General features: G+C 57.9%; 89 protein-coding genes, 12 tRNA genes and 18 pseudogenes (2 of these 119 running past the window's edge). 55 read left to right on the plus strand and 64 right to left on the minus strand.

The window, feature by feature from the left end; all coding sequences use genetic code 11:
* The 4 genes and pseudogenes from bioD to bioB all read right to left on the minus strand — a co-directional run.
* Positions 1-655, minus strand: partial view of a dethiobiotin synthase gene (bioD, locus tag ABOC21_RS16935; RefSeq protein WP_426815386.1) — the 5' portion only. The gene continues 68 nt to the left of window position 1, outside the view; only the first 655 of its 723 coding nucleotides appear in the window; it begins with the start codon at positions 653-655; its stop codon lies beyond the left edge, outside the window.
* The gene (gene bioC / locus ABOC21_RS16940) at positions 648-1,403 is read right to left on the minus strand and encodes a malonyl-ACP O-methyltransferase BioC (protein ID WP_426815387.1); all 756 of its coding nucleotides are present in this window, start codon (positions 1,401-1,403) and stop codon (positions 648-650) included. The genes bioD and bioC overlap by 8 nt, the downstream gene beginning before the upstream one ends.
* Positions 1,387-2,546 (minus strand): annotated as a pseudogene (gene bioF, locus ABOC21_RS16945) (8-amino-7-oxononanoate synthase). The gene bioC and the pseudogene bioF overlap by 17 nt, the downstream one beginning before the upstream one ends.
* Positions 2,543-3,583 (minus strand): biotin synthase BioB, encoded by a 1,041-nt coding sequence (gene bioB, locus ABOC21_RS16950; RefSeq protein WP_426815388.1) that lies wholly within the window; start codon positions 3,581-3,583, stop codon positions 2,543-2,545. Before bioB ends, bioF begins: the two are co-directional and overlap by 4 nt.
* Positions 3,584-3,668: 85 nt before the next feature.
* Here bioB and bioA point away from each other — a divergent pair, with 85 nt between their 5' ends.
* Both bioA and ABOC21_RS16960 read left to right on the plus strand, forming a co-directional pair.
* Positions 3,669-4,958, plus strand: a complete 1,290-nt coding sequence (gene bioA / locus ABOC21_RS16955) for an adenosylmethionine--8-amino-7-oxononanoate transaminase (RefSeq protein ID WP_426815517.1) — start codon at positions 3,669-3,671, stop codon at positions 4,956-4,958.
* A 69-nt stretch (positions 4,959-5,027) separates the two neighbouring features.
* Positions 5,028-5,504 carry a kinase inhibitor gene (locus ABOC21_RS16960; RefSeq protein ID WP_426815389.1) on the plus strand — a complete coding sequence of 159 codons (477 nt, stop codon included), beginning with the start codon at positions 5,028-5,030 and terminating at the stop codon, positions 5,502-5,504.
* A 37-nt stretch (positions 5,505-5,541) separates the two neighbouring features.
* Here the strand turns inward: ABOC21_RS16960 and ABOC21_RS16965 are convergent, their stop codons facing one another.
* The 6 genes and pseudogenes from ABOC21_RS16965 to hutI form a co-directional block, all read right to left on the minus strand.
* Entirely contained in the window at positions 5,542-6,930 is a 1,389-nt protein-coding gene (locus ABOC21_RS16965; RefSeq protein ID WP_426815390.1) for an amino acid permease, read from the minus strand.
* A gap of 100 nt (positions 6,931-7,030) precedes the next feature.
* On the minus strand, positions 7,031-8,563 hold the full coding sequence (gene hutH / locus ABOC21_RS16970; RefSeq protein ID WP_426815391.1) for a histidine ammonia-lyase: 1,533 nt from the start codon (positions 8,561-8,563) through the stop codon (positions 7,031-7,033).
* A gap of 1 nt (position 8,564) precedes the next feature.
* Positions 8,565-10,250, minus strand: coding sequence for a urocanate hydratase (gene hutU, locus ABOC21_RS16975; protein ID WP_426815392.1), 1,686 nt, complete (start codon positions 10,248-10,250; stop codon positions 8,565-8,567).
* A gap of 142 nt (positions 10,251-10,392) precedes the next feature.
* Positions 10,393-11,118 (minus strand): histidine utilization repressor, encoded by a 726-nt coding sequence (locus ABOC21_RS16980; protein ID WP_426815393.1) that lies wholly within the window; start codon positions 11,116-11,118, stop codon positions 10,393-10,395.
* A 56-nt stretch (positions 11,119-11,174) separates the two neighbouring features.
* On the minus strand, positions 11,175-12,131 hold the full coding sequence (gene hutG, locus ABOC21_RS16985; protein WP_426815394.1) for a formimidoylglutamase: 957 nt from the start codon (positions 12,129-12,131) through the stop codon (positions 11,175-11,177).
* A pseudogene (hutI, locus tag ABOC21_RS16990) lies at positions 12,128-13,388 on the minus strand (imidazolonepropionase). Before hutI ends, hutG begins: the two are co-directional and overlap by 4 nt.
* Before the next feature lie 275 nt (positions 13,389-13,663).
* Here hutI and ABOC21_RS16995 point away from each other — a divergent pair.
* The 4 genes and pseudogenes from ABOC21_RS16995 to ABOC21_RS17010 all read left to right on the plus strand — a co-directional run bounded on the left by ABOC21_RS16995 (position 13,664) and on the right by ABOC21_RS17010 (position 17,018).
* The gene (locus ABOC21_RS16995) at positions 13,664-14,947 is read left to right on the plus strand and encodes a putative acyl-CoA thioester hydrolase (RefSeq protein WP_426815395.1); all 1,284 of its coding nucleotides are present in this window, start codon (positions 13,664-13,666) and stop codon (positions 14,945-14,947) included.
* Positions 14,948-15,169: 222 nt separating this feature from the next.
* Entirely contained in the window at positions 15,170-15,679 is a 510-nt protein-coding gene (locus tag ABOC21_RS17000) for a tetratricopeptide repeat protein (RefSeq protein WP_426815518.1), read from the plus strand.
* Positions 15,642-16,217, plus strand: a complete 576-nt coding sequence (locus ABOC21_RS17005; protein WP_426815519.1) for an RNA polymerase sigma factor — start codon at positions 15,642-15,644, stop codon at positions 16,215-16,217. Before ABOC21_RS17000 ends, ABOC21_RS17005 begins: the two co-directional genes overlap by 38 nt.
* Positions 16,214-17,018: pseudogene (locus ABOC21_RS17010) on the plus strand (anti-sigma factor family protein). Before ABOC21_RS17005 ends, ABOC21_RS17010 begins: the two are co-directional and overlap by 4 nt.
* Positions 17,019-17,077: 59 nt before the next feature.
* Here the strand turns inward: ABOC21_RS17010 and pgl are convergent.
* Complete coding sequence (gene pgl, locus ABOC21_RS17015; RefSeq protein WP_426815396.1) at positions 17,078-18,073, minus strand: 6-phosphogluconolactonase; 996 nt, start codon at positions 18,071-18,073, stop codon at positions 17,078-17,080.
* A 173-nt stretch (positions 18,074-18,246) separates the two neighbouring features.
* On the opposite strand from pgl, the gene ABOC21_RS17020 reads away from it, so the two are divergent.
* On the plus strand, positions 18,247-19,065 hold the full coding sequence (locus ABOC21_RS17020; protein WP_426815397.1) for a pyridoxal phosphatase: 819 nt from the start codon (positions 18,247-18,249) through the stop codon (positions 19,063-19,065).
* On the opposite strand, the gene modC is transcribed toward ABOC21_RS17020, so the two are convergent.
* From modC to ABOC21_RS17040, 4 genes and pseudogenes are all read right to left on the minus strand, one after another.
* Positions 19,066-20,124, minus strand: a complete 1,059-nt coding sequence (gene modC, locus ABOC21_RS17025) for a molybdenum ABC transporter ATP-binding protein ModC (RefSeq protein ID WP_426815398.1) — start codon at positions 20,122-20,124, stop codon at positions 19,066-19,068.
* 2 nt (positions 20,125-20,126) lie between these two features.
* Positions 20,127-20,817 (minus strand): annotated as a pseudogene (gene modB, locus ABOC21_RS17030) (molybdate ABC transporter permease subunit).
* Positions 20,817-21,590: a molybdate ABC transporter substrate-binding protein gene (modA, locus tag ABOC21_RS17035; protein ID WP_426815399.1), complete on the minus strand. Its 774-nt coding sequence runs from the start codon at positions 21,588-21,590 to the stop codon at positions 20,817-20,819. The pseudogene modB and the gene modA overlap by 1 nt, the downstream one beginning before the upstream one ends.
* Before the next feature lie 139 nt (positions 21,591-21,729).
* Positions 21,730-21,879 carry an AcrZ family multidrug efflux pump-associated protein gene (locus ABOC21_RS17040; RefSeq protein ID WP_041144659.1) on the minus strand — a complete coding sequence of 50 codons (150 nt, stop codon included), beginning with the start codon at positions 21,877-21,879 and terminating at the stop codon, positions 21,730-21,732.
* Between the two features lie 153 nt (positions 21,880-22,032).
* Between ABOC21_RS17040 and modE the strand changes: the two genes are divergently transcribed.
* The 7 genes and pseudogenes from modE (at position 22,033) to gpmA (ending at position 29,909) form a co-directional block, all read left to right on the plus strand.
* Positions 22,033-22,821: a molybdenum-dependent transcriptional regulator gene (gene modE, locus ABOC21_RS17045; RefSeq protein WP_426815400.1), complete on the plus strand. Its 789-nt coding sequence runs from the start codon at positions 22,033-22,035 to the stop codon at positions 22,819-22,821.
* 67 nt (positions 22,822-22,888) lie between these two features.
* Positions 22,889-24,365: pseudogene (modF, locus tag ABOC21_RS17050) on the plus strand (molybdate ABC transporter ATP-binding protein ModF).
* A 206-nt stretch (positions 24,366-24,571) separates the two neighbouring features.
* A pseudogene (galE, locus tag ABOC21_RS17055) lies at positions 24,572-25,589 on the plus strand (UDP-glucose 4-epimerase GalE).
* Between the two features lie 9 nt (positions 25,590-25,598).
* On the plus strand, positions 25,599-26,645 hold the full coding sequence (galT, locus tag ABOC21_RS17060) for a galactose-1-phosphate uridylyltransferase (protein WP_426815401.1): 1,047 nt from the start codon (positions 25,599-25,601) through the stop codon (positions 26,643-26,645).
* A gap of 2 nt (positions 26,646-26,647) precedes the next feature.
* On the plus strand, positions 26,648-27,796 hold the full coding sequence (galK, locus tag ABOC21_RS17065; RefSeq protein ID WP_426815402.1) for a galactokinase: 1,149 nt from the start codon (positions 26,648-26,650) through the stop codon (positions 27,794-27,796).
* Entirely contained in the window at positions 27,790-28,833 is a 1,044-nt protein-coding gene (galM, locus tag ABOC21_RS17070) for a galactose-1-epimerase (protein ID WP_426815403.1), read from the plus strand. Before galK ends, galM begins: the two co-directional genes overlap by 7 nt.
* Before the next feature lie 323 nt (positions 28,834-29,156).
* The gene (gene gpmA / locus ABOC21_RS17075) at positions 29,157-29,909 is read left to right on the plus strand and encodes a 2,3-diphosphoglycerate-dependent phosphoglycerate mutase (RefSeq protein ID WP_041144652.1); all 753 of its coding nucleotides are present in this window, start codon (positions 29,157-29,159) and stop codon (positions 29,907-29,909) included.
* Positions 29,910-30,001: 92 nt separating this feature from the next.
* Here the strand turns inward: gpmA and aroG are convergent, their stop codons facing one another.
* Positions 30,002-31,054 carry a 3-deoxy-7-phosphoheptulonate synthase AroG gene (aroG, locus tag ABOC21_RS17080; RefSeq protein ID WP_426815404.1) on the minus strand — a complete coding sequence of 351 codons (1,053 nt, stop codon included), beginning with the start codon at positions 31,052-31,054 and terminating at the stop codon, positions 30,002-30,004.
* A gap of 325 nt (positions 31,055-31,379) precedes the next feature.
* Here aroG and ABOC21_RS17085 point away from each other — a divergent pair, with 325 nt between their 5' ends.
* Complete coding sequence (locus ABOC21_RS17085; protein ID WP_426815405.1) at positions 31,380-31,727, plus strand: protein YbgS; 348 nt, start codon at positions 31,380-31,382, stop codon at positions 31,725-31,727.
* Positions 31,728-31,837: 110 nt separating this feature from the next.
* Entirely contained in the window at positions 31,838-32,776 is a 939-nt protein-coding gene (gene zitB / locus ABOC21_RS17090; protein ID WP_426815406.1) for a CDF family zinc transporter ZitB, read from the plus strand.
* On the opposite strand, the gene pnuC is transcribed toward zitB, so the two are convergent.
* The 4 genes from pnuC to ABOC21_RS17110 all read right to left on the minus strand — a co-directional run bounded on the left by pnuC (position 32,773) and on the right by ABOC21_RS17110 (position 37,069).
* Complete coding sequence (pnuC, locus tag ABOC21_RS17095) at positions 32,773-33,492, minus strand: nicotinamide riboside transporter PnuC (protein WP_426815407.1); 720 nt, start codon at positions 33,490-33,492, stop codon at positions 32,773-32,775. The two genes, zitB and pnuC, sit on opposite strands and share 4 nt — an antisense overlap.
* A 33-nt stretch (positions 33,493-33,525) precedes the next feature.
* Positions 33,526-34,569 carry a quinolinate synthase NadA gene (gene nadA, locus ABOC21_RS17100; RefSeq protein WP_426815408.1) on the minus strand — a complete coding sequence of 348 codons (1,044 nt, stop codon included), beginning with the start codon at positions 34,567-34,569 and terminating at the stop codon, positions 33,526-33,528.
* A 519-nt stretch (positions 34,570-35,088) separates the two neighbouring features.
* Positions 35,089-36,291, minus strand: a complete 1,203-nt coding sequence (locus tag ABOC21_RS17105; protein WP_426815409.1) for an MFS transporter — start codon at positions 36,289-36,291, stop codon at positions 35,089-35,091.
* Between the two features lie 319 nt (positions 36,292-36,610).
* Positions 36,611-37,069 (minus strand): DUF6130 family protein, encoded by a 459-nt coding sequence (locus ABOC21_RS17110; protein WP_426815410.1) that lies wholly within the window; start codon positions 37,067-37,069, stop codon positions 36,611-36,613.
* A gap of 334 nt (positions 37,070-37,403) precedes the next feature.
* Between ABOC21_RS17110 and ABOC21_RS17115 the strand changes: the two genes are divergently transcribed.
* Positions 37,404-37,640, plus strand: coding sequence for a hypothetical protein (locus tag ABOC21_RS17115; RefSeq protein WP_426815411.1), 237 nt, complete (start codon positions 37,404-37,406; stop codon positions 37,638-37,640).
* Between the two features lie 287 nt (positions 37,641-37,927).
* Here ABOC21_RS17115 and ABOC21_RS17120 read toward each other — a convergent pair whose 3' ends face one another.
* From ABOC21_RS17120 to sdhC, 25 genes and pseudogenes are all read right to left on the minus strand, one after another.
* Positions 37,928-38,527: a TetR/AcrR family transcriptional regulator gene (locus ABOC21_RS17120; protein WP_426815412.1), complete on the minus strand. Its 600-nt coding sequence runs from the start codon at positions 38,525-38,527 to the stop codon at positions 37,928-37,930.
* A 510-nt stretch (positions 38,528-39,037) separates the two neighbouring features.
* Positions 39,038-39,113, minus strand: a tRNA-Lys gene (locus tag ABOC21_RS17125).
* Between the two features lie 126 nt (positions 39,114-39,239).
* Positions 39,240-39,315: transfer RNA gene (locus ABOC21_RS17130), tRNA-Lys, on the minus strand.
* A 145-nt stretch (positions 39,316-39,460) separates the two neighbouring features.
* Positions 39,461-39,536 (minus strand) — tRNA-Lys (locus ABOC21_RS17135).
* A 3-nt stretch (positions 39,537-39,539) separates the two neighbouring features.
* Positions 39,540-39,616 (minus strand) — tRNA-Val (locus ABOC21_RS17140).
* A gap of 130 nt (positions 39,617-39,746) precedes the next feature.
* Positions 39,747-39,822, minus strand: a tRNA-Lys gene (locus tag ABOC21_RS17145).
* Positions 39,823-39,983: 161 nt separating this feature from the next.
* Positions 39,984-40,772 (minus strand): cell division protein CpoB, encoded by a 789-nt coding sequence (gene cpoB, locus ABOC21_RS17150; RefSeq protein WP_426815413.1) that lies wholly within the window; start codon positions 40,770-40,772, stop codon positions 39,984-39,986.
* A 9-nt stretch (positions 40,773-40,781) separates the two neighbouring features.
* On the minus strand, positions 40,782-41,306 hold the full coding sequence (gene pal, locus ABOC21_RS17155; protein WP_004859700.1) for a peptidoglycan-associated lipoprotein Pal: 525 nt from the start codon (positions 41,304-41,306) through the stop codon (positions 40,782-40,784).
* 34 nt (positions 41,307-41,340) lie between these two features.
* Complete coding sequence (tolB, locus tag ABOC21_RS17160; protein ID WP_426815520.1) at positions 41,341-42,633, minus strand: Tol-Pal system beta propeller repeat protein TolB; 1,293 nt, start codon at positions 42,631-42,633, stop codon at positions 41,341-41,343.
* A gap of 130 nt (positions 42,634-42,763) precedes the next feature.
* A pseudogene (gene tolA / locus ABOC21_RS17165) lies at positions 42,764-44,132 on the minus strand (cell envelope integrity protein TolA).
* Between the two features lie 102 nt (positions 44,133-44,234).
* The gene (gene tolR / locus ABOC21_RS17170) at positions 44,235-44,663 is read right to left on the minus strand and encodes a colicin uptake protein TolR (protein WP_426815414.1); all 429 of its coding nucleotides are present in this window, start codon (positions 44,661-44,663) and stop codon (positions 44,235-44,237) included.
* Positions 44,664-44,666: 3 nt separating this feature from the next.
* Entirely contained in the window at positions 44,667-45,359 is a 693-nt protein-coding gene (tolQ, locus tag ABOC21_RS17175) for a Tol-Pal system protein TolQ (protein ID WP_426815415.1), read from the minus strand.
* Complete coding sequence (gene ybgC / locus ABOC21_RS17180; protein ID WP_426815416.1) at positions 45,356-45,760, minus strand: tol-pal system-associated acyl-CoA thioesterase; 405 nt, start codon at positions 45,758-45,760, stop codon at positions 45,356-45,358. The genes tolQ and ybgC overlap by 4 nt, the downstream gene beginning before the upstream one ends.
* Positions 45,761-46,045: 285 nt before the next feature.
* Entirely contained in the window at positions 46,046-46,330 is a 285-nt protein-coding gene (gene ybgE / locus ABOC21_RS17185) for a cyd operon protein YbgE (RefSeq protein WP_095095170.1), read from the minus strand.
* A gap of 130 nt (positions 46,331-46,460) precedes the next feature.
* Positions 46,461-46,574: a cytochrome bd-I oxidase subunit CydX gene (gene cydX / locus ABOC21_RS17190; protein WP_004100325.1), complete on the minus strand. Its 114-nt coding sequence runs from the start codon at positions 46,572-46,574 to the stop codon at positions 46,461-46,463.
* 15 nt (positions 46,575-46,589) lie between these two features.
* On the minus strand, positions 46,590-47,729 hold the full coding sequence (gene cydB, locus ABOC21_RS17195) for a cytochrome d ubiquinol oxidase subunit II (protein WP_426815417.1): 1,140 nt from the start codon (positions 47,727-47,729) through the stop codon (positions 46,590-46,592).
* Between the two features lie 15 nt (positions 47,730-47,744).
* Positions 47,745-49,313: a cytochrome ubiquinol oxidase subunit I gene (cydA, locus tag ABOC21_RS17200; protein ID WP_426815521.1), complete on the minus strand. Its 1,569-nt coding sequence runs from the start codon at positions 49,311-49,313 to the stop codon at positions 47,745-47,747.
* A gap of 1,283 nt (positions 49,314-50,596) precedes the next feature.
* Complete coding sequence (sucD, locus tag ABOC21_RS17205; protein WP_426815418.1) at positions 50,597-51,466, minus strand: succinate--CoA ligase subunit alpha; 870 nt, start codon at positions 51,464-51,466, stop codon at positions 50,597-50,599.
* The gene (sucC, locus tag ABOC21_RS17210; protein WP_426815419.1) at positions 51,466-52,632 is read right to left on the minus strand and encodes an ADP-forming succinate--CoA ligase subunit beta; all 1,167 of its coding nucleotides are present in this window, start codon (positions 52,630-52,632) and stop codon (positions 51,466-51,468) included. Before sucC ends, sucD begins: the two co-directional genes overlap by 1 nt.
* Before the next feature lie 121 nt (positions 52,633-52,753).
* Positions 52,754-53,974 (minus strand): 2-oxoglutarate dehydrogenase complex dihydrolipoyllysine-residue succinyltransferase, encoded by a 1,221-nt coding sequence (gene odhB / locus ABOC21_RS17215; RefSeq protein WP_426815420.1) that lies wholly within the window; start codon positions 53,972-53,974, stop codon positions 52,754-52,756.
* A 14-nt stretch (positions 53,975-53,988) separates the two neighbouring features.
* The gene (gene sucA / locus ABOC21_RS17220; protein WP_426815421.1) at positions 53,989-56,796 is read right to left on the minus strand and encodes a 2-oxoglutarate dehydrogenase E1 component; all 2,808 of its coding nucleotides are present in this window, start codon (positions 56,794-56,796) and stop codon (positions 53,989-53,991) included.
* 507 nt (positions 56,797-57,303) lie between these two features.
* Positions 57,304-58,020, minus strand: coding sequence for a succinate dehydrogenase iron-sulfur subunit SdhB (sdhB, locus tag ABOC21_RS17225; protein WP_426815422.1), 717 nt, complete (start codon positions 58,018-58,020; stop codon positions 57,304-57,306).
* 15 nt (positions 58,021-58,035) lie between these two features.
* Complete coding sequence (gene sdhA / locus ABOC21_RS17230) at positions 58,036-59,802, minus strand: succinate dehydrogenase flavoprotein subunit (protein WP_426815423.1); 1,767 nt, start codon at positions 59,800-59,802, stop codon at positions 58,036-58,038.
* Positions 59,802-60,149, minus strand: coding sequence for a succinate dehydrogenase membrane anchor subunit (sdhD, locus tag ABOC21_RS17235; RefSeq protein WP_041144632.1), 348 nt, complete (start codon positions 60,147-60,149; stop codon positions 59,802-59,804). The genes sdhA and sdhD overlap by 1 nt, the downstream gene beginning before the upstream one ends.
* Positions 60,143-60,547, minus strand: a complete 405-nt coding sequence (gene sdhC / locus ABOC21_RS17240; RefSeq protein WP_426815424.1) for a succinate dehydrogenase cytochrome b556 subunit — start codon at positions 60,545-60,547, stop codon at positions 60,143-60,145. Before sdhC ends, sdhD begins: the two co-directional genes overlap by 7 nt.
* A 324-nt stretch (positions 60,548-60,871) precedes the next feature.
* On the opposite strand from sdhC, the gene ABOC21_RS17245 reads away from it, so the two are divergent.
* Positions 60,872-61,003 (plus strand): hypothetical protein, encoded by a 132-nt coding sequence (locus tag ABOC21_RS17245; RefSeq protein WP_421672170.1) that lies wholly within the window; start codon positions 60,872-60,874, stop codon positions 61,001-61,003.
* A gap of 179 nt (positions 61,004-61,182) precedes the next feature.
* Positions 61,183-62,466: a citrate synthase gene (gltA, locus tag ABOC21_RS17250; protein ID WP_426815425.1), complete on the plus strand. Its 1,284-nt coding sequence runs from the start codon at positions 61,183-61,185 to the stop codon at positions 62,464-62,466.
* Positions 62,467-62,534: 68 nt separating this feature from the next.
* Here the strand turns inward: gltA and ABOC21_RS17255 are convergent, their stop codons facing one another.
* The 7 genes and pseudogenes from ABOC21_RS17255 to ABOC21_RS17285 all read right to left on the minus strand — a co-directional run bounded on the left by ABOC21_RS17255 (position 62,535) and on the right by ABOC21_RS17285 (position 67,080).
* Positions 62,535-62,834, minus strand: coding sequence for a hypothetical protein (locus ABOC21_RS17255; protein ID WP_426815426.1), 300 nt, complete (start codon positions 62,832-62,834; stop codon positions 62,535-62,537).
* 58 nt (positions 62,835-62,892) lie between these two features.
* Positions 62,893-63,294: pseudogene (locus tag ABOC21_RS17260) on the minus strand (DNA-formamidopyrimidine glycosylase family protein); the annotation flags it as partial.
* Between the two features lie 15 nt (positions 63,295-63,309).
* Positions 63,310-63,955 (minus strand): annotated as a pseudogene (pcp, locus tag ABOC21_RS17265) (pyroglutamyl-peptidase I).
* Positions 63,956-64,004: 49 nt separating this feature from the next.
* The gene (pxpA, locus tag ABOC21_RS17270) at positions 64,005-64,751 is read right to left on the minus strand and encodes a 5-oxoprolinase subunit PxpA (protein ID WP_426815427.1); all 747 of its coding nucleotides are present in this window, start codon (positions 64,749-64,751) and stop codon (positions 64,005-64,007) included.
* Positions 64,741-65,673: a 5-oxoprolinase subunit PxpC gene (gene pxpC / locus ABOC21_RS17275; protein WP_426815428.1), complete on the minus strand. Its 933-nt coding sequence runs from the start codon at positions 65,671-65,673 to the stop codon at positions 64,741-64,743. The genes pxpA and pxpC overlap by 11 nt, the downstream gene beginning before the upstream one ends.
* A complete protein-coding gene (gene pxpB, locus ABOC21_RS17280) occupies positions 65,667-66,323 on the minus strand; it encodes a 5-oxoprolinase subunit PxpB (protein WP_426815429.1) in 657 nt (218 codons plus the stop codon). Before pxpB ends, pxpC begins: the two co-directional genes overlap by 7 nt.
* Before the next feature lie 13 nt (positions 66,324-66,336).
* The gene (locus tag ABOC21_RS17285; protein ID WP_426815430.1) at positions 66,337-67,080 is read right to left on the minus strand and encodes a type 2 GTP cyclohydrolase I; all 744 of its coding nucleotides are present in this window, start codon (positions 67,078-67,080) and stop codon (positions 66,337-66,339) included.
* 270 nt (positions 67,081-67,350) lie between these two features.
* Between ABOC21_RS17285 and dtpD the strand changes: the two are divergent.
* A pseudogene (gene dtpD, locus ABOC21_RS17290) lies at positions 67,351-68,830 on the plus strand (dipeptide permease DtpD).
* On the opposite strand, the gene phrB reads toward dtpD, so the two are convergent.
* The 3 genes and pseudogenes from phrB to ABOC21_RS17305 form a co-directional block, all read right to left on the minus strand.
* On the minus strand, positions 68,802-70,244 hold the full coding sequence (gene phrB / locus ABOC21_RS17295) for a deoxyribodipyrimidine photo-lyase (RefSeq protein WP_426815431.1): 1,443 nt from the start codon (positions 70,242-70,244) through the stop codon (positions 68,802-68,804). The pseudogene dtpD and the gene phrB sit on opposite strands and share 29 nt — an antisense overlap.
* 27 nt (positions 70,245-70,271) lie before the next feature.
* Positions 70,272-70,724 (minus strand): annotated as a pseudogene (locus tag ABOC21_RS17300) (YbgA family protein); the annotation flags it as partial.
* 137 nt (positions 70,725-70,861) lie between these two features.
* Positions 70,862-71,069 (minus strand): annotated as a pseudogene (locus ABOC21_RS17305) (DUF2517 family protein).
* A gap of 309 nt (positions 71,070-71,378) precedes the next feature.
* Between ABOC21_RS17305 and kdpF the strand changes: the two are divergent.
* From kdpF to potE, 9 genes and pseudogenes are all read left to right on the plus strand, one after another.
* The gene (gene kdpF, locus ABOC21_RS17310) at positions 71,379-71,468 is read left to right on the plus strand and encodes a K(+)-transporting ATPase subunit F (protein WP_015584874.1); all 90 of its coding nucleotides are present in this window, start codon (positions 71,379-71,381) and stop codon (positions 71,466-71,468) included.
* A complete protein-coding gene (gene kdpA / locus ABOC21_RS17315; protein WP_426815432.1) occupies positions 71,468-73,147 on the plus strand; it encodes a potassium-transporting ATPase subunit KdpA in 1,680 nt (559 codons plus the stop codon). The genes kdpF and kdpA overlap by 1 nt, the downstream gene beginning before the upstream one ends.
* A 20-nt stretch (positions 73,148-73,167) precedes the next feature.
* Entirely contained in the window at positions 73,168-75,216 is a 2,049-nt protein-coding gene (kdpB, locus tag ABOC21_RS17320; protein ID WP_426815433.1) for a potassium-transporting ATPase subunit KdpB, read from the plus strand.
* 10 nt (positions 75,217-75,226) lie between these two features.
* The gene (gene kdpC / locus ABOC21_RS17325) at positions 75,227-75,802 is read left to right on the plus strand and encodes a potassium-transporting ATPase subunit KdpC (RefSeq protein WP_426815434.1); all 576 of its coding nucleotides are present in this window, start codon (positions 75,227-75,229) and stop codon (positions 75,800-75,802) included.
* Positions 75,803-75,804: 2 nt separating this feature from the next.
* Positions 75,805-78,493 (plus strand): annotated as a pseudogene (gene kdpD / locus ABOC21_RS17330) (two-component system sensor histidine kinase KdpD).
* Between the two features lie 28 nt (positions 78,494-78,521).
* Positions 78,522-79,199 (plus strand): two-component system response regulator KdpE, encoded by a 678-nt coding sequence (kdpE, locus tag ABOC21_RS17335; protein WP_426812673.1) that lies wholly within the window; start codon positions 78,522-78,524, stop codon positions 79,197-79,199.
* 276 nt (positions 79,200-79,475) lie between these two features.
* On the plus strand, positions 79,476-79,580 hold the full coding sequence (gene speFL, locus ABOC21_RS17340; protein WP_143350131.1) for a leader peptide SpeFL: 105 nt from the start codon (positions 79,476-79,478) through the stop codon (positions 79,578-79,580).
* A gap of 254 nt (positions 79,581-79,834) precedes the next feature.
* Positions 79,835-82,033 (plus strand): ornithine decarboxylase SpeF, encoded by a 2,199-nt coding sequence (speF, locus tag ABOC21_RS17345; protein WP_426812674.1) that lies wholly within the window; start codon positions 79,835-79,837, stop codon positions 82,031-82,033.
* Positions 82,030-83,349 carry a putrescine-ornithine antiporter gene (potE, locus tag ABOC21_RS17350; RefSeq protein ID WP_426812675.1) on the plus strand — a complete coding sequence of 440 codons (1,320 nt, stop codon included), beginning with the start codon at positions 82,030-82,032 and terminating at the stop codon, positions 83,347-83,349. Before speF ends, potE begins: the two co-directional genes overlap by 4 nt.
* A gap of 102 nt (positions 83,350-83,451) precedes the next feature.
* Here the strand turns inward: potE and ABOC21_RS17355 are convergent.
* The 3 genes and pseudogenes from ABOC21_RS17355 to seqA form a co-directional block, all read right to left on the minus strand.
* Positions 83,452-84,768 (minus strand): annotated as a pseudogene (locus tag ABOC21_RS17355) (IS4 family transposase).
* A gap of 114 nt (positions 84,769-84,882) precedes the next feature.
* Complete coding sequence (pgm, locus tag ABOC21_RS17360) at positions 84,883-86,523, minus strand: phosphoglucomutase (alpha-D-glucose-1,6-bisphosphate-dependent) (RefSeq protein WP_426812676.1); 1,641 nt, start codon at positions 86,521-86,523, stop codon at positions 84,883-84,885.
* 33 nt (positions 86,524-86,556) lie between these two features.
* Positions 86,557-87,105, minus strand: coding sequence for a replication initiation negative regulator SeqA (gene seqA, locus ABOC21_RS17365; RefSeq protein ID WP_426812677.1), 549 nt, complete (start codon positions 87,103-87,105; stop codon positions 86,557-86,559).
* A 183-nt stretch (positions 87,106-87,288) separates the two neighbouring features.
* Between seqA and ybfF the strand changes: the two genes are divergently transcribed.
* The 4 genes from ybfF (at position 87,289) to fur (ending at position 89,915) form a co-directional block, all read left to right on the plus strand.
* Positions 87,289-88,062 carry an esterase gene (gene ybfF, locus ABOC21_RS17370; protein WP_426812678.1) on the plus strand — a complete coding sequence of 258 codons (774 nt, stop codon included), beginning with the start codon at positions 87,289-87,291 and terminating at the stop codon, positions 88,060-88,062.
* A 133-nt stretch (positions 88,063-88,195) separates the two neighbouring features.
* Positions 88,196-88,489, plus strand: coding sequence for a LexA regulated protein (gene ybfE, locus ABOC21_RS17375; RefSeq protein ID WP_426812679.1), 294 nt, complete (start codon positions 88,196-88,198; stop codon positions 88,487-88,489).
* A 150-nt stretch (positions 88,490-88,639) separates the two neighbouring features.
* Positions 88,640-89,170 carry a flavodoxin FldA gene (fldA, locus tag ABOC21_RS17380; RefSeq protein WP_426812680.1) on the plus strand — a complete coding sequence of 177 codons (531 nt, stop codon included), beginning with the start codon at positions 88,640-88,642 and terminating at the stop codon, positions 89,168-89,170.
* Positions 89,171-89,462: 292 nt separating this feature from the next.
* A complete protein-coding gene (gene fur / locus ABOC21_RS17385) occupies positions 89,463-89,915 on the plus strand; it encodes a ferric iron uptake transcriptional regulator (RefSeq protein ID WP_045854481.1) in 453 nt (150 codons plus the stop codon).
* Between the two features lie 79 nt (positions 89,916-89,994).
* Here the strand turns inward: fur and chiQ are convergent, their stop codons facing one another.
* From chiQ to nagE, 4 genes are all read right to left on the minus strand, one after another.
* Complete coding sequence (chiQ, locus tag ABOC21_RS17390; protein WP_426812681.1) at positions 89,995-90,327, minus strand: ChiQ/YbfN family lipoprotein; 333 nt, start codon at positions 90,325-90,327, stop codon at positions 89,995-89,997.
* A 47-nt stretch (positions 90,328-90,374) separates the two neighbouring features.
* Positions 90,375-91,778: a chitoporin ChiP gene (chiP, locus tag ABOC21_RS17395; protein WP_426812682.1), complete on the minus strand. Its 1,404-nt coding sequence runs from the start codon at positions 91,776-91,778 to the stop codon at positions 90,375-90,377.
* A gap of 431 nt (positions 91,779-92,209) precedes the next feature.
* Positions 92,210-93,877 carry a glutamine--tRNA ligase gene (glnS, locus tag ABOC21_RS17400; RefSeq protein WP_426815522.1) on the minus strand — a complete coding sequence of 556 codons (1,668 nt, stop codon included), beginning with the start codon at positions 93,875-93,877 and terminating at the stop codon, positions 92,210-92,212.
* 178 nt (positions 93,878-94,055) lie between these two features.
* A complete protein-coding gene (gene nagE / locus ABOC21_RS17405; RefSeq protein WP_426812683.1) occupies positions 94,056-96,008 on the minus strand; it encodes a PTS N-acetyl glucosamine transporter subunit IIABC in 1,953 nt (650 codons plus the stop codon).
* A 313-nt stretch (positions 96,009-96,321) separates the two neighbouring features.
* Here nagE and nagB point away from each other — a divergent pair, with 313 nt between their 5' ends.
* The 12 genes and pseudogenes from nagB (at position 96,322) to ABOC21_RS17465 (ending at position 103,324) form a co-directional block, all read left to right on the plus strand.
* The gene (nagB, locus tag ABOC21_RS17410; RefSeq protein WP_045854476.1) at positions 96,322-97,122 is read left to right on the plus strand and encodes a glucosamine-6-phosphate deaminase; all 801 of its coding nucleotides are present in this window, start codon (positions 96,322-96,324) and stop codon (positions 97,120-97,122) included.
* Positions 97,123-97,263: 141 nt separating this feature from the next.
* Positions 97,264-98,413 (plus strand): annotated as a pseudogene (gene nagA / locus ABOC21_RS17415) (N-acetylglucosamine-6-phosphate deacetylase).
* Positions 98,414-98,421: 8 nt separating this feature from the next.
* Positions 98,422-99,642: a DNA-binding transcriptional regulator NagC gene (gene nagC / locus ABOC21_RS17420; protein ID WP_426812684.1), complete on the plus strand. Its 1,221-nt coding sequence runs from the start codon at positions 98,422-98,424 to the stop codon at positions 99,640-99,642.
* A 51-nt stretch (positions 99,643-99,693) separates the two neighbouring features.
* Complete coding sequence (locus ABOC21_RS17425) at positions 99,694-100,446, plus strand: HAD-IIA family hydrolase (protein ID WP_426812685.1); 753 nt, start codon at positions 99,694-99,696, stop codon at positions 100,444-100,446.
* 278 nt (positions 100,447-100,724) lie between these two features.
* Positions 100,725-102,389 carry an asparagine synthase B gene (gene asnB / locus ABOC21_RS17430; protein ID WP_426812686.1) on the plus strand — a complete coding sequence of 555 codons (1,665 nt, stop codon included), beginning with the start codon at positions 100,725-100,727 and terminating at the stop codon, positions 102,387-102,389.
* A 227-nt stretch (positions 102,390-102,616) separates the two neighbouring features.
* Positions 102,617-102,694: transfer RNA gene (locus tag ABOC21_RS17435), tRNA-Met, on the plus strand.
* A 10-nt stretch (positions 102,695-102,704) separates the two neighbouring features.
* Positions 102,705-102,789, plus strand: a tRNA-Leu gene (locus ABOC21_RS17440).
* A 22-nt stretch (positions 102,790-102,811) separates the two neighbouring features.
* Positions 102,812-102,886, plus strand: a tRNA-Gln gene (locus ABOC21_RS17445).
* Between the two features lie 37 nt (positions 102,887-102,923).
* Positions 102,924-102,998 (plus strand) — tRNA-Gln (locus ABOC21_RS17450).
* A gap of 20 nt (positions 102,999-103,018) precedes the next feature.
* Positions 103,019-103,095: transfer RNA gene (locus ABOC21_RS17455), tRNA-Met, on the plus strand.
* Positions 103,096-103,139: 44 nt separating this feature from the next.
* Positions 103,140-103,214: transfer RNA gene (locus tag ABOC21_RS17460), tRNA-Gln, on the plus strand.
* A 35-nt stretch (positions 103,215-103,249) separates the two neighbouring features.
* A tRNA-Gln gene (locus tag ABOC21_RS17465) sits at positions 103,250-103,324 on the plus strand.
* 122 nt (positions 103,325-103,446) lie between these two features.
* On the opposite strand, the gene ubiF is transcribed toward ABOC21_RS17465, so the two are convergent.
* A complete protein-coding gene (ubiF, locus tag ABOC21_RS17470) occupies positions 103,447-104,622 on the minus strand; it encodes a 3-demethoxyubiquinol 3-hydroxylase (RefSeq protein WP_426812687.1) in 1,176 nt (391 codons plus the stop codon).
* 274 nt (positions 104,623-104,896) lie between these two features.
* On the opposite strand from ubiF, the gene miaB reads away from it, so the two are divergent.
* The 9 genes and pseudogenes from miaB to ABOC21_RS17515 all read left to right on the plus strand — a co-directional run bounded on the left by miaB (position 104,897) and on the right by ABOC21_RS17515 (position 114,148).
* Entirely contained in the window at positions 104,897-106,321 is a 1,425-nt protein-coding gene (gene miaB / locus ABOC21_RS17475) for a tRNA (N6-isopentenyl adenosine(37)-C2)-methylthiotransferase MiaB (protein WP_426812688.1), read from the plus strand.
* Positions 106,322-106,501: 180 nt separating this feature from the next.
* Complete coding sequence (locus ABOC21_RS17480) at positions 106,502-107,548, plus strand: PhoH family protein (RefSeq protein ID WP_426812689.1); 1,047 nt, start codon at positions 106,502-106,504, stop codon at positions 107,546-107,548.
* Positions 107,545-108,013, plus strand: a pseudogene (ybeY, locus tag ABOC21_RS17485) (rRNA maturation RNase YbeY). The gene ABOC21_RS17480 and the pseudogene ybeY overlap by 4 nt, the downstream one beginning before the upstream one ends.
* Positions 108,014-108,111: 98 nt before the next feature.
* Positions 108,112-108,990, plus strand: a complete 879-nt coding sequence (corC, locus tag ABOC21_RS17490) for a CNNM family magnesium/cobalt transport protein CorC (RefSeq protein ID WP_095095048.1) — start codon at positions 108,112-108,114, stop codon at positions 108,988-108,990.
* 22 nt (positions 108,991-109,012) lie between these two features.
* Positions 109,013-110,552 (plus strand): annotated as a pseudogene (gene lnt / locus ABOC21_RS17495) (apolipoprotein N-acyltransferase).
* A 377-nt stretch (positions 110,553-110,929) separates the two neighbouring features.
* Positions 110,930-111,841, plus strand: a complete 912-nt coding sequence (locus ABOC21_RS17500; protein WP_426812690.1) for an amino acid ABC transporter substrate-binding protein — start codon at positions 110,930-110,932, stop codon at positions 111,839-111,841.
* 163 nt (positions 111,842-112,004) lie between these two features.
* The gene (locus ABOC21_RS17505) at positions 112,005-112,745 is read left to right on the plus strand and encodes an amino acid ABC transporter permease (protein WP_426812691.1); all 741 of its coding nucleotides are present in this window, start codon (positions 112,005-112,007) and stop codon (positions 112,743-112,745) included.
* A gap of 2 nt (positions 112,746-112,747) precedes the next feature.
* Entirely contained in the window at positions 112,748-113,422 is a 675-nt protein-coding gene (gene gltK / locus ABOC21_RS17510) for a glutamate/aspartate ABC transporter permease GltK (protein WP_426812692.1), read from the plus strand.
* Positions 113,422-114,148, plus strand: a pseudogene (locus ABOC21_RS17515) (amino acid ABC transporter ATP-binding protein). The gene gltK and the pseudogene ABOC21_RS17515 overlap by 1 nt, the downstream one beginning before the upstream one ends.
* Positions 114,149-114,207: 59 nt before the next feature.
* Here the strand turns inward: ABOC21_RS17515 and ABOC21_RS17520 are convergent.
* Positions 114,208-114,690 (minus strand): zinc ribbon-containing protein, encoded by a 483-nt coding sequence (locus tag ABOC21_RS17520; protein WP_426815523.1) that lies wholly within the window; start codon positions 114,688-114,690, stop codon positions 114,208-114,210.
* 225 nt (positions 114,691-114,915) lie between these two features.
* On the opposite strand from ABOC21_RS17520, the gene leuS reads away from it, so the two are divergent.
* A protein-coding gene (leuS, locus tag ABOC21_RS17525) for a leucine--tRNA ligase (RefSeq protein ID WP_426812693.1) crosses the window boundary here: on the plus strand, positions 114,916-115,343 show its 5' portion. Its footprint extends 2,155 nt past the window's final position; only the first 428 of its 2,583 coding nucleotides appear in the window; its start codon is at positions 114,916-114,918; its stop codon lies off the right edge, out of view.

The following is a 115,343-nucleotide window of genomic DNA, read 5'->3' on the forward strand; positions in this document are numbered from 1 at the left end:
ACCGGCCGAGATCCTCCCGCGGTGACGCCTCCTCCAGCCACGGGATCTCGCCCAGCATGGGTGCGGGCAGCAGCCGTTTGAGGGTCGCGAGGTATTCGCGGTGGCGCTTCCCCGGCGGCTGGACGTCGTTGGCAATCCAGCCCGCCAGCGGCAGCCCTGCCTGGCGCACCGCCTGAGCCGTCAGCAGGGCGTGATTAATGCAGCCCAGCTTTATCCCCACCACCAGAATCACCGGCAGCCGCTCCTCCTGCACCCAGTCGGCAAAGCTCAGGGTTTCAGACAGCGGCGTAAACCAGCCCCCCGCGCCCTCCACCAGCAGCCAGTCAGCCTGCTTCTCCAGCTCGCGCAGCCCGGCGGAGAGGGCCGCGACGGTGATGGGACGCCCCTCATCGGCGCTGATAATATGCGGCGAAGTGGGTTCAGCAAAGGCGAACGGGTTAACCTGCTCATAGCTCAGCGCCACGCGGCTGTGGCGCTGCAGGGCCAGCGCGTCGTCGTTGCGCAGGCCCTGCTCCGTGAGTTCGCTGCCGGAGGCCACCGGCTTATAGCCGGCGCTTTTCCGGCCCCGCAGGTTCGCCGCCTGCAGCAGGGCGCAGCTGCTCACCGTTTTACCGACTTCAGTATCCGTTCCGGTGACAAAATAACGTTCAATCACGCTCAATGACTCCTGTAAAAAGATGGTACGTCAGCGGGCACTGCCCGTGCCGTTTGGGCCATGCCAGCTGAAGCTGGCGCAGCTTGCCGCGGCTAAGGGGCGCCGCGCTGCGCCCCTCGTGTAAATGGGTGGCGCCGATGCCCTTCAGCGAACGCATCGCGCTCAGGGCGTCGGTAAACGGCAGGGTCACGGCATGAACCTGCGCCTCGGCCCGCCGGCCACCCAGCGCGCTACGTACCGCCTGCTCGCTGAGGAAACGATTGGCGTGCGGATGCCGGTCAATCGTCGCCCAGGCCTGGTTGAGCTCGGGGAGCGAGCCGGCCAGCAGGGTGCTGAAGGCCACCCGCCCGCCGGGACGCGCGACCCGATACAGCTCGGCAAGCGCGGCGCTGAGGTCGTCGCACCACTGCACGGCCAAATTACTCCACGCCAGGTCCACGCAGGCCTCCGGCAGCGGCAGGGATTCAATATCGCCCTCCACGTAGCCGTGCGCGGCCTGCTGACGCCGGGCCTCCGCCAGCATCTCGACGGAGATATCCAGCGCGGTGACGCGGCTGCCCGCCTCGCGCCAGAAGCGGCTCATGCCGCCGGGGCCGCAGCCCGCATCCAGCACCTCGGCAAAGCGCTGGCCGTTAAGCTGCCCCAGCAGCAGCTCGGCGCTGCGCCGCTGTAGCTCATCGTGCTGCGTATAGCCGCTCGCCGCCCGACCGAAGGCGGCGGCCACCGCGCGTTTATTCACCGCCGTCATGCAGCACCTCCAGCAGGCGATCGATATCCGCGGGCTCATGCGCCGCGCTCAGGGTCAGCCGCAGCCGGGCGCTGCCGACCGGCACCGTCGGCGGGCGGATCGCCGTCGCCCAGCAGCCCTGCTCGCGCAGGCGGGCCGCCAGGCGCAGGGCGCGCGTATTCTCTCCCACGATCAGCGGCTGAATGGCGCCGATCGATTCGGTGAGCTGCCCGGGATAGTCGCGCATCCCGGCACGGAACTGCGCAATGCGGCAGGCCAGCGCCTCCCGCCGCTGCTGGCCCTCATCGCCGCGGATAATCCGCAGCGCGGCGCTGAGCGCAACGGCCTGGGCCGGCGGCATGGCGGTGCTGTAAATCAGGTGGCGGGCAAACTGCAGCAGGTAGTCCGCCAGCGCGTCGCTGCACAATACCGCCGCGCCGCTAACGCCAAAGGCCTTACCGAAGGTCACCACCAGCAGCTCGGGATGGACGTTTTGCGCATAGCAGCTGCCGCGCCCTTCGTCGCCCAGCACCCCAATACCGTGGGCATCATCGACCAGCAGCCAGCCGCCGGTTTCAGCGGTGACCTGCTGGATCGGGCCGAGGGGCGCGCTATCGCCATCCATGCTGAATACGCCTTCGGTGATCGCCAGCAGACTGGCCCGCCAGCGGCTTCTCCAGCAGCGTTTTCAGTCTGCTGAACGTCGTTATGCTGGAAGCGCCGCAGCTGCGCCGGGCTGAGGCTGGCGGCCTCCAGCAGCGAGGCGTGGCTCAGGCGGTCCGCTACCGCGCGATCGTCCTTGCCGAGCAGGGCGGCAATCAGCGCCTGATTAGCGGCAAAGCCGGAGATAAACAGCAGCGCGCGCGGATAGCCCAGCCAGTCGGCCAGCGCCTCCTCCAGCTGGCGATGCGCGTCGCTGTAGCCGCTGACGTGGCCGGAGCCGCCGGAGCCGACGCCGTAGCGTTCGGCGCCCTGCTGCCAGCCGGCGATAATCTGCGGATGCTGGCTCAGGCCGAGATAATCGTTGCTGGAAAAGTTGAGCCAGCGCTGCCCCTCGCGGATCAGCCAGCGCCCGGCGCCCTGCGCTACCGGCTGGCGAGAGCGAAAGGCATCCGCCTGCCGCCGTGCGCTCAGCGCCTGCTCGATGCGTTGCTGCCAGCTCATAGCACCGCCGCGTTGTAATATTCCTCGGTATCCGGGTTATTCAGCGCGTGCTCCAGGCGCCGCTGCTGCTCGTTATCGCCTTCCAGCACCGCCGTCTGCTGCGGATTCAGCCCCAGCTTGCGGAACAGCTGCAGGTCCTTATCCTCTTCCGGGTTCGGCGTCGTCAGCAGCTTGCAGCCGTAGAAAATGGAGTTGGCCCCGGCCATAAAGCACATCGCCTGGGTCTGTTCGTTCATCTGCTCGCGGCCGGCGGAGAGTCGCACGTAGGAGGTTGGCATCATGATCCGCGCCACCGCGATGGTGCGGATAAACTCAAACGCGTCGACGTCGTCGTTGTCCGCCAGCGGCGTGCCCTTCACCTTCACCAGCATGTTGATGGGCACGCTTTCCGGCGGCGTCGGCAGGTTGGCCAGCTGCAGCAGCAGTCCGGCGCGATCTTTTACCGTTTCGCCCAGCCCGACAATCCCGCCGGAGCACACTTTAATGCCGGCGCCGCGCACTTTGCCAAGGGTATCGAGGCGCTCCTGGTAGGTACGGGTAGTGATGATATTGCCGTAGAACTCCGGGGAGGTATCGAGGTTGTGGTTGTAATAGTCGAGGCCGGCGCCGGCAAGGCGCTGCGCCTGGCTATCGGTAAGGGTGCCGAGGGTCATACAGGACTCCAGCCCCAGCGCCTTCACCCCTTTGACCATCTGCTCCAGATAGGGCATATCGCGGTCGTTCGGGTTCTTCCACGCCGCGCCCATGCAGAAACGGGTCGAACCGGCGTTTTTGGCCTGCCGCGCCGACTCCAGCACCTGTTCAACTTCCATCAGGCGCTCGGACTCCAGACCGGTTTTATAGCGCGCGCTTTGCGGGCAGTATTTGCAGTCTTCCGGGCAGGCGCCGGTCTTAATCGACAGCAGCGTGCTGACCTGAACCTGGCGCGGATCAAAATGCTGGCGATGGATCTGCTGGGCTTCAAACAGCAGATCCAGCAGTGGTCTATTAAATAACTCAGTAACTTGCGACATTGTCCAGCGTGCGTGGTGAGCCATTGGCTTCTCCAAAAGGTTTTGTTAACTGTCGGTTCGGTTTATACTCGTAAACCTAAATGTTTTCAAAATGGTTTACAAGTCGCTTATAAAAATGGACGATCTCGCCTTCGACCGGCGCCACATCTGGCACCCCTATACCTCCATGACCTCCCCCCTGCCGGTTTACCCGGTAGTAGCCGCTCACGGCTGCGAGCTTTCTCTGGCCGGCGGCGAACGGCTGATTGACGGCATGTCGTCATGGTGGGCGGCGATCCACGGCTACAACCACCCGCGGCTGAATGCGGCGATGAAAGCGCAGATCGACGAGATGTCGCACGTGATGTTTGGCGGCATAACCCACCCGTCGGCGGTGGCGCTGTGCCGCCAGCTGGTGGCGATGACGCCGGAATCGCTGGAGTGCGTGTTCCTCGCCGACTCGGGGTCCGTGGCGGTCGAAGTGGCGATGAAAATGGCTCTGCAGTACTGGCAGGCAAAGGGCGAACCGCGCCGACGTTTTCTCACCTTCCGCAACGGCTATCACGGCGACACCTTCGGCGCGATGTCGGTGTGCGACCCGGACAACTCCATGCACAGCCTGTGGCAGGGCTATCTGCCGGACAACCTCTTCGCGCCGGCGCCGCAAAGCCGCTTTGACGGCGAGTGGGACGAACTGGACATGGTGCCCTTTGCGCGCCTGATGGCCGCCCATCGCCATGAAATTGCCGCGGTGATCCTCGAGCCTATCGTGCAGGGCGCCGGCGGGATGCGGATGTACCATCCGGAGTGGTTAAGGCGCATCCGTAAGATGTGCGATCGCGAAGGTATCCTGCTGATTGCCGATGAGATTGCCACCGGCTTTGGCCGTACCGGTAAGCTGTTCGCCTGCGATCACGCGGGCATTGCGGCGGATATACTGTGCCTCGGCAAAGCGCTGACCGGTGGGACCATGACGCTCTCCGCGACGCTGACGACCCGTTGTGTCGCGGAAACCATCAGCAACGGCGAGGCCGGCTGCTTTATGCACGGCCCAACCTTTATGGGCAACCCGCTGGCCTGCGCGGTGGCCGCAGAGAGCCTGAATCTGCTGGCAGGCGGCGAGTGGCAGTCCCAGGTTGCCGCCATAGAAGCGCAGCTGAAAGCCGAGCTGGCTCCCGCCCGCGACTCCGCGCTGGTGGCCGACGTGCGCGTGCTCGGGGCGATTGGCGTGGTGGAAACCCGCCGGCCGGTGAATATGGCCGCCCTGCAGCGCTTTTTCGTCGAGCAAGGGGTGTGGGTGCGCCCGTTCGGCAAGCTTATCTACCTGATGCCGCCATATATCATTAGCGCCGAACAGCTGACGCATCTGACCCGGGCGGTTAACGCGGCGGTGCTGGAAGAAACATTTTTTCGCGATTAAGAGACGGTAATGCCGCGCCTCACGCGCTACACTTCTTTGCGAATCAGTAGATTAACTTGAGGAGAGACGATGAAACTCATTAGCCATGATTTGCAGGATGGGGAAAAGCTGCCCAATCGTCATGTATTCAACGGCATGGGCTACGCGGGGGACAATATTTCACCGCATCTGGCGTGGGATGATGTTCCGGCGGGCAGCAAAAGCTTTGTGGTGACCTGTTACGACCCGGACGCGCCGACCGGCTCCGGCTGGTGGCACTGGATCGTGGCGAACCTCCCGGCCGATACGCGCGTGCTGCCCCAGGGCGCCGGTTCCGGACTCGCGGCGCTGCCGGAAGAGGCGGTTCAGACCCGGACCGATTTCGGCCACGCGGGTTACGGCGGCGCGGCGCCGCCGCAGGGTGAAAGCCATCGCTACATCTTTACGGTGCACGCGCTGGACGTCGACAAAATTGAGGTTGATGAAGGCGCAAGCGGGGCGATGGTCGGTTTTAACGTCCATTTCCACAGCCTCGGCAGCGCCTCAATCACCGCCCTGTTTAGCTAACCGCCGCGCTCCCCGGGCCAGCCCCGGGGAGCGCGGATTACTGCTCCGTCACCGCGACAACCGCGCTTTTACGTACCCGCGCATACCACACCGCGGTCAGCAGGCCCAGCCAGACCAGGCCGGCGATCAGCGCAATACGCGTCTCTTCGACCATCCCCAGCACCGCAATCACCAGCCCCATAAACAGCAGGGTCAGCAGCGGCGCCAGCGGCCAGAACGGCACCGGGAACTCGATATTACGCCGCTCTTGCGCCGACAGGCCGCGGCGCATCGCAAAGTGGGCCAGCAGGATCATCAGCCAGACCCATACCGTGGCAAACGCCGCCAGCGAGGCGATCAGCACGAAGATCTGCTCCGGCATCAGGTAGTTCAGCACCACCGCGACCAGCAGCGCCACGCCCATCACCACTACCGTCATCCACGGCACGCCGTTGCTGGCGATGCGCTGGAAGCTTTTCGGCGCCATCCCCTCTTTCGCCATGCCGTACATCATGCGCCCCGCGCCGAAGATATCGCTGTTGATAGCCGAAATGCTGGCGCTAATGACGATAATATTGAGGATCGTCGCCGCCGCCGGAATCCCCAGCCCGCTGAAGATCAGCACGAACGGGCTGCCCTTCTCGCCAAAGCTGTTCCACGGGAAAATAGCCATCAGGATCGCCAGCGTGCAGACGTAGAACAGCACGATGCGCAGCGGGATGGTATTGATTGCCTGCGGAATAACCTTTTTCGGGTTCTGCGCCTCCGCGGCGGTAACGCCGATAATCTCCACGCCGCCGAAGGCAAACATCACGATCCCCAGCGAAGCGATAATCCCCTGCCAGCCGTTGGGCGCAAAGCCGCCGTGGCTCCACAGGTTTTCCAGCCCCGTCGCCGGGAACGCGTGGCCGAAGCCAAAGAAGATGATGCCGCAGCCGGCCGCGATCATCGCAATAATGGCCACCACCTTAATCAGCGAGAGCCAAAACTCCATCTCGCCAAAAATTCGCACGTGGCACAGATTCATCGCGCCGATGAAAAAGATAATGCTCAGCACCCAGATCCAGCGCGGCACGTCGGGATACCACAGCCCCATATAAATCCCAAACGCGGTCACGTCGGCGAGGGCTACAATCACCATTTCGAAGGTGTAGGTCCAGCCGGTGATAAACCCGGCCAGCGGGCCGAGATACTCCCGCGCGTAGCTGCCGAAGGAGCCGGAGATGGGGTTGCGCACCGCCATTTCTCCCAGCGCGCGCATCACGATAAAGACCGCCGCGCCGCCGATGAGATAGGCCAGCAGCACCGCAGGACCGGCGGCCTTGATGGCGGCGGCCGAGCCGTAGAACAGCCCGGTGCCGATGGCGGAACCGAGCGCGATAAAGCGAATATGGCGAGCGTTCAGCCCGCGCAGCAGATGTGGCTTTTGTGGCGATGGTTGTTGCATATGCAAGTGTCCTGATAATTTTTATACGACGACAAATATGCGTGTAGGACGGCCGGGGGGAAGATATCCCCCCGACGCGGGTACAGAGAACAGCGAATGGTTAGTTGCGATCGGGCAGTACGGCAGGCAGCAGTCGCGTCAGGTGACGCTCAGCCAAAAGCGCAATAGCGTTATCAATATCCGGCGCGAAGAAGCGGTCTTCGGTGTAGTGCGGCACGCGTTCGCGCAGCAGATGACGCGCCTTTTCCAGCAGCGGGCTGCTGGTCAGCCCCTCGCGCATATCCAGCCCCTGGACGGCGGCCAGCCACTCGACGGCCAGCACGCCGCGGGTGTTTTCCGCCATCGCCCACAGGCGGCGGCCGGCGGCCGGCGCCATCGAGACGTGATCCTCCTGGTTTGCGGAAGTCGGCAGGCTGTCAACGCTATGCGGGTGCGACAGCGCTTTGTTCTCGCTGGCTAACGCCGCCGCGGTCACCTGGGCAATCATAAAGCCGGAGTTGACGCCGCCGTTTTTCACGAGGAACGGCGGCAGCTGCGACATATGGCTGTCCATCATCAGCGCGATGCGGCGCTCCGACAGCGAGCCGATTTCGGCTATTGCCAGGGCGATGTTATCCGCCGCCATCGCCACCGGTTCGGCGTGGAAGTTGCCGCCGGAAATCACCTCATTCTCGCTGGCGAACACCAGCGGGTTATCGGAGACCGCGTTGGCCTCAACCAATAACACTTCCGCCGCCTGGCGGATCTGCGTCAGGCAGGCGCCCATCACCTGCGGCTGACAGCGCAGAGAGTACGGGTCCTGCACCTTGGCGCAGCCGTGATGCGACTGAGAAATCGCGCTATCGTCGGTCAGCACGTGGCGATAGAGCGCGGCGGCGTCAATCTGCCCGCGCTGGCCGCGAGCCTCGTGGATGCGCGAGTCAAACGGACGACGCGAGCCCAGCGCCGCTTCGGTGGTTAGCGCACCGCACACCACCGCGGAGGCAAACAGATCTTCGGCTTCAAACAGGCCGCGCAGCGCGAACGCCGTCGAGGCCTGGGTGCCGTTAAGCAGCGCCAGCCCCTCTTTCGCCGCCAGGGTAATCGGCTTGAGGCCGGCTTTTTCCAGCGCCTGCGCTGCCGGCATCCACTCCCCCTGCCAGCGGGCTTTCCCTTCCCCCAGCAGCGTCAGCGACATATGCGCCAGCGGCGCCAGGTCGCCCGACGCCCCCACCGAGCCTTTCGCCGGGATCCACGGCGTAACGCCTTTGTTCACCAGCTCCGTCAGCGCCTGAATCACGCTCAGACGAATGCCGGAGAAGCCGCGAGAGAGACTGTTAATCTTCAGCACCATAATCAGGCGCGCCATGGCGTCATCCAGCGGCTCGCCGATACCGGCGGCATGGGACAGCACCAGCGAACGCTGGAGGTTTTCCAGATCTTCGGTCGAGATGCGGGTTTGCGCCAGCAGGCCAAAACCGGTGTTAATGCCGTAGGCGGTGCGCCCTTCCGCGAGGATCGCGTTGACGCAGGCCACGCTCTCGTCAATCGCCGCAAAGGCGCGCTCATCGAGCGCGACGTTTAGCGGATGGCTGTAAATATCGCGCAGCTGCGTCAGGCTCAGCTGGCCGGGGATAAGCGTTAACGTTTTCATTTCAGCGTTGCTCCTGCGTTGCTGCTACCATAGGAAGATTCAGGCCTTGTTCCGCCGCGCATTCGATCGCAATCTCATAGCCCGCATCCGCATGACGCATTACGCCGGTTGCCGGATCGTTATGCAGAACCCGCGCGATGCGCGCCGCCGCTTCGTCGGTTCCGTCGCAGACGATAACCATCCCGGAGTGCTGGGAGAAGCCCATACCTACGCCGCCGCCGTGGTGCAGCGAAACCCAGGTCGCGCCGCTGGCCGTATTCAGCAAGGCGTTGAGCAGCGGCCAGTCGGACACCGCGTCCGAACCATCGCGCATCGATTCGGTTTCGCGGTTCGGGCTGGCAACCGACCCGGAGTCAAGGTGGTCGCGGCCGATAACGATCGGCGCCGAGACTTCGCCGCTGCGCACCATTTCGTTAAAGGCCAGCCCCAGCTTCTGCCGCCACTCGAGACCAACCCAGCAGATACGCGCCGGCAGGCCCTGGAAGCTGATGCGCTCGCGCGCCATATCCAGCCAGTGGTGCAGATGCTTGTCGTCTTTGACGATCTCTTTCACTTTGGCATCGGTCTTATAAATATCCTGCGGGTCGCCGGAGAGCGCCACCCAGCGGAACGGGCCGATACCGCGGCAGAACAGCGGGCGAATATAGGCGGGAACAAAGCCCGGGAAATCGAACGCCTTATCGACGCCCATCTCCTGCGCCATCTGGCGAATGTTGTTACCGTAGTCGAAGGTCGGGATGCCCATCTCATGGAAGGCCAGCATGGCCTGAACGTGGTCGGCCATCGAGCGTTTGGCTGCCTGAATGGTGCCCTGCGGGTCGGAGACCGCTTTTTCCTGATACTCTTCCCAGCTCCAGCCTTTCGGCAGATAGCCGTGCAGCGGGTCGTGGGCGCTGGTCTGGTCGGTGACCATGTCCGGGCGCACGCCGCGCTTAACCATTTCCGGCACGATGTCGGCGGCGTTTGCGCATAGCGCGATGGAGACGGCGCGGCCTTCGGCGGTATATTTCTTGATGCGGGCCAGCGCGTCATCCAGCGACGTCGCCTGCTCGTCAACGTAGCGGGTACGCAGACGGAAATCGATACGGCTCTGCTGGCACTCAATGTTCAGCGAGCAGGCGCCCGCCAGGGTCGCAGCCAGCGGCTGCGCGCCGCCCATGCCGCCCAGACCGGCGGTGAGGACCCAGCGCCCTTTCAGGCTGCCCTGGTAGTGCTGGCGCCCGGCTTCGACGAAGGTTTCGTAGGTGCCCTGCACGATGCCCTGGCTACCGATGTAGATCCAGCTCCCGGCGGTCATCTGGCCGTACATCGCCAGCCCTTTGGCATCGAGTTCGTTGAAGTGCTCCCAGGTCGCCCAGTGCGGAACCAGGTTAGAGTTGGCGATCAGCACGCGGGGTGAGTTCTCATGAGTTTTAAACACCCCCACCGGCTTGCCGGATTGCACCAGCAGAGTCTCATCGCTCTCCAGATTTTTCAGCGCCTTCACGATAGCGTCATAGCATTCCCAGTTGCGCGCCGCGCGTCCGATACCGCCGTAAACCACCAGCTCATGCGGGTTCTCAGCGACGTCCGGATCGAGGTTATTCATTAACATACGCAGCGGGGCTTCGGTCAACCAGCTCTTCGCATTCAGCGTAGTGCCTCGCGGTGCACGTACGTCCTGCTGGCGGTATTTGCTTTGCGACATCGGGGTTTCTCCTGACTATTAACGTTGTTTACGTAAATACATATACTTGTCTATACAACTATGCGCAAGCCAGGATTTAACAGAAATAATACAATTTTGTTATATTGCGTCAGCAATCACGCTTTTGCCGACGCGCGGAGGGTCAGGAGGCGAAATGCCCCTGCAGGCGATAGCGGCTGCCGGGAAACAGCAGGCGGGCGTGGGAAACAATATGCGTCGTCGACCAGGTGCGGCGGCGAATCATCAGGCAGGGATCGTGGGCATGAATGTGCAGCAGCTCGCACTCCTGCGCGCTCGCCTGCACCGCTTCGACAATATGCTCCCCCTCGGTTAGCGGGGCAATCAGCGACAGGTAGTCGTGCGGCGTGGTGGCGGTATAGTCCTGGCGCAAGTAGTCCGGCACCACGGTGGCGTTGACGCAGCGGTCCTCAATCTGCACCGGCACGTCGTTTTCAAAATGCACCATCAGGGAGTGAAATATCCGCGTGCCTTCGGCGACGTTGAGCGCCGCCGCCTGGATCAGGTCGGCCCGGGTCTCTTCCAGCAGCAGCACCTCACAGCGGTGCTGGTGGTGGCGGGAGACGATTTCATCGGCGATGCTGCGGACCTCAAACAGCGCGGACTGCCCTTTTGGCTCCGCTACGAAGGTCCCCACGCCCTGCAGGCGCACCAGCAGGCCCTCATCGGTGAGCTCACGAAGCGCCCGGTTGATGGTCATCCGGCTAAACCCAAACTGCGCCACCAGCTCCGCCTCCGAAGGGATGCGATCGTGTGGGCGCCAGACGCCGCTCTGGATCTTTTCGCTGATCGCCTGCTTCACCTTTTCATAGAACGGTGCCGGCGCGGAGCGAGATTGCTGTGAAAACATAGCCTGGCTTTCCTTATTCTCAATGGGCGGCGAAACAAGCAGAATATACTGAATCGTCAGCGCCACCAATGGGCGATTTGCCATGCCAGCCGGGCCGCCGTGCGGGCGCCCTGGCTATCGATGTCAAACTGCGGATTAAACTCCACCAGATCCACCGCCTGCAGCTTGCCGCTGCGGCACAGCGGCTCGACGATGCGCAACAGCGTCGTCAGCGGCACGCCCAGCGCCGCCGGGGCCGATACCGCCGGCATTTCGCGGGCCGGCATGACGTCAAGGTCGATGGTCAGGTAGAGGCGATCGTAGAGGGCGATTTGGCGCGCGATTTCAGGCGCCACCCGTTCGTCATAGGCCTGCAGAACGTCCAGATCCTCAACGACCCGCACCTCGCGACGCGCCGCTTCATCCCACAGGGCCTGGGTATTCGCCGCCCGGCTGACGCCGATGCAGGCGTAGTGAAAACCGCGCCCCTGCGCTTCGCACTCCAGCGCCAGCTGGCGGAACGGCGTCCCCGAGCTGGCCCGTTCGGCAAAGCGTAAATCGAGATGGGCGTCGAGGTTGATAATGCCGACCTTTTCGCCGGGAAACGCGTCCAGCACGCCGGCGCCGTGGCCAAAGGCCGTTTCATGGCCGCCGCCCAGCACCAGGGTGCGTTTGCCGGCGCGCTGACAGGCGGCTACCGCCTCGCGCAGCGCCCGCTGCGCCTCCTCCAGCGCCTCGCCCGTCACGCTAATGCTGCCCATATCCACGCAGCGCTCGTGGCCGTCGTGGCTGGCCATATTCGCCAGCGCCCGCCGCAGCGTTTCAGGCCCCTTTGCCGCGCCGGTGCGTCCGAGGTTGCGCCGCACGCCTTCGTCGCAGGCGAACCCCAGCAGCGCAATCTCGCCCGGCTGCTCGTCGGGGGCAAAACGCTCCGCCCGCGCTATCGTTTGAAACAGGCGCAGCGCGTTGGCGGCTTCGCCGCTGTCGTCACGTCCTTGCCACAGCCCGGCGGGCGTCGCTTGCCACAGCTTCATTGCATTTCTCCTCGTACCACGCGATGCCAGAGCGGGCTGCGCCCCGGTTCATAAACCATTTCTACCGGATGTTCGGCGTCCCAGATGGCAAAATCGGCAACGAATCCCGCCGCCAGCTGGCCGTGGCTCGCCTGACGCCCCAGCGCCCTGGCCGCGTGGCGGGTCACGCCGGCCCACGCCTCCTCCGGCGTCAGACCGAACTTGACGCAGGCCATATTCATCGCCAGATGCAGGCTGGCGAACGGGCTGGTGCCCGGATTGTAGTCTGTCGCTACCGCCATCGGGACCCGGTACTGGCGCAGCAGGCTCTACCGGCGGCCGGCGGGTCTCGTTGAGGAAATAAAACGCCCCGGGCAGCAGCACCGCGACCGTCCCGCTGTGGCTCATTGCCGCCACGCCCTCTTCCGTCAGATATTCGATATGGTCGGCAGAGAGCCCGCGGTAGCGGCTGACCAGCTGGGCGCCGCCGAGCGATGAGAGCTGTTCGACGTGACCTTTCACCGGAATTCCGCGGGCCTGCGCAGCCTGGAACACCCGTTCGGTTTGCTGCGGGCTGAAGCCGACGTTTTCGCAGAACACGTCGACGCTTTCAAACAGCCCCTCTTCCCACAGCGTCGGCAGCAGGGTGTCGCAGACCAGGGTGATGTAGCCGTCCGGGTCATCTTTATACTCCGGCGGCGTGGCGTGGGCGGAGAGCAGCGTGGCCGACAGCTCCACCGCGTTGCTTTCGCTCAGCTTTTGCGCCACGAGCAGCATCTTGCGTTCGTTTTCCAGATCCAGCCCGTAGCCGGACTTAATTTCAACCGTGGTCACCCCTTCCCGCAGCAGGCAATCCAGGCGCTGCTGCGCCAGCGCCAGCAGCTGCGCCTCACTGCTTGCGCGAGTGGCGCGCACCGTCGAGTTAATTCCCCCGCCGTTAGCGCTAATCGTCTGGTAAGAGACGCCGTTTAGCCGCTGCTCCCACTCCTGCGCCCGGCTGCCGCCGAAGACCAGATGGGTATGACAGTCAATCAGCCCCGGCGTCAGCAGCCTGCCAGCGAGATCAATACTCCGCCCGGCGGGGGCGTCGCTGTCAGGGATCACGGCCTCAATCCGGCCGTTGCGCACCAGCAGCGCGTGGCGATCCAGCAGGCCATAAGGCCGCGAGTCGTGAGGGTTCAGCGTGGCAAGGCGGGCGTTCCGCCAGATAACGAGATCGGAAGTGGCTTCAGTCATACCGGTTAACTTGTCATGGGTTGTATAGACATTTATTTTCATTCCACCGAAAATGTCAATAAAAGCAGGGAGAATTGTTATTTTTTTGTGACTGCGAGCGGCTCCGCTTCAGGATGCAAAACAGCATAACGCTAACTTTTTAGCGCAGCGTCTTCCCGTTTTGCTCAACTTAGTATAAAAAAGCAGGTTTTAAAGAGCTTATCTATCCACGCACCCCAAATAATTCGGTCGGTATCGCGGTGGCAGGCGCACGCTGCCAGCAAAGAAGCGGCCTGAAGTATGGCGGGTATAGCTAATTGATTCTTGCCCGGAGCAACATGAACACATTCTCAGTTTCCCGACTGACGCTGGCGCTGGCCTTCGGCGTGACGTTATCCGCCTGCAGCTCAACCCCTGCCGATCAGCAACCCTCGACCCAGGCAGCGCCGGGTACCGCCTCGCGCCCGGTTTTAAGCGCCGATGAAGCGAAAAATTTCCTGCCGGAGAGCTATTTCCAGTCGCTGGATCCGAACGCCGCGGCGTGGAAGCCGACGGCTATTACCGTGCCGGCCCAGCCTGACTTCGTCGTCGGGCCTGCGGGCGCCCAGGGCGTGACCCATACCACGATTCAGGCCGCCGTCGATGCGGCAATTACCCGCCACTCCAATCGCCGTCTGTTCATTGCGATTATGCCGGGTGAATATACCGGTACCGTCTATGTTCCGGCCGCCCCCGGCGCGCTGACCCTGTACGGTACAGGCGAGAAGCCGCTGGATGTGAAAATTAGCCAGGCGATCGATTCGGAAATGGACGTCACCAGCTGGCGCCACCTGGTCAATCCGGGCGGAAAATATATGCCGGGCAAACCGGCGTGGTATATGTTCGACAACTGCCAGAGCAAGCGTGCCGCCACCGTGGGCGTGATGTGCTCGGCGGTCTTCTGGTCGCAGAATAACGGTCTGCAGCTGCAGAACCTGACCATCGCGAATAATCTCGGCGATAGCGTTGATGCCGGCACCCACCAGGCCGTTGCGCTGCGCAGCGACGGCGACCAGGTGCAGATGAACAACGTCAACATCTTAGGCCGTCAGAACACCTTCTTCGTCACCAACAGCGGCGTGCAGAACCGCCTGCAGAACGATCGCCAGACCCGTACGCTGGTCAGCAACAGCTACATTGAAGGCGACGTCGATATCGTTGCCGGCCGCGGCGCCGTGGTATTCGATAACACCGATTTCCGCGTCGTGAACTCCCGCACGCAGAAAGAGGGCTACGTCTTTGCGCCGGCGACGCTGAAGAGCGTTACCTACGGCTTCCTCGCCATCAACAGCCGCTTCACCGCTTCCGGCGACGGCTTCGCTCAGCTGGGCCGCTCTCTCGACGTTGACGGCAACACCAACGGTCAGGTGGTTATCCGCGATAGCGTGATTAACGAAGGCTTTAATGTCGCTAAGCCGTGGGCCGACGCGGCGGTCTCCAACCGCGCCTTCAGCGGCGATACCGGCGCGGTAGACGCAAAAGGCGTTGCGCAGCGTAACCTGAACGACAACGGCTTCAACCGCATGTGGGAGTACAACAACCGCGGCGTAGGAAGCTTTATCGTGGCTGAACCTAAGCAGTAACCGTCGCCACGCCAAAGGGGGGAGCCATCCCCCCTTTACTTCCCCCCGTAAAAAAAGACTCTTTGTAGGCGAATAAAAACTCCCGCTGGCGCGTTTACACGATGAAAGACCATAACGACGCTTAACCCTTGCGGTTCGGTCGTACGCCCGGCCGCTCATTCGCCCACTATGGAGACTACAATGAACGTACTTACATCCGCACTACGCCCCGCCTCGCGCCGCATGGCCGTTCCGGCGCTGCTACTTTTTTTATCCGTGCCGCCGGCTTTTGCCATGGGCGATGATAGTACCGAGAGTAAAACGCCGGACTGCCCGAGCGGGCAGGTTTACGACAGCGTCACCAAACAGTGCGTGGCGGAAAAAACCAGTAGCCTCAGCGACCAGGATAAAACCAACTACGCTTACCATCTGGCGAAAAAAGGCGAGTACCAGACGGCGCTGAACCTGCTGGATTCGTTAAAAAACGGTAATACGGCCGAGGCCTGGAACTACCGCGGCTATGCGACCCGCAAGCTCGGCCGCACGGACGAAGGTATTGGCTATTATCAGCGTTCGCTGGCGCTTGAGCCGAATTATGCCAAAGCGCGGGAGTATCTGGGTGAAGCCTGGATGATAAAAGGTCGCCCGGATCTCGCGAAGGCGCAGTTGAAGGTGATTGCCGGGATCTGCGGCCAGGGCTGCGAGGAGTATCGCGATCTGCAGGCGGCCATTAGCGGCCATCCTGAATCCTGAATATCGTCACGAGGATAAGAAAATCACAACCAGTGAAGTTCGCTTACAGCTTGCCGCACATCTGGCCCGCCTTTGGCGCTACGGGCTGGTTCTGTCGCGCAGCCGCGACGTCGCCGAGGAGCTGGTACAGTCCACCTGCGTACGTGCGCTCGAAAAGAGCGCGCAGTATACGCCGGGCACGCGCATCGACAGATGGCTGTTTTCTATTCTCCACTCAATCTGGATTTCAGAGCTGCGCGCGCGCCACGTGCGGATGGGGCAAGGATTCGTCGACAGCGAGGAGCTGGTTGCGCCGGATTCTCGTGAAATGGCGGAAGATAGCCTGCAGTACCGGCAAATTATGCGGCGCGTGGGCGCGCTGGCGGAAGCCCAGCGCAATGCCGTATTTTTGGTGTACGTCGAAGGCTTTACCTATCAGGAGGCGGCTGACACCCTGTCGGTGCCGGTCGGCACCATTATGAGCCGGCTGGCGGCGGCAAGACTGACGCTGGCAAAATCGATAGCCACCCCGCCCTCTGCGAAGGAGAAACGCTCTTGAAATCGTTAAGTTTTACCCCGCCCTATAGCGATGAGGCCATCGTTGCCTGGCTGGATGGCGAGATGAGCGACGCCGACGCCCGCAGCTTCGAGGCCGCGTTGAAGAGCGACGGGCAGCTTGCCGCCCGCACCGCCGGGCTGATGAGCAGCAATCAGAACTATCGCCAGGCCTTTGCGCCGTTACTCGATGAAGCGCCGCTGGAGCGGATGCAGGCGAGGCTGGAAGCGCAGACTGGCGGAGGCCGATGATAGCCGCGCGCCCGCGCCGCGGCCGTCGTTTAGCCGTCGCGCAATGATTGCCGCCTCGCTGAGCTTTTTGCTGATAGGTAGCGGATTAGGCTATCTGGCGCGCCCCGCGGAGCACGAGCCGGACGAAAATGAAAACATTCGCGATCTTGAGGCCCGCTACATGTCGCTCTACAGCGCCGAAACGCTGCTCGATCTCGACAGCTCGCCGCCGCTGCTGCAGCGCGGCCTGGCGCGCACCGCCGAGGATCTTGGCCTGCATCTCAATGCGCATCAGCTCAGTCTGCAGGGCGCGGAGCTTAAAATGGTCCGCATGCTGCGCTACGACAGCACCTCGATAGCGCAGATCGCCTGGATGCACGCCGAGTATGGCCCCATGGCGCTGTGCATCTCCCCGCTGCGCCAGCCGGGCAGCGCGGAGATTAGCCGCGAGCAGCGCCACGGGATGAATCTCGCCTGGTGGCGCGATCGGGGATATCAGTTCGTCTTAATTGGCCGCAACCCCGGCACCCAGCTGCAAAACAGCGCCCGCACGCTGCAGACGGCGCTATCATAAGCGCCCCGCGCAGCGCATAAAAAAACCTCGCCGCAGCGAGGTTTTGTCAGCCGGGCGGCCTAGTGGGCGTGAACCACCACCCACATCGGCCCCTGGCCGACGGCATAGCGCCCTTTCTCCTGCAGCAGGCCCTGCTCGCCGCTAATTTCATACACCGCGACGTGGTGGGACTTCTGCCCGGCGGCAATCAGATATTTGCCGCTGTGATCGAGGTTAAAGCCGCGCGGCTGGGCCTCGGTCGGCTGGTAGCCCTCAATAGCCAGCACGCTGCCGTCTTCGGAGACGCTGAAGATGGTGATAATGCTGGCGGTACGATCGCAGGCGTAGAGATGACGGCCGTCGGCGGTCAGGTGGATATCCGCCGCCCAGCGCACGCCGGTAAAGTCGGCAGGCATCATATCCAGGGTCTGCACGCACTCAATTTTGCCGTGCGGATCCTTCAGCTCCCAGACGTCAACGGAGCTGTTCAGCTCGTTCACGCAGTAGCCGTACTGCTGGTTCGGATGGAACACCATATGACGCGGGCCCGCGCCTTCAACGGTGGTGACTTCCGCCGGCTCCTGCGCCGCCAGGAAGCCGTCATCGCTAAGGGTAAACAGACAAATGCGATCCTGCTTGAGCGCCGGTACCCACAGCGTGCGGTTATCCGGGGCAATATTGGCCGAGTGGCAGCCTTCCAGCCCTTCAACCACCGCCACCGTTTCACCCGGCAGGCCGTCGGTCAGCGGCGTGACGCTAACGCAGCCCGAATTGTAGGAGGCGCTGAACACGAAGCGGCCCAGACGGTCGGTGGAAATATGCGTCGGGCTCCCCGGCAGCGCGGCTTCACCGGCGAAGGTCAGCGCCCCGTTATCTGGCGCAATGCGGTAGGCCAGTACGCGAAACTCCGGACGCACGCCGACGTAGAGATACTCTTTATTCGGGCTAACCACCATCGGCTGCACCTGACCCGGGGCGTCAACAACCTGTACCAGGGTCAAATTTCCCGCAAGATCCAGACTCCAGACGTGAATCTGCTGGCTTTCCGGGCTGGCGGTATAAACGGTTTGTTTCATGACTGCTCCTTTCCTCACTGCACATGGAAAACTTATACATTTCATTCAGCAAGCTGCTTCTTCGATGCAATGTATAGACTCTTTTAACGGTAGATGCTGAAAAATTTGCCCCTGAGGCGCAGCGGTGTACCATCATGGCCTGCTAACTTTTCACCATTAACCGGAAACAACAGATGACCTCACGCGTGATTGCCCTGGATTTAGACGGCACCTTATTGACCTCAAACAAGACCATCCTGCCCGCCTCACTTGAGGCGCTGGCGCGTGCCCGCGCGGCGGGCTACCAGGTGATCGTCGTCACCGGTCGACATCACGTCGCGATCCATCCTTTTTATCAGGCACTGGCTCTGGATACACCTGCAATTTGTTGTAACGGCACTTATTTGTATGATTATCAGGCAAAAAAGGTTCTGCAGGCCGATCCGATGGCGGTCGATAAGGCGCTGAGCCTCACCGACATGCTGGCTGAGCACGACGTGCACGGCCTGATGTACGTCGACGACGCCATGCTCTACGAGCACCCGACCGGGCACGTCATCCGTACCGCCCGCTGGGCAGAGTCGCTGCCGCCGGAACAGCGCCCGGTCTTCACTCAAGTGGACTCCCTGGCGCAGGCGGCGCGCGAGGTGAAGGCGGTGTGGAAGTTTGCCCTCACCGATGAAAACATTCCTAAACTGCAGCAGTTCGCGCAGCACGTCGGCCAGACGCTGGGGCTGGAGTGCGAGTGGTCGTGGCACGATCAGGTCGATATCGCCCGCGCCGGCAACAGCAAAGGCAAGCGCCTGGCGCAGTGGGTTGAATCCCAGGGGCTGTCGATGCAGGACGTGGTGGCCTTCGGCGACAACTATAACGATCTCAGCATGCTGGAAGCCGCCGGTATCGGCGTGGCGATGGGTAACGCGGTCGATGAAGTCAAAGCACGCGCGAACGTGGTGATTGGCGAGAACGAAAGCAGCAGCATTGCCGACTTTATCAACCGCAACCTGTTGTGATCAGGCGCTAATCGACACGCTCTTGATTTGCGCATACAGCCACTGGCCGGGCGTAATCCCAAGGTCATCTCTGGCCCACGGGCTGATGCGCGCCCATAGCGTGCGGCCGCTGACCTCCAGCTGCACCTCAATTTGCCCGTTGGTTTCAATATACTGCACGACCTGCGCGCGCAAAATATTGCGGATGCTGGTCCGCTGCGGGCGCTCCAGCACCAGCGACACGTCGGACGCCTGAACGCGAATGCGCGCCGACTCGCCCGGCGGCCGGTCGAGCTGGTTGACCCACAGCCGCTGCTCGCCGAGGGCCAGCTCGGTCATCGCATACTGCGGATGTCGGGCGGCAACCGCAACCTTCAGGATCGTGCTCTGCTGCTCCTGCGGCAGCCACGGGTGCATCACGCTGCTGCTCCACACCTCTTCGAGATCGCCAAACGCCTTCACGCTGCCGTTTTCCAACACCAGCACCTTATCCGCCAGATGCTGGATCTCATCCAGCGAATGGCTGACGTACAGCATCGGGATATTGATTTCGCGCGCCAGCCGCTGCAGGTAGGGCAGCAGCTCGCGCTTGCGGGGAATATCCAGCGAGGCCAGCGGCTCGTCGAGCAGCAGCAGCTCGGGAGCGGTCAGCAGCGCCCGACCGATGGCCACCCGCTGCTTCTCGCCGCCGGAGAGGCCGCCCGGCAGGCGATCGAGCAGCGGCTCAATCCCCAGCAGCGCCACCAGCTTATCGAACTGGCTGGCCATACTCTTCGCCATGCCGTACTGCAAATTGCCGCGCACTTTGTAGTGCGGGAACAGGCGGGCGTCCTGGAAAACGTAGCCAATGCGCCGCTTTTCCGGCGCCAGGCAGATGCGCTTTTCGACATCATTCAGCACCCGGCCGTTCAGCACGATCCGTCCTTTCTGCGGCCGGGTCAGGCCGCTGATGGCGTTGATAAGCGAGGTTTTACCGGCCCCGGAGACGCCAAATACCGCGGTAATACCGCTGGCGGGCAGCGTCTCCTGAATGCTCAGGCAGTGGGTTCCCAGCGTCTGGGTAAAATCGAGTTCAAGCATCGTTATTTACCCATCCGCGCGCGGCTGAGGCGGGCCAGCCATTCGGAAACCAGCAGCGAGATCAGCGCCAGCACGATGGAAATTAAGCATAAACGCGCGGCGGCGCCCTCGCCGCCCGGCGTTTGAATCAGGGTATACATGGCGGAGGGGATGGTGCGCGTTTCGCCGGGGATATTGGAAACGAAGGTAATGGTCGCGCCAAACTCGCCCAGCGAGCGGGCAAAGGCCAGCACGGTGCCGACGATAATGCCCGGCAGCGTCAGCGGCAGGGTGATGGTAAAGAATACCCGCCAGCGCCCGGCGCCAAGAGTGCGCGCCGCCTGCTCCAGCTTGATATCGACCCCTTCAAGCGCCAGGCGAATCGCCCGCACCATCAGCGGAAACGACATCACCGCCGCCGCCAGCACCGCGCCGCGCCAGCTAAAGGCAAACGTCAGGCCAAACCAGTCGTACAGCCAGTCTGCCGATAAAACCGCGCCTGCCCATTGCCACCAGCAGCAGATAGCCGACCACCACCGGCGGCAGCACCAGCGGCAGGTGGAGAAGGCTGTCGAGCAGCGCTTTTCCGGGGAAGCTGCGCCTGACCAGCAGCCAGGAAAAAAAGATCCCAAAAGGTAAGCTAAACACCACCGCCAGGGATGACACTTTGAGGCTCAGCAGCACCGCCTGCCATTCGGGATCGCTTAAAATCATTAGCGCGTGGTAAATCCGTATTGTTTGAAGATGGCCGACGCCTCAGGCCCTTTCAGGTAGTCATAGAATGCGCTGACGGTCGCATTTTTGTGTCCGTCAACGATGGCCAGCGGATACTCAACCTTCTTATGCGAATCTTCCGGGAAGGTACCCACGACTTTAACGCCTTTGCTGGCGACCGCATCGGAGCCGTAAACGATGCCCAGCGGCGCTTCGTTACGTTCAACCAATGCCAGCGCCCCGCGCACGTCTTCCGCCGGAGCCAGCTTCGCTGACAGAGTGTCCCATGCCCCCAGCTTTTGCAGCGCTTCTTTCGCATAGATCCCGGCCGGCACGTGCTCCGGATCGCCCACCGCCAGACGGCCGCCCTTCAGCAGGCTGGTCCAGTCGGTTTTGCTGCTGATGGTAACGTCGCTCTGCGCGCTGGCCTTCGGTGCAACGACCACCAGGCTGTTTCCCAGCAGCGTTGCGCGGGTGGCGGTATCAATCGTTTTTTTCTCGACCGCGTAATCCATCCACTTCTGGTCCGCGGAGATAAACAGGTCAGCAGGCGCGCCCGCTTCAATTTGCCGCGCCAGCGTTGAAGAGGAGGCAAAGGATGAGACCACGTCCACCTTTTTCTCCTGCTTATAGGCCTTCGCGATATCCTGCATTGCGTTAGTTAATGAAGCCGCCGCGAAGACCGTTATCTTTCCCTCTTCTGCCAGCGCCTGCCCGGCGACGGAGAGCGTTAACGTCGCTCCAACAAAAAAACGTAACCATTGACGTGCCATCTGAAACTCCTTTGCGTGCGTTATGTAGGGGCTAATATAACGACAAGATTGGGGTTTTCCCAGCGCGAATTGGTGGTAACCAGATGAGGATCAAAAGGAAGGGATAAAAAAACGCCCGGAGAAACCGGGCGTCAGGTAATCAGTTTTTTTGCTGGCCGCGATCTTTATGACCGACGCCGGAGAAGATGTTGAACACTTCGCCCAAACCGTAAATCAGACCAAGGATGATGGCCATCACCACCGGGACCATGACCACGGCAAAAACCAGGCTTTTCAATAGCTCTAACATAGTGGGCTCCAGAAAGTACGAATGGTTAATTGTAACCGTTTCAGCAAGAAAAACACGCCCCATTTGTGCGATACCTCGCCGGGCAGGGTCATAGATCTATCTTGCAAGATGCTCGCTATCGGTCACAATACCCTTTTTTGCCAGGATATTATTATGCAGGCCGAAATTCTCCTTACCCTGAAATTACAGCAGCGCCTGTTCGCCGACCCTCGCCGCATCTCCCTGCTGAAACAGATTGACCAGACGGGTTCAATTAGCCAGGGCGCGAAAAATGCCGGCATCAGCTATAAAAGCGCGTGGGATGCCATTAACGAAATGAATCAGCTTAGCGAACAGGCGCTGGTTGACCGCGCCACCGGCGGTAAAGGCGGCGGCGGCGCGGTGCTGACCCGCTACGGCCAGCGGCTGATTCAGCTTTACGATCTGCTGGCGCAGATTCAACAGAAGGCTTTTGACGTCCTTAGCGACGACGACGCGCTGCCCCTCGACAGCCTGCTCGCCGCCATCTCCCGCTTCTCCCTGCAGACCAGCGCCCGCAACCAGTGGTTTGGCACCATCACCGGCCGCGACCATCAGCAGGTGCAGCAGCACGTTGAGGTTTTGCTGGCCGACGCTCAGACCCGTTTTAAAGTCGCGATCACTGCCCAAAGCGCCGAACGACTCGGCCTTGATGAGGGCCAGGAAGTGCTGGTTTTACTCAAAGCGCCGTGGGTCGGTATGACCCTGGACCCGGCGGTGGCCGCCGAAGCGGACAATCAGCTGGCGGGACGGATCGGCCATATCGAATACGGGCCGGAGCAGTGCGAAGTGCTGATGACGCTGCCGGACGGTCAGACCCTGTGCGCGACCCTGCCGCGCGAGCAGACGGATGGGCTGGCTGAAGGCGCCGAGGCGCTCGCCTATTTTAATGCCGATCGCATCATTCTTGCCACCTTGTGCTGACGGGATTGACATTATCCGCCTGAAGACGTATCCCTGAAGCACTTTGCTGCAAAAAGTGGGATACACAATGTCATCATTGCAAACATCGCAAGGCACGTTCCGCCTGAGCGACACAAAAACGTTAAATATTGAACGCCTCACCGTTAGCGCCGGCGAAAGCTGGGCATTCGTCGGTAGCAACGGCAGCGGTAAATCCGCGCTGGCCCGCGCGCTATCCGGCGAACTCACCCTGCTCTCCGGCGAGCGTGAAAGCGATTTTACCCGCATCACCCGCCTCTCCTTTGAACAGCTACAGAAGCTGGTCAGCGACGAGTGGCAGCGCAACAACACCGATCTACTCAGTCCGGGCGAAGAGGATACCGGCCGCTTTACCCATGAGATAATCCAGGAGGAGTACAAAGATGCCGCCCGCTGCGCGCATCTTGCCGAACTGTTTGGCATTTCCGGCCTGCTGCAGCGCCGTTTTAAATATCTCTCCACCGGCGAGACGCGCAAAACGCTGCTGTGCCAGGCGCTGATGGCCAAACCGGATTTACTGATCCTTGATGAGCCTTTCGACGGCCTTGACGTGGCCTCCCGCCACCAGCTGGCCGAACTGCTGGCCGCTCTTAACGGGGAAGGCATCACCCTCGTGCTGGTGCTCAACCGGTTCGACGAGATCCCCGCCTTCGTCCAGTTTGCCGGCGTGCTGGCGGACTGTACGTTAAGCGAAATCGGGGAGACACAGGCGCTACTGCAGCAGGCGCTAATCGCCCAGCTGGCCCACAGCGAGCGGCTTGACGGGATCGCACTGCCGGAGCCGGATGCGCCCGCCGCCCGCCACTCTCTGGTCGCCGATACGCCGCACATTATCCTCAACGACGGAGTGGTGTCATACAACGACCGGCCAATCCTCAATCACCTTAGCTGGCAGGTCAACCCCGGCGAGCACTGGCAGATAGTCGGGCCCAACGGCGCCGGGAAATCGACACTCCTCAGCCTGATAACCGGCGATCATCCCCAGGGATACAGCAACGATCTGACCCTCTTTGGCCGCCGTCGCGGCAGCGGCGAAACCATCTGGGATATCAAAAAGCATATCGGCTACGTCAGCAGCAGCCTGCACCTGGAGTACCGCGTCAGCACCACCGTGCGCAACGTTATTCTGTCGGGCTATTTCGACTCGATCGGCATCTATCAGGCCGTTTCCGATAAGCAGCGTAAGCTGGTACAGACCTGGCTGGATATTCTGGGTATCGACGGCCGCACCGCCGACGCCCCGTTCCACAGCCTGTCGTGGGGCCAGCAGCGTCTGGCGCTGATTGTCCGCGCGCTGGTAAAACACCCGACGCTGCTGATCCTCGACGAGCCGCTGCAGGGGCTCGACCCTCTCAACCGCCAGCTGGTGCGCCGCTTTGTTGACGTGCTGATTAGCGAAGGGGCCACCCAGACTGCTGTTTGTTTCCCACCACGCCGAGGATGCCCCGGACTGCATTACCCACCGCCTGGAATTTATTCCGAGTGGAGACGGTTACACTTATCGGATCGGTCCGCTGGCAAAATAAGCCAATCCAGGGGTCTGCGGATCCCTGTATTTTTTCAGATAAGGTTGACAAATAGCCATTAACAACATGTTTTAACACAGTATTTATTTAACCATCGCGTTTGTGTATTTTAGTGTAACCGATACCACCAATTTGGTCTGTGTCACACTTTTTCGTTCTTTGATATGCTATCGTCTTCACATACGATAAGCCTATTGGAGCGAGTCATGAAAGTATTGGTTACAGGTGGTAGCGGTTACATTGGAAGTCATACCTGCGTACAGTCTGCTGCTGCAGGGACACGAGGTGATTATTCTCGACAACCTCTGCAACAGTAAGCGCAGCGTGCTGCCGGTGATTGAGCGCCTTGGCGGGAAAAAAGCGACCTTTGTCGAAGGCGATATCCGCAATGAAGCGTTGATGACCGAGATCCTGCACGATCACGCCATTGAGGCGGTGATCCACTTTGCCGGATTGAAGGCCGTCGGCGAATCCGTCGCCAAACCGCTGGAATACTACGACAATAATGTGACCGGCACATTAAAATTAGTTTCCGCCATGCGCGCCGCCGGCGTCAAAAACTTTATTTTCAGCTCCTCCGCTACCGTCTACGGCGACCAGCCAAAGATCCCTTACGTTGAAAGCTTCCCGACCGGCACTCCGCAAAGCCCGTACGGCAAAAGCAAACTGATGGTCGAGCAAATTCTTACCGACCTGCAGAAAGCCCAGCCCGAGTGGAGCATTGCGCTGCTGCGCTACTTCAATCCGGTTGGCGCTCACCAGTCCGGCGATATGGGCGAAGACCCGCAGGGCATCCCTAACAACCTGATGCCGTACATTGCGCAGGTGGCGGTGGGTCGTCGCGAATCGCTGGCGGTATTCGGTAACGACTACCCGACCGAAGACGGCACCGGCGTGCGCGACTATATCCACGTCATGGATCTCGCGGACGGTCACGTTGCGGCGATGGAAAAACTGGCCAGCAAGTCGGGCGTGCACGTCTATAACCTTGGCGCAGGCGTTGGCAGCAGCGTCCTTGACGTCATTAACGCCTTCAGCAAAGCCTGCGGCAAACCGATTAACTACCACTTCGCGCCGCGCCGTGAAGGCGATCTCCCGGCCTACTGGGCTGACGCCGAAAAGGCCGACCGTGAACTGAACTGGCGCGTCACGCGCAACCTTGATGAGATGGCGCAGGACACCTGGCACTGGCAGTCCCGTCATCCGCAGGGTTACCCAGACTAAGGAACCGTCATGAGCGTATTTAACCCCGTCGACCATCCGCACCGTCGCTATAACCCGTTAACCGGGCAGTGGATTTTGGTTTCCCCGCATCGCGCGAAGCGCCCCTGGCAAGGGGCGCAGGAGACGCCGGCAAAGCTGACCCTGCCGGCGCACGATCCGGACTGTTTCCTGTGCCCGGGTAACACCCGCGTCACCGGCGATACCAACCCGAACTACACCGGCACGTACGTGTTTACGAACGACTTTGCGGCCTTGATGACCGATACTCCGGACGCGCCGGAAAGCAACGATCCCCTGATGCGCTGTCAAAGCGCGCGCGGGACCAGCCGGGTCATCTGCTTCTCGCCAGACCACAGCAAAACGCTGCCTGAGCTGAGCGTTGAAGCCCTGGACGGCGTGGTTAAAGCGTGGCAGGAACAGACGGCCGACCTCGGCCAGCGCTATCCGTGGGTGCAGGTGTTTGAGAATAAAGGCGCCGCGATGGGCTGCTCCAACCCGCACCCGCACGGCCAGGTCTGGGCCAACAGCTTCCTGCCGAACGAAGCCGAACGCGAAGATCGCCTGCAGAAGGCGTACTACGCCGACCAGGGTTCGCCGATGCTGGTGGATTACGCCCGGCGCGAGCTCGCCGACGGCAGCCGCACGGTGGTCGAAACTGAACACTGGCTGGCGGTCGTTCCCTACTGGGCGGCCTGGCCGTTTGAGACCCTGCTGCTGCCGAAAGCGCACATCCTGCGCCTGACCGATTTAACCGCCGCACAGCGCAGCGACCTTGCGCTGGCGCTGAAAAAGCTGACCAGCCGCTACGACAACCTGTTCCAGTGCTCGTTCCCCTACTCGATGGGCTGGCACGGCGCGCCGTTTAATGGTGAAGAGAATAATCACTGGCAGCTACACGCCCACTTTTATCCGCCGCTGCTGCGTTCCGCTACGGTACGCAAATTTATGGTCGGCTACGAAATGCTGGCCGAAACCCAGCGTGACCTGACGGCCGAGCAGGCCGCCGAGCGTCTGCGCGCGGTCAGCGACGTTCATTTTCGCGAATCCGGAGAATAACAATGAGTCTGAAAGAGAAAACCCAAGCCCTGTTTGCTGAGAAATTTGGCTACCCTGCCAGCCACACCATTCAGGCTCCGGGCCGCGTTAATTTGATCGGCGAACATACCGACTATAACGACGGTTTCGTGCTGCCCTGCGCGATTGATTATCAAACGGTCATCAGCTGCGCGCCGCGCACGGACCGCAGGGTACGCGTAATTGCCGCGGATTATGAAAACCAGTCCGACGAGTTCTCGCTGGATGAGAAAATTGTCAGCCACGATAGCCAGCAGTGGTCCAACTACGTGCGCGGGGTGGTGAAGCATCTGCAGAAGCGCAACAGCCATTTCGGCGGCGCGGATTTGGTTATTAGCGGCGACGTTCCCCAGGGCGCCGGCTTAAGCTCCTCGGCTTCGCTGGAGGTTGCCGTTGGAACCGTATTCCAGCAGCTCTACCATCTGCCGCTGGACGGCGCGCAAATCGCGCTGAACGGTCAGGAGGCGGAAAACCAGTTCGTCGGCTGCAACTGCGGCATTATGGACCAGCTGATCTCCGCGCTGGGCAAAAAGGATCACGCCCTGCTGATTGACTGCCGCACGCTGGGCACCAGGGCCGTCTCGGTGCCGAAAGGCGTGGCGGTAGTAATCATCAACAGTAACTTTAAACGCACCCTGGTCGGCAGCGAATACAATACCCGCCGCGAACAGTGCGAAACCGGCGCGCGCTTCTTCCAGCAGCCGGCGCTGCGTGACGTTACCCTTGCCGAATTCAACGCCGTGGCCGCCGAGCTGGATCCGATCGTTGCGCAGCGCGTTCGCCACGTGCTGACCGAAAACGCCCGCACCGTCGAAGCAGCAACCGCGCTGGAGAAAGGCGACCTGAAGCGGATGGGCGAGCTGATGGCCGAATCCCACGCCTCAATGCGCGATGATTTTGAAATCACCGTTCCGCAAATTGACGCTCTGGTTGAGATCGTCAAAGCTACCATCGGCGACAAAGGCGGCGTGCGCATGACCGGCGGCGGCTTTGGCGGCTGCGTCGTCGCGCTGGTGCCGGAAGAGCTGGTGACGCCGGTTCAGCAGGCCGTTGCCGCGCAGTATGAAGCGAAAACCGGAATCAAAGAGACCTTCTACGTTTGCAAACCTTCCCAGGGAGCCGGCCAGTGCTAAATCAAACGACAGAACGCGCGCCTGATGGCCAGCCGTGGCAGATCATTACCCTGCGCAACGACGCCGGGATGGTGGTGACGCTGATGGACTGGGGCGCAACGCTGCTCTCCGCCCGGGTCACTCTGGCTGACGGCAGCGTCCGCGAAGCCCTGCTCGGCTGCGCTTCGCCGGAACAATATACCCGCCAGGCGGCCTATTTCGGCGCCTCGGTCGGCCGCTACGCCAACCGCATCGCCAACAGCCGGTTTATGCTTGACGGCCATATCGTCAACGTGGCGCCCTCCACTGACGCCGGCCACCAGCTGCACGGCGGACCGGACGGGTTTGATAAGCGCCGCTGGCAGATAGTCAGCGCCGACGAACGCCAGGCGCTGTTTTCCCTCTCTTCCGCCGACGGCGACCAGGGCTTCCCCGGAAATCTACGGGCTACGGCGCACTATCGCCTGACCGACGATAACCGTATTGCCATTGAATATCGCGCCACCGTCGATCGGCCCTGCCCGGTAAATCTGACCAACCACGTCTACTTCAACCTTGATGGCCAGCAGACCGACGTCCGCCAGCATCGGCTGCAGCTCTTCGCCGACCGCTATCTGCCGGTTGAGAGCGACGGAATACCGGGCGGCGATCTGCGCGACGTCGCCGCAACCAGCTTTGACTTCCGCAAGCCTCGGGTGCTGGCGGAGCGCTTCCTCAGCGATGACGATCAGCGCAAGGTGAAAGGCTACGATCATGCGTTCCTGCTGCAGGCGCAGGGCGATGCCGGTCAGCCGGCGGCCCACCTCTGGTCGCAGGATGAAAAGCTGCAGATGACGGTGTATACCTCCGCCCCGGCGCTGCAGTTCTATTCCGGCAACTACCTCGACGGCACGCCGTCGCGCACGGAACAGGACTACGCCGCCTGGCAGGGCCTGGCGCTGGAGAGCGAATTCCTGCCCGACTCGCCAAACCATCCGCACTGGCCGCAGCCGGATTGCGTATTACGCCCGGGCGAGGAGTACGTCAGCCTGACGGAGTACCAGTTCATCGCCAGATAATGCCCCCGCCCTCCCGATGGAGGGCTTTTTTTCGCCACTTTGGCGTAAATTACGCCACCTGCCGACAAAAATATAACCGCGGATTTACAAGCACCTTACACTGAGCCACTATTTTCGCTATGGTTAGGGATAAGCGTTGCCGTGAGGTAAATCACGGCAATATAATGAGAATAGTTATCAATCAATAAACGCATACACCGCAGCATTCGGGTTGTATCGATTCGGTCGCAGAGCGACTCCCGCGAACGTTGTTCACCGGGTAAACGCAGACGGCCGCTGAGCCACAGCGCGAAGGACGGCGTGTTGTATTGAGGAGTGAGAGAATGGCTGTAACTAAGCTGGTACTGGTCCGTCACGGCGAAAGCCAATGGAACAACGAAAACCGTTTCACCGGTTGGTACGATGTCGATCTGTCCGAGAAAGGCGTGGGTGAAGCAAAAGCGGCAGGTAAACTGCTGAAAGAGGAAGGCTTCAGCTTCGATTTTGCTTATACCTCTGTGCTGAAACGTGCCATCCATACCCTGTGGAACGTGCTGGACGAACTGGATCAAGCCTGGCTGCCGGTTGAGAAATCCTGGAAACTGAACGAACGCCACTACGGCGCTCTACAGGGTCTGAACAAAGCCGAAACCGCTGAAAAATACGGTGACGAGCAGGTTAAGCAGTGGCGCCGCGGTTTTGCCATCACGCCGCCGGAGCTGACCAAAGACGACGAACGCTTCCCGGGCCACGATCCGCGCTACGCGAAACTGACCGATGCCGAGCTGCCGGTCACTGAAAGCCTGGCGCTGACCATCGAGCGCGTGGTGCCTTACTGGAACGAAACCATTCTGCCGCGTCTGAAAAGCGGTGAGCGCGTCATTATTGCCGCTCACGGTAACTCCCTGCGCGCGCTGGTGAAGTACCTCGACAATATGGGTGAAGAAGAGATCCTCGAACTGAATATCCCGACCGGCGTACCGCTGGTTTATGAGTTCGACGAAAACTTTAAGCCAATCAAACATTACTATCTGGGCAACGCTGATGAAATCGCGGCCAAAGCGGCGGCGGTAGCGAACCAGGGTAAAGCGAAGTAATTTTCGCCGGTATAAAAAAGCGTGGATTGCTCCACGCTTTTTTTTGTCCTTAATTCCGCCGTCAGCGGCGTACGCTCGGGCAATAAACAGCGCTACCCGCGGCGGGCTTTCACCGCATCCGCCAGCTGGCGCAGGATGGTATCCGTGTCTTCCCAGCCAATGCAGGCATCGGTCACGCTCTTACCATAGGTCAGCGGCTCTCCGCTCTCCAGGCTCTGGTTGCCTTCCACCAGATGGCTTTCAATCATCACGCCCATGATCGCCTGCTCGCCGCCGGCAATCTGTTGGCAAACGTCGCTGCCCACGTCCATTTGTCTTTTGAATTGCTTGCTGGAGTTGGCATGGCTGAAATCAATCATGATCTGCGCCGGCAGACCCGCTTTCGCCAGCCCAACCTTCACTTCAGCAACGTGCTTCGCGCTGTAGTTCGGCTCTTTGCCCCCACGGAGGATGATATGGCAGTCGCTGTTGCCGCTGGTGTTCACAATCGCCGAATGGCCCCACTTGGTCACCGACAGGAAGCAGTGCGGCGCGCCGGCGGCGTTAATCGCATCAATCGCGACTTTAATCGTTCCGTCGGTGCCGTTTTTAAAGCCAACCGGGCAGGAGAGGCCTGAGGAGAGCTCGCGGTGAACCTGAGATTCGGTGGTGCGCGCGCCGATAGCGCCCCAGCTCATCAGGTCAGCCACGTACTGGGGGGTGATCATATCAAGGAATTCGCCCGCCGCCGGCAGCCCGCTGTCGTTAATCTCCAGCAGCAGCTTACGCGCAATGCGCAGGCCGTCGTTGATCCGGAAGCTATTATCCATATGCGGATCGTTGATCAGCCCCTTCCAGCCGACGGTGGTACGCGGTTTCTCAAAATAGACGCGCATTACCACTTCCAGCTCGCCTTTCAGCTCTTCTCGCAGCATCAGCAGGCGCTCAGCGTACTCTTTCGCCGCCGCCGTATCGTGAATTGAGCAGGGCCCAATCACAACCAGCAGGCGATCGTCGTTGCCCTTGAGGATCTGGTGGATCGCTTTACGAGCGTGCGCCACGGTGTTAGCAGCATTTTCGGTCGCGGGGAACTTTTCGAGGAGCGCAACGGGAGGAAGTAATTCGTTGATCTCTTTAATGCGTAAATCGTCGTTCTGATAATTCATTTTCTTTCCAGCCCTGCCATCTTATCTATGTAAATGCAATCCCTCCAATCTATCTCTTCGCTCAAAAAGTGTAAACGTGATTTTACAGTGACAACAGATTAATCCTGAAAATAGGCTAAAATACGCAATAAAGAAGCGAAAAACAGGCCATGAGCTACAATTTTTAACTGTTAAGACCAATCTTCACGCCGCTAATCAGTATTCCATGCTGATGTAACTTATTGATGTGAAGCTTTTAATCATAGAGCGCGGAGCGCGAGCGGGCTCTGGCACATGCACCGTTGGAAGAGGTTATCCGACATATCGACCATAACAGAAGCATCCTATGAAAACGACCATCCTCACCCCACTCTTTTTAGCCGTCACCCTTGGCCTGGCCAGCGCCGCCGCGCTGGCGGCAGATACCGGCGCCCAGTCCAACAACGGACAGGCTAACGCCTCCGCCGATGCCGGGCAGGTGGCGCCTGATGCCCGGACCAACATCGCGCCAAACAAGGTTGATAACGATAAGATCAACTCTGGCGACAAGATGCTTAACTCCGACGGTTCGACCATGAGCCATGACGGGATGACCAGCGACGAAGCGCATAAAAACGCGATGTGCAAGGACGGCCGCTGCCCGGAAAGCACCCCGAGCGATAGCGGAAGCAAAACGGACGGGACAACGCAGTAGTCTCCGCGTCTGAAAACCAGGGGGAGCCGCGGCTCTCCTTTTTTATTTTATTCACCGAAAATCGGTATGATGTCATACAGTAATAATGAGAATAATCAGGGGATGACACCATGGCGCACTCGCATACTCCGCCTCAGCGGCCGCAGGATAATAACGCTCGCCGCCTGCTGTTGGCCTTTATCGTCACCGCCGGCTTTATGGTGGTTGAAGCCGTGGGCGGCGCGCTCTCAGGCTCTCTGGCGCTGCTCGCCGATGCCGGCCATATGCTTACCGACTCCGCCGCCCTGCTCTTCGCCCTGCTGGCCGTTCGTTTCGCCAGCCGACCACCCAACGCCCGCCATACCTTCGGCTGGCTGCGTCTGACCACCCTCGCCGCCTTCGTCAACGCCATCGCGCTGGTGGTGATTACCATTCTTATCGTATGGGAAGCGATTCAGCGTTTTAATCATCCGCAGCCCGTCGCCGGGGCGGCGATGATGGCGATCGCCGTCGCCGGGCTGCTGGCCAATATTCTGGCCTTCTGGATCCTTCACCGCGGCGGCGAGGAGCGCAACCTTAACGTTCGCGCCGCGGCGCTGCACGTGCTGGGGGATTTACTCGGTTCGGTGGGGGCGATTATCGCTGCGATGGTGATTTTAACCACCGGCTGGACGCCGATTGACCCGATTTTGTCGGTGCTGGTTTCCTGCCTGGTGCTGCGCAGCGCCTGGCGCCTGCTGCAGGAGAGCCTGAACGAGCTGCTGGAGGGGGCGCCGCGTTCGCTGGATGTTGACGGCCTGAAGCGTGATCTACGCCGCTCGGTGGCCGAAGTCCGCGACGTGCACCATGTCCACGTCTGGCTGGTTGGGGAAAAAACGGTGATGACGCTGCACGTACAGGTCGTCCCGCCGCACGATCACGACGCCCTGCTGAATCGTATCCAGGCATTTTTGCACCACAAGTACGACGTTGAGCACGCGACCGTACAGATGGAATATCAGCCCTGCAGCGGCCCGGAGTGCCGTCTTAACATGACCCACTCCGGGCACGCCCATCAGCATCATCACTAGCGAGAAAACGCGTGAGAACCCCGCTCACGGGCGCTGTTGATCCACATCCGGCTGCCGTTGACGGCGATAAAGGTCAGCAGCAGGTACTCCAACGACATCGCGTAGACGCCCTGCCGCGCAAAAATGACCACGCTGATAACGTTAATGATCACCCACAGCAGCCAGTTCTCAACGTATTTGCGGGTCATCAGGATCATGGCGGCGATCGACAGCACCATCATGCAGGAGTCCCAGAACGGGAAGGCGTCCGGCTGCAGCGCCGGCATGGTCACCTGTAGCCCCATCCCCTGCATCAGCGTCACCGCCACCCGCGTCAGGAAGGCGAACACCGGATCGATAAATACCGTCATCAGGGCAATCGCCACCACGCACGCCGCCAGCCAGCCCAGCGCTTTTGGCAGCGGCAGCCAGCGGATCTGCAGCGCAGCCTCGTGGCTGCTGGTCTGCCGCGACCAGGCGTACCAGCCGTAGACGTTAGCCACGAAGAAAAACACCTGCAGCAGCAGGCTGGCATAGAGCTGGATCTGAAAGAAAATAATGGCGAACAGGGTGACGTTAATCAGCCCGAAGGCATAGTTGCCGATCTTTTCCAGGCTCGCCAGCCAGATGCATAGCAGCCCGGCAATCGTCCCGACGGCCTCAATCCAGGAGAGATCGTATCCCCCGGCGCCAATGGGTATGTGTACCAAAATATTCTGCGTACTTAAAAAATCCATCTTTTCCCCAGAGCGTATTGCACGCGTTGTTTTTTATCCCCGTAGTGTAGCCGCAAAATCCAGCATTCTGTTAAGCGGAATTAATGCGCCGGCGCGCATCTGCGCGTCAACCTGAATCTCATGCGCCGCCCCGCCGTGCTCCAGACCTTCGGCAATCGCCTTCAGGCCGTTCATCGCCATCCACGGGCAGTGGGCGCAGCTGCGACAGGTAGCGCCTTCACCGGCCGTCGGCGCTTCCAGCAACTCTTTCTCCGGCACCGCCTGCTGCATTTTATAGAAGATGCCGCGGTCGGTGGCGACGATCAGCTGGCGCTGGGGCAGCGTTCTCGCCGCATTGATGAGCTGGCTGGTAGAGCCGACGGCATCGGCCATATCCACAATCGACTGCGGTGATTCCGGATGAACCAGCACCGCGGCGTCGGGGTAGAGCGCCTTCATTCGGGTCAGCGACTGGGTTTTAAACTCATCGTGAACAATACAGGCGCCCTGCCAGCACAGGACGTCTGCGCCCGTCTGTTTCTGCACGTAGTGGCCCAGATGGCGGTCCGGCGCCCAGATGATTTTTTCGCCCTGGCTATCAAGATGCTCAATCAGTTCAACCGCAATGCTGGAGGTCACCACCCAGTCAGCGCGGGCTTTAACCGCCGCGGAGGTATTGGCGTAGACCACCACGGTACGGTCAGGATGCGCATCGCAAAATTGATTGAACTCATCAATGGGACAGCCGAGATCGAGGGAACATTCGGCGTGGAGCGTCGGCATCAGGATGGTTTTTTCCGGACTGAGGATTTTTGCCGTTTCGCCCATGAAACGCACGCCGGCGACCAGCAGCGTGGATGCCGGATGGCGGGCGCCAAAGCGTGCCATTTCAAGAGAGTCTGCGATGCAGCCGCCGGTCTCTTCCGCCAGCTGCTGAATTTCGGGATCGGTATAGTAGTGGGCAACCATGACCGCATCGCGTTCGCGCAGCAGACGCTTGATCTTTTCACGATAAAAGTGCTTTTCATCGCGGCTTAGCGGCATCGGCTTGGGCGGAAAAGGATAAATCGCCGTTTCAGGGTCAAACATTACGCTCATCTTGCAATCTCGTTTTACTGGCTTAACTTAAAGACCGTTAAAATGCCTTCACGCGGCACAGGAACGGCATCAGTGTTTTATATGCTAAACAAGATAGCCGATTATACGGACAATGTCGTGGGGAATTTATCTGCAGACCTGCGGGTTGAGCCTTATCAATCGCAAAGAGTAAACCGGCGTTTTTTTACGCTGGCGGATGGGTCAGGATATCTCGTTATTTCCGAACCGCTTGCCCGTAACGTCCGCTTCCCGTCGCTGAATAACGACGGGTTCATATACAGTTTGGCGGTTCTGTGATGCTTCATTTGAAGTGCATAGCACGGCTATGCCGACGGGGCAGCCCGGAGTCCCCCCGCCGGATGACAACCTTAAACATTCAGCTAGCGGGCGCCGAGGAACTCATCGGCGGCGAATGTCGAAACCGCAAACAGCGCCGCTGATGAGAGGATAAGGATCGAAAGTAACTTTCTGAACACGATGTATTTCTCCGGTGAGATGCAAATAATTAAACAGTCCCTGCTAAACGTGCGTATGGCGAGCCCCGGCCCTGAAGCCGTGCGTACGCGCCGACAGGGCAATCAGGAATCCGACAATCAGCACCAGCGCCAGCGTAATCGGGAAGGACGCGGCCCCCCACGTATTGAGCAAAATGCCGCCGACAAGCCCACCGCCCGCAATAGCGCCGTTCCAGACCACAACGTTCATCGACAGCGCCACATCGGCACCCTCGCCGGCGGCATCCGCCAGTGCGGTTTGCAGCAGAGTTGCCGCACCACCGAACGTGAGCCCCCAAACGGCCACACCGATGTAGATGAAAGCCGGTACGCATGCCAGCCAGATGAACAGCAGAGAGACAATGGCGAAGAGCGCGAGGCTACCCAGCACCGTGCCGCGCAGGTGGTTATCAACAAGGCGACCGGTGATGCCGATAGCAACGAGCGCGGCCACGCCGAATATCAGCAACACCACGTCCACGTGCTCAGCCAGCCCCGCCTGCGCAACAAACGGCGAAATGTAGGTGTAGAGAATGTTGTGCGCCAGCATCCAGGCCACCACCACGCCGAGCACCGGCCGCACTCCGGGCGTCATGAACACCTGACGTAAAGACAAACGCTCGTGGCCGGCCTGCCCCGGATAGTCCGGTACCCGGGCAAGCACCCATACGATTAACACCAGGGTCAGCGCAGACATGATCCCGAATGCGCTGCGCCAGCCGATTGCCGTACCAAGCCATGTTCCCAAAGGCACGCCGAGGGAGAGCGCGACTGGCGTGCCGACCATCGCCACCGCCAGCGCCCTGCCCTGCTGATGGATCGGCACCATGCGGCGGGCGTAGCCGGCCAGCAGGCTCCACGCCAGCCCCGCGGCAACGCCCGCGAAGAAGCGGGCGACAAGCGTCAGCCAGTAGTTTGTTGAGAGCGCCGTGACCGAATTAAAAACAAGGAAGCCGATAATGGCCAGTAGCAGCACGCTACGCCTGCGCCAACCTTGCGTGGCGATGGTTAACGGGATAACGGCCAGCAGTGAACCCAGCGCGTAGACCGTGACGGTTTGCCCCGCCAGAGCGGTGGAAATGCCGAGCCCCGCGGCCATCTGCGGTAGCAAACCGGCCGGTAAGGTTTCGGTAATAATGCAAATAAATCCGGTCATGGCCAGCGCCAGGAGCGCAGCCAGAGGCAAACGCTCATCCCTGGCAGCGGCCGTTGAAAACGAAGTCGTCATGGTGTTCTTTCTCATCAAAGGAAGGGCTGGCAAGGCTGCCGTTGCCGGACAGTCGCCATATATGTAACGATCGGTACATTAATGATCCACAAACAGCCTGTCAACAAATTATGTATCGCTCAGTACACATATAATAAAAGCCTGCGGGGGAAAAATGGCAGAGAAGAACCTTCGATTGGGACAAGGCGCCGGCACGCGCGCGGCATCTCTGCAGGCAAAATGGCAGAGTATGATCTCAGGAGTAACGTCAGATTTACCGTGCGCGATGACCAAAATAAAAGGCCAGCCTGGCGGCTGGTCTTTTATTTACCGGCTTTAATCAGGGCACTACAACCTTAATAGTCTGAACCTCAATAACGCTATGGGCGGCATCGACAAGCTCGATTTTTACCTGATGCTCGCCGTGCTTCAACGGGCCAAAATAAATAGGGTCGGTTATTGCATGTATCCAGTTCCACCCGTTGCCATCAACCATCACGTGCAGATGACCAATCATTGGCCTGAGAGTTGTTGCCTCTTTACCGTGTATTTCCGTATACAGCGGAAGAATTTTCATATTATCAACCTGAAAAGGCAAAAAGACATATCCATCTTTCAGAACATCTTTTTCTGGCTCAAAGAGCGTTAATTTAGGCTTAGCTTCATTGGCCATTTGGGATGCGGATGCGCTGGATAGCTGTGCATCAGGCTGAGAATGGACATGCTGTCCGGCAGCATGCGCGGAAAATATATAGAACAAACCCAAAAAGGATAGAGCTGCATACTTTATAATATTCATGGCTATCTTCCTGTCGGTGATTTTCGTACGTTAAAAGGGACAGATAACGCTTCCCGATACGGGCCTCTTCTGCGCGGCGATTAAAGGCGTCGACGCCACCAGGCCCGCTAAAATTACCGCAGTAAAATATTTTTTCTCCATCAAAGCCTCCCAAAATATAATTAAATTTAAAGTCGCCATTAACTGTCAGAAAAGACATTACGGTAAAACGGATATGCCAGAGAAATTGTCCACAGCGCTATCTGGCCTTAACATCGCTCTCATATCTGACATTTAAATGCTATCGACTCTTTTTCTCTTTTATGTGGAGGTTACATGGAGGCTGGATGGAGAAGTGTTAATAAATAAAATCACATTGCGGCAATATAATAAATTTCCGTATGCGGATGCGCGTTCGTGGTACGGAGACGATCCAAAAGCCCGCTGGGATTCAGCGCTGAGAAACGCTTCATTACAGGCAGGGTATTTTATCATTGCTGCCAGGCGGGCAGGTCTGGATACCAACCCGATGCCGGGACTTGATGAATCGGCGCTAAATAGCACCTTTTCCCGGGAGCAATATCAGGGTTAATACGTTGTCAACGCTCGGATATGGTGAAGCGTCTACACGCTATCCGCGAGCTCCACGCTTCGATTTTGAAGAGCTGAATCAGGTGTTCTAATTCATGCTTCTGCACCAGGCCAGGGCGATGTCAAGCCTGTTATTGCGATGCGCGACGGTCGTAGCGTACGAGTTTAGCGCCGGGAAAAGCGCCTGCGACAGCTGGCGAACGGGCAACGGCTGACGTCACCAGTCGCAGCCGTGGTGAATATTCGGGGCAAGGAGCGCGGCCTATATGCGGAGCCCTTTGCTACGCATTAATTCCACAGTTTCATCAGCTCCGCGATCGAGGCATTAAGGGCCGAATTTGTTACCCCATCCCTGGCTAACAGAGAGACCCCCAGCAGGAAACCGTTAAACGTTATGCCCAAAGACCGGGCATCAGTTTCCGCCGAAAGCTCACCTGCCGCGATGCCGCGTTCGACGCAGTGGACAAACCCTTCGAGCGTTCGCGAACGCGAAGCAGATAGTGGTTTTACAACATGAGCATACTCTGGCGTAGGCGCACTCATGGTGCCCAGTGCCACCATACAGCCCCTGGGATGCCCGGATTCGCACTGCATTTTCGTCGATCGCCGCAAGGCCAGCTCGATCGCCTCCCTGGGCGCAATCGTATCGTCCCAAAGGCAGTCGGTAACCCGGCCATAGCTATTCAGATAGCACTGTACCGCTTCGGTAAACAGCGCCTCCTTAGAACAAAAGGCAGCATAAAAGCTCGGTGCGGAGATCCCTCCCCCGATTTTCGCCTTTAATTGAGCGAGCGAGGTTGATTCGTAGCCCTGTTCCCAGAAAAGAAGCATCGCCTGCTCAACGGCCAGCTGACGATCGAATGTCCTGGGGCGCCCCATTTGTGCCATTAAATCCTCCGGTTATCAGGACTTAAATACTACTCGATACAGAAAGCCTTAACAAGCGACTCCAGAATACGTCCGGATGTATTAGTACCTATCATTTGTATTTTCCTGCGCCTGGCCTGGCGGTAGAGACTATTACCAGAAAACGGCATTAAGTCCCTTCAGTACTGCCATAGCCTGCAGCGATAGCGAAGAGCCTGATGTTCTTCATACGTGCCACAGGAAGCGTCCAGAGCCGTTTCTTCGCATAGCATCACGTCTCGCGTCAGACGCTATCATAACGGCGGCAGGTTCGAATCTTAAATATCGCAGATAGTAAAAAGGCGCCTTTAGGGCGCCTTTTTACATTGGTGGGTCGTGCAGGATATCACTCGTCTCATCCTGAGACTCGCCCTGCGGGTTACGCTGGTGGTAATGCAAAATCGCTCCCGGCGATTTTGTCGAACCTGCGGCAGGTTCGAATCTTAAATATCGCAGATAGCAAAAAGGCGCCTTTAGGGCGCCTTTTTACATTGGTGGGTCGTGCAGGATTCGAACCTGCGACCAATTGATTAAAAGTCAACTGCTCTACCAACTGAGCTAACGACCCCTTGCGGGTTTACTGCTTTAATCATTCAGGCTGCTGAATCGTGCAGGATGACCCGGCTTTGTCTCGCCTTTCGGTCCGTTGCTGTGCAACGTTATCCTTCACTTTCTCTACCAACACCTTAAGCGTTGGTGGGTCGTGCAGGATTCGAACCTGCGACCAATTGATTAAAAGTCAACTGCTCTACCAACTGAGCTAACGACCCGCTCGGGGTACTGCCTGAAATTATTTTTCACTCGCCACCAATAAAATTGGTGGTCGTGCAGGATGACTCGCTTACGCTCGCCCTACGGCGCCATTGCTGCGCAACGTTATCCTTCACGCTTAACATCTGAGTAAGACGTTAAAATTGGTGGGTCGTGCAGGATTCGAACCTGCGACCAATTGATTAAAAGTCAACTGCTCTACCAACTGAGCTAACGACCCGAGTGGTGGGTGATGACGGGATCGAACCGCCGACCCCCTCCTTGTAAGGGAGGTGCTCTCCCAGGCTGAGCTAATCACCCGATACTGCGCTGGATACTGCTGCTAACTAAGTTAGCGGTGGGTCGTGCAGGATTTTCGCCTCGCCCTACGGCGCCGTTGCTAATGCAACGTTATCCTTCACGTTTTACTATCGCGTTCCACCAGAACGATTGGTGGGTCGTGCAGGATTCGAACCTGCGACCAATTGATTAAAAGTCAACTGCTCTACCAACTGAGCTAACGACCCGCTTTTTTATCGCTTCAGGCTTGTTTGATATCCCGTGGCAACGGCGGCATATATTACTGATTTAAGAATTCAGCGCAACAAGTATTTCGATAAAAAACATCTGACTGCTTAGGATTCACGCGACAAGACCAGAAATACTGCAATTTCTGGTCATGGCATAATCATCCGAGCGCGTTAAGACGTTTCTGAGCCTGTTTTGCGCCATCGGTACCAGGAAATTTACCGACCACCTGCTGGTAAACAGCCTTCGCTTTTGCGGTATCACCTTTGTCCTGCATGATCACGCCGACTTTAAACATCGCATCCGGCGCTTTTGGGGATTTAGGGTAATTCTTCACCACCGACGCGAAATAGTAGGCCGCATCGTCCTTTTTCCCCTTGTTGTAATTCAACTGACCGAGCCAGTAGTTGGCGTTCGGTTGATAGGTTGAATCCGGGTACTTTTTAACGAAATTCTGAAACGCAGCCATCGCATCATCCTGGCGGGACGAGTCCTTCACCAGCGCAATAGCGGCGTTGTAATCGGTATTTGCGTCACCGGTCAGCGCCGGAACGCCGGAGTTCGCCGCGGGTGCCGCCGGAGCGCCCTGCGCGTCGCCAGCCGACGCTGTCGGCGCCTGCGCATCCGTCGTCGCTCCACCGCTGCTCATACCGTTAATTTGCAGCAGGATCTGTTTCTGGCGCTCAACAACCTGATTAAGCTGATACTGACTTTCCTGAATCTGACCGCGCAGGGAGTCAATATCGTTCTGGTTATCGGAGAACTGTTGCTGAAGCTGGGTTAAAAGCTGACTGTGAGCGTTAGAAATACGCTCAAGTTGGGTGACGCGGTCTTCGACCGAGCCTGAGCCGACACTACTGATTGGCGCCTGAGCAAAAGCGGCCCAAGGGGCCGCTATGCCAACCAGTAACGACAGACTCAACAGATGATGTCTGAAGTTACTGCTCATGCAATTCTCTTAGTAAACCAGTACGGCGCGACGGTTTTTAGCGTAAGCCGCTTCGTCGTGGCCCAGTACTGCAGGTTTTTCTTTACCGTAAGAAACGATGGAGATCTGGTCAGCAGAAACACCTTTGCCCTGCAGATACATCTTCACGGCGTTAGCACGACGTTCGCCCAGAGCGATGTTGTATTCCGGAGTACCGCGCTCATCCGCGTGACCTTCAACGGTCACTTTGTAGGACGGGTTGCTACGCAGGAAGTTAGCGTGCGCATCCAGCATTGCAGCGAAGTCAGAACGGATATCGTACTTGTCGAGATCGAAGTAAACGATGTTGTTCTGCTGCAGCTGCTGCATCTGCAGACGAGCCTGCTCTTCAGAAGACATGTTGCCGCCGTTAGCGTTAGCATCCATACCAGTGCCGGCACCCAGCATGCCTTCACCGCTCTGGTCGTTGCTGGCGTTCTTGTTGGAAGAACACGCCGCGATTGCCATAACCGGCAGAGCGATCATCAGCCCTTTCAGCACTTTGTTCAGTTGCATTTCTTTGATTCCTTTAATAATCAATTATTTATTATCACAGATACGGAGACCAGGCAGGGGATTTTACCTGTCCATCAGTCGCCGGAAGACGCGCTTTGAAACGCCCATCTGTAGAAACCAGATTCAGCACGGATCCCATCCCCTGAGAAGAGCTGTAGATAACCATAGTGCCGTTAGGTGCCAGACTTGGCGTTTCATCCAGGAACGTTGACGACAGAACCTGTACGCCACCCGCTACCAGATCTTGTTTGGCAATGTGCTGCTGGCCGCTGGCCGAGCTTACCATCACCATAAATTTGCCGTCGGCGCTCACGTCAACATCCTGGTTCTGCGAACCTTCCCAGGAAATACGCTGCGGAGTACCGCCGTTAATGCCAACTTTATAAATCTGCGGACGACCGGCCTGGTCGGAAGTAAAGGCCAGGCTCTGGCTGTCCGGGAACCAGCTTGGTTCGGTGTTGTTGCTGCGGCCGTTGGTCACCTGACGCATCTGACCCGATCCCAGATCCATCACGTACAGCTGCAGGCTACCGGTTTTCGACAGCGCGAAGGCCAGCTTGCTGCCGTCCGGCGAGAATGCCGGCGCGCCGTTATGCTGCGGGAACGAGGCAATCTGACGCACCGCGCCGTTAGCCAGGGTCTGCACCACCAGCGCAGAGCGGCCGCTCTCGAAGGTCACGTACGCCAGCTTAGAGCCGTCCGGAGACCAGGCCGGAGACATCAGCGGCTGCGGCGAACGGTGGACAACAAACTGGTTGTAGCCATCGTAGTCGGATACGCGCAGCTCATACGGGAACTGGCCGCCGTTGGTCTGCACAACGTAAGCGATGCGGGTACGGAACGCGCCCTTAATTGAGGTCAGCTTCTCAAATACCGCGTCGCTGGCGGTGTGGCCCGCATAGCGCAGGTACTGTTTAGTCACCTTATAAGAGTTTTGTGCCAGAATCGTACCCGGCGCACCGCCGGTGTCGACCAGCTGGTAGGCAACGTTGTAAGAACCGTCCGGGTTTGGCGTAACCTGGCCGACGACCACGGCATCAATGCCCAGCGCGGACCATGCGGCAGGCTGAACCTCCTGCGCGCTTCCCGGCTGCTGAGGCAGGCGCGAGCGATCCAGCGGGTTGAATTTACCGCTGTTGCGCAGGTCAGCCGCCACTACGCCACCAATATCTTCAGGTGCAGCACCCGGCCCGGCCCACTGGAACGGTACCACGCCGATCGGGCGCGCCGAGTCCACCCCTTGGGTGATCTCGATACGTACTTCTGCGTGCAGCACAGCCGCCCACAGCATTAAAAAACCAAATGCTACTCGTAATGCCTGCTTCATCATATCTCCCTTATCCGGGCGGAAAGCCCACGATAATTTAGCAGAATGTTAACAAACTCAAATACACAAAACTACCAAAACCCGGCGTCAACCCTGGATTGTGTTCCCCCCGCTCGCGTGGGGAAATACATCACTGTGGTTTGAAGTCCAGTGGTGCATTTTTGAACGTCTCGTACACAGCCTGAGAAGGCGGTTTAGGGAACTTGCTCATCCGGCTGGTTGCCGCCAGCATCTGCTGACAGAAAGCAGGATCGCCTCCCTCAGACTTCACGTTCAATAACGTCCCGTCCTGAGCTATGTTCACGCGTAACGTACATGTTTTACCTTTGTACGTGTCCCAGTCATAAAGATGCCCTTTAATCGCCGCCTGAACCTGCGAAATATAACTGGCAATTTCAGCCTGAGACGCGCCCCCCTGCCCCGGTTTACTTCCTTTAGCAGGAGATGAGCCTCCATTGCTACCGCTGGTGCTACCTTTCGGCGCATTCTTACCTGAACTCAGGTCGCCGAGCAGATCGTCAACGCCGCTCGCTTCTTTCGCCGCTGCGGCTTTTTTCGCTGCGGCAGCTTTCGCCGCTGCGGCTTTTTTCGCTGCGGCAGCTTTCGCCGCGGCGGCCTTAGCAGCCTTATCCGCGGCCGCTTTTTCCGCTGCTGCTGCTTTGGCTGCGGCGGCTTTCTCCGCTTTTTCAGCCGCGGCTTTTTCTGCCGCTGCTGCCTTATCGGCCGCGGCCTTTTCAGCGGCGGCTTTAGCTGCAGCCGCTTTGTCTGCCGCAGCCTTCTCGGCGGCGGCCTGCTTAGCCGCGTCCTGCTGAGCTTTCTTCTCAGCCTGCTGCTGCGCTTTTTTGGCCGCTTCGGCTTCAGCTTTTTTCTGCGCGTCTGCCGCAGCCTTCGCCTCGGCCTTCTTCTGCGCGTCCGCTGCGGCTTTCGCCGCCTCAGCTTCCGCCTGCTTTTTCGCATCGGCGGCGGCCTTGGCCGCGGCAGCTTCCGCGGCTTTAGCCTGGGCATCCGCCTTCGCTTTTGCATCAGCAGCGGCTTTAGCCGCCGCTTCCTGCGCATCTTTAGCCTGAGCGTCAGCTTTCGCTTTCGCCGCTGCAGCCGCTTTCTCTGCGGCCTCTTCGGCCTGCTTTTGCTGCTCTTTCGCTTCTTTAGCCGCTTCCTGAGCCTGCAGGCGATCCTGCTCCAGCTGCTTCAGACGCTCCTGCTCTGCGGCCTGTTTTTCACGCAGACTCTTCGGCCTGCTGCTGAGCCTGCTTTTCGCGTTGCTCCGCGGCGCGGCGCGAGCTGGCCTGCTGCTGCTGCTGGCGGTTGTAGTTGTTAACGACCGCCCCAGGATCGACCATCACCGCATCAATGGAAGAACCTCCTCCTCCACCGGATGAGGTATCCAGATGCTCATCGAACGAACTCCAGATCAGCAGCGCGATCAGAATGATGTGCAGCACGACTGAAACTATGATGGCTCGTTTAAGCTTGTCGTTTTGTTCGGTTGCCTTTGACACTATCGGTTCCCAAAAACTGTTCGCCTGTTCCCGCTTTTCTCGCAGGCGACGAGCCTGTTTCTCTCGTCGCCTGCATCCGGCGGGCGCACATATCTGAAGCGATTAAATAGGCTTGGTCATTAAGCCAACCGATTTAACCCCTGCGCTATGCAACAGGTTAAGCGCTTTAATAATTTCATCGTAAGGTACGTCCTTCGCGCCGCCGATCAGGAACACCGTTTTCTCATTGGCCTCAAGTCGGCGCTTCGCTTCGGCAATAACCTGCTCCGGCGGCAGCTGCGACAGCGTTTCCTGGCCAACTTTCACGCTGTACTGCCCGACGCCGGAAACCTCAACGATAACTGGCGGTTCGTCGTCGCTTTTAACCGCCTGCGATTCGGTCGCATCCGGCAGGTCGACCTCTACGCTCTGCGTAATGATCGGCGCTGTTGCCATAAAGATCAGCAGCAGCACCAACAAGACATCCAGCAGCGGAACGATGTTGATCTCGGACTTCAGTTCGCGACGTCCGCGTCCACGTGCTCTGGCCATGGCTTACCCCTTATTGCTTTCGCTGCTGGTAAAAGCCTGACGGTGCAGAATCGCGGTGAACTCTTCCATAAAGTTGTCGTAGTTCAGTTCAAGTTTGTTCACCCGCTGGTTCAAACGGTTATAGGCCATTACCGCCGGGATTGCCGCAAACAGACCGATTGCCGTGGCGATAAGCGCCTCGGCGATACCCGGCGCAACCATCTGCAGAGTCGCCTGTTTCACCGCCCCGAGGGCGATAAAGGCATGCATGATCCCCCAAACGGTACCAAACAGGCCGATATACGGGCTAATGGAGCCGACGGTTCCGAGGAACGGGATATGCGTTTCCAGGGTTTCCAGCTCACGGTTCATGGAGATGCGCATGGCGCGCGATGCCCCTTCAACCACCGCCTCAGGCGCATGGCTGTTGGCGCGATGCAGGCGGGCAAATTCTTTGAAACCACTGTAAAAAATCTGTTCCGAACCGGCCAGATTATCGCGGCGCCCCTGGCTTTCCTGATACAGGCGAGACAACTCAATACCCGACCAGAACTTATCTTCAAAGGCCTCAGCCTCGCGGGTTGCGCTATTGAGGATACGCGTTCTCTGAATAATGATAGCCCAGGAAGCGATAGAAAAACCAATCAAAATCAACATGATAAGTTTAACCAGAAGGCTGGCCTTCAGGAACAAATCAAGGATATTCATGTCAGTCACTGCTTAAACTCCGCGACAATAGACTTGGGAAGCGCACGAGGCTTCATTAAGAGTGGATCAACGCACACAATGAGAACCTCAGCTTCATTTAACACTGTATTCTCGGCGTTGACGATTCGCTGCGTGAAGACCAAAGCGGTGCCTCGCATCGAAGATATTTCCGTCTGGATTTCGAGCATGTCGTCGAGTCTGGCGGGCGCAAAATATTCAAGCGTCATTTTGCGAACCACGAAGGCAACTCGCTCAGCCAACAAAACCTGCTGACTGAAGTGATGGTGGCGCAGCATCTCCGTACGCGCTCTTTCATAAAAAGCAACGTAGCTGGCGTGGTAAACCACACCACCGGCATCGGTATCTTCGTAGTAGACCCGAACCGGCCATCGAAACATATACTTATTCATTCCTGCTGCCTCTTTGTTGGCTTCGTCCGCTCACGCCAGTCACTTACTCTTGTAAGCTCCCGGTGAGTTGCGTACCTGCCGCCGCGATGCATTGAGAATGCCGTTGTATATCGCGTTGTGTTCACTTTACATCCCGGTAATGCAAAAAAAGATTAGTGCTTTCAAACTTCGCTACTATACGCGCGGGAATCGTGGTTTGGAATGGGAGAAAGTAAACGGCGAGTAAATTTTTATGGGCTTATGCAAGCCCATGAGGTTACCAGACTTCTCTTATACTTTTATCGTTCAAAAGAAGAAAAAGAAAAGCCCTGTAATGAGGACAATATCGGCGATGAGTGGACAGAAAATCCCCTGCCAGAAGACGGCGCGCGGACGAAAGCCCACGCCGTGGATAACGCCGGCGCAAACGGCCCACATCAGCAGGAAACCATGCCAGATTTCCAGCTCGCTGGTTTTCGCCGCAAAGCGCGACGGATCCCAGAAAATGCAGCCTGCCAGCAGCAGCGCCATCAGCAGAGAAAGCGCCCTCAGCGGGCGCTTATCCATTATCGCATAGATATATTTTATCATTCGTGTTGCCTCCTTGTTGGCTACACCCGCTCACCCCAGTCGCTTACCACCGTAAGCTCCCGGGGATTCCCTGGCTTGCCGCCTCGATGCAACCCGACTGATTTCGTATATCGCGTTGCGATAACTATCATCAGTGTTCTTCTTTACCTGCTTTGGTGGCTTCCACGTGCTCAAGCGCCAGCGCGGTGATAACCCCAAAAGCACAGGCAAGAAGCGTTCCCAAAATCCATGCGAAATACCACATATATAGCTCCTTACCTTAGTACAGCGAGTGGGTGTTCTTTTCGATGTCTTCTCTGGTGATGCGGCCAAACATTTTCCAGTAACACCAGCTGGTGTAGCCCAGAATAATCGGCACAAAGACAATCGCCACATAGGTCATCAGATTCAGCGTCATCTGGCTGGAGGTCGCATCCCACATGGTCAGGCTAACGTTCATCATCGTGCTCGACGGCATGATGAACGGGAACATAGCGATACCCGCGGTCAGGATGATACACGCCAGGGTGATGGAGGAAGAGACAAACGCCAGAGCGCCCTTCTCCATACGTGAGGTCAGAATAGTCAACAGCGGCAGCACGACGCCCAGCGCAGGGATCGCCCACAGCGACGGTATGTTATTGAAGTTGACCATCCACGCGCCGGCCTGACGCGCCACTTCTTTCGTCAGCGGGTTAGACGGCGCTGCGCGATCGATAACCGAGGTCACGACGTAACCATCGATACCGTAGACCACCCAAACGCCTGCCAGCAGGAAGCAGACCAGCGTCACCAGCGCCGCAACCTGAGAGGTTGCGCGAGCGCGCAGGTGCAGTTCACCGACGGTACGCATCTGCAGGTAGGTCGCGCCCTGGGTCAGGATCATCGCCACGCTAACAATACCGGCCAGCAGACCAAACGGGTTCAGCAGCTGGAAGAAGTTACCCGTGTAGTACAGACGCATATATTCATCCATGTGGAACGGCACGCCCTGCAGCAGGTTGCCGAACGCCACGCCGATGACCAGCGGCGGCACGAAGCTACCGATGAAAATGCCCCAGTCCCACATGTTACGCCAGCGTGTGTCCTCAATCTTCGAGCGGTAGTCGAAACCCACCGGACGGAAGAACAGAGACGCCAGCACCAGAATCATTGCCATATAGAAACCGGAAAACGCCGCGGCATAGACCGTCGGCCAGGCGGCAAACAGCGCGCCGCCCGCGGTAATCAGCCATACCTGGTTTCCGTCCCAATGCGGGGCAATGGAGTTGATCATGATTCGACGCTCGGTGTCGTTACGACCGAGGAAGCGGGTGAGCATCCCCACCCCCATGTCGAAGCCATCGGTGACGGCAAAACCAATCAGCAGAATGCCGATCAGCAGCCACCAGATTAAACGCAATACTTCATAATCGATCATTTGACGACTCCTGTCTTAGCGTGCCGGCTGAGTAGTCGCGGAAGACTGCTCATAGTGGTAGCGACCGGTTTTCAGGCTGCTTGGGCCACGGCGTGCGAATTTGAACATCAGGTACAGCTCCGCCACCAGGAACAGGGTGTACAGACCGCAAATCAGCAACATCGAGAAGAGCAGGTCAGCGGCGGTCAGCGAGGAGTTCGCCACCGCAGTCGGCAAGACCTCACCTATTGCCCACGGCTGACGGCCATATTCCGCAACGAACCAGCCGGATTCGATGGCGATCCACGGCAGCGGAATCGCGTACAGCGCGATGCGCAGCAGCCATTTTTTCTCGCCGATCTGGTTGCGGATAACCGTCCAGAAGGAGGCGGCAATGATACCCAGCATCAGGATGCCGCAGGCAACCATGATACGGAAAGCAAAGTACAGCGGAGCAACGCGAGGGATGGAGTCCTTCGTTGCCAGCGCAATCTGCGCTTCCGTAGCGTCGGAGACGTTCGGCGTATAGCGTTTCAACAGCAGACCGTAGCCGAGATCTTTTTTGACGCTATTGAATTCATCACGCACGGCCTGATCTTTCGAACCGGCCCGCAGCTCTTCCAGCAGGGCGTAGGCTTTCATGCCGTTGCGGATACGCGCTTCGTGCTGAACTAACAGCTCTTTCAGGCCGGTAACCTGCTTATCCACGGAACGGGTGGCAATGATCCCCAGCGCATACGGGATTTGAATCGCAAAGCGGTTTTTCTGCGCATCCTGATCGGGAATACCAAACAGGGTGAAGGCGGCCGGCGCCGGCTGCGTTTCCCATTCGGCCTCGATAGCCGCGAGTTTAGTCTTCTGCACGTCGCCAATTTCGTAACCGGACTCATCGCCGAGCACGATAACCGAGAGAATAGCGGCCATACCGAAGCTTGCCGCGATGGCAAAGGAGCGTTTAGCGAAGGCGAAGTCGCGACCGCGCAGCATATAGTAGGAGCTGATGCCCAGCACGAACATCGCGCCGCAGACGTAACCGGAGGCGACGGTGTGGACAAACTTGACCTGAGCAACAGGGTTCAACACCAGCTCGGAGAAGCTGACCATCTCCATACGCATGGTTTCGAAGTTGAAGTCCGAGGCGATCGGGTTTTGCATCCAGCCGTTAGCTACAAGGATCCACAATGCGGAGAGGTTGGACCCCAGGGCCACCAGCCAGGTCACCGCCATGTGCTGAACTTTACCCAGACGATCCCAGCCGAAGAAGAACAGACCGACAAAGGTAGATTCGAGGAAGAAGGCCATCAGCCCTTCAATGGCCAGCGGCGCACCGAAGATATCGCCCACGTAGTGCGAGTAATAAGACCAGTTTGTCCCGAACTGGAACTCCATGGTCAAACCGGTTGCGACACCCAGCGCAAAGTTGATACCGAACAACTTGCCCCAGAATTTGGTCATATCTTTATAAATCTGTTTGCCGGAAAGGACGTAAACCGTCTCCATAATGGCCAGCAGGAACGCCATACCGAGCGTCAGCGGCACAAAAAGGAAGTGGTACATCGCGGTCAAGGCAAACTGTAAGCGCGACAGTTCGACTATATCTAACATCATGACTCCTTGCTCATCGCATGAAGACTCCGAGAGTGAACCCCGTTAGAAAGGGTCACACACATGCCCCAATACAAATTTATTTGCGACCTTTCTCCGAACCCTTTCTTCCTGAGAGGAAACGGTAGTGGGGAAAAGTTACAAACATGTTAAAAAAACACCCAAATTGATCCCGTGGTTATATTACGCTGCAAATCCCTTACAATAAATAGGTTTTTATTGAGATAAATTTGCACTTTTCGACGGCGATCAATTTATAGCGAAAATACCGGTTTTCGGCCAATTTGATCGGCAACAATTTAACTCCATTTCTCATTTTTTACCAATAGTTAAACATTGATTTAAATCAATTTTCATTGTGAATGTTAATTATGTTTACTATGTACAACGCTAGTAAACAATAGGTTAAGGATATGTTTTGCGAAGGTATCATCAGTTACCAAAAATGATAGTCGATTTATTTAAAGCCGTATTACCTTTTAAGCGGAAGAAGTGATGTCAGGACCAGATACTATCGGCAAATAATGTCGCGTAGCTCACGGATTTTTTTTATCAAGTTATTACCCGATTAATTTCCACTTATTTTATTTATCATTGTTTTTACTTACAATTAACACCAAGGGGAAACTATCTCCGCATCGACGAAACCGGCCCTCCGCCCATCGTCGTCCCTGCGCTCCAGAAATGCATAGCGTCCCGCCGCCGCTGGCGCAAAAAAATAATGACGCGCGCGATCCCCCTAGCCCCTTCAGGGCCCGGCTAATAAAAATGAATATATAACAAACGCTTCCGCTGTTATTGCCTGCATCTAAAAATGCATCGACAGAGAATTACCGGCAAGTATGGCAATTTTGTCAGGCCGTTAGCGATATAAGTGAAAAACGGATGAGCGCTGCTATTAAATAGCTATTCGCATCAGCGGGATAATAAAAAACGCGTAAAATAGAGAGCCACGCTTATTTAAGACGTTATTATCGACCGCTATCCCGCAAACAAAATTAGAGTAACCCATTGATTACCATTGACTTAATAGGGCTATTGCAAGTTAAAGCCATCTTGTCTGCGATCGTCGGCGCTTTCGCGGGAAGAACGTAAAAAAACCAACCCGAGCTAGTGACATTATTGTCGCGGATCGCCATAGCCGGCGTAATTGAAAAAGATTGGGAATATCGGAGGGAGCGGCATAAAAAAGGCCACCGCAAGGTGGCCAACCATGTCGAAACTGGACCGGCCCCGCGCTATTTCATCTCAACGATTAAATAGCGGGAGCCGTTTTATTACATTTACTTAATAATAGATTTCAGCGCTTCGCCGATGTCTGCCAGGCTACGGACGGTTTTCACGCCGGCCGCTTCCAGGGCCGCGAACTTCTCGTCGGCCGTACCTTTACCGCCGGCGATGATGGCGCCAGCGTGGCCCATACGCTTACCTTTCGGCGCGGTCACACCGGCGATGTAACCGACCACCGGCTTGGTCACGTGCTCTTTGATGTAGGCTGCCGCTTCTTCTTCAGCGCTGCCGCCGATCTCGCCGATCATCACGATCGCTTCGGTCTGCGGGTCTTCCTGGAACAGCTTCAGGATATCGATGAAGTTAGAGCCCGGGATCGGGTCACCGCCGATACCGACGCAGGTAGACTGGCCGAAGCCGTAGTCAGTGGTCTGCTTAACCGCTTCATAGGTCAGCGTACCGGAACGGGAGACGATCCCCACTTTACCCGGCTGATGAATGTGCCCCGGCATGATGCCGATTTTGCAAGCGCCTGGGGTGATAACGCCCGGGCAGTTAGGGCCGATCATGCGTACGCCAGCTTCATCAAGCTTCACTTTCACGGTCAACATATCCAGCGTCGGGATACCTTCGGTGATGGTGATGATCAGTTTAATGCCCGCATCGATAGCTTCCAGGATGGAGTCTTTGCAGAACGGCGCCGGAACGTAGATAACGGTCGCGGTTGCGCCGGTTGCTTCTACGGCTTCGCGCACGGTGTTGAACACCGGCAGGCCCAGATGCGTGGTGCCGCCTTTGCCCGGCGTCACGCCGCCGACCATTTGCGTACCGTAAGCGATCGCCTGTTCAGAGTGGAAGGTCCCCTGGCTACCGGTGAAGCCCTGGCAGATAACCTTGGTGTTTTTATCAATTAAAATGGACATTATTTCCCCTCCACTGCAGCAACAACCTGCTGCGCTGCGTCCGTCAGACTTTTCGCTGCAATAATATTCAGGCCGCTGTCAGCCAATCTTTTCGCGCCGAGTTCGGCGTTGTTACCTTCCAGACGTACGACCACCGGCACGTTGACGCCGACTTCTTCTACTGCACCGATGATGCCATCTGCAATCAGGTCACAACGTACGATGCCGCCGAAGATATTCACCAGCACAGCTTTCACGTTGTCATCAGAGAGGATAATTTTGAACGCTTCGGTGACGCGCTCTTTGGTTGCGCCGCCGCCCACGTCGAGGAAGTTAGCCGGTTCGCCGCCGTGCAGCTTAACGATGTCCATGGTGCCCATCGCCAGGCCTGCGCCGTTAACCATACAGCCAATGTTGCCGTCCAGCGCAACGTAGTTCAGCTCCCACTGCGCCGCCTGCGCTTCACGCGGGTCTTCCTGAGACTGATCGCGCATTTCACGCAGATCCGGCTGACGGAACAGGGCATTGCCATCGGCGCCCAGCTTGCCGTCGAGGCAGATCAGGTCGCCCTGCTTAGTGATTACCAGCGGGTTGATTTCGATCAGCGCCAGGTCGCGCTCCAGGAAAATGGTCGCCAGACCCATGAAGATTTTGGTGAACTGCTGAACCTGTTTACCTTCCAGACCCAGTTTGAACGCCAGCTCACGCCCCTGGTAAGGCATCGGGCCCGCCAGCGGATCGATAGCAATTTTGTGGATCAGGTGCGGGGTTTCTTCCGCCACTTTTTCGATTTCCACGCCGCCTTCGGTGGAAGCCATGAACACTACGCGACGGGAGCTACGGTCAACCACCGCGCCAAGATAGAGCTCTTTGGCGATATCGGTCGCTGCTTCAACCAGGATCTGGTTAACCGGCTGGCCGTGCGCATCCGTTTGGTAGGTCACCAGGCGTTTGCCCAGCCAATGTTCAGCAAATGCGCGAATGTCTTCTTTGCTGTTAACTACTTTCACACCGCCCGCTTTACCGCGGCCACCAGCGTGAACCTGACATTTCACTACCCACGGACCCGCACCGATTTTTGAAGCGGCTTCTTCTGCTTCGCGCGGAGTAGTACAGGCATAACCCACCGGTGCCGGTAAGCCATAGCGGGCAAACAGTTGTTTTGCCTGATATTCATGTAAGTTCATGTGTTCAGTCCATCCTTCAGGTAATCGTTATCACTTAGTCTGTAAGACGATAAATCGTCGTTTTACAGCGCTGATGATGTTTTATTGGCCCGGTGAGCGAAACGCCGCCGGGCCATTATCACTACACGTCCAGCAGCAGACGAGTCGGGTCTTCCAGCAGCTCTTTAATCGCGACCAGGAAGCCTACCGATTCACGTCCATCGATCAGACGGTGGTCGTAGGAGAGCGCGAGGTACATCATCGGCAGAATTTCTACCTTGCCATTGACCGCCATCGGACGATCTTTAATGGCGTGCATACCCAGGATTGCGCTCTGCGGTGGGTTGATGATTGGCGTAGACATCAGAGAACCGAACACGCCGCCGTTGGTAATGGTGAAGTTACCGCCGGTCAGGTCATCTACGGTCAGCTTGCCGTCGCGGCCTTTCACTGCCAGCTCTTTAATATTCTTTTCAATATCCGCCATGCCCAGCAGATCGACATCACGCAGAACCGGCGTTACCAGGCCACGCGGAGTCGATACGGCCATGCTGACGTCGAAGTAGTTGTGATACACCACGTCGTCGCCATCAATGGAGGCGTTCACTTCCGGATAGCGCTTCAGCGCTTCAACCACGGCTTTCACGTAGAAGGACATAAAGCCCAGGCGAATGCCGTGACGTTTTTCGAACGCGTCGCCGTACTGCTTACGCAGATCCATAATCGGCTTCATGTTGACTTCGTTGAAGGTCGTCAGCATGGCGGTAGAGTTTTTCGCTTCCAGCAGACGTTCGGCCACGCGTTTGCGCAGACGGGTCATCGGAACGCGTTTTTCCGAACGATTGCCCAGCTGAGCAACCGGAGCAGCGGCCGCGGCCGGCGCTTTGGTTTCCGCTTTCGCCGGCGCTGCCGCCAGATGTTTCTCAACATCTTCACGGGTCAGACGGCCGCCAACGCCGGAGCCTTTAATCGCGCTCGCATCAAGATTGTGTTCAGCCAGCAGGCGACGGATCGCCGGGCTGAGCGCATCGTTGCTCTGCTCTTCCAGAGAAGCCTGCTGGCGCTGAGCCGGGGTGGACTCTTTCGCATCGGCTTTCGCGTCGGACTCTTTGCCGGCGCTGTTGCCTTCGCGCAGGCGCCCCAGAATTTGACGAGAAAGCACGGTTGCGCCTTCATCTTCCAGCACTGCTTCCAGAATGCCGTCCGCTGATGCCGGTACTTCCAGTACCACTTTGTCAGTTTCGATTTCCACCAGCACTTCATCACGCTGGACGCTATCGCCCGGTTTTTTATGCCAGGTCGCAACGGTCGCGTCAGCTACGGACTCAGGCAGATCGGGAACCAGAATATCTACGCTACTCATTATGTATCCTTTAATTAATCGACGTTCAGCGCGTCATTGACCAGATCTTGTTGCTGTTTCTGGTGAACGGACATATATCCTACCGCCGGAGAGGCGGAGGCCGGGCGGCCTGCATAACGCAGAGAGGCCCCAAACGGAATCACTTCGCGGAAGTGATGCTGGCTGCAGTACCACGCGCCCTGGTTGAGCGGTTCTTCCTGACACCAGACAAAATCATGCACCTGCGCATAAGGCTTCAGCGCTTCCTGTACCGCCTGATGCGGGAACGGATAGAGCTGCTCTACGCGCACGATAGCAACATCTTTTTGGTCGTTCTTACGACGCTGCTCCAGCAGGTCGTAATAAACTTTACCAGAGCACAGCACCACGCGCTTGACGGCTTTCGGGTCGAGATCGTCGATTTCACCGATGGCCGGCAGGAAGGTGCCGTTAGCCAGTTCGTCAAGGCTGGAGACCGCCAGCGGGTGACGCAGCAGCGATTTCGGCGACATCACCACCAGCGGACGGCGCATCCCGCGCAGCGCCTGACGACGCAGCATGTGATAAACCTGAGCCGGGGTCGACGGTACGCAAACCTGCATATTCTGCTCGGCGCAGAGCTGCAGATAGCGCTCCAGGCGCGCGGAGGAGTGCTCCGGACCCTGGCCTTCATAGCCATGCGGCAGCAGCATCACCAGGCCACACATCCGGCCCCATTTCTGCTCGCCGGAGCTGATGAACTGGTCAATAACCACCTGAGCGCCGTTGGCGAAGTCGCCGAACTGGGCTTCCCAGATGGTCAGGGTGCGCGGTTCCGCGGTGGCATAGCCATATTCAAACGCCAGCACCGCTTCTTCAGAGAGCACGGAGTCCCAGACTTTGAAATGCTCCTGGCCGTTGTGCACGTGCTGCAGCGGAATATAGGTTGAGCCGTTCACCTGGTTATGAATAACCGAGTGACGGTGGAAGAAGGTGCCGCGACCGGAGTCTTCGCCGGACAGGCGAATCGGGATCCCTTCATCGACCAGCGTCGCGTAGGCGAGGTTCTCCGCCGCCCCCCAGTCAAACAGCTTCTCGCCGGCGGCCATCGCCTGACGATCGCCGTAGATTTTGGCGACGCGGGACTGCATTTCAATGCTTTCTGGCACGGTGCTGATGCGCTTAGCCAGCTCCTGCAGGCGCTTCATCTCGACCTTGCTCGGGTAGCTCTCATCCCACTCGTGGTTGAGGTACGGCGACCAGGTAAAGGAGTGCAGGTTCATCGGACGCCACTCTTCTACCACGCATTCGCCGGCATCCAGCGCGTCGCGGTAGAGGTTAACCTGCTCGGTGGCGTCTTCCAGCGTCGCCACTTTGTCCTGCTCGAGTTTGTCGGCGTAGATTTTGCGCGGAGTCGGATGCTTTTTGATTTTCTGATACATCAGCGGCTGAGTTGCGCTCGGCTCGTCGGCTTCGTTATGGCCGTGACGGCGGTAGCACACCAGGTCGATCAGAACATCGCGCTTGAAGGTATTGCGGAAATCCAGCGCCAGGCGGGTAACGAAAGCCACGGCTTCCGGGTCATCCGCGTTAACGTGGAAGATCGGCGCCTGAACCATTTTACCGATATCGGTGCAGTACGGCGTAGAGCGCGCGTCCAGCGGGTTCGAGGTGGTGAAGCCGACCTGGTTGTTGATAACAATACGTACGGTACCGCCCACTTCGTAACCGCGGGCTTTCGACATGTTCAGGGTTTCCTGAACCACGCCCTGACCGGTGATGGCGGCGTCGCCGTGAATGGTAATCGGCAGCACTTTATTGCTGCTCGGCTCGTCGAGACGATCCAGACGGGCGCGCACGGAACCGATAACCACCGGGCTGACGATTTCGAGGTGCGACGGGTTAAACGCCAGCGCCAGGTGCACCAGACCGCCTTCGGTTTCCATATCGGAAGAGAAGCCCATGTGGTACTTCACGTCGCCGGTGCCGAGGTGTTCTTTATGCTTGCCGGCGAACTCGTCAAACAGATCCTGCGGCTTTTTACCGAGGACGTTGACCAGCACGTTCAGACGGCCGCGGTGCGCCATGCCCAGCACCACTTCGCGGGTGCCGCTTTTGCCAGCGTGGCGGATAATCTCTTTCAGCATCGGGATCAGCGCATCGCCGCCTTCCAGCGAGAAGCGTTTCGCGCCCGGGAATTTCGCGCCAAGGTAGCGTTCCAGACCTTCAGCGGCGGTCAGTTCGCTTAAGAAGCGTTTTTTCTCATCAGCGGTAAAGCTGGCTTTTCCTGCCACCGATTCAATACGCTGCTGGATCCAGCGCTTCTCTTCGGTAGAGGTGATATGCATGTATTCCGCGCCGATCGCGCCGCAGTAGGTCTGTTTGAGCGCTGACAGCAGCTCGCCCAGCTTCATCGTATCTTTACCGATGGCAAAGGAACCTACGTTATAACTTTCCTGGAAATCGGCCTCGGTCAAATCGTGGTATGCCGGGTCTAAATCCGCCACTCGATCCTGTTTCCACAGTCCCAGCGGATCGAGATTCGCGTGCTGGTGACCGCGGAAGCGGTAGGCGTTGATGAGCTGCAGGACTTTAACCTGCTTCACATTGGTGTCAGGGTCGGAAATCGAAGAAGTGTAACGTGAGGCATCCTTCGCCAATCGACGGAAATAATCACGCGTTTTGGAATGAAATTGATCCGGTTTGACTCCGGTGCCAGGTAACTGCTGGAACATAGAACGCCAGTTGGCGTCAACAGAGTCAGGATCGGTTAAGAAGTCTTCATAGAGTTGTTCTATCCAGCTCTGGTTCGAACCAGAGAGGTAAGAAGAGTCCAGCCAGGCTTTCATTGCGCCGTTCTGCATCGTGATCCCTTAAGCATTTATATGCTTATTTCGCCGTAGAAACTACCACGCACATGGATTGTACGTGCCGGGGTTCACTTGTTGCGGACGAGTTGTGGCTTCTGCATCCGCGAAGGAACCTTTAAAAACTGCCATTAATCTTCGGCGTTCAGGCTGCGGTTGCGTTAGCTGCCTTCACTTACCCCGGTCACATAGTTCACTATGCTCCCGGGGATGCGTTCAGTTGCCGCCTTACCTCGCTCTGAACGCCTTGATTACTGGTACATATTTGGCGGTTTTTAAAGATTTCCTGCCATCCCCTTCATACTTCAAGTTACATGTGCGTTGGCTTTCCTCACTCACCCCAGTCACTTACTTGAGTAAGCTCCTGGGGATTCGCGGCGTCGCCGCCTTCCTGTAACTCGAATTATTTAGGGTATTCATTTCCCGGCGGCACAAACGCTGCCGGGGCTACTGCTTCGGGTAGCCCGGATAAGCGATAGCGCCATCCGGGACAGACCGGGTTACTTACGCACTGCGCTGCAGCAGCATCGACTTGATATGGCCGATGGCGCGCGTCGGGTTCAGCCCCTTAGGACAGACACTGACGCAGTTCATAATGCTATGACAGCGGAATACGCTGAAAGCATCGCTTAACCCTTCCAGACGACTGGCGGTTTCGGTATCGCGGCTGTCGATCAGGAAGCGATACGCCGCCAGTAAGCCTGCCGGGCCGACGAATTTGTCCGGGTTCCACCAGAACGACGGACAGGACGTTGAACAGCATGCGCACAGGATACACTCGTACAGCCCATCGAGTTTCTCACGCTGCGCCGGCGTCTGCAGATGCTCACGAGCCGGAGGATTTTGCCCATTATTCAATAAGTAAGGCTTAATCTTCTCATATTGTGCATAGAATTGCCCCATGTCTACAACCAAATCGCGGATAACCGGCAAACCTGGCAGCGGACGGATAACAATTTTCTTACCCGGCTGACTTAGCGCGGAGATCGGCGTGATGCACGCCAGACCGTTTTTACCATTCATGTTCAGGCCGTCGGAGCCACAGACCCCTTCACGGCAGGAGCGACGAAATGAGAGCGACGGGTCTTTTTCCTTCAGCTGCATCAGCGCGTCCAGCAGCATCATGTCGCGACCCTCTTCCGCTTCCAGGCTGTAATCCTGCATACGCGGAGCATCGTCAACGTCCGGGTTATAACGATAAATTGAAAACTCGAGTTTCATTTTCCTGTCTCCGCATTAATAAGTACGAATCTTCGGCGGGAATGCCGGGCGCAGCTTCGGTTCCATGTTGACGCTACGACGCGTCATGGCTTCCGACTCTGGCAGATACAGGGAATGGCACAGCCAGTTTTCATCGTCACGTTCCGGGAAGTCGAAGCGGCTATGCGCGCCACGGCTTTCGGTACGGAAGTTTGCCGACACCGCGGTGGCGTAAGCAGTTTCCATCAGGTTATCCAGCTCCAGGCACTCGACGCGCTGGGTGTTGAATTCGCTGGAGGTATCGTCCAGACGCGCGTTTTTCAGACGCTCGCGGATCGCCTTCAGCTGCTCAAGCCCTTTCGCCATCGCATCGCCTTCACGGAACACCGAGAAGTTGTGCTGCATGCACTCCTGCAGCGCTTTACGGATTTCGGACGGGTCTTCACCATCACGGTTGCCGTTCCAGCGGTTGAGACGCGCCAGGGAAGCCTCGATCTCTTCTTCCGTGGCGTCACGAAGTACGCCCTGCTCGGCGATAGATTCCTGCAGATGCACGCCAACCGCGCGGCCGAACACCACCAGGTCAAGCAGCGAGTTGCCGCCCAGACGGTTAGCGCCGTGGACCGATACGCAGGCAATTTCGCCGACGGCGAACAGCCCAGGGATAACGACATCTTCGCCCTGCTCGTTAACGGTCAGCGCCTGACCGCTTACTTTGGTCGGAATACCGCCCATCATGTAGTGGCAGGTTGGGATAACCGGAATCGGCTCTTTAACCGGGTCAACGTGCGCAAAGGTGCGGGACAGTTCAAGGATACCCGGCAGGCGGGATTCGAGAACTTCTTTACCCAGATGGTCAAGCTTCAGCTTGGCGTGCGGGCCCCACGGACCGTCGCAGCCGCGGCCTTCGCGGATTTCAATCATGATGGAACGCGCCACCACGTCACGACCCGCCAGGTCCTTCGCATTCGGGGCATAGCGCTCCATAAAGCGCTCGCCGTGTTTATTCAGCAGATAGCCGCCTTCACCGCGGCAGCCTTCGGTGACCAGCACCCCTGCCCCGGCGATGCCGGTCGGGTGGAACTGCCACATTTCCATATCCTGCACCGGCACGCCGGCGCGGATCGCCATCCCAACGCCGTCACCGGTATTGATGTGGGCGTTGGTGGTTGATTGATAAATACGGCCTGCGCCGCCGGTCGCCAGCACGGTTGCGCGGGCCTTGAAGTAGACCACTTCGCCGGTTTCGATACACAGCGCGGTACAGCCAACGATCGCGCCGTCGGCGTTTTTCACCAGATCCAGCGCGTACCATTCGGAGAAAATGGTCGTGTGGTTTTTCAGGTTTTGCTGATACAGCGTGTGCAGCAGGGCGTGGCCGGTACGGTCAGCTGCCGCCGCGGTACGCGCCGCCTGCTCGCCGCCGAAGTTTTTCGACTGGCCGCCAAACGGACGTTGATAAATGGTGCCATCTTCGAGGCGCGAGAACGGCAGGCCCATATGATCCAGTTCGAGAATCGCTTCCGGACCGGTTTTGCACATATATTCAATGGCATCCTGGTCACCAATGTAGTCCGACCCTTTTACGGTGTCGTACATGTGCCATTCCCAGTTATCTTCATGGGTATTACCGAGCGCAACGGTGATGCCACCCTGCGCGGAAACGGTATGGGAACGAGTAGGGAACACTTTGGAGAGCAGCGCACAGGACTGGCCGCTCTGGGAAATTTGCAGCGCCGCGCGCATACCTGCGCCACCGGCACCAATCACAACAGCATCAAATTCTCTGACAGGCAATTTCATTACACACCCCACACCACAACAAATCCATAAAGAACGTAAGCCACCAGCGCAACAACGATAAGCAGCTGCAGAACCAGGCGCACAGCCAGTGGTTTAACGTAGTCCGTCAATACCTGCCACATACCGATCCAGGCGTGGATCAGAATCGAGACGAGGGCCAACAGAGTGAAGACTTTAGTGAATGCGGAGGAGAAAAAACCCGTCCAGACTTCCCAGGAAATTTCACCGGTGGTGGCAAAAAAGCCGACCATATAGATGATGTAGAGGGTCAGAACGATGGCGGTAGCACGAACCAGAATGAAGTCATGTACGCCGTTGCGTCCCAGTGCTGAGGCGTTGCTTACCATACGAGGACTCCTGCGAGAAGTGAAAGCACGACAGTAATAACAAAAGAAATCTTGGCGGAGCGTATCCCTACTTCGAGGGTTTCTTCCAGGTAGCCAAAGTCCATCATCAGGTGGCGGATACCGACCACGGCGTGATAAGCCAATGCAGTCAGAATGCCCCACATAATGAATTTCACAAAGAAGCTATCCATAATGGATGCCGCGGTGAGGAAACCTTCAGGAGAGGAAAGACTGGTGCCCAGCAGCCAAAGCAGGATCCCGACCGCCACAAAGGTGATCACACCGGATACGCGATGGAGAATGGACGCTATCGCCGTGATTGGGAATCGGATCGTTTGCAGATCCAAATTGACAGGTCTTTGTTTTTTCACATTTCTTACCATGAATAACGCCCACATGCTGTTCTTATTGTTTCCTTCCTCCGGTCTGCTTGCGGGTCAGACAGCGTCCTTTCTATAACCTGTAGTCATGAATAAACCCCTTTCCAGGAGCGAAACCGTGACCAAACAACGCTGGGTGGCTCGGGATTGCAGGGTGTTCCGGAGACCTGGCGGCAGTATAGGCCGTTCACAAAATCATTACAATTAACCTACATATAGTTTGTCGGGTTTTGTCCCGAACAGTGATCGAGGTCACGATAACAACATTATTTTAAAATTTAATCACCTGATTTGACAAATATTAAACATTCTTGTTACAACCATCACCAGATAAATGCAATAATGCTCAAAAGTTATGGGGTCACTCTTTCACCTGAGAATAAGTTATGCAACAGTGTGACGGTATTGACCAACGTAATCAGGACGGTTATTAGTGGTATAACGATTTTCAAATTCGGGCTGCTAAAACGCTGATTTGCTGTTATTTCGTCGTAAACTGAAAACGTTCCATCAAGCGCCTTTGCTCTGTACCCTGCCAATTCCGCTGTCGCAGAGCTGTGTGCAACATAACAAACTGGTAACGTAATCAGGCACGAGCCGAAGGCAAATCCCCCCGGCAGTCTTAAGCAATAAAGGCGCTAAGGAGACCATAAATGTCTGATGCAAAAGCAAAAATCACCCTAGGCGGTGATGCTGCTATCGAACTGGATGTGCTAAAAGGCACGCTCGGCCAGGATGTTATTGATATTCGTAGTCTTGGTTCAAAAGGCGTATTTACCTTTGACCCTGGTTTCACTTCAACCGCATCGTGTGAATCTAAAATCACGTTTATCGACGGTGATGAAGGTATCCTGCTCCACCGTGGTTTCCCGATCGATCAGCTGGCGACCGAGTCCAACTACCTCGAAGTCTGCTACATCCTGCTGAACGGCGAAAAGCCGAATCAGGCCCAGTACGAAGAGTTCAAAACCACCGTTACCCGCCACACCATGATCCATGAGCAGATTACCCGTCTGTTCCATGCGTTTCGTCGCGACTCGCACCCGATGGCGGTAATGTGCGGTATTACTGGCGCGCTGGCGGCGTTTTATCACGACTCCCTGGACGTGAATAATCCGCGCCACCGTGATATCGCTGCGTTCCGTCTGCTGTCCAAAATGCCGACAATGGCAGCAATGTGTTACAAATATTCAATCGGCCAGCCTTTTGTTTATCCGCGCAACGACCTCTCCTACGCGGGTAACTTCCTCAACATGATGTTCTCCACGCCGTGCGAAACCTACGAGGTGAACCCGGTACTGGAACGCGCAATGGACCGTATTCTGATCCTCCACGCCGACCATGAACAGAACGCTTCCACCTCCACCGTACGTACCGCAGGCTCCTCAGGCGCGAATCCGTTCGCCTGTATCGCTGCGGGCATCGCCTCCCTGTGGGGACCGGCGCACGGCGGCGCGAACGAAGCGGCGCTGAAGATGCTGGAAGAGATCAGCTCCGTTGAGCACATTCCGGAATTTGTTCGTCGCGCGAAAGATAAAAATGACTCTTTCCGCCTGATGGGCTTCGGCCACCGCGTGTACAAAAACTACGACCCGCGCGCCACCGTAATGCGTGAAACCTGCCATGAAGTGCTGAAAGAGCTGGGCACCAAAGACGATCTGCTGGAAGTGGCGATGGAGCTTGAGCATATTGCGCTCAACGACCCCTACTTCATCGAGAAGAAACTCTATCCGAACGTCGATTTCTACTCCGGTATCATCCTGAAAGCGATGGGGATTCCGTCCTCCATGTTTACCGTTATCTTCGCGATGGCGCGTACCGTAGGCTGGATTGCCCACTGGAACGAAATGCACAGCGACGGCATGAAAATTGCCCGTCCGCGTCAGCTGTACACCGGCTACGACAAACGCGACTTCAAGTGCGACATCAAGCACTAGGCCGAATAGCGGCAACAAAAAACGCGCCTCAGGGCGCGTTTTTTATGGCTGCGCTATCGGAGCCCCACTCAGGGCAGACGAAACGCCAGCTGAACGTCATTGAGGCTATCGAACACCTGAGATGATTGCTGCTGCAGGCGCGGAAGATCGAGCTGATGCAGCAGTTGGGCAACGGGAGAGGAGGAGCGTACCACCAGCACCGCGCTGGAGATCTCTTTGGCCAGCGCCTGGGCGGAAGGATTATCCAGCGGACAAATGTTCAGCCCAACCTTATCCAGCGGAATCAACGATGCTTGCTGATGCCAGACGCCGGTATCAATTTCGCCGAGAAAAACGGAGCGCGGCAGCAGGGTAAAATCCACCTCCACATACTCATAATCCGCTTCCGGGAACTGGGCTCGCGTCAGCCGCTGATGATCGCTGGAAGGTCATGTCCAGCACGTCGGGGCCGACCCGGAGTAAAAAAGGGTGTACCGCCAGCTGCTCCGGGTTCAATATTTCAATATCCGAAGCGCTATAGAGCAGCACCGCCTTCTCCGCCGTCTGCAGCCTGACGCGCAGGATGCGGTTGGTCGACGGCTGCTCGCCTGCCGCCGCTACGCGCCACACGCCGTACAGCTGATTGTGGCTGTAGAGCGTCAGCCCGCCGGAGAAGTGCGTCAGCAGCGCTTTGCCGCGCGTCTCAATATGCGTCACCCGCTGGCCCACCAGCTCAGACTGCCAGGGCTGCAACTGCGGGAAGGCAAACCACACCTCGGTCAGAGGTTTACCTTTAATCGCCAACTCCAGGCTATCCGCCGCGCGGCGGATTTCCGGACCTTCCGGCATAATATCGTCCTTCTGTTAGTGTGTTGCGCCACCGGTAATGCTGAGATCTTCATCGTGGGTCAGGGCCACGGCAATCGCCGTTTCCAGCGCCGCTCGTATCGTTTCCAGCGCCATGCTCGCCTCGCCGGGATGGGCCGCAGCCTGCTCCGGCAGATACGGAATATGAATAAAGCCGCCTTTTGCGCCGACCTGCCCCTGTAGCTTATGCAGCAGACCGTACATCACGTGATTACACACGAAGGTTCCCGCCGTTTGCGATACCGAGGCGGGAATGCCCTGCTGGCGCAGCGCGGCGACGATCGCTTTGATCGGCAGGCTGCTGAACCAGGCTGCGGGGCCGCCGTCAACGATCGGCACGTCGATCGGCTGCTGGCCCTTATTATCCGGGATCCGCGCATCGTCGATGTTGATCGCCACGCGTTCAACGGTAATATCAGCCCGTCCTCCCGCCTGGCCAATAGCCAGGGTTAACGCGGGCCTGAGCTCATCCAGCGCGGCGTGAAGCTCCGTCAGCGCCTCGTTAAAAACGCAGGGCAGACTGCCGCGCCACGACGCGCTCTCCGGCAATGATAGCGCCATCGAGTCGCTTTACCACTTCCCACGAAGGGTTAACCGTTTCGCCGCCAAACGGCTCGAAACCGGTGATCAATACGCCAGCCATGCTCCCTTCTCTTCTCCCGGTATCTTTATAGTCTGTTGTAACTATCTTCCTACTCTTCCACCGCCGCGCTGACCTGAACGTTGCGTCCGGCAAACGCCGCGCGTAAACGGCGGGCAAACTCCAGCGCGTGCTCCCCGTCGCCGTGCAGACATACGGTTTCCGCCATGACGTGCGCCCACTCGCCGGTCACGCTGCGCACCCGCTGGTGCTGCACCATCTCCAGCGTTTGCGCCAGCGCCTGCTCCTCATCAACGATCAACGCGCCGGGCTGGGAACGCGGCACCAGGCTACCGTCGGCCAGATATCCCCGGTCGGCGAACACCTCCTGGCGGGTGGATAGCCGGTAGTGCTGGGCCGCGCGAATCAGCTCGCTCCCCGCCAGTCCAACCAGCACCAGCTCGGGATTAAAATCACGCACGGCTCTGGCAATCGCATCCGCCAGCGGCGCCTCTTTCGCCGCCTGGTTATACAGCATGCCGTGCGGCTTAACGTGCCGCAGCTCGCCGCCCTCGGCGCGAACTATCGCCGCCAGGGCGCCAATCTGGTATAGCGTCTGGACGTAAACCGTCTCCGGCGGCAGCTGCATCGCGGTGCGGCCGAAGTTTTCCCGGTCCGGGAAGCTGGGGTGCGCCCCGACGGCAACGCCGTATTTTAGCGCCTCGCGCACGCACTGATGCATCAGCAGCGCATCGCCGGCGTGAAAACCGCAGGCGATATTGGCGGAAGAGATCAGCTGCAAAAGCGCGCTATCGTTGGCGCAGCCTTCGCCGAGATCGGCATTTAAATCAATCTTCATCGTTAAGTCTCCACGCCAGCTGGTCAAGGTAGCGCTGCTGGTCGGCGCGCGCTTTCAGCGCCTCCTCCAGCGAACAGGGAACAAAGTGAATCGGCTGGCCCAACGGGATTTGCGCCAGCTGGTACATATCCGCCTCAATGATGCTCGCGATCCGCGGATAGCCGCCGGTGGTTTGCGCATCGTTCATCAACACAATCGGCTGACCGCCATGCGGCACCTGCACCACGCCGGGCAGCAGGCCGTGAGAGAGCATTTCGCGGTCGGTAGTGCGCGTCAGCGGCTGTCCCTGCAGGCGATAACCCATCCGGTTGCTCTGCGCGCTCAGCTGCCACGGCGAACGCCAGAAGGCGCCCTGCGAGGCGCTGTCGAATTCATGATACTCCGGCCCCGGCAGCGCGCGAATGCGGTTGCCGATCGGCAGCTGCCTGACGCCCTGCGGGCCGCTAAAATCACGGGCCGCTGTGCCCAGTTTCAGTCGATCGCCGTCCTGCAGACGTCGCCCTTCCAGCCCGCCAATGCCAACCTTCAGGTCCGTGCTGCGCGATCCCAGCACCAGCGGTACGTCGATGCCTCCCGCCACCGCCAGATAGCTGCGGATCCCATACTGAGGGTTCTTTAACACCAGATGCTGGCCCGCTTGCGCCGCCGTCCGCCAGCCGATCCATACCGGCCTGCCGTCCACCGTCGCCTCACAGGCGGCGCCGGTCAGCGCAAACCAGCAGTCGCGTTCAAACTGAATATCCACCTGCCCAAGGGTGATCTCCAGGGCCGCCGCGTTGGCGTGATTCCCCACCAGCAGGTTAGCGATCGCCAGCGCCGGCTTATCCAGCGCGCCGCAGCGGCTGATGGCCGACTGGCGCTGCCCTTCCCGTCCACCGTCCTGCACCGAGGTGTACATCCCCGCGCGAATCATCTTCAACATAGGCCCTCCTTTTGCGGCACGAAGCGTACCCGGTCGCCGGAGCGCAGCAGCGCCGGCTCCCCGCGCTGCGCATCAAATAGCGCCAGCGGCGTCCGCCCCAGCAGCTGCCAGCCGCCCGGCGTCGCCAGCGGATAGATGCCGGTTTGCGCGCCGCCGATACCGACTGAACCCGCAGCAACCTGCAGACGCGGCTCGGCGCGACGCGGCGTCGCCAGCCGCTCCGGCAGACCGCCGAGATAGGGAAAACCCGGCTGGAAGCCGAGAAACCACACCACGTACTCCACCGACGAGTGCAGCTCCACCACCTGCTTCTCCGTCAGCCCGCAGTGGCGCGCCACCTCGCCGAGGTCGGGCCCCGCCTCTCCGCCGTAGATAACCGGGATCGCAATCTCCCGCGACTCGGGCTCAAGGGCTTCGCTCTCTTCCCACCAGCGCTGCAAACGTTCAATCGCATCCCACGCCATCAGCTGCGGGTGGCGCAGCACCACGGTGATATTGTTCATGCCCGGTATAACATCCACCGCATCTTCATGGTCCGCCAGCCGCTGGGCCAGACGCCAGATGCGCTTTTGACTTTCCAGCGTCACCGGAGGCTCCAGCTCGAGAACCACCGCCGTTTCGCCTAGCAGATAACAACGCGCTCGCTGCACTTTTCTCTCTCCCTCAGGCCGGGTTAGGGATATCAATAAACGTGACGTCCAGATCGGTATTTTCCGTCAGCCATTCGCTGAGGGCGCGAATGCCGCCGCGCTCGGTGGCATGGTGCCCGGCGGCATAAAAATGCAGCGACTGCTCGCGCGCCGAGTGAATGGTTTGTTCCGAGACTTCGCCGGTGATAAAGGCATCGACGCCAAAGCGCGCCGCGCTGTCGATAAAGCCCTGGCCGCCGCCGGTGCACCACGCCACCCGCGAAACTTTTTCCGGCCCGGTATCGCCGCACCACAGCGGTTTACGTCCCAGACGCGCTTCAACCCACGAGGCCAGCTCGAGGCCGGAGACCGGCATCGACAGTTCGCCCCACGGCACCAGGGGCTCAACTTCCCCCATAATGGTGATACCCAGCAGCTGGGCCAGCTGCGCGTTATTGCCCAGTTCAGGATGAGCATCCAGCGGCAGGTGCCAGCCGTAGAGGTTGATATCGTTGGCCAGCAGGGTTTTCAGGCGCTGGCGCTTGATGCCGCGGATAGCCGGCGCCTCGCCCTTCCAGAAATAGCCGTGATGGACAATTACCGCATCCGCCTGCAGGCGCACGGCCTCATCCAGCAGCGCCTGGCTGGCGGTTACGCCGGTAACGATTCTTTGCACCGTCTCGCGACCTTCCACCTGCAGGCCGTTCGGCGCATAGTCGCTGAACGTCGCGCTGTTAAGCTTTTCGTTAATGAGTTGTTCCAGTTCGCTATTTTTCATTACCGCTCCTTCAGGTCGTCAGGTTATCTGCAAAGATAACATAACGATAACCGCGCCGATCGTCGATAGCCCGCTCGCGACGCCCTCTATTTTGACTTTTAACTTAAAACCGCAATTTGTCTACCCTCTCCATCGCGCATTCGTGTATATTTATGCACTATTACAGCATATTAAATAATCAGAAAGCCTTTGAAACCATGAATTCCACTACCTAAGCGCTATTCATACAGGAAGATCGACTTTCGTTTTACGGCAGGAACTGAGCGTTACATGAACACACAATCATCGCAGCCGCGCGCCATCTACTACGTCGTCGCGCTGCAAATCTGGGAATATTTCAGTTTTTACGGTATGCGGGCGCTGCTGATTTTGTATCTCACTAATCAGCTTAAATATGATGATAACCACGCCTACGCCCTCTTCAGCGCCTACTGTTCTTTGGTTTACGTCACGCCGATCCTCGGCGGCTTTCTCGCCGATAAGCTGTTAGGCAACCGCATGGCGGTGATGATCGGCGCGCTGCTGATGGCCATTGGCCACCTGGTGCTCGGCGCCAGCGAAATCGCCCCCACCTTCCTCTACCTGTCGCTGGCGATTATCGTTTGCGGCTACGGACTGTTTAAGTCCAACGTCGAGCTGCCTGCTCGGCGAGCTGTACGAACCGGCCGATCCGCGCCGCGACGGCGGCTTCTCGCTGATGTACGCCGCGGGCAATATCGGCTCGATTATCGCGCCTATCGCCTGCGGATACGTGCAGGAAGAGTACAGCTGGGCGATGGGCTTCGCGCTGGCGGCCATCGGCATGATCGCCGGGCTGGTGATTTTCCTCTGCGGCAGCCGTCATTTTCGCCACACCGCCGGCGTCAATCGCGAGGCGCTGCGCGCCCGCCGCTTTATGCTGCCGAACTGGGGCTGGCTGCTGGTGGTGCTGGTGGCCACCCCGCTGCTGATTACCGTGCTGTTCTGGCAGGAGTGGTCGGTCTATGCGCTGATCGTCGCCACCGTCGTTGGCCTGGCGGTGCTGGCAAGAATCTATCTGCGGGCGGAAACCGCCAGGCAGCGCCGGGATCTGCGGCTGATTATCATCCTGACCGGCTTCAGCCTGCTGTTCTGGGCCTTCGCCCAGCAGGGCGGCAGCTCCATCAGCCTCTACATCGACCGCTTCGTTAACCGCCACGTGATGAACTACGAAGTCCCGACCGCGATGTTCCAGTCGGTGAACGCCTTTGCGGTGATGCTCTGCGGGATGGTTCTGGCGTGGCTGGTTAAAGAGAATATTAGCGGCAACCGCACCGTGCGCATCTGGGGCAAATTTGCGCTGGGCCTTGGCCTGATGAGCGCCGGTTTTTGTATCCTGACGCTGAGCGCCCGCTGGTCGGCAACCTACGGCCACTCCTCAATGCCGCTGATGGTACTGGGGCTGGCGGTTATGGGCTTTGCCGAACTGTTTATCGATCCGGTGGCGATGTCGCAGATTACGCGGATTGAAATACCCGGCGTCACCGGCGTGCTGACCGGCATCTATATGCTGCTCTCCGGCGCCATCGCCAACTATCTGGCGGGGGTTATCGCCGACCAGACGTCCCAGGGTTCGTTCGATGCGGCCGGGGCGGCACACTATGCGATTGAGGCCTATATCGACGTCTTCAGCCAGATTACCTGGGGCTCGCTGGCCTGCGTCGGCCTGATGTTGGCAATCTGGCTCTATCACTCCCTGCGGGTCAGGACCCGCCGCCTGGCGCTGGAGTAGCGCCTTTGCTGGCGGCCTCCCAGGCGGCCAGCGTCTCCAGCCGCGCCTGCTTGTGATCGACCTGCGGGCGCGGATACGCCAGGGTTACGCCCTGCTTATCGGCCCAGACCCACGGCTGGTGCAGGGCCTTTTCCGGCACCGCTGTCAGCTCCGGCAGCCATTGGCGAATAAACCTTCCCGCTTTATCGAACTTCTCGCCCTGGGTCGTGGGGTTGAAAATGCGGAAATAGGGCGCCGCGTCGGTCCCGGTCGACGCCGCCCACTGCCAGCCGCCGTTATTGGCGGCTAAATCGCCGTCGATCAGCTGGCTGATGAAATAGCGCTCGCCGGCGCGCCAGTCGACGCGCAGATCCTTAACCAAAAAGCTGGCGACAATCATCCGCAGGCGGTTGTGCATCCAGCCCGTCGCGTTGAGCTGACGCATCGCGGCATCGACAATCGGAAAGCCGGTGCGCCCCTCCTGCCATGCCTGCAGCCCCGGCTCATCGTCGAGCCACGCCACCCTGTCGGTCCAGGCGATAAACGGCCGCCCCTTGCACAGCGCCGGGTAGTAAACCATCAGGTGGCGATAGAACTCGCGCCAGATAAGCTCGTTGAGCCATACCGCCCCACCCTCGCCGTCCAGCGCGCCGGGCTGCTCCGCCAGCAGACGATGCAGGCACTGGCGCGGCGAGAGCGCGCCAATCGCCAGGCACGGCGAAAGCCGGCTGGTGCCCTCCAGCGCCGGAAAGTCGCGCTGCTGGTCATAATCGGCGGCCTTCTGCTGGCAAAAAGCGCGCAGGCTGGCGATGGCCGCTTTTTCATCGCCGGCAAACAGCAGCGGGTCGAACGCCGTCTGCGGGTAGTCAATCTCCGGCAGGGCAGCGGGCGTCAGCGGCCCGTTTTTACGCACCTTCGGCGCCGCCACGCACTCCGGCAGCATCTCGCGCAGACGGCGGATAAAGGCGTTTTTGAACGGCGTGAACACCTTATACATTTCACGACTGCCGGTCAGCACGCTGCCGGGCGCCAGCAGCAGGCTGTCGTCAAATCCCTGGCACAGCACGCGGCCCAGCGTTTTCTCCACCGCCGCGTCGCGCTGACGCTCGTTGATTTCATACTGATAGTTGTAAAACAGATGGCTGACCTGCTGCTCCTCGCAGAATCTCGCCAGCAGGGCGACGCTGGCGGCAAAATCGGTCGCCTGCGCCACCTGCAGGGCGATACCGCGCTCGGCCAGCGCGGCCTGCAGGCTGCGCAAATGGCTGACCATAAACGCCGCCTGACGCGGCGCCATCCCGTGCTGACGCCACTGTTCGGGCGTGGCGATAAATAGCGCCAGAACCCTGGCGTCGGGATCGTGGCAGGCCGCTGCCAGCGCCAAATTATCGTGAATGCGCAGATCCGCGCGAAACCAGACCAGATGGGTGGCCATAAAACTCCTGCTCTTAATAGCGTCTCGTTAGTCCTGCAACTCGGGCCAGGGATTGAAATAGCGCTGGCCGGCGAGCCAGGGATCGGGGAATTCGTTCATATAGTGTTGGAGGAGGCGCACCGGCGCAAGCAGCGGCTGCTCGCCGCGGCGATACTGGTCAATCAGCGAGGTCAGCTCCTGCTTCTCCTGCGCGGTCAAATGTTCGCGGAAATAGCCCTGAACGTGCATCAGCACGTTGGTGTGATTGGCGCGGGTGGAGGGATGGGCCAGCAGCTTCACCAGCCGCTCGCGGTAGGCAACAAAAAACGCCTCCAGCGACGGCCAGCGGGCGATCTCCGCCACGAAGGGACCAATCTGGCGGTATTCAGGCTGTGAATGGGCCAGCAGTAACAGCTTATAGCGGCTGTGAAAATCCATCAGCCGGCCCCGGGTCAGCCCATCGCGGCGCAGATTATCCAGCTCGCGCAGGGTGTAAAGCCGGGTTTTGTCATCATCCTCTAGCCAGTTATCGCTCATGACGGCTCCTTTATCGTTAAAGAGCTATCAGTGTAGGCCACAACGGGCGAAAAAAACCGCCGGAAAACCGGCGGTTGCTTTGTCAGTCGACGGGATGGCGATCAGTAAAAATCAGCGGCGGCCTTTTCGGCCTGCGCCATCCATACCGGCTGTTCGCTGGTCTTCGTCCATACGCGGTGCAGCCAGACTGTAGTAGCGGGATCTGTCTTTCCACAACAGCATTACCGGCAGTGCCGCAACGCCGGCCACGACGGCGAAAGCGCGACGTAAGAAGACTACGTGAGCAGGATAGGTTTTGTATAACGTCATAATTTCTCTCCCTTATGTCAGGCCGGCAAGCTGCGCCGGTAAAGTATCAATGTTTCTCTGCGCAAAATAATAGCGCTTTGGCTGTAATTTTACTACTCATCCGACCACTAAAAACGGACTATTTAGCCTTTATTTACATTCATCCGGTAATTGAGTTACAGAAAAGTTAAATTAATACTAACCATTAGTTAAATTATGGTCTTTGGTATTTTTATACTTTTTTTACACCGTCCGCGCCGATTTTTGCAAAATCTTTGCGCCGTAATTCCTATCCTGCGGGTAAATCGTAAATACACCCGGAGGTGGATTGTGAGTGCAGGCGTAATCGCTGGCGTGGCGCTGGTGTTCCTGTTGCTGGCTTATTTGGTTTATGCCCTGATCAACGCGGAGGCATTCTGATGGCCGCTCAAGGATTTTTACTTATCGCCAGCTTTATTGGGCTGCTGATGGTTCTGGCGCGCCCGCTGGGAACGGCGCTTGCCAGGATGATCGCCGATACCCCGCCGCCCGGCCTTGCCGGCATCGAGCGCGGGATCTGGCGCATCGCGGGTATTCGTTCGCAGGAGATGAACTGGTATCAGTATCTCTTCGCCATTCTGCTGTTTAACGCCCTCGGACTGGCGGCGCTGTTTGTTCAGCTGCTGCTGCAGGGATCGCTGCCGCTGAACCCTCAGCATCTGCCCGGTCTCTCCTGGGACCTGGCGCTGAACACGGCGGTGAGCTTTGTCAGCAACACCAACTGGCAGGCCTACGCCGGTGAAACCACCATGAGCTATCTCAGCCAGATGGTGGGCCTGGCGGTGCAGAACTTCCTCTCAGCGGCAACCGGTATCGCGGTGATCTTCGCCTTCACCCGCGCCTGGTCACGCCAGCAGGTGAGCACCCTCGGCAACGCCTGGGTCGACCTCACCCGCATCACGCTCTGGCTGCTGCTGCCGATCTCGCTGCTGCTCGCCCTGTTCTTTATTCAACAGGGCGTGCCGCAAAATCTGCTGCCGTACCAGGACTTCACCTCCCTGGAAGGCGTGCGCCAGTCGCTGCCGATGGGGCCGGTGGCGTCGCAGGAAGCCATTAAAATGCTGGGGACTAACGGCGGCGGATTCTTTAACGCCAACTCGGCGCACCCGTTCGAAAACCCGACGGCGCTGAGCAATATGGTGCAGATGCTGGCGATCTTCCTGATCCCGGCGGCGCTGTGCTTTGCCTTCGGCGAGGCGGTGGGCGATCGCCGTCAGGGGCGGGCAATTTTGTGGGCCATGACGCTTATCTTTATCGTCTGCGCGGCGGTGGTGATGTGGGCGGAAACCCACGGCAACCCGCACCTGCTAGCGCTTGGCGCCGATAGCAGCGCGAATATGGAAGGCAAAGAGAGCCGCTTTGGCATTTTAGCCAGCAGCCTGTTTGCGGTGGTGACCACCGCCGCCTCCTGCGGCGCGGTGAACGCCATGCATGACTCCTTTACCGCGCTGGGCGGCATGGTGCCGATGTGGCTGATGCAGATCGGCGAAGTGGTCTTCGGCGGCGTGGGCTCGGGGCTGTACGGCATGCTGCTGTTCGTCATGCTGGCGGTGTTTATCGCCGGACTGATGATCGGCCGAACGCCGGAGTATCTGGGTAAAAAGATCGACGTGCGCGAGATGAAAATGATCGCCCTGGCGATCCTCGTTACCCCGACCCTGGTTCTGCTCGGCACCGCGCTGGCGATGATGACCGATGCCGGACGGGCGGCGATGTTTAACCCCGGCCCGCACGGCTTTAGCGAGGTGCTGTACGCCGTCACTTCGGCGGCCAATAACAACGGCAGCGCCTTCGGCGGCCTGAGCGCGGCCACCCCGTTCTGGAACCTGCTGCTGGCGTTCTGCATGCTGGTCGGTCGTTTTGCGGTCATCGTTCCGGTGATGGCGATTGCCGGCTCGCTGGCCGGCAAGAAAATTCAGCCCGCCAGTACCGGCACGCTCGCCACCCATGATCTGCTGTTTATCGGCCTGCTGATCGGGACCGTGCTGCTGGTTGGCGCCCTGACCTTTATCCCCGCGCTGGCGCTCGGCCCGCTGGCGGAACACTTCTCCTTACTTTAAGCGATGCGGAGCAACCTGTTATGAGTCGCAAACAATTAGCCCTGCTGGAGCCGACGCTGGTGCGCCAGGCGCTGCTGGACGCGGTGAAAAAGCTCAACCCTGCGGTGCAGTGGCGTAACCCGGTGATGTTCATTGTCTGGATCGGCAGCCTGCTCACCACCCTGCTCGCCATCGGCATGGCCAGCGGGCATATTGCCGGCAGCGCCGGTTTTACCGCCGCCGTGAGCATCTGGCTGTGGTTTACCGTGCTGTTCGCTAACTTTGCCGAAGCTATGGCGGAGGGGCGCAGTAAAGCCCAGGCCAACAGCCTGAAAGGCGTCAAAAAGACCTCATTCGCCCGTAAACTGCGCGCCCCGCAGCACGATGCCCGGATCGACCATATTCCGGCCGAGGATCTGCGCAAAGGCGACGTGGTGCTGGTGGAAGCCGGCGATATCATTCCCTGCGATGGCGAAGTGATCGAAGGCGGCGCTTCGGTGGATGAGAGCGCCATCACCGGGGAATCGGCGCCGGTGATCCGCGAATCCGGCGGCGACTTCGCGTCGGTCACCGGCGGGACGCGCATTCTCTCCGACTGGCTGGTGATCCGCTGCAGCGTCAACCCCGGCGAAACCTTCCTTGACCGGATGATCGCGATGGTGGAAGGCGCCCAGCGGCGCAAAACGCCGAACGAGATCGCGCTGACGATCCTGCTGATCGCCCTGACGCTGGTGTTCCTGCTGGCCACCGCCACTATCTGGCCCTTCTCCGCGTGGAGCGGCAATGCGGTCAGCGTAACGGTACTGGTGGCGCTGCTGGTATGCCTGATCCCCACCACCATCGGCGGCCTGCTGTCGGCCATCGGCGTCGCCGGGATGAGCCGCATGCTGGGCGCGAACGTTATCGCCACCAGCGGACGCGCGGTTGAAGCCGCCGGCGACGTTGACGTTCTGCTGCTGGATAAAACCGGCACCATCACCCTCGGCAACCGTCAGGCCTCGGCCTTCCTGCCGGCCCGCGGCGTGGAGGAGCGAATCCTTGCCGATGCGGCGCAGCTCTCCTCCCTGGCGGATGAGACGCCCGAAGGCCGCAGCATCGTGGTGCTGGCTAAACAGCGGTTCAATCTGCGCGAACGCGACCTGCAGTCGCTGCAGGCGACCTTTGTGCCGTTCACCGCCCAAACGCGGATGAGCGGCATCAACATCGACCAGCGCATGATCCGCAAAGGCTCGGTCGATGCCATTCGTCGCCACGTCGAGGCCAACGGCGGCCACTTCCCGGCGGACGTCGACAAACAGGTGGAAGAGGTCGCCCGTCTCGGCGCCACGCCGCTGGTGGTGGCCGAACGCGAGCGCGTGCTCGGGGTTATCTCGCTGAAAGACATCGTCAAAGGCGGGATCAAGGAGCGCTTTGCCCAGCTGCGCAAGATGGGCATCAAAACGGTGATGATCACCGGCGATAACCGCCTGACCGCGGCGGCGATTGCCGCCGAAGCGGGGGTCGATGATTTTCTCGCCGAAGCCACGCCGGAAGCCAAGCTGGCGCTGATTCGCCAGTACCAGTCCGAAGGTCGGCTGGTGGCGATGACCGGCGACGGTACCAACGATGCCCCGGCGCTGGCCCAGGCCGACGTCGCGGTGGCGATGAACTCCGGTACCCAGGCGGCAAAAGAGGCCGGCAACATGGTCGACCTCGACTCCAACCCGACCAAATTAATTGAGGTGGTGCATATCGGTAAGCAGATGCTGATGACCCGGGGTTCGTTAACCACCTTCAGCATCGCCAACGACGTGGCGAAATATTTTGCCATTATTCCGGCCGCTTTCGCCGCCGTCTACCCGCAGCTCGCCATGCTCAACGTGATGCGCCTGCACTCGCCGTCATCGGCGATCCTCAGCGCGGTTATCTTTAACGCGCTGATTATCGTCTTCCTGATCCCGCTGGCGCTGAAAGGCGTGAGCTATCGCCCGCTGTCGGCGTCGGCCATGCTGCGCCGTAACCTATGGGTCTACGGTCTTGGCGGGCTGCTGGTGCCGTTTATCGGCATCAAAATCATCGATCTGCTGCTGACCCTGACCGGGTTGGTGTGAGGAAAATACCATGTCATTCATTCGTCCGGCCGTTGTGCTATTTATTCTGTTAACGCTGCTCACCGGCGGGCTCTATCCGCTGCTCACCACCGCTCTGGGGCAGTGGTGGTTCCCCCGGCAGGCCAACGGCTCGCTGATCCGCATTGATGGCGAGGTGCGCGGTTCTAGCCTGATTGGGCAAAACTTTACCGCCGCAGGCTATTTCCAGGGGCGGCCTTCTGCCATCGCCCAGACGGCGGACAGTCCGCTGGCGTCCGGCGGAAGCAACCTCGCCGCCAGCAACCCGGCGCTGGATAAAGCCATCGGCGAACGGGTCGCGGCGCTGCGCCGCGCCAACCCGGACGCCAGCCCACGGGTGCCGGTGGAGCTGGTCACCGCCTCGGCGAGCGGGCTGGATAACGGCCTGACTCCGGCGGCGGCGCTGTGGCAGGTTCCGCGCATCGCCAAAGCCCGCAGTCTGAGCGCGGAGCAGGTCACCCGGCTGGTGAATGAGGCGACGCAAAAACCGCTGGTCAGTTTTCTCGGCCAACCTGTGGTAAATATACTGCAGCTGAATATGGCGCTGGATGCCCTGAAGGATAACTAAAAATGAGTGACGAGCCGCTGCGCCCGGACCCTGACCGTCTGTTGCAACACGCCGCCGAGCCGCATCGCGGTAAGCTGAAGGTGTTCTTTGGCGCCTGCGCGGGCGTCGGTAAAACCTGGGCGATGCTGGCGGAGGCGCAGCGGCTGCGCGCCCAAGGGCTCGATATTCTGATTGGCGTGGCGGAAACCCACGGCCGTCAAGAGACGGCGGCGATGCTGGAGGGGCTGAGCACCCTCCCCCCGCGCCGTTTCTCCCACCGCGGGCGCTACGTTCACGAATTCGATCTCGACGCAGCCCTGGCCCGCCGTCCGGCGCTGATTCTGGTCGATGAGCTGGCGCACAGCAACGCCCCCGGCTCACGCCACCCCAAACGCTGGCAGGACGTCGAAGAGCTGCTGGAAGCCGGAATCGACGTCTTTACCACCGTTAACGTCCAGCATCTGGAAAGCCTGAACGACGTGGTCAGCGGCATCACCGGCGTGCAGGTCCGCGAAACCGTCCCCGATCCGTTCTTTGATGCCGCCGATGACGTGGTGCTGGTCGACCTCCCGCCCGACGATCTCCGCCAGCGCCTCAACGAGGGCAAGGTGTATATCGGCGGCCAGGCCGAACGCGCCATCGAAAACTTCTTTCGCAAAGGCAACCTGATTGCCCTGCGCGAGCTGGCGCTGCGCCGCACCGCCGACCGGGTCGATGAGCAGATGCGCGCCTGGCGCGACCGCCAGGGTCAGGAGAAGGTTTGGCACACCCGCGACGCCATCCTGCTGTGCATTGGCCACAATACCGGCAGCGAGAAGCTGGTACGCGCCGCCGCCCGCCTGGCGGCCAGGCTCGGCAGCGTCTGGCACGCGGTCTACGTTGAAACCCCCTCGCTGCATCGCCTGCCGGAAGCCAGGCGGCGATCGATCCTTGCGGCGCTGAGGCTCGCCCAGGAGCTGGGCGCGGAGACCGCCACCTTGTCCGATCCTTCGGAAGAGAAAGCGGTTTTGCACTACGCCCGCGAGCATAACCTCGGCAAGATCGTTATTGGCCGTCAGCGGCAGCGCCGCTGGTGGGATCGGCGGGGCTTTGCCGACCGCCTGGCCCGCCACGCGCCGGACCTCGATCTGGTGGTTATTGCCCTTGATGAAAAGAGCCCCCCCCTGCCCGCCCGCGCCGGCGATAGCCGCACCGCGATGGATAAGTGGCGGCTGCAGCTACAGGGCTGCTGCGTCGCGGTGGCCATCTGCGCGGTAATTACGCTCGTCGCCATGCAGTGGCTGGTGGCCTTTGAGGCTGCTAACCTGGTGATGATCTATCTGCTCGGGGTGGTGGTTATCGCCCTGCTGTACGGCCGCTGGCCATCGGTGCTGGCGACGGTTATCAACGTCGTCAGCTTCGATCTGTTCTTTATCGCCCCGCGCGGGACGCTGGCGGTTTCCGACGTCCAGTATCTCCTGACCTTCGGGGTCATGCTCACCGTTGGCCTGGTGATCGGCAACCTTACCGCTGGCGTGCGCTACCAGGCCCGCGTGGCCCGCTACCGCGAGCAGCGCACCCGCCATCTGTATGAGATGTCAAAAGCGCTGGCGGTCGGGCGCAGCCGGGAGGATATCGCCCTGACCAGCGAGCGCTTTATCGCCTCGACTTTCCACGCCCGCGGCCAGCTCCTGCTGCCCGACGATAGCGGGGCTCTACGCCCGCTGACCCGGCAGACGGGGCTCACCTCGTGGGATGATGCGATTGCGCGCTGGAGCTTCGATAAAGGCCAGCCCGCCGGCGCCGGTACCGATACGCTGCCCGGCGTTCCCTATCAGATTCTGCCGCTGAAAAGCGCCGCCCGCAGCTGGGGGCTGCTGGTAGTTGAGCCGGATAACCTGCGCCAGCTGATGATCCCCGAGCAGCAGCGCCTGCTGGAGACCTTTACCCTGCTGGTGGCCAGCGCCCTTGAGCGACTGACGCTCAGCGCCAGCGAAGAGCAGGCCCGGCTTAACAGCGAACGCGAAAGTCTGCGTAACTCCCTACTGGCGGCGCTGTCGCATGATTTACGCACCCCGCTGACGATCCTCTTCGGTCAGGCGGAAATTCTGACCCTCGACCTGGCCAGCGAAGGCTCGAAGCACGCGCCGCAGGCCAACGAAATTCGCCAGCACGTGCTCAACACCACCCGGCTGGTGAATAATCTGCTGGATATGGCGCGGATCCAGTCCGGCGGCTTTAATTTACACAAAGAGTGGCTCACCCTCGAAGAGGTGATCGGCAGCGCGCTGCGGATGCTGGAGCCGGGCCTCGGCTGCCAGCGCATTCAGCTCGGCGCTGCCCGACCCGCTGCTGCTGGTTCACGTTGACGGGCCGCTGTTTGAGCGGGTGCTGATCAATCTGCTGGAGAATGCGCTGAAGTACGCCGGATCGCAGGCGCAAATCGGCATTACGGCGCAGGCCGACGATCGCCGGCTGCTGCTCGACGTGTGGGATAACGGCCCGGGGATCCCGCAGGGTCAGGAGCAGGCTATCTTTGATAAGTTCGCCCGCGGTCATAAGGAGTCCGCGATCCCGGGCGTAGGGCTGGGGCTGGCAATCTGCCAGGCGATCGTCGAGGTCCACGGCGGCACCATCGCCGCGCACACGCGCCCTGAGGGCGGCGCCTGCTTCCGTGTTACACTGCCGCGAGAAGCGCCGCCGGAGCTGGATGAGTGGTGCGGCGACGCCTGACCTGACTGCAAGCACTAGCCGAGGAACCGTGATCAACGTTCTTATTATTGAAGATGAACATGCTATTCGTCGCTTTCTGCGCACCGCGCTGGAAGCCGACGGCATGCGCGTATTTGAAGCCGAAACGCTGCAGCGCGGTCTTCTCGAAGCCGCAACCCGCAAGCCTGATCTGACAATCCTTGACCTTGGCCTTCCCGATGGCGACGGCGGCGATTTTATTCGCGAAGTGCGCCAGTGGAGCCAAATGCCGATTATCGTGCTGTCGGCGCGTACGGAAGAACAGGATAAAATTGCCGCGCTGGATGCCGGCGCCGATGACTACTTGAGTAAGCCGTTTGGCATTGGTGAACTGCAGGCGCGGCTGCGGGTCGCGCTGCGCCGTCACGCCGGCGCCCAGGCCGATGAGCCCATCGTCCGCTTTTCGACTATCCAGGTTGATATCCCGGCGCGGCGCATCCTTCGCGGCGAAGAGGAGATTCATCTGACCCCGATTGAGTTCCGCCTGCTGGCTGTGCTGCTGAATAATGCCGGCAAGGTGCTGACCCAGCGCCATCTGCTGAATCACGTTTGGGGGCCAAACGCGGTGGAACACAGCCACTATCTGCGAATTTATATGGGACATCTGCGGCAAAAGCTGGAGGTTGATCCCGCGCGGCCGCAGCATCTGCTGACCGAGACCGGCATCGGCTATCGGTTTATGCCGTAAATTCTTTTTCATTTATTTTTAATAAAAATAATTTTATTTTCAGGAAAAACTCATTGCTGAGGAAATAATATTTCCCCGGCAATGAATCATTTTTCTTTCATAATGCAACAAAAAACCAACAAAACAAAAACAATAAAGAATATCATAACAATAATGCAACAAAAACCAGTCATATATATTGTCATCGATCTATTTTATTGATCAACTTCACGGAAACTATCAGTTTTGCAAATAGAATGACTGCACTTTCAACAGAAAATGAAAGGAACGTTAAAAATGGAAAACAATAACCGACTAATGCCTCATATAAGGCGTACAACGCATATTATGATGTTCTCTCACCGCAATAGCTTCGATTTTCATTTCTTTAATGCCCGATAGCCTTCTGGCTTCGGGCACTCAGCATACATGTCTTCCCGATCCCTTGTGATATGGGGAAGTTCCTGCATTCCGTGGTGCTCACCCACATAAACCCTGAATTAGCCATGACCGGACACGGTAGGGTTTATTGTATCTAAAAAAAGCAATTTACTGATTTTATTATCAGCGAGATGGTTTTGCTTTTTTTCCGGAGATATCAATTTCTCACACGAGAAATTGAGGGCCAGCCATTACCAAAAATAAAGAGTTGAAAAATGTCAAAATTAAAAGTAGCCGTAAGTCGCCTCTGCCCGGATAGTTTTTCTACGCAGCGCAGCATCATTAATGTTAATGAGACAAACTTTATTGATATTGCTGCAGTGGTACTCTCCATCAGTGATATTGAAGAAGGAAAACTCGACAAAATCGATGCAACAGGCTATGGCATCCCGGTCTTCGTTACGACGCATGGCGAAGAGCGGGTGCCGCCGGAATATCTACCGCGTATATCGGGTGTTTTCGAACACAACGAAGCGCGCTGCGCATTCTACAGCCGCCAGTTGGAAACCGCGGCCAGTCACTATGAAACCCAGCTGCGTCCGCCTTTCTTCCGCGCCCTGGTCGATTATGTCAATCAGGGTAACAGCGCTTTTGATTGTCCCGGCCATCAAGGAGGCGAGTTTTTCCGGCGCCACCCCGCGGGAAATCAGTTCGTTGAGTACTTTGGAGAGACGCTTTTCCGTGCCGACCTGTGCAACGCCGATGTGGCCATGGGGGACCTGCTTATTCATGAAGGCGCGCCCTGCATCGCCCAGCAGCACGCGGCGAAAGTCTTTAACGCTGATAAAACCTATTTTGTCCTCAACGGGACATCATCATCCAACAAGGTTGTACTTAATGCCCTGCTAACCCCGGGTGACCTGGTGCTCTTTGACCGTAATAACCATAAATCCAACCATCACGGCGCCTTGCTGCAGGCCGGCGCCACTCCGGTCTACCTGGAGACAGCGCGTAACCCCTATGGTTTTATCGGCGGGATTGACGCCCATTGCTTTGAAGAGGGCTACCTGCGAGAGCTTATTTGCGAAGTCGCGCCGCAGCGGGCCACGGACGCACGCCCCTTCCGCCTGGCGGTCATTCAGCTTGGAACCTATGACGGTACTGTTTATAACGCCCGTCAGGTCGTTGATAAGATTGGCCATCTATGCGACTACATTCTGTTTGACTCCGCCTGGGTGGGTTATGAACAGTTCATTCCGATGATGGCCGATTGCTCTCCGCTGTTATTAGAACTGAATGAGAACGATCCGGGTATTTTGGTCACCCAGTCCGTGCACAAGCAACAGGCCGGCTTCTCCCAGACCTCACAGATTCATAAAAAAGACAGCCATATCAAAGGACAGCCGCGCTACGTGCCGCATAAACGCATGAATAACGCCTTCATGATGCACGCTTCCACCAGCCCGTTCTATCCGCTCTTCGCGGCACTTGATATCAACGCCAAAATGCATGAGGGGCTCGGCGGACGTAACATGTGGATGAATTGTGTGGCGAACGGCATTGATGCGCGCAAGCTGATCCTCGATAACTGTCAGCATATTCGACCGTTTGTACCGGAAACGGTCGATGGTAAACCCTGGGCATCTTACCCCACCGAGCAAATCGCCAACGACCTGCATTTCTTCCACTTTGTCCCCGGCGAGCAGTGGCATGCATTCGAGGGCTATGCGGAACAACAATATTTCGTTGATCCCTGCAAACTTCTGCTCACCACGCCCGGTATCAATGCGCGCAGCGGCGAATATGATGACTTTGGCGTACCGGCAACCATTCTCGCCAACTTCCTGCGTGAAAACGGCGTTGTCCCGGAGAAATGTGACCTCAACTCGATCCTTTTTCTGCTGACGCCTGCGGAAGATATGGCCAAGCTGCAGCAGCTCGTTGCCCTGTTGGTGCGTTTCGAAAGCCTGCTGGCGTCCGACGTGCCACTGGCCGACGTTCTGCCATCAATCTACCGGCAACATGAAGCGCGTTATGCCGGTTGCACCCTGCGCCAGCTGTGCAAGGAGATGCACAATCTTTATTCCCGCCACAATGTGAAACAGCTGCAAAAAGAGATGTTCCGCAAAACGCACTTTCCCCGCGTCAGCATGAATCCTCAACAGGCCAACTACGCCTATCTGCGCGGAGAGGTTGAACTGGTTCGCCTTGCGGATGCGGAAGGAAGAATTGCGGCGGAAGGCGCGCTTCCTTACCCGCCGGGCGTTCTTTGCGTTGTACCCGGCGAAGTCTGGGGTGGCTCAGCGCTGCGTTATTTCAGCGCGCTGGAAGAAGGGATCAATCTGTTGCCAGGTTTTGCGCCTGAATTGCAGGGTGTGTATATCCAGGAGCAGGACGGCCGTAAGCAGGTATGGTGCTACGTCATTCAGCAATGCGCCCCCCGGCGCGCCCTGCTGAAAGGGGAAAAGCTATGAGCAAGCCTAAGTCTAACAAAATGGGCGTTGTCCAGCTCACCATTCTGACCATCGTGAATATGATGGGCTCCGGGATCATTATGCTGCCGACCAAGCTTGCGGAGGTGGGTACCATCTCGATCATTTCATGGTTGGTGACCGCCGTAGGTTCAATGGCGCTGGCGTGGGCATTCGCTAAGTGCGGGATGTTCAGCCGTAAGTCCGGTGGGATGGGCGGCTACGCCGAGTATGCGTTCGGTAAATCCGGCAACTTTATGGCCAACTATACCTATGGCGTTTCGCTGCTGATTGCCAACGTCGCAATCGCGATCTCCGCCGTCGGCTACGGCACTGAGCTGTTCGGCGCCGCGCTGTCGCCGGTACAGATCGGTCTCACTACTATCGGCGTGCTGTGGTTGTGCACCGTCGCCAATTTTGGCGGCGCGCGCATTACCGGGCAGATCAGTAGTATCACCGTCTGGGGGGTGATCATTCCGGTTGTCGGTCTGTGCGTCATCGGCTGGTTCTGGTTTAGCCCGACGCTCTACGCCAGCTCATGGAATCCTCACCACGTGCCGTTCTTCTCGGCCGTTGGTTCTTCCATTGCGATGACGCTGTGGGCCTTCCTCGGGCTGGAGTCGGCCTGCGCCAACGCCGAAGTCGTGGAAAATCCGGAACGCAACGTGCCGATCGCGGTGCTGGGAGGTACGCTGGGTGCGGCGGTAATTTATATCGTCTCAACCAACGTAATTGCCGGAATTGTGCCAAATATGGATTTAGCTAACTCCACGGCGCCGTTCGGTCTGGCCTTCGCGCAGATGTTTACTCCGGAAGTGGGTAAGGTCATCATGGCCCTGATGGTGATGTCCTGCTGCGGCTCGCTGCTCGGCTGGCAGTTCACTATCGCCCAGGTCTTTAAATCATCGGCCGATGAAGGCTATTTCCCGAAAATCTTCTCTCGGGTCACAAAAGTGGACGCACCGGTTCAGGGTATGCTGACTATCGTGATTATCCAGAGCGGACTCGCGCTGATGACTATCAGTCCGTCGCTGAACAGCCAGTTCAATGTGCTGGTAAACCTGGCGGTAGTGACCAATATCATCCCGTATATTCTATCGATGGCCGCGTTGGTGATTATCCAGAAAATGGCGAACGTCAATCCGGCGAAAGCCAAATCCGCCAACGTTGTGGCCTTTATCGGCGCACTGTATAGCTTTTACGCGCTCTACTCCTCCGGCGAAGAAGCCATGCTGTACGGATCGATCGTCACCTTCCTCGGTTGGACGCTTTATGGTCTGGTATCGCCACGTTTTGAGCTGAAAAACAAACACGGCTGATGACTGGCGAGCCCGGATTATCAGCGATGCGCAGGAGCGGCTGGTGAGGTAATCTCAATACAGTGATATAAAAAAGGAGCCCTGCGGCTTAATGCTTGTCAGTTAAGCTTTTGAAGGTGGCCGTAACGCATAGCGTTGCGGCCTCTTTTTTACTGCCCGCGGATAGTGTCTCTCTCGTCTGCCCGGAAGCACGAACACCGCGGCCATACTCACTATCTATTCTATTACTCGTGGTAACCTTCCCGGTGAGACTCCCGGCAGGATGCGGAGCTGGCTTCTCAGATACAGGGCCGATTGTTTAAAGCCCATCTGATAAGGCTCCACTCCTTTCAGACTGTACGCCATCTGAGCCATCATGTACCGCAGCAGGTTGTATGCCAGTACCACACCCCATAACTCCTGCCGCACCAGTTCCGGTTTTTTGCTTCTCAGCGTCAGTTCATTATTCAGCAGATGCTGCTTCATCTCCCTGAACCCGTGCTCTATTTCCCATCGCTGGCTGTACAGCTCCACGATATCCGCTGTCGGATACCTCAGCGGGTCACACATTGAGGTCAGTATCTGCACCGTTTTACCGTTCACTTCTTTACTTATCAGCCGGGCTGTCAGCGTCGCCGGAGCATCACACCATTTCTTCCTTGCCTGCGGTGACAGCTTCAGCTCAACCAGCGCCTGTCCCGCACCCAGTTTCCTGACAACCTGATACTGTGCTCCCTTACGCAGAGGCAACATCCAGTGTCTTTCCGTTCCCGCTGACTGCCAGTGATGAAGCAGACCCAGGGCATAAAAGCCTTTGTCCATAATGGTCAGGGTACGGTCGGGCGTTTGTGCTGTAAGCTGAGCAGCAAGCTCTGCTTCACCGCTGTCAGTGACGCTGGTGAAAGCGACCGCTGAGAGTAGATGGCTTGTGACTTCCATCTGACAGACCATACGCACCTGTGGCCATTCTGAACAGCTATACGCATTCGCTGTCCTGCCGAAAGCAGCGTCATTTTCCGGTGTATCAGGGGTCCGCCACACTGTGCCGTCTACGGCCATTAGCGTGAGTCCATTCCAGTGTGACAGCGGTAATTTTTCGAACCACAGCTGTTGTGTTTTCTCGAACATCAGGCGGACAACATCCTCCCCGAGCCGCTGACGGGCCTGAACAACGGCACTGGGTGCCACAAAAGGTCTTTTTCCGGGCAGAAGAATATCAAGGTGGGAGACAATCTGATTCATGGAGTGGGAGCGGAACAGGGCCATACCGGTTACTGCCCAGACCATCATTTCCATAGAGAGGCGGCGTTTTCGCAGAGTCACCACGCCAGTATCAGCCAGACACTGGTCAATCAGCTCTGGTGACAGCAGGTCTGAGAGAGCGGCAAACTCCTGAGGAGTAAAATTATGAACGGCATCAAGAGCCTGACTAAGTAGCATAAAAAAATCCGTAATCTTCCATGAGATTACGGATTCTTGCACAGCCACCGGATCGTTCAACCGATCATTTCATGCTTAACTGATCGGCATTAAGCCCTGCGGCTCCTTTTTCGTTTAGGCGTTTTTCAGCACTTCGCTGACAATTTCTACCGCCTCTTTCTCAATCTGCTTGCGATGCTCTTCGCCGAGGAAGCTTTCGCAGTAGATCTTGTAGGCGTCTTCCGTGCCTGACGGACGGGCGGCAAACCAGCCGTTATCGGTCATCACTTTCAGGCCGCCGATCGACGCGCCGTTGCCCGGCGCGGCGGTCAGGCGAGCGGTGATCGGATCGCCCGCCAGCGTGCTTGCGCTGACCATCTCCGGCGACAGCTTCGACAGCGCCGCTTTTTGCGCGGAGGTTGCCGATGCCTGCAGACGGTTATAGCTCGGCGCGCCGAAGCGTGCGGCCAGCTCATCGTAGTGCTGCTGCGGATTTTTGCCGGTGACGGCGGTGATTTCCGCGGCCAGCAGGCACATGATGATACCGTCTTTGTCGGTGGACCACGGCGTGCCGTCAAAACGCAGGAACGAAGCGCCCGCGCTCTCTTCACCGCCGAAGCCAAAGCTGCCGTCAAACAGGCCGTCAACGAACCATTTAAAGCCCACCGGCACTTCCACCAGCTTACGACCGAGGTCGCCGACCACGCGGTCGATCATCGCCGAGGAGACCAGCGTTTTGCCGACGGCAACCTCTTTGCCCCACTGCGGACGGTGCTGGAACAGATAGTTAATCGCCACCGCCAGATAGTGGTTCGGGTTCATCAGCCCGGCCGGGGTCACGATGCCGTGGCGGTCGTAATCCGGATCGTTGGCGAAGGCCAGATCGAACTTATCGCGCAGCGCCAGCAGGCCGGCCATCGCGCACTCGGACGAGCAGTCCATGCGGATGGCGCCGTCTTTATCCAGGTGCATAAAGCGGAAGGTTTGATCGACATGATCGTTAACGATGGTCAGATCCAGCTTGTAGTGCTCGGCGATGCGCTTCCAGTATTCAATCCCGGAGCCGCCCAGCGGATCGACGCCAAGCTTGAGGCCCGCTTTTTGAATCGCCGCCATATCGACGATATCCGCCAGCCCTTCAATAAACGGCTGAACCAGATCTTGCTCTTTGACGTGGCCCGAGGCCAGAGCCGCATCGAGGGAGATGCGCTTCACGCCCTGCAGGCCGGAAGCCAGCAGCTCGTTCGCCCGGTTCTCCACCACTTTGGTGACGTTGGTATCAGCCGGACCGCCGTTCGGCGGGTTGTACTTGATACCGCCATCTTCCGGCGGGTTATGCGACGGCGTAATCACGATGCCATCCGCCAGAGGGCCACCTTTTTTGTTGTGCACCAGAATGGCGTTGGAAATCGCCGGCGTCGGAGTGAAGCCGTTGTTTTCCTGCACGATCACATCAACACCGTTAGCGGCCAGCACTTCCAGGACGGAAATAAAGGCCGGCTCGGAGAGCGCATGAGTATCCTTGCCGACGTAGCAAGGACCGGTAATACCGTTCTTCGCGCGATCTTCCGCAATCGCCTGAGCAATCGCCAGGATATGCTGCTCGTTGAAGTTATGGCGCCCTGCGCTGCCGCGATGGCCAGAGGTCCCGAACTTCACCGCATGCTCCGCGTTGCCTGCTTCCGGCTGCAGTACATAGTACTGGGCAGTCAGCTGGGCGACGTTAATCAAATCACTCTGTTGTGCAGGCTGCCCCGCACGCTTATCGATTGCCATTGCCTGATCCTTCTGATGCAAGGGTGAATAAAGCTAGATCGTGCCGCAAACCTTCTCAATCAACTCCGTGGGGAATTGCATTGACTGCATGATATGTTCAATCATGCTGCATTTACGGCCAGTATTGGTATTGGTAATCACCCACCACGGCGTGCCGGGTACCTGCTTAGGTTTGGTCTGATTGCCGCTTTTCAGCAGAACGCGGGCGTCTTCAGCGAAATAGGTACGCGTACGTCCGTGCAGTGATTCGGTGGCCGCAGCAAACGCTTCGCCGTCCAGCGAGTAGAGCGTCGTTAGCACCAGCATAAAACGATTTACCGCGCGCTTTTGATCGGCGTATTCATCAGATAACAGCAGCTCGCGCATCGCGCGAACCTTATCTTTCGCCGGGTTGGCAGGCTTGACCTCAACGGCAGCGGTCGGAGCCTGCGCCGGGGCGGCTTTCGCAGCGGCGGCGGCGGTCTGGGAAGCGGCGGAAAATTTCAGCATGCGCCGTAAAATGTCGGATGCACTCTCACCAATATGCTGGGTGTGGCTGGCAATATAGCGATAGAGATCATCATCAACTTCAATTGTTTTCATCTTAATCCAGTGCGATATCTTATTCTGAATACAAGTTGTCAGGATTATAAGGACAAATCCTGACCGCGGATAGCGTCAAACCAGGATGGCGGTAAAACTCAGAGAGCTCTGGGTCTTGCAGCCGGATGGCAGAATGTCCAACATAATACCCTAACCCGACGGAGCGAAAAAAAGAACTTTGCCATGAAATTAAATAGCCGCGCGCAATCTGCACAAAATCCGCACAATAATTCCCCTGTGGTCCTCGTTCACGGTCTGTTTGGCAGCCTTGATAACCTGGGGATCCTCGCACGCGACCTGGTTGCCGACTACGATATCCTGCAGGTCGATATGCGCAATCACGGCCTTTCCCCGCGCGATCCGCAGATGACCTACGCCGCTATGGCTGAGGATCTGCTCGACACCCTTGACGATCTGCAGCTGGAAAAAGCGACCTTTATCGGCCACTCGATGGGCGGTAAAGCGGTGATGGCGCTAAGCGCCCTGGCTCCTGACCGCATCGACGGCCTGGTGGCTATCGATATCGCGCCGGTGGATTATCACGTCCGCCGCCATGACGAAATCTTTGCCGCCATCAACGCCGTGACCGCCGCCGGCGCCGCAACCCGTCAGCAGGCGGCGGCAATTATGCGCCAGCATCTACAGGAGGAGGGCGTGATTCAGTTCCTGCTGAAGTCCTTCGTTGACGGCCAGTGGCGGTTTAACGTGCCGGTCCTGTGGGATCAATATAGCCATATCGTTGGCTGGCAGCCGGTTCCCGCCTGGCCGCATCCGGCCCTGTTTATCCCGGGCGGCAACTCACCCTACGTGACCGATGAGTATCGCGACGCGCTGCTGGCTCAGTTCCCTCAGGCCCGCGCGCACGTGATTGCCGGCGCGGGCCATTGGGTCCATGCGGAGAAACCGGAAGCGGTATTGCGCGCCATTCGCCGATATCTCTCCTCTTTAGCGGCATAACTGGCTAAAAACTGCCCGACCGCGCCGCAGAATGCCCGCGGTCGTTGGCGCAGCGGTTCGCCTGATGTATTATGGCGCGCTATCTGTGTCGGCAATGGCCCGACAATTTGTTTCCCCGAAGTCACTCTGAATCATGGCAAAAGAACAAACGGACCGTACGACATTAGATTTGTTCGCAACCGAGCGTCGCCCGGGTAGACCAAAGACCAATCCGCTTTCGCGCGACGAGCAGCTGCGCATCAATAAACGCAACCAGCTTAAACGCGACAAAGTTCGCGGCTTAAGGCGCGTGGAGCTCAAGCTCAACGCTGAAGCGGTTGATGCGCTCAATGAGCTGGCCGATGCCCGCAATATGAACCGCAGCGATCTGATTGAAGAGATGTTGATGAACCAGCTGGCGGCCCTGCATAGCCAGAGTAAAGCCTGAGAAACCGCAAAAACAACACTTTCATGTAGCAGAGTGTGCAGTCGGGCGTGATTGCTGTTTCCGCGCCCTTCCCTGTTCTGCTATGATTGCCGTTATCTGCGGGCATTACGCCACTACCACATCATTAAGTTTCAAGAGGTTATTTTACTCATGGCAATCATCGGCATCTTTTTTGGCAGCGACACCGGCAACACCGAAAATATTGCAAAAATGATCCAAAAGCAGCTTGGTAAAGACGTTGCTGATGTTCACGACATTGCCAAAAGCAGCAAAGAAGACCTGCAGGGTCATGACATTCTGCTGCTGGGCATCCCAACCTGGTACTACGGTGAAGCACAGTGTGACTGGGACGATTTCTTCCCGACGCTGGAAGAGGTCGACTTCAACGGCAAGCTCGTCGCCCTGTTTGGCTGCGGCGACCAGGAAGACTACGCTGAATACTTCTGTGACGCGCTGGGAACCATTCGCGACATCATCGAACCGCGCGGCGCAACCATCGTCGGCCACTGGCCAACGGCGGGCTACCATTTCGAAGCCTCTAAAGGTCTCGCTGATGACGACCATTTCGTCGGTCTGGCTATCGATGAAGACCGTCAGCCTGAGCTGACCAACGAGCGCGTAGAGAAATGGGTTAAGCAGGTTTCTGAAGAACTGCATCTCGAAGAAATCATAAACGCCTGATCGTTAAACGGCGCTATCCTGGGATATCGCCGTATTAATAGGTAAAAGCAATAAAACTAATAGCTACAAGTTTTTAACTTTTAATCACATATCTGTACAATGTCCTCTGATTTAACGAGGAGACGTGACGCAGTTTGTAGCCTGTGCCTCGTTTTTGACAGCATAAAAGGCTCGATGCTTGCGGTTTTCATTTCATCATGGCAGTTCTATAATGAAACGCATTACATCGGGTGATTCTCTGTATTACTTCCGCTAATGGAAGTAGATCGTTTAGCAACAGGACAGATTCCGCATGACTGACAACAATACCGCATTGAAGAAGGCTGGCCTGAAAGTCACACTTCCACGATTAAAAATTCTGGAAGTGCTGCAGGGGCCGGATAACCATCACGTCAGCGCGGAAGATTTATACAAACGCCTGATCGACATGGGTGAAGAGATCGGTCTGGCCACCGTTTACCGCGTACTGAACCAGTTTGATGATGCCGGCATTGTTACCCGCCATAATTTTGAAGGCGGTAAATCCGTTTTCGAACTGACGCAGCAGCATCATCACGATCACCTGATTTGCCTCGATTGCGGCAAAGTGATTGAGTTCAGCGATGACTCCATCGAAGCGCGTCAGCGTGAAATTGCCCACCGTCACGGTATCCGCCTGACCAACCACAGCCTGTACCTGTACGGCCACTGTGCGGAAGGCGATTGCCGCGAAAATGAACACGCGCACGACGCGGTGGAAAAATAGTTTCCCGCCGCGTAAGCAGCAAAAAGCCAACCCGAAGGTTGGCTTTTTTTATGCCCGCAAATAGGAGGTACGAGGGAAATCAGGGCCGGGTATTGTTGCGGCGGATCTCTTTCCAGATCTGGTCGCAGCGGGCTTTCACCGCCTGATCGTTGCCGGTGCGGGTCGCCAGGATACACTGCTGATAATCCAGCACGCGCACGCTTTCCTGCGTGGCGAACTGCTGGTGCTGCTTATCCTCTTTAAGAACGTTCAGCACGCTCTGGCAGGCCTGAACTTTATCCGGATTCCCTTCTGCCGTATTGATGCAGGCGCTGTAGGCGTCCTTCAATTTAGTATCTTCTTTTGGCGCCGGTGACTGCGTACAGGCCACCAGGCCCGATGCCAGCATGGCGATGAGCAATAGCTTTTTCATAATCAACCTCACGGACTGGCGGCAGGCTTACGCCCGCGGCTGCGGCATCAGAAAATAGTGAACGGAGCAATAACCATAAACTTCACGTCGCGCTCATCCTGGAAGATATTGCCGTAGCCGCCGCTCCAGCTAGGAATATCGGAGTGGTTGTCGTACTGGGTGAAGTGGAGCTTGAACAACGTTCCCTTCGCCCGGCCATCCTGCACGGTATACATGGCATCGAGGCTGTAGGCCGACTCTTCCAGACGTTTGTCGGCGTTGTAGTAGGCATCTGGCGTCGCCATTTTGCCCGGCTTCGCATCCCATGCATAAACGTAAGACGCGCCAAACGCCCAGCCCGGCATATTCCAGTTTTTCATGTCATACATGGCGCCGAAGAACACGGCCTTTTCACCGTTGGCGTTGAAGTCGGAGCGGTTATCCCACCACACGTCCAGGCGACCGTTAGAAGATGCGTAGGTTGGGGTCATACGCTGCAGGAAGTAGCCCTGCTGGCCCTCGGCCTTAACCCAGGTGCCTTCCAGACGCAGGTCCAGCACGTCGGCAACCTTGTAGCCAAAGGTCAGCGCCTGCAGCCAGGCGGTGCCGTCGTAAATATCGTTCGCGCCGCCGTTGCTGACCTTATCGCGGGTGCCGTAGAACTGATAGCTGGTGTTTAACGGGGTGCCGGCAACGTCAAATTTATAGCTGGCCTTAGCAAAATACTGGTCGATATAGCCCTGAGCCTGGCCAAACGCGGCCTCCAGCACGAGGTCGTTTTTAAAATCATATTTGGCGCCGATGGAGTGCAGATAATCGACTTTCGTCTTCTTATCGTTCTGGTAGAACTCATCCATCTCAATGTGCCACGGCGCTTTGTATTCGTTGGTCCACATGTAGGAGAAGCTCAGCGCGCCAGAGTCGCCGTAATCAAAGTTGGCCCCGGCTTCAGCGCCCTGATAAGTGCCCGGCATAAAGCTCCAGTGCGGAGCCAGCAGCGTTTGCCCGGTTGGTTGAATGTAGCCAGCACGCGCCCACACCGGGCCATACTTAAATTTCGCCGCCGCTTTATAGAGGCTGATCCCGCTCTTATCGCCGGAGTAATCTTCGTCGTAGGCTTTATTCCTTGAGGAGAAGGCAATTTCGTTCGGGTGGCCGCTTTCGCTGCTTTCCGCCATCTCAATTGCGGTAAAGGCAGCCACGTCAATACCAAACATATCGGCAGCATAGCCGGACTGGAAATCCAGGTTGGCGTTCCAGGTTGAATGCGAAAGGTTGGTTTTGTACTTATCGCCGTCGGTAACATCTTTACGGTCGCGCTCACGCTGCCAGTAATAGATACCGCCGGTTAACGTGGAATCATCGATAAAACCTGCTGCGCTGGCCTGCGGAACAACGATCCAGCTCGACATCGCGGTGACGGCGGCAATAGCCAGCGCCAGCGTACTACGTTTGCCACTAAACGTACGCATGTGCATATCCTCTTTGACGTTTTAAAACGCGGAGCCAAAGGCAAGCCGCGAAAAATAAATAAGACTGCTAAAAAGCGGGGCGGTAAAAGTCCGCATATCCGCTATCGATAGACTATTTTTCGTGACGCGAATTATCAATCTCTTTCGCCGACCAAAGCTTAAGATTATGACAAAGCGCACATAATCTATGTCTGTTTGTTACAGTCTTAAATTTCGTACATTTAGCACCTAATTCTCTGCGAAATAAGGATAAAGAGGGAAATGAAAACGCTTACAGCGATTTTTTACGCGACAATAGCCGGGGAGGCTGGCGGGATATATTACAGGCTGTAAACAAGATTAATTCGCATCGCGAAAATAACCGACCCGGGCGGGTAAATACGGAAGTAAAAAACGCCGCGGGGTGCGGCGTTTTCAATGGCGATGCGGGTTTATGCGCCGATCTTCGCCCAGGTATCGCGCAGGCCGACGGTGCGGTTGAACACCAGATGGTCAGCGCTTGCATAGCGGCTGTCGAGGCAGAAGTAGCCCTCACGCTCGAACTGCAGGGCCTTACCGGCCTGCGCCTGCGCCAGGCTCGGCTCGGCGAAGCCGTGCTTGATAACCAGCGATTCAGGGTTCATGACGGCAAGGAAATCCTCTTCGGCGCCCGGATTCGGCACGCTGAACAGGCGGTCATACAGGCGAATTTCTACCGGCAGCGCGTGCGCCGCGCTCACCCAGTGGATAACGCCCTTCACCTTGCGGCCGTCCGCCGGATCTTTGCTCAGCGTATCGGCATCATAGGTACAGAAGATTGTGGTGATATTGCCTTCCGCATCCTTCTCTACGCGCTCGGCTTTGATCACGTAGGCATTGCGCAGGCGAACCTCTTTGCCCAGCACCAGACGCTTGTACTGCTTGTTGGCTTCCTCACGGAAGTCCGCGCGATCGATCCAGATTTCACCGCTGAACGGCACGTCGCGGCTGCCCATCTCCGGCTTGCTCGGATGATTAGGCATATTCACATTTTCACTGCCGCCCTGCGGATAGTTTTCGATAACCAGTTTTACCGGATCGATAACGGCCATCGCGCGCGGGGCGTTTTCGTTCAGATCTTCGCGAATGCAGGACTCCAGCGACGCCATTTCAATGGTGTTGTCCTGTTTGGTTACGCCGATGCGCTTACAGAACTCGCGAATCGATTCGGCGGTATAGCCGCGGCGACGCAGGCCGGAAATGGTCGGCATACGCGGATCGTCCCAGCCTTCCACGTGCTTCTCGGTCACCAGCTGGTTCAGCTTGCGCTTGGACATCACGGTATATTCGAGATTCAGGCGCGAGAATTCGTACTGGCGCGGGTGAGCCGGGATGCTGATGTTATCCAGCACCCAATCGTACAGGCGACGGTTGTCCTGGAACTCCAGGGTACACAGAGAGTGCGTGATACCTTCCAGCGCATCGCTGATGCAGTGGGTAAAGTCGTACATCGGGTAGATGCACCACTTGCTGCCGGTCTGATGGTGATCGGCGAATTTAATGCGGTACAGCACCGGGTCGCGCATAACGATAAACGGCGAGGCCATATCGATTTTCGCACGCAGGCAGGCTTTACCTTCCACAAAACCGCCGGCGCGCATTTTTTCAAACAGCGCCAGGTTCTCTTCCACGCTGCGATCGCGGTAAGGGCTGTTTTTGCCCGGCGCCTTCAGCGAACCGCGGTATTCGCGAATCTCTTCCGCCGACAGTTCGTCAACGTATGCCAGGCCTTTATTAATCAGCTCAACGGCGTAGCTGTGCAGTTGGTCGAAATAATCAGACGAGTAGCAAACTTTCCCGGACCAGTGAAAACCTAACCACTGCACGTCGTTTTTAATCGACTCAACGTATTCGATATCTTCTTTCACCGGGTTGGTGTCATCGAAGCGCAGGTTGCATTGGCCCTGGTAATCCTGAGCAATGCCGAAGTTCAGGCAAATTGATTTGGCGTGGCCAATGTGCAGATAACCGTTCGGCTCCGGCGGGAAGCGCGTATGAACGGTGGTGTGCTTACCAGTAGCCAGATCTTCATCGATGATCTGACGAATAAAGTTAGTTGGGCGGGCTTCAGCCTCACTCATCATGGGTTCCTCAAAGCGTAAACAACGTATAACGGGACATGATCTTACAAGCAGGACGTAGAGACAACTATTAGTTACTGAAAATACGTATCTGAAGGAGATTATGGGGTCATTTGCGGCAAAAAAAAGCGGCGGAGGTTTCCCCCCGCCGCACAGGCATAAACTCTACTCAGGAGCCTTACTTGCCTTTAATCTCATACAGCGGCGTCTGGCCGGCGACAACTTTACCGGTCGCCTGAATCACCAGCGCGCTGTAATCATCGCTGTTGCTGCAGACTACCGGACTGATCATCGACCGGGCGTTCGCGTTGAGGAAGTCCAGATCCATTTCCAGAATCGGCTGACCGGCCTTCACTTCTGCGCCCTCTTCTACCAGGCGTTTGAAGCCCTGGCCGTCCAGCGCGACGGTATCGATGCCCATATGGACGACGATTTCCGCGCCGTTTTCCGTTTCCAGACAGAACGCGTGGTTGGTATTGAAGATCTTAACGATGGTACCTGCGGCCGGGGAGACCACGATCTTATCGGTCGGTTTCACCGCCACGCCGTCGCCGACGGCCTTGCTGGCGAACGCTTCGTCCGGAACCTGCTCCAGCGCCACAATATCACCGGTAATCGGTGAAACCAGCGCGGCGATAGTTTTCGCGTTAGCCACGGCCTGCGGTTTTACCGCCGCAGCGGCGACAGGTGCGCTATTGGCTGTGGTGGCAGTTGCGGCTACCGGGCCACGCGCGACCACTTTTTTCATCTCATCACCGACGGATTCGGCTTTCGCACCGACGATTACCTGGATGGTTTGCTTGTTCAGTTTAACCACGCCGGAAGCGCCGAGGCGTTTGCAGGCCGCATCGTTAACGCGCGCGGAGTCTACAACGGTCAAACGCAGACGGGTAATACAGGCATCAATCGCCTTCAGGTTGTCAGTCCCGCCGACGGCCGCAATATACTGCGTAGCCAGCTGGGTCAAACCCTCTTCGGTGTTGCTGTTGGCTTCTGAAGTCACCACGTCGTCAGTTTTATCTTCACGACCCGGCGTTTTCAGGTTGAACATGCGGATAACCGCAGTGAACAGCAGGAAGTAGATGAAGAAGAACACCACGCCCATGACAAGCAGCATCCAGACGTTTTTGCTGGCTGCCGGCAGGCTGTACATCAGAACGTAGTCAATGGCCCCTGCGGAGAAGGAGAAGCCCGCATGGATACCCAGCGACGTTGCCACAAACAGGCTGATACCGGTCAGGACGGCGTGCAGGAGGTACAGCAGCGGAGCCAGGAACATGAACAGGAATTCCAGCGGCTCGGTCACACCGGTCAGGAACGCGGTGATAGCGACCGACAGCAGCATACCGCCAACCATCGGACGACGCTCTTTCGGCGCAGCGAAGTACATCGCCAGCGCAGCGCCAGGCAGGCCGAACATCATGATCGGGAAGAAGCCGGACATGAACATCCCCGCGGTGCCGTCGCCGGCGTAGAAGCGGTTGATGTCGCCGTGGAACACCGCGCCTGCGGCGTTGGTGTACTCGCCAATCTGGAACCAGGCGATGGTATTCAGCACCTGATGCAGGCCGGTTGGGATCAGCAGACGGTTGATGAAACCGAAGATACCGGAACCCACCGCGCCCTCGGCCACGATCCACTCACCGCCGGCGTGAATAGCGTGCTGCACCGGAGGCCAGACGTAGCCGAAGATGGCCGCCAGCACCAGACAGAAGAAGCCGGTGGCGATCGGCACAAAACGCTTCCCGCCGAAGAAGCTCAGGAAGTCAGGCAGCTTGATGCCGGCCCAGCGGTTATAAACGGCACCGCCGACCAGACCGGTAATGATACCCGCCAGCACGCCCATGTTGATCTCTGGGTTGATGGTGACCATTGCTTTAGTTAATACGAAATAACCTACCGCGCCGGCCAGCGCCGCGGCGCCGGCGCTGTCTTTAGACCAGCTGGACGCCACGCCGATCGCAAAAATCAGCGCCAGGTTATCAAAGATCGCCCCGCCTGCCTGCGCGATGAACGCCACGTTAAGCAGATCGGGTTGACCGAATCGCAGCAGCAGCGCCGCGACGGGCAGCACTGCGATAGGGAGCTGTAACGCCCTACCGAGACGCTGAAAGAAACCTAAAATATTCATCTTATTCCCCCTATGAGACCCCGATGAGGCTCACTCAAAGCCATTTTTTTATTGTGTAAAAAGGTCAGTTTTTTAACTTACCCGCAAAGTGTGTGAAAATTTAATTCGTATCGCAAATTAAACGCGTATTTTTTGTGACTATAATCACCAAATATCGTATTAACCCCTCCCCTGGACTGGCTAACAACGAAAACTTATTTTATCATTCAAAAAATCAACACGGATTGACCCCGGTCGGCGTAGTTACTGCAATACTCTTCATAGAGTACTGGCGCCAATCCGCCAGGTTCTAATTTAACTATAGAGGTGAAGAATGAGACTGATTCCCCTGGTAACAGCTGAACAAGTAGGTAAATGGGCTGCTCGCCACATCGTTAACCGCATCAACGCGTTCAAACCGACTGCGGACCGTCCGTTTGTACTGGGTCTGCCCACCGGCGGTACACCTCTGACCGCCTACAAAGCTCTGGTTGAGATGCACAAAGCGGGCCAGGTTAGCTTCGAACACGTCGTCACCTTCAACATGGATGAGTACGTTGGCCTGCCGAAAGAGCACCCGGAAAGCTATCATAGCTTTATGCATCGCAACTTCTTTGATCACGTTGATATTCAGGCAGAAAACATTAACCTGCTCAACGGCAATGCGCCAGACATCGATGCAGAATGCCGCCGCTATGAAGAAAAAATCCGCTCCTACGGCAAAATTAACCTGTTTATGGGCGGCGTGGGTAACGATGGCCACATCGCGTTCAACGAGCCGGCTTCTTCCCTGGCTTCCCGTACCCGTATTAAAACTCTGACCCATGACACCCGCGTGGCAAACTCCCGCTTCTTCGACGGCGACGTTGACCTGGTACCGAAATACGCGCTGACCGTGGGCGTGGGTACTCTGCTGGATGCCGAAGAGGTGATGATTCTGGTGCTGGGCCATCAGAAAGCGCTGGCGCTGCAGGCGGCGGTAGAAGGCAACGTCAACCACATGTGGACCATTACCTGTCTGCAGCTGCATCCAAAAGCAGTGATCGTTTGCGACGAGCCGTCCACCATGGAACTGAAAGTGAAGACGCTGAAATACTTCAACGAATTAGAAGCCGAAAACGTCAAAGGGCTGTAATCTGGTCCCGTCCTGCGGCTACCCCCGTGGGACATTTCTTTTTTTCTGATGCACAAAATCATTCTGGCGGCAGTAAACGGTCAATTAATGGTCTGCTAAAGAGGCCGGCTTGAAGGATAGCGTGCGTAAACCGGGGGTCGTATGTATGCATTAACCCAAGGCCGGATCTATACCGGTCATGAAATTCTGGATGACCATGCGATAGTTATCGCTGATGGCCTTATTGAACGGATCTGTCCACTGGCTGATTTGCCGTCCGGGATTGAGCAACGCTCGGTCAATGGCGCTATTCTCGCCCCCGGTTTTATCGACGTCCAGCTGAACGGCTGCGGCGGCGTGCAGTTTAACGACAGCCCTGATGCGGTGACCGTCGAAACGCTGGAAATCATGCAGAAGGCCAACGAGCGCTCCGGCTGCACCAGCTATCTGCCAACGCTGATTACCTCCAGCGACGATCTGATGAAACAGGGCGTGCGCGTCATGCGCGAGTACCTGCAGAAATATCCTAACCAGGCGCTGGGCCTGCATCTTGAAGGCCCGTGGCTGAACATCGTCAAAAAAGGGACCCACAACCCGGACTACGTGCGTAAACCGGACGCCGCGCTGGTGGACTTCCTGTGCGAAAATGCCGATGTCATCACCAAGGTGACCCTTGCTCCGGAGCGCGTCGGGCCAGAAGTGATTCGCCAGCTGGTCAACGCCGGGATTATCGTCTCCGCCGGGCACTCCAACGCCACCCTTAAAGAAGCCAAAATCGGTTTCCGCGCGGGCATCACTTTCGCAACTCATCTCTATAACGCCATGCCGTATATTACCGGACGCGAGCCGGGCCTGGCGGGCGCTATTTTTGACGAGCCGGACGTTTACTGCGGTATTATCGTCGACGGTATGCACGTTGATTATGCTAACGTACGCAATGCGAAGCGCCTGAAGGGCGACAAGCTGTGCCTCGTTACCGATGCCACCGCGCCGGCGGGTGCCAATATTGAGCAGTTCATTTTTGCTGGTAAAACAATATACTACCGTAACGGGCTGTGCGTAGATGAAAACGGAACCCTCAGTGGTTCTTCGCTGACTATGATTGAAGGCGTGCGTAATCTCGTTGAACATTGCGGTATCGCGCTGGAAGAAGCGTTGCGGATGGCAACCCTCTACCCTGCGCGTGCCATTGGCGTGGAAAAGCAGACTCGGCGGCATTGCGCCGGGAATGGTCGCTAACCTGACCGCCTTTACCCGCGACTATAAAATCATCAAGACCATCGTTAATGGTAACGAGGTCGTCACTGAGTAAGTAAAAGTATGACAGCAGGCGGACATGCTCAAATTGGTAACGTTGATCTCGTAAAACAGCTGAACAGCGCGGCCGTATACCGCCTGATTGACCAGCATGGCCCCATCTCGCGCATTCAGATCGCGGAACAAAGCCAGCTTGCCCCTGCCAGCGTGACGAAAATCACGCGTCAACTGATTGAACGCGGGCTGATCAAAGAAGTCGATCAGCAGGCCTCCACCGGAGGCCGCCGCGCCATCTCCATTATTGCCGAGACCCGCAGCTTTCAGGCCATCGGCATACGCCTCGGCCGCTACGACGCCACCCTGACCCTGTACGATTTAAGCAGCAAGACGCTGGAAGAGGAGCACTTCCCGCTGCCGGAACGCACCCAGGAAACCCTCGAGCACGCGCTGCTGAACATCATCGCCGCCTTTACCGAGCGCTGCCAGCGCAAGATCCGTGAGCTCATCGCCATCTCGGTGATTTTACCCGGCCTTGTCGACCCGGAAAGCGGCGTCATCCGCTACATGCCGCACATTCAGGTTGAGAACTGGGGTCTGGTAGAAGCGCTGGAAAAACGCTTTAACGTCACCTGTTTTGTCGGCCATGATATCCGCAGCCTGGCGCTGGCGGAGCACTATTTTGGGGCAAGTCAGGACTGCGAGGACTCTATTCTGGTGCGCGTCCACCGCGGCACCGGCGCGGGGATCATCTCCAACGGACGCATTTTTATCGGCCGCAACGGTAACGTGGGCGAGATCGGCCATATCCAGGTCGACCCGCTCGGCGAGCGCTGCCACTGCGGCAACTTCGGCTGCCTGGAGACGGTTGCCGCCAATGCGGCCATCGAACAGCGGGTGCGTCACCTGCTGGAACAGGGCTATCAGAGTCGCCTTAGCGCGGATGAGTGTAATATTAAAGCCATCTGCAAAGCCGCTAATAAGGGAGATACGCTGGCCTGCGAGGTTATCGAACACGTCGGTCGCCACCTGGGAAAAACCATTGCCATCGCCATTAACCTGTTCAACCCGCAGAAGGTGGTGATCGCCGGTGAAATCACTGAAGCAGAAAAGGTTTTGCTGCCGGCTATCGAAGGCTGTATTAACGCCCAGGCGCTAAAAGCGTTTCGTAAAAATCTGCCGGTGGTGCGTTCCACGCTCGATCATCGTTCGGCGATCGGCGCCTTTGCGCTGGTGAAACGCGCGATGCTCAACGGGAGCCTGCTCCAGCGTTTGCTGGAAAGTTAGCGTATTCTGGTTCACGAATTTCTGCTTTTCTTCAACGATGTCGGACTGTCCATGACCATTCAAAACGTAATTTGTGATATTGACGGCGTGCTGATGCACGACAATGTGGCCGTACCGGGCGCTGCTGAATTTATCAAACGCATTCTCGAAAAAGATATGCCGCTGGTGATGTTGACCAACTATCCCTCCCAGACCGGCCAGGATCTGGCCAACCGCTTCGCTACCGCGGGCATTGACGTCCCGGATAGCGCCTTTTACACCTCAGCCATGGCGACCGCCGATTTTCTGCGCCGTCAGGAGGGTAAAAAAGCCTACGTAGTGGGCGAAGGCGCGCTGATCCACGAGCTTTATAAGGCTGGCTTCACCATCACCGACGTCAACCCGGATTTTGTCATCGTCGGCGAGACCCGCTCCTTTAACTGGGAGATGATGCACAAGGCGGCCTTCTTTGTGGCCAACGGCGCGCGCTTTATCGCCACCAATCCGGATACCCACGGCCGCGGCTTCTACCCGGCCTGCGGAGCGCTGTGCGCGGGCATTGAGAAGATCTCCGGCCGCAAGCCGTTTTACGTCGGCAAGCCGAGCCCGTGGATTATCCGTTCCGCGCTGAACAAGATACAGGCGCACTCCGAACAAACCGTGATTGTCGGCGATAACCTGCGTGCCGATATTCTGGCGGGCTTCCAGGCCGGTTTGGAAACGATCCTCGTGCTGTCCGGCGTCTCGACGCTCGACGATATCGACAGCCTGCCGTTCCGCCCGTCGTGGATCTACCCGTCGGTGGCCGAAATTGACATTTTCTAAGCCAAACCACGTCTCAGGACGTGGTTTTTCATTTATCGCCCGCAATCAGAAAGTCACATCTAATAAAACCGACTATTTTTTGAATATTCATCAATAAAGATGCTCAAAACATACTCATTTTTTAATATTCAACAATCACCATTGCGTTTTTTCCTGTTGCCTCCGTAAATCCCTTGCGCCGCCCTCTCCTTTGCGGCATTTTCTTAAGCACGCACTAAGACCTCGCCACAAGACGACGTCTGCACAACATCAAATACGACAGGGTAACGGAGAAGGCTATGTGTTCAATTTTCGGCGTACTGGATATTAAAACTGACGCGGTAGAACTGCGTAAAAAGGCACTGGAGCTTTCCCGCCTGATGCGCCACCGTGGGCCGGACTGGTCCGGCGTCTACGCCAGCGATAAAGCCATTCTGGTACATGAACGTTTGTCTATCGTTGACGTTAACGCTGGCGCTCAGCCGCTGTATAACCAACAAAAAACTCACGCCCTGGCGGTAAACGGCGAAATTTATAACCACCAGGCGCTGCGCGCGGAGTACGGCGATCGCTATACCTTCCAGACCGGTTCGGACTGCGAAGTCATCCTCGCGCTGTATCAGGAAAAAGGCCCGGCCTTCCTCGACGATCTGCAGGGAATGTTTGCCTTCGCGCTGTACGACAGCGAGAAGGATGCTTATCTGATCGGCCGCGACCATATCGGTATCATTCCGCTGTATATGGGTCACGACGAACACGGTAACTTCTACGTCGCATCAGAAATGAAGGCGCTGGTTCCGGTGTGCCGCACCATTAAAGAGTTCCCGGCCGGCAGCTACCTGTGGAGCAAAGATGGCGAAATCCGCGAATACTACCAGCGCGACTGGTTTGATTACGACGCGGTAAAAGACAACGTTACCGATAAAAACGAACTTCGTCAGGCGCTGGAAGAGTCGGTGAAAAGCCACCTGATGTCCGACGTTCCTTACGGCGTACTGCTTTCCGGCGGCCTGGACTCTTCGGTTATTTCCGCGATCACCAAAAAGTTCGCCGCCCGTCGCGTTGAGGATCAGGAGCGTAGCGAAGCCTGGTGGCCGCAGCTGCACTCATTTGCCGTCGGCCTTGAGGGATCGCCGGACCTGAAAGCCGCGCAAGAAGTGGCCAACCATCTGGGCACCGTCCACCACGAGATCCACTTCACCGTGCAGGAGGGCCTCGACGCCATTCGCGACGTGATCTATCACATCGAAACTTACGACGTGACGACCATCCGCGCGTCAACTCCGATGTACCTGATGTCGCGTAAAATCAAAGCGATGGGCATCAAGATGGTGCTGTCAGGCGAAGGTTCTGATGAGGTTTTTGGCGGCTATCTCTATTTCCACAAAGCGCCGAACGCCAAAGAGCTGCATGAAGAAACCGTGCGCAAGCTGCAGGCGCTGCATATGTTTGACTGCGCCCGTGCCAACAAAGCGATGTCGGCGTGGGGCGTGGAAGCCCGCGTGCCGTTCCTCGACAAGCAGTTCCTCGACGTCGCCATGCGCATCAACCCGCAGGATAAGATGTGCGGCAACGGTAAAATGGAAAAGCATATCCTGCGTGAATGCTTTGAATCCTACCTGCCGGCGAGCGTGGCGTGGCGTCAGAAGGAGCAGTTCTCAGACGGCGTAGGCTACAGCTGGATCGATACGCTGAAAGAAGTGGCGGCCGGGCAGATTTCCGACCAGCAGTTGGAAACCGCCGCCTTCCGCTTCCCGTACAACACGCCGTCGTCGAAAGAGGCGTATCTGTACCGCGAAATCTTCGAAGAGCTGTTCCCGCTGCCGAGCGCCGCGGAGTGTGTCCCCGGCGGCCCGTCGGTTGCCTGCTCTTCGGCTAAAGCGATTGAATGGGATGAAGCGTTCAAAACCATGAACGATCCGTCAGGACGCGCGGTAGGCGTGCACCAGTCGGCCTATAAATAATCGAGTCAGACGACAAACGGACCCCGCGGGGTCCGTTTTTTTATGCCTTTATTTACGGCTTAAAAGCGATAAATAACCAATAATTGCTGATTATTACACCATGCTGGTTGCAACCTAACCAAACAGTCACATTCCGGCGATTTTCCTTGAAAAAGAGGTTGACGCTCGCAGGCCCAATACGCATAATGCGCCCCGCAACGCCGATAAGGTAACGCGAAAAAAAAGATGGCTACGTAGCTCAGCCTGGTTAGAGCACATCACTCATAATGATGGGGTCACAGGTTCGAATCCCGTCGTAGCCACCATCTTTTTTTTGCGGGAGTGGCGAAATTGGTAGACGCACCAGATTTAGGTTCTGGCGCCGCAAGGTGTGCGAGTTCAAGTCTCGCCTCCCGCACCATTCACCGAACGCGTTGCACGGATGGGGTATCGCCAAGCGGTAAGGCACCGGTTTTTGATACCGGCATTCCCTGGTTCGAATCCAGGTACCCCAGCCATATTTCTTCGAGGTTAGCGGTTTGCCGCGACGGTTCTTGGGGTATCGCCAAGCGGTAAGGCACCGGTTTTTGATACCGGCATTCCCTGGTTCGAATCCAGGTACCCCAGCCATCGAAGATGTGATAAGATTTGGCTACGTAGCTCAGCTGGTTAGAGCACATCACTCATAATGATGGGGTCACAGGTTCGAATCCCGTCGTAGCCACCAGATAGGGAATTATTGATTCAGTTCGATAAATCCAAAAAAATTGTTGGGGTATCGCCAAGCGGTAAGGCTCTGGTTTCTGATACCAGCATTCCGAGGTTCGAATCCTCGTACCCCAGCCAATTTAAAAAAGTCGCTCACTCGTGAGCGCACCCGTTGGGGTATCGCCAAGCGGTAAGGCTCTGGTTTCTGATACCAGCATTCCGAGGTTCGAATCCTCGTACCCCAGCCACTTAGTAACAAAAAAGCTCGCTTCGGCGAGCTTTTTTGTTTTTGTCGTCCGCCGCGTTCAGCGCACGATGATAGCAACGCGGCTCCCCGGCTTTGCATCGCGCAGGCCGGGGAGCCTCTTCGCTACAGCCCCAGGGCGTACTTCAGCGCCTGACGCTTTAAAACACCCGCCCGCGCCGCCGCCATCAGGCCGATATTGCGCAGCGCGCGCAACGGCGCCAGATCGTTGCTGAAGCCAACATAAAATAGATCCATCCCCGACTGCATCAGCAAATTATCGGTTCTCCGCCGCGTCTGATAGCGTTTGAGCACCGGCAGGCCGTCCCACTCCTCACCGCGATCCCGCGCGCGCGTTAAGACATCCAGCAGCGCATCGACGTCGCGATAGCCGAGGTTAACCCCCTGCCCCGCCAGCGGATGAATGGTGTGCGCGGCGTCGCCCACCAGCGCCAGCCCCGGCTGCACGTACTGCAGCGCGTGGCGACGGGTCAGCGGAAACGCGCCGGCGCTGAGCGGCGTAACCTCGCCGCAGCGCGACGGGAAATTGCCCACGATCTCCTGCTGGAGCTGCGCCATGCTCATCCCCTGCAGCTGGCGAATGCGCGCGGGAGCGTCATACCAGACCAGCGAGGCCCAGCGATCGAACAGCGGCAGGAACGCGCGCGGCCCGGAAGGCGTAAACTGCTGCCAGGTGCTGTCGCCGGGATCGTCGGCACACCGGACGCTAATCAGCATGCAGGACTGCTGGTACTGCCACGCCTGGATGCCGATACCGGACAGCCGGCGCACCTCGGAGTGTGCGCCGTCGGCGCCGATAACCAGCCGGGCCACGCGCTCGCTGCCGTCGCTCAGGCGCAATAGCGTATGTGCAGACTCGCGCTGCAGCGCCTGCAGGGAAACGCCAACCCGCAGCGTAACCTGCTCATGCGCCTCCAGCGCCTGCCACAGGGCCAGCTGCAATACGTTATTCTCGACCATATAGCCCAGTTCGGACAGCGCCAGCTCCGCGGCGTCGAAGGAGACGTGAGCCGCTTCCCACTCCCAGGTCTCGAGGCGACGATAGGGATGCACGCGCATCGCGCGTATCGCCTCCCAGACGCCGAGGCTTTTCAACAGCCCGACGGAAGATGAACCGATCGCCGAAATACGCACGTCCGGCGGCTGCGTTGGATCGAAGGCCGCCGGCGCGGCCTTCTCGATCACCGTCACCGTAAAACCGTGCTGTGCCAGCCCTAGCGCCAGGGCGCCGCCGACCATTCCGCCGCCAATAATGGCGACATCCGCTGCGTGAATTGTCATGGCAATTATCCTTAAAACCTCAATCCGTTCAGTTTACCGGATTTTCAGGCGCCCTGCGGTGATTACGCTCGCGCTGGTCAGGGCACCACCAAAGCATTACAATATGCCCCCTGCAATCCTGGCTATACTCATCGTTTTTCAAATTGCAGTTGCCCTGGCAGCGCCCCGGTTCCCTGGCGGGCTGCGATTTTGCGGCCTGCCGCCTGCAATTCGAAATTCATAGAGCGTCTGTACCCGTCATTTTGGATATCTATAATTGAGCATGAGCATGTCGATGACAAAAAAACTCCATATTAAAACCTGGGGCTGTCAGATGAATGAATACGATTCATCAAAGATGGCCGATCTGCTGGATGCCACGCACGGGTATCAGCTCACCGAAATCGCGGAAGAAGCGGATGTTCTGCTGCTCAACACCTGCTCAATTCGCGAGAAGGCCCAGGAAAAAGTCTTCCACCAGCTGGGCCGCTGGAAGCTGCTGAAAGAAAAAAATCCCAACCTGATTATCGGCGTCGGCGGCTGCGTCGCCTCGCAGGAAGGCAAGCTTATCCGTCAGCGCGCCCACTATGTCGATATTATTTTTGGCCCGCAGACGCTCCATCGCCTGCCGGAAATGATTAACTCGGTGCGCGGCAACCGCCGGCCGGTGGTCGACGTGAGCTTCCCGGAAATCGAAAAGTTCGACCGCCTGCCGGAACCACGCGCCGACGGCCCAACCGCGTTCGTCTCCATTATGGAAGGCTGTAACAAGTACTGTACCTACTGCGTGGTGCCCTATACCCGCGGCGAAGAGGTCAGCCGTCCTTCTGACGATATCCTGTTCGAGATTGCCCAGCTGGCGGCGCAGGGCGTCCGTGAGGTCAACCTGCTCGGACAGAACGTTAACGCCTGGCGCGGCGAAAATTACGACGGGACCACCGGCAGCTTTGCCGATCTGCTGCGTCTGGTCGCGGCGATCGACGGGATCGATCGCATTCGCTTCACCACCAGCCACCCGATTGAATTTACCGATGACATTATTGACGTCTATCGCGACACCCCGGAGCTGGTAAGCTTCCTGCATCTGCCGGTACAGAGCGGCTCTGACCGCGTGCTGAACCTGATGGGGCGCACCCACACGGCGCTGGAATATAAAGGCATCGTTCGCAAGCTGTACGAAGCGCGGCCAAATATCCAGATCAGCTCCGATTTTATCGTCGGCTTCCCCGGCGAAACCAACGAAGATTTCGAAAAGACCATGAAGCTGATTGCGGACGTAAATCTCGACGTCAGCTACAGCTTTATCTTCTCGGCGCGTCCTGGCACGCCGGCGGCGGATATGGTTGACGACGTCCCGGAAAAAGATAAGAAGCAGCGCCTCTATATTCTTCAGGAGCGCATCAACCAGCAGGCGATGGCCTGGAGCCGTCGGATGCTCGGCACCACCCAGCGTATTCTGGTCGAAGGAACCTCCCGTAAGAGCATCATGGAGCTCACCGGACGCACCGAAAATAACCGGGTCGTCAACTTCGAAGGGACGCCGGATATGGTCGGCAAGTTTGTCGATGTCGAGATCGTCGACGTCTACACCAACTCGCTGCGCGGGAAAATCGTGCGTACCGAAGAGGAAATGGGCCTGCGCATTGTGGAATCACCGCAATCCGTCATCGCGCGGACCCGCAAAGAAAACGATTCGGGCGTCACGCTTTATCAGCCCTAATCCGTTCAGGCCTGCCGGCTCCGGCAGGCCTTGTATTTCCTCTCCCGGACCCAATATTCATAGCAATGCTTGCGCCATATTCCCGTGACGTGAATAATTTCCTTACCCGCCGGGGTATCGTCTGTAAGAAGGCGGCTATACCCGTTTATCGCCCGGCAAAACGCAGATAAGAGGAACAGCTTGAACACAGAAACTCGCGAAATCACCCTGGAACCAGCGGACAACGCACGCCTGCTTGGGCTGTGCGGCCCGTTTGACGACAATATCAAACAGCTTGAGCGCCGGCTGGGCATCGAAATCAACCGCCGTGACAACTACTTTAAGCTGACCGGACGCCCAATATGCGTCAACGCGGCTGCGGATATTCTGCGCAGCCTGTACGTCGATACCGCTCCAATGCGCGGGCAGATTAGCGATATCGAACCGGAGCAGATTCACCTCGCCATCAAAGAGGCCCGCGTGCTGGAGCAGAGCGCCGAGAGCGTTCCGGAGTACGGTAAGGCGATTAACATCAAGACCAAGCGCGGCGTGATTAAGCCCCGTACGCCGAACCAGGCGCAGTACGTCGCCAATATCCTCGACCACGATATCACCTTCGGCGTCGGCCCCGCCGGGACCGGGAAAACCTATCTGGCGGTTGCCGCCGCGGTCGATGCGCTTGAACGTCAGGACGTGCGTCGTATTCTGCTGACCCGCCCCGCCGTTGAGGCCGGGGAGAAGCTGGGCTTCCTGCCGGGAGATCTGAGCCAGAAGGTCGATCCCTATCTGCGTCCGCTGTACGATGCGCTGTTCGAAATGATGGGCTTTGAGAAAGTTGAGAAGCTGATCGAGCGCAACGTGATTGAGGTCGCGCCGCTGGCCTATATGCGCGGCCGCACGCTGAACGACGCCTTTATCATTCTCGATGAGAGCCAGAACACCACCATCGAACAGATGAAGATGTTCCTGACCCGCATCGGCTTTAACTCTAAAGCAGTGATCACCGGCGACGTCACCCAGATTGACCTGCCGCGCAATACCAAATCCGGCCTCCGTCACGCCATCGAAGTGCTGGCGGAAGTCGATGAAATCAGCTTCAACTTCTTCAATAGCGAAGACGTGGTGCGCCACCCGGTGGTTGCCCGTATCGTCAATGCCTATGAAGCGTGGGAAGAAGCGGATCAAAAACGAAAAGCAGAACTGGCCGCCGAGCGCAAACGCGAAGCCCAGGAACAGGAGCAGAAATGAGTCAGGTCATTCTCGATTTACAGCCTGGCTTGCGAAGAGAACGGCGGGCTGCCGGATGAAGCTCAGTTTCAGCGCTGGCTGGATGCCGTGATCCCGCAGTTCCAGGAGGAGTCGGAAGTTACCGTTCGCCTGGTAGACGAAGCTGAGAGCCACGAGCTAAATCTGACCTATCGCGGCAAGGATAAGCCGACCAACGTCCTGTCATTCCCCTTCGAAGCGCCGCCGGGCATCGAGCTGCCGCTGCTCGGCGATTTGATCATCTGCCGCCAGGTGGTTGAGCAGGAAGCGAAAGAGCAGGAAAAACCGCTGGAAGCGCACTGGGCGCATATGGTGATTCATGGCAGTCTGCACCTGCTGGGCTATGACCATATCGTTGATGAAGAAGCGGAAGAGATGGAAAGCCTCGAAACAGAGATAATGCTTGCTCTGGGCTATGAGGATCCGTACATTGCCGAGAAGGAATAACCTGCCGCCGGCTTTGCCGGCGACTGGCCGCTATGCCGGGCGCTGAGTATACGCGCGACGTGCGACGATTTAACTAACATGAGAACCCACACGACGCCATGAGCGACGACAACTCACACAGTAGTGACACAGTAAACAGCAAAAAGGGATTCTTCTCCCTGTTACTCAGCCAGCTCTTTCACGGAGAACCCAAAAACCGTGATGAACTGCTGGCGCTGATCCGTGATTCCGGGCAAAACGATCTTATCGACGAAGATACGCGCGATATGCTCGAAGGGGTAATGGACATCGCCGACCAGCGCGTCCGCGATATTATGATCCCCCGCTCGCAGATGATTACCCTGAAACGCAACCAGACCCTGGACGAATGCCTCGATGTCATCATCGAATCCGCCCACTCGCGTTTTCCGGTGATCAGCGAAGACAAAGATCACATCGAAGGGATTCTGATGGCCAAAGACCTGCTGCCGTTTATGCGCAGCGATTCCGAAGCCTTCAGCATGGAAAAAGTGTTGCGCCCGGCGGTTGTCGTGCCTGAAAGCAAGCGGGTCGACCGCATGCTGAAAGAGTTCCGCTCCCAGCGTTATCATATGGCTATCGTTATCGATGAGTTTGGCGGCGTCTCCGGTCTGGTGACCATTGAAGACATCCTTGAGCTTATCGTCGGTGAGATCGAAGACGAATACGATGAAGAAGAAGATATCGATTTTCGTCAGCTGAGCCGCCACACCTGGACGGTCCGCGCGCTGGCCTCTATTGAGGACTTCAACGAAGCCTACGGCACCCACTTCAGCGATGAAGAGGTTGATACCATTGGCGGACTGGTGATGCAGGCCTTTGGCCATCTGCCGGCTCGCGGCGAGTCTATCGACATTGATGGTTACCAATTCAAGGTCGCAATGGCCGATAGCCGACGTATTATCCAGGTACATGTCAAACTTCCTGACGACGCGCCGCAGCCGAAGCTGGAAGACTAATCACACGGGACGATTAACCTAAATGGTATTTGCCTCTCTTCTCGAACGCCAGCGCGTACGTCTGCTGCTGGCGCTACTATTCGGAGCCAGCGGAACGCTGGCTTTTTCTCCTTATGACATCTGGCCCGCGGCGATTATTTCGCTCATCGGCCTGCAGGGCTTAACCCTCAACCGTCGTCCTTTGCAGAGCACCTGGATTGGTTTCTTCTGGGGCATGGGGCTGTTCGGCTCGGGGATTAACTGGGTCTACGTCAGCATCGCGCAGTTTGGCGGCATGCCTGGCCCGGTCAACGTGTTCCTCGTGGTGCTGCTGGCGGCGTATATGTCGCTGTACACCGGGCTGTTCGCCGGCCTGCTCTCCCGCCTGTGGCCGAAAACCGACTGGCTGCGCGTCGCCATCGCCGCGCCGGTAGTCTGGCAAATCACCGAGTTCCTGCGCGGCTGGGTGCTGACCGGCTTCCCGTGGCTGCAGTTCGGCTACAGCCAGATTGACGGCCCGCTGAAGGGCTTAGCTCCGATCGTGGGCGTCGAGGCGATTAACTTCCTGCTGATGGTGGTCAGCGGCCTGCTGGCGCTGGCCGTCTTCCGGCGCAGCTGGAAACCGCTGATTATCGCCGCGCTGCTCTTCGCCCTGCCCTTCCCGCTGCGCTACATCCAGTGGTATCAGCTGCTGCCGGAGCGCGCGACCGAAGTGTCGCTGGTGCAGGGGAATATTCCTCAGGCCCTGAAGTGGGATGAAAAACAGACTGTTCAACACGCTGAAGACCTATCTGGATCTGACCCAGCCGCATATGGGTTCATCCCGACTGATTATCTGGCCCGAATCCGCCATTCCGGATCTGGAGATCAATCAGCAGAATTTCCTCACCATGATGGATGACCTGCTGCGGTCGAAAAACAGTTCGCTGGTCACCGGTATCGTCGATGCACGGCTGAACAAGCAGAATCGGTACGACACCTACAACACCATTATTACGCTGGGCAAAGATAACCCTTACAGCTACGACTCCACCGATCGCTACAACAAGAACCATCTGGTTCCGTTTGGCGAGTTTGTGCCGCTGGAATCGATTTTGCGTCCGCTGGCGCCGTTCTTCGATCTGCCGATGTCCTCCTTCAGCCGCGGCCCGTACGTTCAGCCGCAGCTGGTGGCGCACAACCTGAAGCTGACCGCCGCCATCTGCTACGAGATCATCCTCGGCGAGCAGGTGCGCGATAATTTCCGTCCGGATACCGACTTCCTGCTGACCATCTCCAACGACGCCTGGTTTGGCAAGTCGATAGGCCCGTGGCAGCACTTCCAGATGGCGCGCATGCGCGCGCTGGAGCTGGCGCGTCCGCTGCTGCGCAGCACCAATAACGGCATTACCGCCGTTATCGGCCCGCGGGGTGAAATTCAGGACACGATCCCGCAGTTCACCCGCGCCGTGTTAACCACGAAGGTGACTCCGACGACGGGCCTGACCCCCTACGCCCGTACCGGCAACTGGCCGCTGTGGGCGCTGACCGCGCTGTTTGGTTTTGGCGCTCTGCTGATGAGCCTGCGCCAGCGCCGTCGCTAATCTCCGCTTAGAGAGCCCTCTCCGCTGTGCCCCGGTGATGCCTGTCACCGGGGAATACTCTCTTTCCTGTCCTACCTGGCACGTTCATTGCTTAATACATTAACGTCGCGCCGCTATGGCTGCTGGTACAACCGGGTTGCACCACAAGCAGACCTTTCGCGCGTCATTTTGGTGCAATGGATGATTTTTGCCTTTAAATGGTGCGGAGCACTTCGCAAAAATAAACAATATCACAGCAAAATCTTTACATTAAGCCAAACTAAATGCTAACAAACACATACAAACGCTGCACTTAAAGGCGGCAGCGATAATAAAGCACACACACCACCACAATGGGCATCAATGGCGTCCCTGGCGCTGCGGATAAGGAGTTGGATATGCAATTACGTAAACTGGCCACAGCAATGCTGGTCATGGGTATGACCGCTGGCCTGGCGCACGCGGAAGATGCCGCACCGGCTACAGGCCAGAGCACTCTGGATAAAATTGCCAAAAACGGCGTGATCGTCGTTGGCCATCGCGAATCATCCGTACCGTTCTCCTACTACGATAACCAGCAGCAGGTCGTCGGCTACTCGCAGGATTACTCCAACGCCATTGTCGATGCGATCAAGAAGAAGCTGAACAAGCCTGACCTGCAGGTAAAACTGATTCCGGTCACCTCGCAGAACCGTATTCCGCTGCTGCAAAACGGGACCTACGATTTCGAATGCGGCTCCACCACCAACAACCTGGAGCGGCAGAAACAGGCGGCTTTCTCTGACACCATTTTTGTCGTCGGCACCCGTCTGCTGGCGAAAAAAGGCGGCGCGATCAAAGACTTTGCCGACCTGAAAGATAAAGCGGTTGTCGTTACCTCCGGGACCACCTCAGAAATTCTGCTGCATAAGCTGAACGATGAGAAAAAAATGAATATGCGCATCATCAGCGCCAAGGATCACGGCGACTCCTTCCGTACTCTGGAAAGCGGCCGCGCGGTGGCCTTTATGATGGATGACGCGCTGCTGGCCGGCGAACGTGCCAAGGCCAAGAAACCGGATAACTGGGAAATCATCGGCACGCCGCAGTCCAAAGAAGCCTACGGCTGTATGCTGCGTAAAGACGACCCGCAGTTCAAAACCCTGATAGACGATACCGTCGCCAAGGCGCAGACCTCTGGCGAAGCGGAAAAATGGTTCGACAAGTGGTTCAAAAACCCAATCCCGCCGAAGAACCTGAACATGAACTTCGAACTCTCTGAAGATATGAAGGCGCTGTTCAAATCACCGAATGACAAGGCTCTTAACTAATTAAAACAACAAGGGGCAGGATAGCCTGCCCTCCCGATTGTTGTCGCAGCACGGACAGACTATACGCTGGCTGGTCGTTCCCCAGCCGCCGTGAATACCGAAGTACGCTGGGCAAGGATCTTCGAGGGTAGCGCTGCTACCCTTTTTTTTCCAGGAGTCATTTATGTCAATAGACTGGAACTGGGGGATATTCCTGCAACAGGCCCCGTTCGGCAATACCACCTATCTGGGCTGGCTATGGAGCGGCTTCCAGGTCACCGTCGCCCTGTCAGTTACCGCCTGGGTTATCGCTTTTCTCGTCGGCTCGCTGTTCGGTATTTTACGTACCGCCCCGAATCGGCTGCTATCCGGCATCGGCACCTGCTACGTCGAACTGTTCCGTAACGTTCCGCTGATCGTGCAGTTCTTTACCTGGTACCTGGTGGTACCGGAGCTGCTGCCGGAAAATATCGGCATGTGGTTTAAATCCGAGCTGGATCCCAATATTCAGTTCTTTCTCTCCTCGATGATGTGCCTGGGACTGTTCACCGCCGCGCGCGTATGTGAACAGGTGCGGGCGGCGATCCAGTCGCTGCCGCGCGGGCAGAAAAACGCCGGGCTGGCAATGGGCCTCACCCTGCCGCAAACCTACCGCTACGTGCTGCTGCCCAACGCCTATCGGGTTATCGTCCCGCCGATGACGTCGGAAATGATGAACCTGGTAAAAAACTCGGCCATCGCCTCCACCATCGGTCTGGCGGATATGGCGGCGCAGGCGGGCAAGCTGCTGGATTACTCCGCCCACGCCTGGGAGTCGTTTACCGCCATTACCCTCGCCTATGTGTTCATTAACGCGGTGATTATGCTGATTATGTATGTGGTTGAGCGCAAAGTTCGCCTGCCGGGCAATATGGGAGGCAAATAACAATGTACGATTTTGACTGGAGTTCCATCTTACCATCCATGCCGTATCTGCTGGCGGGACTGGTTATCACCCTGAAAATCACCGTTATCGCCATCGTTATCGGTATTGTCTGGGGCACCCTGCTGGCGGTCATGCGTCTGTCGAGCTTTTTACCGCTGGCGTGGTTTGCCAAAACCTACGTCAACGTCTTCCGCTCTATTCCGCTGGTGATGGTGCTGCTGTGGTTTTATCTGATTGTTCCCGGCTTTTTACAGAACGTGCTTGGTCTGTCGCCGAAGACCGATATCCGACTCATCTCGGCGATGATTGCGTTCTCTATGTTTGAAGCGGCGTACTACTCGGAAATTATCCGCGCGGGCATCCAGAGTATCTCCCGCGGACAGTCCAGCGCCGCGCTGGCGCTGGGGATGACCCACTGGCAGTCGATGAAGCTAATTATCCTGCCGCAGGCCTTTCGCGCGATGGTGCCGCTGCTGTTGACCCAGGGGATCGTCCTGTTCCAGGATACCTCGCTGGTCTATGTTCTGAGCCTGGCAGATTTCTTCCGCACCGCCTCGACGATCGGCGAGCGTGACGGAACCCAGGTCGAAATGGTCCTGTTCGCAGGCGCCGTTTATTTTGTCATTAGTCTCAGCGCATCGCTGTTGGTCAGCTGGTTGAAGAAAAGGACTGTGTAATGATTACCCTGAAAAACGTTTCAAAATGGTATGGTCACTTTCAGGTGCTGACCGACTGCTCCACGGAAGTGAAAAAAGGTGAAGTGGTCGTGGTTTGCGGGCCGTCCGGCTCGGGAAAATCCACGCTGATTAAAACCGTTAACGGCCTGGAGCCGATTCAACAGGGCGAGATAACCGTTGATGGCACTCAGGTAAACGATAAAAAAACCAACCTTGCGAAGCTGCGCTCCCGGGTCGGGATGGTATTCCAGCACTTCGAGTCTGTTTCCACATCTGTCGATTATCGACAACCTGACGCTGGCGCAGGTCAAAGTGCTCAACCGCGATAAAGCCGCTTCCCGCGCTAAGGGCCTGAAGCTGCTGGAGCGCGTGGGCCTGTCCGCCCATGCGGAAAAATATCCGGCACAGCTTTCAGGCGGCCAGCAGCAGCGCGTCGCTATCGCCCGCGCGCTGTGCATGGATCCGATTGCCATGTTGTTTGACGAACCGACGTCGGCGCTGGATCCGGAGATGATCAACGAAGTGCTGGACGTCATGGTCGAACTGGCAAACGAAGGGATGACCATGATGGTGGTGACCCACGAAATGGGCTTCGCGCGCAAGGTCGCCAACCGGGTGATCTTTATGGATGAAGGGAAGATCGTCGAAGATGCCGATAAAGAAGCATTTTTCGCCAACCCGCAGTCCGAGCGCGCAAAAGACTTCCTCGCCAAAATCCTCCACTAACGCTCAGGCGCGCACGGGTTCGTGCGCGCGCTGTTCACCGCCATGCTCAACGCGGAATATTAAGGTTCAAACGGCCGGCGCTGGAACTGATCGTGGCCGCACTTCGGGCAGCGCGGCAGCACGTCCGGGGTGTAAACCGCCAGATGGTGGTGGCACTTCTCGCACACCAGATTGCCCAGCCCAACCACCTCGCCGCTGTGGTACACGCCGTGGTGATTGAGGTCCTGAAACACCTCGCGCCACTCGAGCTGGGTTTTATCGGTAATATCGGCCAGCTCCTGCCACAGGCTCTCCTTTATGACCCGCATAAATACGCTATCCGTCAGCTCATCCTGGCTCTCTTCATAGCTGCGGGCAAACTCTTCCAGATCGCGCCTTACCGCCTGAGTCAGCGTCTCAACTTCACGATGCGTTAACTCACCGGACTGGCTGATTTTCACCCGCGCCTGCTCCACCAGCGCGTCTATATCACGCTCTCCGCTGCGTAACCGCTCGCTGAGCGTTGACACCAGCTCGCGGTAGAATTGAGCAACCTTGTTCATCATTTCGCCTCCAGTGTGGTTAACTTATTCTAATAATAGACGTTATCTGCCGGCTGCTTTGCCATTCAGGCCACAGAGTCGCTAAATATTCTCCGCCGCTTTTGCCGATGTTAATGTGCGAAAGGCTGTTTTGACGTGGGCGTTTGGGCTATGCTATGCCGATCTGAAATAACACATCCATTGGCTACATTTGTAGCTGTATTGAAAACAGGACCACTGGCTGCCATGCAAGAGCAATACCGCCCGGAAGAGATAGAATCGAAAGTCCAGCTTCACTGGGACGATAATCGTACATTTGAAGTCACTGAAGACGAGAGCAAAGAGAAATATTACTGCCTGTCGATGCTACCTTATCCTTCTGGCCGACTACACATGGGCCACGTGCGTAACTACACCATCGGCGATGTGATCGCCCGCTACCAGCGCATGCTCGGCAAAAACGTCCTGCAGCCCATCGGCTGGGATGCGTTCGGCCTGCCTGCAGAAGGCGCGGCGGTGAAAAACAATACGGCGCCGGCGCCGTGGACCTATGACAACATCGCCTACATGAAAAACCAGCTGAAAAAGCTGGGCTTCGGCTACGACTGGAGCCGTGAGGTGGCGACCTGCACCCCGGAATACTATCGCTGGGAGCAGAAGTTCTTCACCGAACT

Origin of the sequence: Klebsiella sp. WOUb02, assembly GCF_050058015.1 — a bacterium.
GTDB lineage: Bacteria > Pseudomonadota > Gammaproteobacteria > Enterobacterales > Enterobacteriaceae > Klebsiella.

Bases quoted from the DNA above. Each gene is read 5' to 3' on its own strand.
- kdpB (WP_426815433.1), top strand. From the start codon at position 73,168: ATGAGTCGCAAACAATTAGCCCTGCTGGAGCCGACGCTGGTGCGCCAG.
- ABOC21_RS17425 (WP_426812685.1), top strand. From the start codon at position 99,694: ATGACCATTCAAAACGTAATTTGTGATATTGACGGCGTGCTGATGCAC.
- speFL (WP_143350131.1), top strand. From the start codon at position 79,476: ATGGAAAACAATAACCGACTAATGCCTCATATAAGGCGTACAACGCAT.
- ABOC21_RS17520 (WP_426815523.1), bottom strand. From the start codon at position 114,690: ATGAACAAGGTTGCTCAATTCTACCGCGAGCTGGTGTCAACGCTCAGC.
- glnS (WP_426815522.1), bottom strand. From the start codon at position 93,877: ATGAGTGAGGCTGAAGCCCGCCCAACTAACTTTATTCGTCAGATCATC.
- ABOC21_RS17105 (WP_426815409.1), bottom strand. From the start codon at position 36,291: ATGACGACTTCGTTTTCAACGGCCGCTGCCAGGGATGAGCGTTTGCCT.
- hutH (WP_426815391.1), bottom strand. From the start codon at position 8,563: ATGAAAACGTTAACGCTTATCCCCGGCCAGCTGAGCCTGACGCAGCTG.
- modA (WP_426815399.1), bottom strand. From the start codon at position 21,590: ATGGCACGTCAATGGTTACGTTTTTTTGTTGGAGCGACGTTAACGCTC.
- nagC (WP_426812684.1), top strand. From the start codon at position 98,422: ATGACAGCAGGCGGACATGCTCAAATTGGTAACGTTGATCTCGTAAAA.
- aroG (WP_426815404.1), bottom strand. From the start codon at position 31,054: ATGAATTATCAGAACGACGATTTACGCATTAAAGAGATCAACGAATTA.
- ybfE (WP_426812679.1), top strand. From the start codon at position 88,196: ATGGCAAAAGAACAAACGGACCGTACGACATTAGATTTGTTCGCAACC.
- bioC (WP_426815387.1), bottom strand. From the start codon at position 1,403: ATGACGGCGGTGAATAAACGCGCGGTGGCCGCCGCCTTCGGTCGGGCG.
- speF (WP_426812674.1), top strand. From the start codon at position 79,835: ATGTCAAAATTAAAAGTAGCCGTAAGTCGCCTCTGCCCGGATAGTTTT.
- tolR (WP_426815414.1), bottom strand. From the start codon at position 44,663: ATGGCCAGAGCACGTGGACGCGGACGTCGCGAACTGAAGTCCGAGATC.
- cydX (WP_004100325.1), bottom strand. From the start codon at position 46,574: ATGTGGTATTTCGCATGGATTTTGGGAACGCTTCTTGCCTGTGCTTTT.
- ABOC21_RS17245 (WP_421672170.1), top strand. From the start codon at position 60,872: ATGCTCAAAAGTTATGGGGTCACTCTTTCACCTGAGAATAAGTTATGC.
- zitB (WP_426815406.1), top strand. From the start codon at position 31,838: ATGGCGCACTCGCATACTCCGCCTCAGCGGCCGCAGGATAATAACGCT.
- sdhB (WP_426815422.1), bottom strand. From the start codon at position 58,020: ATGAAACTCGAGTTTTCAATTTATCGTTATAACCCGGACGTTGACGAT.
- ubiF (WP_426812687.1), bottom strand. From the start codon at position 104,622: ATGACAATTCACGCAGCGGATGTCGCCATTATTGGCGGCGGAATGGTC.
- seqA (WP_426812677.1), bottom strand. From the start codon at position 87,105: ATGAAAACAATTGAAGTTGATGATGATCTCTATCGCTATATTGCCAGC.
- pgm (WP_426812676.1), bottom strand. From the start codon at position 86,523: ATGGCAATCGATAAGCGTGCGGGGCAGCCTGCACAACAGAGTGATTTG.
- ABOC21_RS16980 (WP_426815393.1), bottom strand. From the start codon at position 11,118: ATGTTTTCACAGCAATCTCGCTCCGCGCCGGCACCGTTCTATGAAAAG.
- odhB (WP_426815420.1), bottom strand. From the start codon at position 53,974: ATGAGTAGCGTAGATATTCTGGTTCCCGATCTGCCTGAGTCCGTAGCT.
- modC (WP_426815398.1), bottom strand. From the start codon at position 20,124: ATGCTTGAACTCGATTTTACCCAGACGCTGGGAACCCACTGCCTGAGC.
- nagE (WP_426812683.1), bottom strand. From the start codon at position 96,008: ATGAATATTTTAGGTTTCTTTCAGCGTCTCGGTAGGGCGTTACAGCTC.
- sdhD (WP_041144632.1), bottom strand. From the start codon at position 60,149: ATGGTAAGCAACGCCTCAGCACTGGGACGCAACGGCGTACATGACTTC.
- chiQ (WP_426812681.1), bottom strand. From the start codon at position 90,327: ATGAAAAAGCTATTGCTCATCGCCATGCTGGCATCGGGCCTGGTGGCC.
- sucA (WP_426815421.1), bottom strand. From the start codon at position 56,796: ATGCAGAACGGCGCAATGAAAGCCTGGCTGGACTCTTCTTACCTCTCT.
- corC (WP_095095048.1), top strand. From the start codon at position 108,112: ATGAGCGACGACAACTCACACAGTAGTGACACAGTAAACAGCAAAAAG.
- ABOC21_RS17020 (WP_426815397.1), top strand. From the start codon at position 18,247: ATGACCTCACGCGTGATTGCCCTGGATTTAGACGGCACCTTATTGACC.
- ABOC21_RS17000 (WP_426815518.1), top strand. From the start codon at position 15,170: ATGGCCGTTCCGGCGCTGCTACTTTTTTTATCCGTGCCGCCGGCTTTT.
- cydA (WP_426815521.1), bottom strand. From the start codon at position 49,313: ATGTTAGATATAGTCGAACTGTCGCGCTTACAGTTTGCCTTGACCGCG.
- galK (WP_426815402.1), top strand. From the start codon at position 26,648: ATGAGTCTGAAAGAGAAAACCCAAGCCCTGTTTGCTGAGAAATTTGGC.
- galT (WP_426815401.1), top strand. From the start codon at position 25,599: ATGAGCGTATTTAACCCCGTCGACCATCCGCACCGTCGCTATAACCCG.
- potE (WP_426812675.1), top strand. From the start codon at position 82,030: ATGAGCAAGCCTAAGTCTAACAAAATGGGCGTTGTCCAGCTCACCATT.
- pal (WP_004859700.1), bottom strand. From the start codon at position 41,306: ATGCAACTGAACAAAGTGCTGAAAGGGCTGATGATCGCTCTGCCGGTT.
- fldA (WP_426812680.1), top strand. From the start codon at position 88,640: ATGGCAATCATCGGCATCTTTTTTGGCAGCGACACCGGCAACACCGAA.
- tolB (WP_426815520.1), bottom strand. From the start codon at position 42,633: ATGAAGCAGGCATTACGAGTAGCATTTGGTTTTTTAATGCTGTGGGCG.
- nagB (WP_045854476.1), top strand. From the start codon at position 96,322: ATGAGACTGATTCCCCTGGTAACAGCTGAACAAGTAGGTAAATGGGCT.
- chiP (WP_426812682.1), bottom strand. From the start codon at position 91,778: ATGCGTACGTTTAGTGGCAAACGTAGTACGCTGGCGCTGGCTATTGCC.
- ABOC21_RS16960 (WP_426815389.1), top strand. From the start codon at position 5,028: ATGAAACTCATTAGCCATGATTTGCAGGATGGGGAAAAGCTGCCCAAT.
- modE (WP_426815400.1), top strand. From the start codon at position 22,033: ATGCAGGCCGAAATTCTCCTTACCCTGAAATTACAGCAGCGCCTGTTC.
- phrB (WP_426815431.1), bottom strand. From the start codon at position 70,244: ATGGCCACCCATCTGGTCTGGTTTCGCGCGGATCTGCGCATTCACGAT.
- sucD (WP_426815418.1), bottom strand. From the start codon at position 51,466: ATGTCCATTTTAATTGATAAAAACACCAAGGTTATCTGCCAGGGCTTC.
- pxpA (WP_426815427.1), bottom strand. From the start codon at position 64,751: ATGAAGATTGATTTAAATGCCGATCTCGGCGAAGGCTGCGCCAACGAT.
- kdpA (WP_426815432.1), top strand. From the start codon at position 71,468: ATGGCCGCTCAAGGATTTTTACTTATCGCCAGCTTTATTGGGCTGCTG.
- gltA (WP_426815425.1), top strand. From the start codon at position 61,183: ATGTCTGATGCAAAAGCAAAAATCACCCTAGGCGGTGATGCTGCTATC.
- gltK (WP_426812692.1), top strand. From the start codon at position 112,748: ATGTACGATTTTGACTGGAGTTCCATCTTACCATCCATGCCGTATCTG.
- kdpC (WP_426815434.1), top strand. From the start codon at position 75,227: ATGTCATTCATTCGTCCGGCCGTTGTGCTATTTATTCTGTTAACGCTG.
- ybfF (WP_426812678.1), top strand. From the start codon at position 87,289: ATGAAATTAAATAGCCGCGCGCAATCTGCACAAAATCCGCACAATAAT.
- fur (WP_045854481.1), top strand. From the start codon at position 89,463: ATGACTGACAACAATACCGCATTGAAGAAGGCTGGCCTGAAAGTCACA.
- sdhA (WP_426815423.1), bottom strand. From the start codon at position 59,802: ATGAAATTGCCTGTCAGAGAATTTGATGCTGTTGTGATTGGTGCCGGT.
- ABOC21_RS16965 (WP_426815390.1), bottom strand. From the start codon at position 6,930: ATGCAACAACCATCGCCACAAAAGCCACATCTGCTGCGCGGGCTGAAC.
- ABOC21_RS16995 (WP_426815395.1), top strand. From the start codon at position 13,664: ATGAACACATTCTCAGTTTCCCGACTGACGCTGGCGCTGGCCTTCGGC.
- ABOC21_RS17285 (WP_426815430.1), bottom strand. From the start codon at position 67,080: ATGAAAAATAGCGAACTGGAACAACTCATTAACGAAAAGCTTAACAGC.
- pnuC (WP_426815407.1), bottom strand. From the start codon at position 33,492: ATGGATTTTTTAAGTACGCAGAATATTTTGGTACACATACCCATTGGC.
- ABOC21_RS17500 (WP_426812690.1), top strand. From the start codon at position 110,930: ATGCAATTACGTAAACTGGCCACAGCAATGCTGGTCATGGGTATGACC.
- ABOC21_RS17085 (WP_426815405.1), top strand. From the start codon at position 31,380: ATGAAAACGACCATCCTCACCCCACTCTTTTTAGCCGTCACCCTTGGC.
- ABOC21_RS17120 (WP_426815412.1), bottom strand. From the start codon at position 38,527: ATGGCACAAATGGGGCGCCCCAGGACATTCGATCGTCAGCTGGCCGTT.
- ybgC (WP_426815416.1), bottom strand. From the start codon at position 45,760: ATGAATAAGTATATGTTTCGATGGCCGGTTCGGGTCTACTACGAAGAT.
- pxpC (WP_426815428.1), bottom strand. From the start codon at position 65,673: ATGTTGAAGATGATTCGCGCGGGGATGTACACCTCGGTGCAGGACGGT.
- asnB (WP_426812686.1), top strand. From the start codon at position 100,725: ATGTGTTCAATTTTCGGCGTACTGGATATTAAAACTGACGCGGTAGAA.
- pgl (WP_426815396.1), bottom strand. From the start codon at position 18,073: ATGAAACAAACCGTTTATACCGCCAGCCCGGAAAGCCAGCAGATTCAC.
- cpoB (WP_426815413.1), bottom strand. From the start codon at position 40,772: ATGAGCAGTAACTTCAGACATCATCTGTTGAGTCTGTCGTTACTGGTT.
- cydB (WP_426815417.1), bottom strand. From the start codon at position 47,729: ATGATCGATTATGAAGTATTGCGTTTAATCTGGTGGCTGCTGATCGGC.
- ABOC21_RS17040 (WP_041144659.1), bottom strand. From the start codon at position 21,879: ATGTTAGAGCTATTGAAAAGCCTGGTTTTTGCCGTGGTCATGGTCCCG.
- bioB (WP_426815388.1), bottom strand. From the start codon at position 3,583: ATGGCTCACCACGCACGCTGGACAATGTCGCAAGTTACTGAGTTATTT.
- gpmA (WP_041144652.1), top strand. From the start codon at position 29,157: ATGGCTGTAACTAAGCTGGTACTGGTCCGTCACGGCGAAAGCCAATGG.
- ABOC21_RS17110 (WP_426815410.1), bottom strand. From the start codon at position 37,069: ATGAATATTATAAAGTATGCAGCTCTATCCTTTTTGGGTTTGTTCTAT.
- sucC (WP_426815419.1), bottom strand. From the start codon at position 52,632: ATGAACTTACATGAATATCAGGCAAAACAACTGTTTGCCCGCTATGGC.
- ABOC21_RS17505 (WP_426812691.1), top strand. From the start codon at position 112,005: ATGTCAATAGACTGGAACTGGGGGATATTCCTGCAACAGGCCCCGTTC.
- miaB (WP_426812688.1), top strand. From the start codon at position 104,897: ATGACAAAAAAACTCCATATTAAAACCTGGGGCTGTCAGATGAATGAA.
- hutG (WP_426815394.1), bottom strand. From the start codon at position 12,131: ATGAAGCTGTGGCAAGCGACGCCCGCCGGGCTGTGGCAAGGACGTGAC.
- nadA (WP_426815408.1), bottom strand. From the start codon at position 34,569: ATGAGCGTAATGTTTGACCCTGAAACGGCGATTTATCCTTTTCCGCCC.
- hutU (WP_426815392.1), bottom strand. From the start codon at position 10,250: ATGTCGCAAAGCAAATACCGCCAGCAGGACGTACGTGCACCGCGAGGC.
- sdhC (WP_426815424.1), bottom strand. From the start codon at position 60,547: ATGTGGGCGTTATTCATGGTAAGAAATGTGAAAAAACAAAGACCTGTC.
- ybgE (WP_095095170.1), bottom strand. From the start codon at position 46,330: ATGATAAAATATATCTATGCGATAATGGATAAGCGCCCGCTGAGGGCG.